Raw genomic sequence first — 115,343 nt, forward strand, 5'->3', positions numbered from 1 at the left:
GGACCCTGTGGGAGAGTAGGACGCCGCCGAACAATTTTTAGCCTCAGTCTTCCCGGACCTTGTGTCCGGGGAGGCTGAGGCATTTTTGCGTTCACGATCTTTTTGCACGGCCTTTTGCCGGACGATCCGAGCCGGCCGCGCCGCGCGGGGTTTCTCCTAGGCTGGAGGTATGCGATATGACCTGGTCATCTTCGACAATGACGGTGTGCTGGTCGACAGTGAGCCTGTCGCCAACACCATCCTCGCGGCCTATCTGACCGAGCTGGGGCACTCGACGTCCTACGAGGACTCCCTGCGCGACTACATGGGCGCGGCGGTGCACCGCGTACACGATCTTGTGAAGGAGCGGACCGGGCAGCGGCTGCCGGAGGATTTCGACGCGACGTTGCACGCGCGGACGTTCGCCGCGTTCGAGCGGGAGCTGGTGGCCGTCGAGGGGGTGGCGGAGGTGTTGGAGAAGCTGGTGGCGGACGGGGTGCCGTACTGCCTGGCCTCCTCCGGGAGCCATGAGCGGATCCGGGTCGGTCATCGCAAGACCGGGCTCGACCGCTATTTCCCCGAGAACGTCGTCTTCAGCGCGCAGGACGTCGGACGGGGAAAGCCGGCTCCCGACCTCTTTCTGTACGCCGCCGAGCGGATGGGAGCGGCTCCGGAGCGCTGTGCGGTGGTGGAGGACAGCGTGCTAGGAGTGCGCGCCGCCGTCGCCGCCGGAATGGACGTCTACGGATTCACCGCCATGACGCCCGCGGAGAAACTCGGCGGCGCCCAGGGGTACTTCGATTCGATGGCCCGGCTGCCCGCCCTCCTCGCCTGACGCGCCCGGCCGATACGGTGGCGTGATGAGCAGCCGCACGGTGTTGATGTGGGACGAGGCGGTCACGAAGTACGACTTCGGGGAGAGCCACCCGATGGATCCGGTGCGGCTCGCGCTGACCATGGGGTTGGTGCGGGCCTATGAACTGGATCGCGTCACGGAAGTGGTGTCCGCGAAGCCGGCCGGGGACTCCACGCTCCGGCTCGTGCACCGAGAGGACTATGTGGCGGCCGTGCGCGCGGCCTCGGCGCGGCCGCGCGCAGCGGACCAGTCGTACGGACTGGGGACGGTGGACGACCCCGCCTTCGCCGGGATACACGAGGCGTCGGCGCTGATCGCCGGGCAGTCCGTCGGGGCCGCCGAGGCCGTGTGGCGGGGCCGGGCCGAGCACGCGGTGAACTTCGCGGGCGGGCTGCACCACGCGATGCCGGGGTCGGCGGCCGGGTTCTGCATCTACAACGACGCCTCCCTCGCCATCGCCCGGCTGCTGGAGCTGGGCGCCGAACGAGTCGCGTACATCGATGTGGACGTCCATCACGGCGACGGCGTCCAGGCCGCCTTCTGGGACGACCCGAGGGTGCTGACGGTCTCGCTCCACGAGCATCCCCGGACGCTGTTCCCCGGCACCGGCTGGCCCGAGGAGACCGGCGGCCAGGGGCCGGGCGAGGGCGGGGCCGTCAATGTGGCGCTGCCGGCCGGGACCGGCGACGAGGGCTGGCTGCGGGCGTTCCACGCGGTGGTCCCCGAGCTGCTGGCGGACTTCCGTCCCCAGGTCCTGGTCACCCAGCACGGCGCCGACACCCACTTCGAGGACCCGCTCGCGCATCTGGCGGTCTCGCTGGACGCCCAGCGCGCGGTGCAGGAGGCGTGTCACACGCTGGCGCACGAGTACGCCGAGGACGGGCGGTGGATCGCGCTCGGCGGCGGCGGATACGCCGTGGTGGACGTGGTGCCCAGATCCTGGACGCATCTGGTGGCGATCGCCGCGCACCGGCCCATCGACCCGGAGTCCGCGATCCCGCAGAGCTGGCGGGACGAGGTGTACGCGCGGACGCGGCAGCCCGGCCCGTACCGGATGACGGACGGCCGTACGCCGGTGTGGCGGGAGTGGGGGGAGGGCTACGACCCGGCCGACCGGTTGGACCAGGCGGTGCTGGCGACCCGGCGCGCGGTGTTCCCGCTGCGGGGGCTGCTGGCGTAGACGGGTCGTACGCGGCTGGAGCGGCTGAAGGGGCCGGAGCGGGCCGGGTGGCGTGCGGGAGGCCCGGGAGGGCCCCGGGGGATCCCGGCGGGCCCTCGGGCCGCCGTAAGGGTCCGTTGGGCCAACCGTGCGGCCCCGGAGCGCTTTCCCGGCGGCCGGGCACGCGTCTGCGGCACCATCGGCAGCGTGTCGAGTACCCACGCGCTGCGGGAGCACCTTCTGACCGCCCGGCTGGCCGGGACCGTGCGTACGCTACGGGAGGAGAGTCTGCGCAGCTATCGGCTGTTCGCCGCGCGCGACCCCCGGGTCACCCTCGGGCTCGGGCCCGAAGGGGAGTGGACCGAGCGGGACGTCATCGCGCTCATGGCCGACAGATGCGGGGTCTCGGCCGATCCGGCGCACCTCACCGGGCCCGACGTCATCGATCCCGACCGGACGATCGCGGCCCTGGACGCCTTCGCCGAGCGGCTCGCGGAGATCGCCGCCCGCCGGGGAGCGGTGCTCCTCGGCACCGGTCATCCGCACCGCCTGCTCGGGTTCTACGGGGGGCTGGCAGACGCTTTGTCGGCGGCGGGCTGTCTCGTCCTCACCCCTGCGCAGGGGCGATGTGTCGACATAACGACCCGGTTCGGGGTACGTACCTACGCCATTGATTACGTACGGGGAGTCGCGCTGGTGCGGAATCCCGGCGCGCGGCCGGCCCCCGGTGAAACCGGCGCACACACCCATTCCCCCCTCCCGGTGAGGGTCGCTCTGGAGGCTCTCGCGGAGGCCGGAGGCCCCCTGCCCGACCTGGTCGTCGGGGACCACGGATGGGTCTGCGGGGCAGGTCAGCTGGGCATTGAGGCCATGGGCCCGGCCGATGCCGACGACCCCGCCCTCTTCGTCGGCGAGGCCGAGGGCCGGGTGGCCGTCGCCGTCCCGCTCGATGACTCCGTGCGGTCTCCCTGCTACCGACCGCTGACGCGCTATGTACTCAATCGAGCGTGTCTGTCACAGTAGGCGGCCGATGGCTGCTCCTCTTCCCCACTCGCACCACCCGCCCCTAGTCTGGGGAGTGAGCGCGCAGCGACGAAGAGTCACCGGAGGGGAAGCCGGTGGGCGTCTTGCGCGGAAGGTACAGGTGGGTCATGGCTGCTGGCAGCGAGAGGCCTCTCAATGAGGTCAAGTTCCTTACCGTGGCGGAAGTCGCCTCGGTGATGCGGGTGTCGAAGATGACGGTGTACCGCTTGGTACACAGCGGTCATCTGCCGGCGATCCGGGTGGGGAGGTCCTTCCGGGTACCGGAGCAAGCGGTTCACGATTACCTCCGCGAGTCCTTCGTGGGGGTGGAATCCGCGTAGTGGAACCGGGCGGCTGCCCTCGGATTACAACCTCGATGCTCAGGCGGGTAGGCTGGACCGACGTAGGTCGTGTGGGCCCAGACGCCCCGCACCGAGTGAAGAGAAGTGAGCGAGGGTAGTCGTGGGCTCTGTTATCAAGAAGCGGCGCAAGCGGATGGCGAAGAAGAAGCACCGCAAGCTGCTCAAGCGCACCCGCGTTCAGCGCCGTAACAAGAAGTAGTACGGCAGCTGTACGTGTCATCTCGGCCCTCTCACCACCATGGTGAGGGGGCCGCGGTGTTCTCCGGGCCCGGGCCGGACGGGACCGCCGCGGCCGCGGTGCCGAGGGCGACATCCTCGTAAAGGAGCGGCCCGTGGGCGTCACGGCGCCCGGGCGAGCGGCTACGGTGACGCTGGGAGTGGGCCCATTCGACCTCAGGGGAGGCGCTGGTCTTGGGAAAGGTCGTGCTCGTCACCGGTGTGGCCCGGCAGCTGGGCGGCCGGCTGGTCCGGCGGGTGGCCCGCGATCCCGGCGTGGACCGGGTGATCGGGGTCGACGCGGTCGAGCCGGAGCACCATCTCGGCGGGGCCGAGTTCGTCCGCGCCGACATCAGGCACCCCGCCATAGGGCGGGTCCTCGCCGAGCACGCCGTCGACACCGTCGTCCATCTGGACGTCACGGGGACGCCCCTGGGCGCGGGCGGACGGACGGCGGTCAAGGAGACCAACGTCATCGGCACGCTCCAGCTCCTCGGCGCCTGCCAGAAGTCGCCCACCGTCCAGCGACTGGTGATCAAGTCCAGTACGAGCGTCTACGGCTCCGATCCCCGTGATCCGGCCGTCTTCACCGAGACCACGCTGCCCAAGTCGCTGCCGAGCGGTGGCTTCGCGAAGGACACGGCGGAGGTCGAGGGATATGTCCGCGGCTTCGCCCGGCGCAGACCGGACGTCGCCGTCTGCGTGCTGCGTTTCGCGAACATCCTCGGGCCGCGCGCCGACTCGCCGCTCGCCGAGTTCTTCTCGCTGCCGGTGCTGCCGACGGTGTTCGGCTACGACCCCCGGCTGCAGTTCGTCCACGAGGACGATGTGATCGACGTGCTCGGGCTCGCGCTGCGCGAGCCCCGGCGGGGAACGCTCAACAGCGGCACCTTCAATGTGGCCGGGGACGGTGTGCTGCTGCTGTCGCAGTGCGCGCGGCGGCTCGGGCGGCCCACGCTGCCGGTGCTGCTCCCCGCGGTCACCTGGATCGGTTCGGCGCTGCGCACGGTCGGGGTCACGGACTTCTCGCCGGAGCAGATCCGGCTGCTGACGCACGGCCGGGTGGTGAGCACCGCGCAGATGCGCGAGACACTGGGATTTGAACCGAGGTTCACGACCGCGGAGGCGTTCGCCGACTTCGCCCGGAGCCGGGGGTCGGGGCTGTTGCCGCCGCAGGCCCTCGCGGGGGCGGTGGACCGGGTGGGGGCGTCTCTCGGGAGCGCTGAGCGGCGAGCGGGCCGGGCGGCCGTACGGACGGCCCGGAGCGACGCCGGAGAAGGAGCATAGGCACGATGGCGGACGCCAAGGTCATTCCGTTCGACGACGACCGTGCGCGGGGCGGTGGCGGCAGCGGCGGTACGCAGCGCTCCTCGCGCCGCCGGTCCGGCGCGGGCCCGGCTGCCTCCGCCGGGGCCGGCCCGGGCGGTGAGGAGCGCGCGGAAGGGCCCCGGGTGGTCCGGCAGGCTCCGGTGCGCTCGCTGCCGGGCGCGCGGTCCTCGGAGGAGCGGCCCGCGGAGCCTTCCGGCGCGGCCGGCGGCCCGGAGGACGGATCCGCGGGCGGCGCCGGCGGCGGCCTGGACCGGAGGATCGCCGAGGGGCTCTCGTTTCTGCGCCGCCGGATCACCGGCGAGTACGAGGTCGACGAGTTTGGCTTCGACGAGGAGCTGACCGACCAGGTGCTCATGTCGCTGCTGCGGCCGCTGTACGAGAAGTACTTCCGGGTCGAGGTCCGGGGCATCGAGAACATTCCGTCCGAGGGCGGGGCGCTGGTGGTGGCCAATCACTCCGGCACGCTGCCGCTGGACGCGCTCATGATGCAGGTCGCCGTCCACGACCGGCATCCGGCGGGCCGGCATCTGCGGCTGCTCGCGGCGGACCTGGTCTTTGTGCTGCCGGTCGTCAGCGAGCTGGCCCGTAAGGCCGGGCACACCCTGGCCTGCGCGGAGGACGCGGAGCGGCTGCTGCGGCGCGGTGAGATCGTCGGGGTGATGCCGGAGGGCTTCAAGGGCATCGGGAAGCCGTTCAGCGAGCGGTACAAGCTTCAGCGCTTCGGCCGGGGCGGCTTTGTGTCGACGGCGCTGCGGGCGGGAGCGCCGATCGTGCCGTGTTCGATCGTCGGGGCGGAGGAGATCTATCCGATGATCGGCAATTCGAAGACGCTCGCCCGGCTGCTGGGGATTCCGTACTTCCCGGTGACGCCGACCTTTCCCTGGCTGGGGCCGCTGGGCGCGGTGCCGCTGCCGACGAAGTGGACGATTCAGTTCGGGGAGCCGATCGAGACCAAGGGGTACTCGGCGGAGGCGGCGGAGGATCCGATGCTGATGTTCAATCTGACGGATCAGGTGCGGGAGCAGATCCAGCACACGCTGTACAAGCTGCTGGTGCGGCGGAGGTCCGTGTTCTTCTGAGCGGGCTCTTCCGAGCCGGTTCGTCTGAGGGGCTCTTCCGGGGGCGGTTCTGCGCGGGGCCGGTGTGGAGCGGGCGGCCCGGATCGCTCCGGGCCGCCCGCTCTCTCCGTCGAGGGCCCGCTCACCCCGGTGGGCGGGCCCTCGACTACTCCTCGTCCTCCGCGCTCAGCCCCAGCTCCGGGATGAGACCGGGGAGCAGGGGCGGGATGGTGACATCCGCCTTCGGGGAGGACGACGACGACTTGCCCGACGAGGGCGTGGAGGCGTCCTGCGACGGGGAGTCGAAGAGCCCGGTGCCATTGCCGCCGAGGAGGCTGTCGTCCTCGGCCGCCGCGGAGTCCGAGGGGCGCGGCTTGGCGGTGTCGGCGCCGCTCTGGGCCGGCGGACTCTGCGAGGCGGACGGGGCGGGGCGCTCTCCGGACGGCGCGGTGCGACCGGTCTCCGGGGAGGCGGCGCCGGGGCGCTGGGAGGAGCCTCGGCCCTGCTCCGGAGGGGTGGGCAGCAGCGACTGCAGCGGGCTGACCTCGTCCTCTATGGCCTTGAAGACATCGCTGACCTCGTCGCCGACATCGGTGAGCTGGGCCGGAAGCCGGTTTCTCAGCCCGGCCCACGCGTCCCGGTGGGCGCGGGAGAACGAGTTGAGCTTCTGGATCGGGCCGAGCGAGCCGTCGCGCGCGTACGCCGCGTGGAGCAGCCGGTGGCCCTCCTTGGCGTCGTGGCGCATGCCGTTCAGCGCGCGGCGGACCTCGCCGAGCGATTCATGGTCCAGATCTCCCGCCCGGCCCCGCTCCATGAGGCGGCGGGCCTCGCTGAGCCGGATGGAGGCCTGGTCGAGATAGAGCTCGCCGCGGTCCGAGTCGCCGTCGGCCATGCCGAGCCGGATGTCCTCCATGCCGCGCTTCAGCCCGTACAGCGTGTCACCGGGGAGGGCGTCGGAGCTGGCAGCGGCCACTCCGCTGAAGGCCCCCGCGGCGACGCCGACGGTCAGCCCGCCGGCCGCGAGCCCCTTCGACCAGCGGGAACGCGGTCGCAATTTCCGGAGCGGGGATGCCCGGTGCGCACCTCGGCCGGATTTCCGCTGCTCCGGCACCGTAGGGCCCGCGGCGTCGGCTCCCGCGGCCGTGCCCTCCTGGAGCATGGCCTCCATGGCTGCCACGAGCTGTGCTCGCTGCACCACTTTGACCTCGGGATCCATCTCCGGTTTCGGCAGCTCGCCGAGACCGGACGCCAGAGCCAACAGCCGTCCGCGTTCGGTCGGTTCGACCGAATCGTCCGGCTGCCCGGCCGCCTGGTCTTCCAAGGCCTGGGCGAAGGCGTTCGCCCGCCGGTGCGCCGATACGTTCGCGATCACTGGCGGCACCTCCTCTCGTCATGACGGTCGACTCCCCCGGGGATCGACAAGGTTGCACACCTTGAGCGCAACCACACGATCGAGTGAGTGGCTGCGGGCATGGCGTGACCACAGGGAGCCTGCATCCCGGACAACGAGTGTCGCGGCACTTGGGTTACGCGCGGAGGATGATCGGACCAGTGCGTCATCGAGGCGTCACCGATGGTGAGTTGAGGGCGGTCAGCGGGCGTCGTCGGGCAGCAGGCGGGCGAGGGTGCGTACGGCGCGGTACTGGAGGGTCTTGATCGCGCCCTCGTTCTTGCCCATCACCCTGGCGGTCTCGGCGACCGACAGGCCCTGGAGGAAGCGCAGGGTCACACACTCCTGCTGCTGGGGATTGAGCTTGCGCACCGCTTCGAGCAGGGCGGCGTTGGAGAGCGACTCCAGGACGGAGTCCTCCGGGCTGCGCTCGACCTCGTTCGCGTCGAGCATTTCGCCGGTGGTCACTTCCAGTCGGAAGCGGCTCGATTTGAAGTGGTCGGCGACCAGATTGCGGGCGATCGTGACCAGCCAGGCGCCGAAATCGCGGCCCTGCCAGGTGAAGGTGGAGATCCGGCGCAGGGCGCGCAGGAATGTCTCGCTGGTGAGGTCCTCGGCGGTGGCCTTCCCGCCGACGCGGTAGTAGATGTAGCGGTAGACCGTGTCGCTGTACTGGTCGTAGAGCCGGCCGAAGGCTTCGGCCTCGCCCGCCTGGGCGCGCTCGACCAGCTCCATCATGCGGGCGCTGTCGCTGTCGGCGGTGGGACGGCGGGCGGTGGTCGGGGCACTGGAGCCGCCCCGGGGGCTCCGTCTGCCGACGGCCGCGCGGCCGTCGGCCAGGGCGTAGCAGGGGGCGGTGGGACCGCTGGTGGCAAGGCGGGGCAGGGCGAGCGCGGGGACGGCGTACGCGGTGGGGACGAAGCCGCGCAAGTGGTCGAGGACCGCCGCGCGCAGCGTAGCCAGGCCCGAGGCGTCAACCCCGACGTGTGGGTACACGGGACTCCCAGAGGCAGAGCTTCCATCACGAGCAGTGCGGAACCGTTCACCCGCCGTGGCGACTGGTGGGGTCCCGTATGCGTCTGAGGAGAATAACGCTTCGTACAGGCAGTGCTACACCCAGTTGCTCAAATCACCGTTTCCGTCGCTTCTGTGCCGTCTGGGAGGCGGTTCGGCTAGCGGAATGTGACCGTTTGGCGATCGGATGAGAGCGACTTCTGACCGTTTGCGAGGCGGCGTGACAGGGGCCGGCGTCGGGCGCTCCGGGCCGGGGCGCGGTCAGGGGTCCGGCCGGGGCGGGACGGCGCGGGGCGCGGGGCCGGGCGGGGCCGGGGAAGGGCGAGGGAGCGGGTCGTACGGCCGGGTCAGCGGCGGCGGCGGTGAATGGCCACGGCGGCGGCCGTGCCGCCCGCGATCGCGCCCACTCCGGCGGCCGCCGGGATGCCGACCTTGGCCGCCTTGCGGCCGGTGCGGTAGTCCCGCAGCCGCCATTCGCGCGCCCGGGCGTACTTGCGGAGCTTGGTGTCCGGATTGATCGCGTAGGGGTGTCCGACCAGCGAGAGCATGGGGATGTCGTTGTGCGAATCGCTGTAGGCCGCGCAGCGCGCCAGTTCGAGGCCCTCGGCCGCCGCGAGCGCGCGGACCGCCTCGGCCTTCGCCGGGCCGTGCAGCGGCTCGCCGACCAGCCGTCCGGTGTAGACGCCGTCGACCGACTCGGCGACGGTGCCCAGCGCGCCGGTCAGGCCCAGCCTGCGGGCGATGATCGTCGCGGTCTCCACGGGGGCCGCCGTGACCAGCCACACCTTCTGGCCCGCGTCGAGATGGGCCTGGGCGAGCGCCCGGGTGCCCGGCCAGATGCGGTCGGCCATGTACTCGTCGTAGATCTCCTCGCCGATGCTCATCAGCTCGGAGACCCGGTGGCCCTTGACGATGGAGAGCGCGGACTCGCGGACGTCCTGCATGTGCTCGGGGTCCTCGACGCCGGCGAGCCGGAACCAGGTCTGCTGCCAGGCGAAGCGCGCCAGCTCGTTGCGCTGGAAGAACTTGCGCTTGTAGAGGCCCCGGCCGAAGTGGAAGAGCGCGGCGCCCTGCATCACGGTGTTGTCGAGGTCGAAGAAGGCGGCGGCCCGCTCGTCCCCCGCGACGGGGAACGGCGGCTCGTCGGCGGCTCGCGCGGCCTCGGTCCCGGCGGTCTCCTCCAGCTGCCGCGACGACTTGCGCGCCGCCTCGGCTGCCGCCTCGCCTGCGAGGACGCTCCGTGCGGTGGCGGAGCGCCTACGGGGGGTGAGCCATCCCAGTGCGGCCATGTGGCGAGCATAGCCAGTCTGTTCGGAACTTCCCGACACGCCGGGGCTCGGGGGTGTGAACTCCAGGCGTCCGGGTGGCCAACCGGAGCGGGTACGAGGAGGTGGGCGCGGTCGCCCGCCGCCTCGGGCGGCGGGCGCTCCCCGCCCCGGCCGGGGTCGCTCCCGCCCGGCCGGGGTCGCTCCCGCCCGGCCGGGGTCGCTCCCGCCCGGCCGGGGGCGGCTTCCCCGGCCCGGGCGGCGGGCGGAGAATAGGGGGCATGAGTCCTCTGTTTCGGCGTGGGAAGAAGCGGGCCGGCGAGCGTGTGGTGACGCTGATCGGCAAGCCGGGGTGTCATCTGTGCGACGACGCGCGGGCCGTGGTCGAGGAGGTGTGCGGCCGGACCGGCGCCGCCTGGGAGGAGAAGGACATCACCCGGGACGAGGAGCTGCACCGGGCGTACTGGGAGCAGATCCCGGTGGTGCTGGTCGACGGTGAGCAGCACACGTTCTGGCGGGTGGACCCGGAGCGGCTGCGGCGCGCGCTGGAGGCGTGACGGCGGGGGCGGGGCCGAGAGGGGCCGGAGGCCGGCAGGGGCGTGCGGTACCCGGCGGTCCGGTGGTCCCCGGCGGTCGGGGGGCCCGGGCGGTCCGGGTCTGCGCGGCGGGTGTGAAAAGAAGGGTGCGCCGGGGGACGGGCGCGGGGCCGGGGGACGGGCACGGCTCCCGGAGGCGCGCGGCTCTCGCGAGGGCGCGGGTTCGGCCCGTGCGGGGCTCCCGTCAGGGCGCGGCTCCGAGGAGGGGGCTGCGGCTCCCGCCAGGGCGGGGCTTCGAGGAGGGGGCTGCGGCTCTCGTGGGGGCACGGCTTCCGGAGGGTGTCGTTCCGGGAGGTGCGCGGCTCTCGGGAGGGCGCGGCGGCGGTCGTCCGCCGGGGCGCGGGGGAGGGGCTCGTTGCCTTCGGAACGTTTGCCCGGGCGTTCTTCCCCCGTCATGGCTCTATCGGGACTCAGGGGGTTCAGGGCACAGTAGAGCGGTCTCGGGGGCGGTCAGGTGAGGAGTGTGTGCGGCTTTGCCCCCTTCGCGTCGTCAACGGTCCGAGTCGGCTCGCGGTTCCACGTTTACGCGATCCCAGCGCGTGACCCCGATCACTTTGCTCGGACAAAACGGACACTATCTTTGTGCACGCGTTCACAAAGACATAGCCTGCATTCGACGGGGCGGTCTTGGAACACACGGCCGCCTAGAGCCTCGCTCATCCCGCAGGAGCACCGTGGCAACTGGCCGAAATCACCGACCGGCGACCCGTAGCCGAGGAATCCCCGAGGCCACCGTCGCCCGGCTTCCGCTGTACCTGCGGGCGCTGACCGGACTGTCCGAGCGTTCCGTGCCCACGGTCTCCTCCGAGGAGCTGGCCGCGGCGGCCGGAGTCAATTCCGCCAAGCTGCGCAAGGACTTCTCCTACCTGGGCTCCTACGGGACGCGCGGCGTCGGCTACGACGTCGAGTACCTCGTCTACCAGATCTCCCGTGAACTGGGTCTGACCCAGGACTGGCCCGTGGTGATCGTCGGCATCGGAAACCTGGGCGCCGCCCTGGCCAACTACGGCGGGTTCGCCTCCCGGGGCTTCCGGGTCGCCGCGCTCATCGACGCGGATCCGGCGATGGCCGGAAAGCCCGTCGCCGGGATCGGGGTGCAGCACACCGACGAGCTGGAGAAGATCATCAGCGACAACGGTGTGTCGATCGGCGTCATCGCCACGCCCGCCGGCGCCGCCCAGCAGGTCTGCGAGCGTCTGGTCGCGGCCGGGGTGACCTCCATCCTGAACTTCGCCCCCACCGTGCTGTCCGTGCCGGACGGCGTCGACGTGCGCAAGGTCGACCTCTCGATCGAGCTGCAGATCCTCGCCTTCCACGAGCAGCGGAAGGCCGGCGAGGAGGCCGAGGCCGAGGCCGCCGCGGCCCGGAAGGGACCTGACGGGGACATGCCCGCCGTGATGCCGGCATGAGCCTTCTGGTCGTCGGACTGAGTCACCGCAGCGCACCGGTGAGCGTGCTGGAGCGCGCCTCGCTGTCGGCGGACGCGCAGGCCAAGCTGCTGACGGACACGCTGGCCGCCGAGCCCGCCTCCGAGGCGACGGTGCTGGCCACCTGCAACCGCATCGAGCTGTACGCGGACGTGGAGAAGTTCCACGCGGGCGTCGCCGAGCTGTCCACGCTGCTCGCCCAGCACAGCGGGGTCGGCCTGGAGGAGCTGACGCCCTATCTGTACGTCCACTACGAGGACCGGGCCGTCCACCATCTCTTCTCGGTGGCCTGCGGTCTCGACTCGATGGTGGTCGGCGAGGGCCAGATCCTCGGCCAGATCAAGGACGCCCTCGCGACCGGACAGGGTCTGCACACCGCCGGGCGTCTGATCAACGACCTCTTCCAGCAGTCCCTCCGGGTCGGCAAGCGCGCGCACAGCGAGACCGGGATCGACCGGGCCGGGCAGTCGCTCGTCACCTTCGGCCTGGAACAGCTCGCCGAGGGCCGCGACCTGGAGCGGTGGGCGGCCGACAAGAGGGTGCTGGTGATCGGCGCGGGTTCGATGTCCTCGCTCGCCGCGACCACGCTCGCGCGGCTCGGCGTCCGGGAACTGGTGATCGCCAACCGTACGGTGGAGCGCGCCGGCCGGCTGGCCGCCGTGCTCTCCGGTCCGGGCGGGGTGCCCGCCCGCGCCGTGCCGATGGGGGACGTGGCCGATGAGCTGACACGTGCCGACGCCGTGGTCTCCTGCACCGGCGCGACCGGGCTCGTGCTGACCGCCGAGGCGGTCGCCGCCGCCCTCGCCGAGTCCTCCGCCGAACGCGGCCTCCCGGCCGCGGGCGACGCCCCGCGCCGCACCACGCATCTGCGCGCCCCCGACGGAAGTCTGGTGGCCCGGCTCGCCGAGGCCGCCGCGCGCGACGGCCGCGTACCCGACCGTTCCGCCAGCGGGCCGGTGGGCGGCGAGACCGTCTTCGGCGAGTCCGTCGCCGCGGGCGCCGAGGGCGAAGCGGCCGGCGGCTGCCCCGTGGGGCTGGAGGACCGGCACTCCGCCGAGGCTCTCGCCCAGCACGGCCTGTGGACGGAGAACGCCCCGCGCCGGGTCCGCACCGGCTCCGCCTCCGTGGCGGGCGCCGGCGGCGAGCCCGTGCGGATGGCGCTGCTCGACCTCGCCATGCCGCGCGACATCGATCACGCCGTGCACCGGATCCCCGGCGTCCGGCTGGTCGACATCGAGTCCCTGGCCGAGGCCTCCGCCGACGCGCCGATGGCCGCGGACGTGGACCAGGTCCGCCGTATCGTCTCCGACGAGGTCGCCGCCTTCGGCGCCGCCCAGCGCGCCGCGCACATCACCCCGACCGTGGTCGCCCTGCGCGCCATGGCCGCCGATGTCGTCGCCGGTGAGATCGCCCGGCTCGACGGCCGGCTGCCCGCCCTGGACGAGAAGCAGCGCGCGGAGATCGGCCAGACCGTCCGCCGTGTGGTCGACAAGCTGCTTCACGCGCCCACCGTGCGGGTGAAGCAGCTCGCGAGCGAGCCCGGTGGCGCCGGGTACGCCGACGCGCTGCGGACACTTTTCGACCTCGACCCGGAGACGGTCGCCTCCGTCAGCCGGGCCGACCTGAATGACGCAGACGTCAAGAACCGAGGGCGAGTATGACCGAGAGGGCACTGAGACTCGGGACCAGGCGCAGCAAGCTCGCCATGGCCCAGTCCGGGCAAGTGGCTCGGGCGGTGCGCCAGCTGACCGGCCGTCCCGTCGAGCTGGTCGAGATCACCACGTACGGGGACACCTCCCGTGAGCATCTCGCGCAGATCGGCGGCACGGGCGTGTTCGTCGCGGCGCTGCGGGAGGCGCTGGTCCGCGAAGAGGTGGACTTCGCCGTTCATTCGCTGAAGGACCTTCCGACGGCCCAGCCCGACGAGCTTCTCCTCGCGGCGGTCCCGCCGCGCGAGGACCCTCGGGACGTGCTGGTGGCGCGGGACGGCCTGGCCTTCGAGCAGCTCCCCGAGGGCGCCCGGGTCGGGACCGGTTCGCCGCGCCGGATGGCGCAGCTGAACGCGTACGCCCGCGCGCACCACACGCGCATAGAGACCGTGCCGATCCGGGGCAACATCGACACCCGGATCGGATACGTGCACAACGGAGAGCTGGACGCGGTGGTACTCGCCGCGGCCGGACTCAATCGCATCGGCCGTGCCGATGAGGTGACCGACTTCCTGTCGGTCGACTCCGTGCTGCCCGCCCCCGGCCAGGGGGCACTGGCGATCGAGTGCGCTGCGGATAACGCAGACCTCGCCGCTCTGCTCGGTGAGCTCGACGACCCGCGAACCCGGGTCGCCGTGACCGCCGAGCGATCCCTGCTCGCCGCCCTGGAGGCCGGCTGCAGCGCACCTGTGGGTGCGCTCGCCGACCTGTTGGGCGAGGAGGAGGCTGTCACTGAGATGCGCCTGCGCGGCGTCGTCGGCACCACCGACGGCTCGACGCTGGTGCAGCTGTCCACCACCGGTCCCGTACCCACGTCGCACGGCGACGCCATCGCGCTCGGTCGCGAACTCGCGTCCGAGATGCTCGCCAAGGGTGCGGCCGGTCTTATGGGGGAGCGAGCACATTGAGCCCCACCACCCACCCGTCCTCGGCGTACTCGGCACACGGGCACGTCACTTTCCTCGGCGCCGGTCCCGGCGATCCCGGACTGTTGACACTGCGCGCTGTCGAGGCACTCGCGGGAGCCGACGTACTCATCGCCGAGCCCGATGTGCTCGAAGTGGTACGCGGCCATGCGCGGGCGAGCGTCAGCACGCCTGAGCCGACAGTTGTTGACGATGCGTCAACAGCCGCCGGAATCCCCGTACTCAGGGATGCGGTCAATCTTGTCATGGAGGCCGCACGGGGCGGCAAGCGGGTCGTCCGTGCGGTGACCGGGGATCCGGGTCTGGACGCGGACGCCGGGCAGGAGATGCTCGCGTGCGCCGCGGAGGGGATTCCCTTCGAGGTCGTGCCGGGCGTCGCCACCGCCGTCGGCGTGCCCGCGTACGCCGGTGTCCCGCTGCGGGACGCGCAGGGGACGGACGTCCGGTTCGTGGACGCCCGTACCGCGAGCGAGCGGTGCTGGACCGAGGTCGGCGCGAGCGACGGCACGGTCGTCGTCTCGACCACGCTGGAGACGGTCGCCGCGGCGGCGAGCGAGCTGGTGGCCGCGGGCCGCAAGCCCGACACCCCGCTGACCGTCACCGTCGCCGGCACCACCACCCGGCAGCGGACCTGGACGGCGACCCTCGGGTCGATCGCCCAGACCCTGAAGCAGGCGAAGGTGCTGCCGTCCCCGGACGGGCACCGGCCGGTGATAGCCGTGGTCGGGGAGCGCAGCTCCGCCGCGCAGCGCGACCAGCTCGCCTGGTTCGAGTCGAAGCCGCTGTTCGGCTGGAGGGTGCTGGTGCCGCGGACCAAGGAACAGTCCGCGTCGCTCTCCGACCAGCTCCGGTCCTACGGGGCCGTCCCGCACGAGGTCCCGACGATCGCCGTCGAGCCGCCGCGCACTCCGCAGCAGATGGAGCGGGCGGTCAAGGGCCTGGTCACCGGGCGGTACGAGTGGATCGCCTTCACCTCGGTCAACGCGGTGAAGGCGGTGCGGGAGAAGTTCGAGGAGTACGGGCTCGACGCGCGCGCCTTCGCCGGGATCAAGGTCGCGGCGGTCGGCGAGCAGACGGCGCGGGCCCTGGTGGACTTCGGTGTGAAGCCGGATCTGGTGCCCAGCGGCGAGCAGTCGGCGGCGGGGCTCCTGGAGGACTGGCCGCCGTACGACCCGGTCTTCGACCCGATCGACCGGGTGTTCCTGCCGCGGGCCGACATCGCCACGGAGACGCTGGTCGCCGGGCTCATCGAGCTGGGCTGGGAGGTGGACGACGTCACCGCGTACCGGACGGTGCGGGCGTCGCCGCCGCCGGCCGAGACGCGTGAGGCGATCAAGGGCGGCGGGTTCGACGCGGTGCTGTTCACCTCGTCGTCCACGGTGCGGAATCTGGTGGGGATCGCCGGGAAGCCGCACAACGTGACCGTGATCGCGTGTATTGGGCCGGCGACGGCCAAGACGGCGGAGGAGCACGGGCTGCGGGTGGATGTGCTGTCGCCCGAGCCGTCGGTGCATCGGCTGGCCGAGGCGCTGGCGGAGTTCGGGGCGGCGCGGAGGGTGGCGGCGGTGGAGGCGGGGGAGCATGTGCTCAGGCCTTCGGAGCGGCGGCCCGGGGGGCGGCGCAGGCGGACCACCTGAGGTGAGGGTCGGCTGAGGGCGGGGTGGGGATTCTTCCCCCACCCCGCCCTTTTCCCTTTCCGGGGCTCGGCCCCGGGGGCGCGCCTCAAACGCCGGCGGGGCTTGTAACACCCCCGAGGCTTGAAATACCCCCGGGGCTTGAGATGCCCGGGGTGCGCCTCAATCGCCGGCGGGGCTGGAAGTACCCCCGGGGCTTGAGATGTCTGGGGGCGGGGCTGGAAGGTACCCCCCGGGCTGGAAATATCCCCGGGGCTTGAGGTGTGTGGGGTGGGAAAAGGGGTTGGTGTGGAGGTGGGGGTGGGTGGGAGGGTGCTGGGGTGAGAATTGAGGCAGGTTCGGGGCGGGCCGATCTATTGGTGGGGCAGCTCGACACCGTATGGTCCCTGTTCGACTATTTCCGGCCGCGGGTGGATGACGCCCTGTGTCTGTGGGAGCCGGCGCCGGGGGCGTGGACGGTGCGGGAGGACGGGCGGGGGCGGTGGGTGGCGGATTGGGAGGTGCCGGAGCCGGAGCCGGCGCCGACCACCAGCGTGGGGTGGCTGACGTGGCACATCGGGTACTGGTGGACGACCACGCTCGGGCACTGCTTCGGTGACGGGGCGCCGGAGCGGGAGGAGATCACCTGGCCGGGGGGCGCGGCGGAGGCCGTGAGCTGGCTGGAGGGGCTGAAGGACCGGTGGCGGGCGGAGCTGCTCGCGCTGGACGACGAGCAGCTCGATTCGTTCGAGCGGACCCGGGGGCTGCCCTGGGGCGAGGGGCAGCGGATGGTCGACATCGCGGCCTGGGTCAACTTCGAGCTGGCCAAGAACGTCGCCGAGATCGGGGTCACTCTGAGGCTGCGCGATGCCCTCGCCGACCGGGGCGTAGCGTTGTCCCCATGAGTGTGTATGGATCCTTCCCGGGCACGAGGCCCCGCCGTCTGCGGACCACCCCCGCCGTTCGCCGTATGGTCGCCGAGACCCGGCTGCACCCCTCCGATCTGATTCTTCCCGCGTTCGTACGGGAGGGTGTGGGCGAGCCCGTGCCGATCTCGGCGATGCCGGGCGTCGTTCAGCACACCCGCGACACCCTGCGGAAGGCCGCGGTGGAGGCCCGGGAGGCCGGGGTCTCCGGGATCATGCTCTTCGGGGTGCCGGAGGACGCGAAGAAGGACGCGCTGGGCAGTGCGGGCACCGACCCGGAGGGGATCCTCCAGCTCGCGATCCGCGATGTCCGGGCCGAGGTCGGCGACGATCTGGTGATCATGTCGGATCTCTGTCTGGACGAGTACACCGATCACGGACACTGCGGGGTGCTGGACTCCGAGGGCCGGGTCGACAATGACGCCACTCTGGAGCGGTACGCGGAGATGGCCCAGGTCCAGGCCGACGCCGGGGTCCATATGGTCGGCCCCAGCGGGATGATGGACGGCCAGGTCGGGGTGGTCCGGGACGCGCTGGACACCATCGGCAAGGAGGATGTGGCGATCCTGGCGTACACGGTCAAGTACGCCTCCGCTTTCTACGGCCCGTTCCGGGAGGCCGTCGGCTCGTCCCTGCGGGGGGACCGCAGGACGTATCAGCAGGACGGCGCGAATGTGCGCGAGTCCCTGCGCGAGCTGGCCCTCGATCTGGAGGAGGGCGCGGACATCGTGATGGTGAAGCCGGCCGGACCTTATCTGGACGTGCTCGCCAAGATCGCGGACTCGGTGGACGTGCCGGTCGCGGCGTACCAGATCAGCGGTGAGTACGCCATGGTCGAGGCCGCCGCGGAGAAGGGCTGGATCGACCGGGACCAGGCGATTCTGGAGACCCTCACCGGGATCAAGCGGGCGGGTGCGGACATGATCCTCACCTACTGGGCGACCGAGGTGGCGCGCGCCCTCTGACGGGCTCGCGGGAACGGCGGGACGGGCCGGGGAGAAAGCTCCCCGGCCCGTCGTCGTACGGTCAAGCGATCACGCGGTCACACCGTCAGGTGTCAGCAGGACAGGTTCGGACCGGTCGGCACGCCCAGGATCTGGGTGAAGTTCTTGTACCGGTTGATCCGGCTCTGGACCTGGGCGGGGTTGCCGCCCTCGCACTCCATCGCGCCGTTGATCGAGCGGATGGACTGGCCGAAGCCGGCGCCGCTGACCATCGCGTCATGGCCGGTGACCGGGCCGGGGCCGTCCTGGGTGTTCCAGTACCAGAGGCCCGTCATCATGGCGACGGCCGGGTCGGTCTCGACGCGCCACGGGTTGTTCAGCAGGTCGATGCCGAGGAAGTCGCCGGCGGCCTTGTAGTTGAAGTTCCAGCTGAGCTGGATCGGTCCGCGGCCGTAGTAGGCGGACTGGCCCGCGGGGCAGCCGTAGGGCTGGCTGCGGTCACAGTAGTGCGGGTAGTTCGCCTCGTTGATTTCCTTGATGTAGTACAGGCCACCGGTCTCGTGGCTGACGTTGGCGAGGAACGCCGCCGCCTCCTGCTTCCGCATGGTGTCGGTGCCGGTGTGGGCGAACTTCGGGAACGCCTTCACCGCGTCCGTCAGACCCTTGTACGTGTAGAAGGGGTTCCGGCGGGGGAACATCTGGTTGAACTGGGCCTCGGTCACCACGAAGCTGTTGTGGTTCGGGTTCCCGTTCCCGCCACAGGTGTACGGGTCCCAGTAGTACGTGCTCGACACCGGGTTGTAGCCCGGGTTGTCGCGCTCGGCGATGTAGATCTTGCCGTCGGTGTGCTTGACGATGTCGTTCGCCTTGTAGTTCGCACCGGCGGACCAGGTGGGCGCGATGGCGCACTCGTCGACGGGCGTGGTGGCGGCGGACGCCGTGGCGGTCGGCATGAGAGCCGTCGCCGCGAGGGAGCCGGCCGCGACGACGCCGACCATCAGTGACTTCATACGTTCTCTGAGCACGACTATGCCTTTCGTGCGTCAACGGACATGCCTGGACCCTCTGTTGGGAACAGAGGTGGCCGTGAGCACGCCGTGGCGGGGTGTACGCCACACCCAAGCGCCCCCCGAGGGGTGCAGTCAAGGTATAGACCAATGCGAGATTCTGTAGTAACCCACTTGATATCGGGGGCCGTTGACCTGCGGGACAGGCCGCGGACCGGGGCAGGCGCCCCGGTCCGCGGTCGTCGTGAGAGGGATTCGACCCGCTCAGCAGTAGAGGTTGGCGCCCGTCGGCACACCCATGATCTGGGCGAACTGGGTGTATTTGTTCACCCGGCTCTGGACCTGTGCCGGATTGCCGCCGTTGCACTCCAGGGAGCCGTTGATGGCTCGGATCGTCTGGCCGAAACCAGCCTGGTTGACCATGGCCGAGTGACCGGTCATCGTGCCCGGGCCGCTCTGGGTGTTCCAGTACCAGAGGCCTGTCTTCCAGGCCACGGCCGCCTCGTTCTGGACGCGCGAGGGCTGGTTCAGCAGGTCGATGCCGAGGTGGTCGCCGGCCGCCTTGTAGTTGAAGTTCCAGCTGAGCTGGATCGGTCCGCGGCCGTAGTACGCGGCCTGTCCGGCCGGGCAGCCGTAGGGCTGGGTGCGGTCGCAGTAGTGCGGGTAGTTGGCCGTGTTCTGCTCCACGATGTGGACCAGGCCGCCCGTCTCATGGCTGACGTTGGCCAGGAACGCCGCCGCCTCCTGCTTCTTCACGGTGTCGCTGCCGGTCTTCGCGAAGGCGGGGAACGCGCTCAGCGCGTCCGTCAGGCCCTTGTACGTGTAGAACGCATTCCGGCCAGGGAACATCTGGTTGAACTGCGCCTCGCTCACCACGAAACCGCTCGGGTTCGGGGTGCCGCCGCCGCTACAGGTGTGGGGGTTCCAGAACCAGGTGCTGACCGTGGGGTCGTATCCGGGGTTGGCGTGCTCGGCGATGTAGTACTTGCCGTCGGTGTACTTGACGATGTCGCCCGGCACATAATTGGCGCCCTGACGCCAATTGGGGGCGGTGGTGCACTCGTCGGCCGCGGCGGGCGTCGCCGTGGGGATCAGACTGGCCGCCGCGAGGCCCGCCGCGGCGAGCACGGCGACCAGCACCGACTTCATGCGCTGCTTCAGCACGAGCTGTCTCCTTCGTGCGTCAACGGCCGTACCGGGGCCCGGTGGTGGGGTTCCGGGGGTGTCCCGGTGCGCCGTGGTGGTGGGGGTGTGCTCCCACTGAAGCTGCTTGTCGGAGTCCAGTCAAGGTATAGACCAATGTGAATGGTCTTTCACAACCCCGCCGGGCCCCGGCAGACGTCCCTCCCGGCCCCGCCGTTCCCGGCCGTCACTTCCGCAGCAGATCCACCAGACGGGAGAGCCCGTCCGCGCCGTGCCCCCGCTCCACCGCGCGCTCCAGCAGCTCCTGCAACTGCTCGAAGAACACCGGGTCCAGCCCCTGGTCCCGGAATGCCTCCACGAAATTGGGGACGGCAGCGCGATTGACGGCGAGGCTGGACACATCGGTCAGGTGCTCGCCCGAGTCGATCGCCCCGGCCCAGAGCGGCGCGCCGCGCAGCATCGTGCCGACCCACTCGGTCAGCGGGCCCGCCAGTTCGGTCGCCGGGATGTTCTCCGTACGGGCCAGGGCGAACGCCTGGAGGACGCCGATCGTCATCCCGTACATGCCGGTGAGCAGGGCGATGTCGTAGAGCGAGGCGAGTCCGGCGTCCGCGCCGGTGAAGGTGGCCCCGCCGAGGGCCGCGAAGACGGGCTCGTACTCCCGGAAAGCGTCCTCGTCGCCGCTGTAGAAGACATAGGCGGCCGGTCCCGCGATCATCTGGGGGACGGCCATGATGCCGCCGTCGAGATAGCGGGCCCCGCGCCCGGCGGCCCACGCGGCGAGAGCACGGGCCTGCCGGGGAGTTCCGTTGGTGAGGTTGACGAGCGTCCTGCCCGCGGCCCCGTCGCCGATCGCGTCGAGGACCTCCTGGACATTGCCGTTGTCCAGCAGGCAGAGGATCACCAGATCGCTCGCGGCGACGGCCTCGGCCGCCGTGCCGGCGGGGAGCGCGCCCTGGGCGACGAGCGGGCCGGTCCTGGCCCGGGTGCGGTTCCAGACGGTGACCGGGTGGCCCGCGGCGAGCAGCGCCGAGGCGAGCGCCGTGCCCATCATGCCGAGGCCGAGCACGGACACGGAGACGGCCGGGGAGGACGCCGGGGTCGCGGACGCGGCCGGGGAAGGCGCGGGGGACGTGGGGGAGACGGACGCGGGGACGGCGGAGAGGGCGGCGCGCGCGGACATGAAGGGACTCCTCGGGGACGGCCTGGGGGTGTTCCCCGATCCTTGTCGCGCGCCGGAAGGGCCACAAGTACCGACTATTTAGTGGGTACGCACCCGGAGGTAAGCCATGGCGGCCGCCGGGCGGTCCGGCCCCGGGCCCGGAAGCCCGGAAAGTGGTGATCTGCCGTCGGCGGGCGCACCCTGGAGACGTACCGCCGGAGGTGATCCACCATGCAGACACTCGTCGGATGGCACATCGAGCTGGAATTCCGCGAGGAGGGCGACACCACCCGCGCCGCCGCCCTGGTCAGACTCGCGGACGGGACGGAAGTGCGCGGCCACGGCCATGCGCAGCGTCACCCCTCGGACACGGAACAGCTCCGGGTCGGGGAGGAGATCGCCGCCGCGCGGGCGCTCATGGACATCTCGTCCCAGCTGCTCCAGAAGGCGCACACCGAGATAGACGAGGCCTCGGGGCGCACGTCCCACACGCTGGTCTGACCCGGTGCGCGTGCGGGGCCCCGGCCGTCCCCCGGCCGGGGCCCCGCACGCGACGCCTCGCGGTCCCTACAGGCGCTCGGGGGTGCGGATGCCCAGCAGCGCCATGCCCTGGTGGAGGGTGCGGGCGGTCAGATCGATCAGGAACAGCCGGTTCTCCACGATCTCCGGCGGATTGTCGGCGCTGAGCACCTGGCACTGGTCGTAGAACTTCGTCAGGTGCGAGGCCAGCTGATAGAGATACGCGGCCAGCTTGTGCGGCTCGTACGCCTCGGCCACCTCGGCCACCGTCTCCGCGAACCGGTCCAGATGCAGGCCCAGCGCCCGCTCGGCCGGGGCGAGCGCCAGCTCCGGGTGGGCGGCCGGGCGGACGTCGCCCGCCTTGCGCTTGATCGACTGGATCCTGGCGTACGCGTACTGGAGATAGACGGAGGTGTCGCCGTTGAGCGAGACCATCTGCTCCAGGTCGAAGCGGTAGTCCCGGGTCGCCGACGTCGACAGGTCCGCGTACTTGATCGCGCCGATGCCGACCTGCTCGCCGCGCTCGGCGATCTCCGCCTCGGTCAGCTCGCCCCGGCCGTCCTTCTCCCGGACGACCGCGGTGGCGTGCTGCACCGCCTCGGCCAGCAGATCCACCAGCCGGACGGTCTCGCCCTCACGGGTCTTGAACGGCTTGCCGTCCGCGCCGAGGACCGTGCCGAAGGCCAGCTGGACCGCCTTCACGTCGTCGCTCAGCCAGCCGGCCCGGCGGGCGGTCTCGAAGACCATCTTGAAGTGCAGCGCCTGCCGGGCGTCCACCACATAGACCAGCGTGTCCGCGCCCAGATTCCGGACCCGGTCGCGGATCGCGGAGAGATCGGTGGCCGCGTAGCCGTAGCCGCCGTTCGACTTCTTGACGATCAGCGGGGTCGGATTGCCGTCCGGGCCTTTGACGTCGTCGAAGAAGACGCAGAGCGCGCCCTCGGAGCGGACCGCGACGCCCGACTCCTCCAGGATCCGGCAGGTCTCCTCCAGCATGTCGTTGTAACCGGACTCGCCGACCACGTCCGCGTCGCGGATCTCCATGTCGAGCCGGTCGAAGACCGAGTTGAAGTAGATCTTCGACTCGTCCACGAACCGCTGCCACAGCTCACGGGTCTCCGGATCGCCCGCCTGGAGGGCGACCACCCGGTCCCGCGAGCGGGCCTTGAACTCCTCGTCGGAGTCGAAGGCCGTGCGCGAGGCCTTGTAGAGCCGGTTCAGCGAGGACATGGCCTCTTCGCCGGAGACCTCGTCGCCGGACTTGTGGTCCAGCTCGTGGGGGTGCTCGATCAGATACTGGATGAGCATGCCGAACTGGGTGCCCCAGTCGCCGATGTGGTGGCGGCGGATCACCTTCTCGCCGGTGAACTCCAGGATCTCGACCATCGCCGCGCCGATCACCGCCGAGCGGAGGTGGCCGACGTGCATCTCCTTGGCCACATTCGGCTGGGCGTAGTCGATCACCGTGGTGCCCGGGTGCTCGCTGAGCGGGACGCCGAGCCGCTCGTCGGCCGCGCGGGCGGCCAGCGTCCGCACGATCGCCCCGTCGGTCACCGTGATGTTCAGGAAGCCGGGGCCGGAGACCTCGATCTCCTGGAGCACGTCGGCCGAGTCCACGGCCTCGACGACCCGCGTCGCCAGCTCGCGCGGATTGGCCTTGTTCTTCTTCGCGAGCGCCAGGATGCCGTTGGCCTGGAAGTCGGCCCGGTCGCTTCGTCGCAGCAGCGGGTCGGCGGCGCCGGCCTCCGGCAGGGCTGCCGAGAGGGCGTCCGCGAGGCGCTGCTGCACATGCGAGGCGAGGGAAGGGACCGAGGCCATGAGCTTCCGTTCCTGAGGTAGGGATGGTGACGATCTATACGGTTGTCAAGTGTCCCATGGGGGAGCAGGCTCGATCACCCCAGTTGTGGACAACCCGGGAGCGGGCCGTTCCGTCTGGGAGAATGGGTTCGCCCGACGATGAGAAAGAAGGACGTGCCGACCGTGGCTCAGAGCAGCACCGAGACCGACTGGGTCTCCCGTTTCGCGGACGAGGTCATTGCGGAATCGGAACGGCGTGCGCCCGGGGCGAAACCGTCGGCCACCGCCGCGCCCGTCGTCGTGGCCTCCGGACTCTCCCCCTCCGGCCCCATTCACCTGGGGAATCTCCGTGAGGTGATGACCCCGCACCTGGTCGCGGACGAGGTCCGCCGCCGGGGCTATCAGGTCCGGCACCTGATCTCCTGGGACGACTACGACCGGTATCGCAAGGTGCCCGCCGGGGTCGAGGGCGTCGACGAGAGCTGGGCCGAGTACATCGGACGGCCGCTGACCTCGGTGCCCGCGCCCAAGGGGTCCCCGCACCCGAACTGGGCCGAGCACTTCAAGGCCGCGATGGAGACGGCCCTGGCCGAGCTGGGCGTCGAGTACGACGGCATCAGCCAGACCGAGCAGTACACCTCCGGGGTCTACCGGGACCAGATCCTGCACGCCATGCGGCACCGCCAGGACATCGACGCGATCCTCGCGCAGTACCGGACGAAGAAGGCCCCCCCGAAGAAGTCCCAGAAGCCGGTCGACGCGGCCGAGCTGGAGGCCGCCGAGGGCTCCGGCGCGGCGGGCGAGGACGACGGCACGGGCTCCGCGGGATATTTCCCGTACAAGCCCTACTGCGGCGGCTGCGACAAGGACCTGACCACCGTCACGGCGTACGACGACGACACCTCCGAGCTGACCTACACCTGCTCGGCGTGCGGCTTCTCCGAGACGGTGCGGCTGACCGAGTTCAACCGCGGGAAGCTGGTCTGGAAGGTCGACTGGCCCATGCGCTGGGCGTACGAGGGCGTGATCTTCGAGCCGAGCGGTGTGGACCACTCCTCGCCCGGGTCCTCGTTCCAGGTCGGCGGGGAGATCGTCGGGATCTTCGACGGGAAGCAGCCGATCGGGCCGATGTACGCCTTCGTCGGGATCAGCGGGATGGCGAAGATGTCGTCCTCGCGGGGCGGGGTGCCCACCCCGGCCGACGCGCTGAAGATCATGGAGGCGCCGCTGCTGCGCTGGCTGTACGCGCGCCGCAGGCCCAACCAGTCCTTCAAGATCGCCTTCGACCAGGAGATCCAGCGGCTGTACGACGAGTGGGACAAGCTCGTCGCCAAGGTCGCGGACGGGTCCGCGCTGCCCGCGGACGCGGCGGCGCACTCCCGGGCCGTGCGCACGGCCGCCGGGGAGCTGCCGAGCACGCCGAGGCCGCTGCCGTACCGGACGCTGGCGTCCGTCGCGGACATCACCGCCGGGCACGACGAGCAGACCGTCCGCATCCTCAGCGAGCTGGACCCCGAGCATCCGATCGGCTCCCTCGACGAGGTCCGGCCCCGGCTGGACCGCGCGGAGAACTGGATCGTCAGCCAGGTGCCGGCCGAGGCGCGCACCATCGTGCGCCAGGAGCCGGACACCGAGCTGCTCGCCTCGCTCGACGAGGAGGGCCGGGAGTCGCTGCGGCGGCTGCTGGACGGGCTGGAGTCGCACTGGTCCCTGGACGGGCTGACCACGCTGGTCTACGGGGTGCCGAAGGTGATGGCCGGGCTGGAGCCCGACGCGAAGCCGACGCCCGAGCTGAAGACGGCGCAGCGGACGTTCTTCGCGCTGCTGTACCGGCTGCTGGTGACGCGGGAGACGGGGCCGCGGCTGCCGACGCTGTTGCTGGCGGTGGGGATGGGGCGCGTGCGCAAGCTGTTGGGCGCGTAGCTTTTCACGGGGCCCGCGCCCCGGGGGTCCCTTCGGGGCGCCCGGGGGCGGGTCTTTGTCGTGTACGGGGGGCGTCCTCCGGACGGGCTGGATTGTTGTTTGGCTCGGGCTCCTGGGGTGCGGGTCCGTCCTCAATCGCCGGACGGGCTGGAATGCTGTTCGGCTCGGGCCCCCGGTGCGCGGGTTTGTCCTCGATCGCCGGACGGGCTGGAATGCCGCTCGGCTCGGCCCCCGGTGTGCGGGGTCGTCCTCAAGCGTTGGACGGGCTGGTTTTGGTGCGGGTCGGTGTCGTGTGTGGGGGTGGGGGGAGCGAATTCAGCCTCGCCGGCGTTTGAGGCGCGGGGGTTCGGGGGCTGGTCCCCGACGAGGGGGTGTGGTTTGCGGGGGTGGTGGTTTTGGTGCGGGCCCCCTGTGTGCGGGGCCGTCCTCAAGCGCCGGACGGGCTGGAATGCCGCTCGGCTCGGGCCCCCGGTGCGCGGGGTCGTCCTCGATCGCTGGGCGGGGTGGATTGGCGCTGGGCTCGGGTTCCTCGGGGGTGGGGCGGGCTCAAGCGGGGGGTGGGCCGGGAGGGGGCTTGGGGAGGGGGGAGAGGTGGAGGCGGGGGGTGGGGGTGGAGAGGCCGGAGAGGGCGGCGATGGATGAGCGGGTGACGAACATCTGGGTGCGGAAGGCGAGCACCGCGGTGTCGCCGACCCGTGCCGCCCCCGGCGTCGGGGGGACCTCCAGCAGCCGGTAGTAGTCGATGTACTCGGCGGGCGCGTCCGCCACCCGCAGCCGGACCCCGCTGCGCGGGAGAAGGGCGTCGCGCACCCGCCCCCGGGGGTAGAAGCCGCCGCCGAAGAGGGCGGGACGACCGTCCGCGAGGGTGTGGGCGACCTCGGTGACGTACACGTACGCCGTCGTCTCCGGCTGGCCCGGATCCACCGCGTGCAGCGGCGTCGTCCCGGTCAGCGCGTGCCCCGGCTCGGCGTGGGTCGCGCCCGCCGAGGCGAGCAGCGGCAGCGCGGCCAGGCAGGTGGCCCCGGGGGCGCTGAGCGACAGATCCCGGTGGCCGAGGCCGTACAGCGTCTCGCGGGCCCCGACGGCGAGGGCGAGGGAGGGCGTGGGCCGGGGCGCGCCGGTGACCGGGTCGCAGCGCAGACAGGGGAAGGCGGTGACCCCGGCGATCCGCGCGCCGGGCAGCCGCTCGACCGCCCGCGCGAAGCCGGCCAGCGCGGCGGGCGGGACACCGCCCTCCTGACCGGGGTGGACGGTCTCCGGGTCCCCTTCGACGCGTACGAGGAGGTCCTGGACGCGTCCGAGGCGCGCCGCGGCGCCGGCGACGGCCCGCGCGTTGGCCAGGTCGTACACGGTGACCGCGGTGGGCCGCCGGGCGAGCAGCTCGGGGAGGGCGCGGTGCGGGATCTGGACCAGATGGCCGAGGTTGCCGGGGAGGGCACCGGCCGCGTGGAGGAGGCGCGCCTCCTGGGCGTCGATCGCCGCGTAACGGGGGAGGTGACGGGCGATCGCCCGGACCACCTCGGGGTGGCGGCCGAACTGCTTGGCCACGAACCAGAGGGTCAGGCCGAGCCGCTTCGCCCCGGCGGCCAGCAGCGCGGCGTTGGACTCGACCGCGTCCAGGTCGATCACATAGGTGTCGGGCGGGATGTCGCCGCGCCGGTGCAGCTCCGCGGCGGCGTCCACCAGCGCGGGATTGCGGGCGAGGACGGTGTCGAGGAACACGCGGCTCACTCCCCGGGTTCGGCGAGCGCGTCGACGGCCCGGCGGAGCAGCCCGACGACCAGGTCCGCGCCGGCGCGCATCGGGTTGACGCGCACGGTCCAGTCGGCGAGCCCGGGGGAGTCGTCCAGGCAGGAGGCGGAGAGCCGGTGGATCAGCGGGGCGATCTCGTAGCGGGAGTTGGCCCCCACCGGGTGGGGCGCGGCCCCGAAGCCGGCCGCGACGCCGGGCAGTTCGCGGGCGACGGGCCGGTCCAGGCGCACCAGGAGACAGCGGTCCTGGGCGTTGGCGATCCTGACCTCGGCCACGCCCGGCACCTCCCCGGCGGCGAGCCGGTCGGCGACCTCCTGGGTGACCTGGGACTGGATCGACCACATCACCGGTACGTGGGTGAGGGCGCGCAGGGCGTCCAGCGCCTGGTGGCCCTGGACCTGGCCGCCGCCGGAGTAGTTGTCGGCGCGGACCCGGGCCACCAGGTCGCGCGCCCCGGCGACGATGCCGACGCCCTCCGGTCCGTGGAGTTTGAAGAGGGAGAAGCAGGAGGCGTCGGCCCCCAGCTCGACCCCGCAGGACGGGACGCGCAGCACCGCGTAGTTGTCGTCCACGACGGTGCGCACCCCGGCCTCCCGGCAGGCCGCGAGGACCTCGCCGAGGTCGTAGGAGTCGCCGAGCCGCTGCCGGGTGTGCTGGATGTACGCCCAGCGGGACCGGGCGAGCGCCGTGCGCAGCGCGTCCGGGTCGTTGAAGTCGGCCTCGGCGGTGCGTACGCCCATGCCCCGGAGGGTGGTCGCGGTGGTGCGGTAGACGGGGGCGCGGTGGATGAGGAGTTCGCGCTCGCGTTCCCGCGGGTCCGCCGAGCGGGCCATGGCCCGGGCCATGGCGTGCAGGGCGGCCCGGATGGCCCCGGTGCCCGCGCCCTGGACCAGGGCCGCGTCCTCGGCCCCGAGGAAGTCGGCGAGGACGGCCTCGACCCGTGCGGTGGTACGGGGGCGGCCGAGGCCCGGGACGACTCCGGCGTCCGCGGTGAACAGCTCCTGGCCCTCGAAGTGGACGGCCGTGCACTCCAGCAGCCGGAACTGCCGGGCGATGGCGTCCTGGAGCGGGACGGTGGCGAGGGGAAAGGTCGTGGGGAGGGCGGTCATCAGGGCTCCTGCGGGGTGCGCGGATCGGGTCGGGGGGCGGGGCCGGCGCCGGGGGAGGAGCGGGAGGCGTACGCGGTACGGGGGCCGGGATCCGCGCCGGTCAGCAGGCGCAGCGGGTTGCGCCGGGTGAGCAGGTCGATCAGCTCCTCGTCCGCCCCGGCCGCGCGCAGCCTCGGCAGGAAGACCCGGAAGAGATGCCCGTACCCCGGTCCGCCCTCCGACCACAGATAGCGGTGGCGCGAGATGTCGCAGCTGAGCAGCGCCCGGTCGGCGTGGCCCGCGTCCAGCAGGGCGAGGAGCAGCCGCAGCCGGGTGTCGTCGCCGAGGTAGTGCTCCTTGCCGACGGTGTCGAAGGCGATGTACGCGCCGGCCTCGGCCAGCTCGCGATGGGTCGCCGGGTCCGCCAGCAGGTCCTGGTGGCCGATGGAGATCCGGTCGGGGGCGAGGCCCTCGTGGGTGAGCAGGGCGAGCTGGGCGCGGCCGCCCCGGCCCAGTCCGGCGTGGGTGGCGACCGGGAGGCCGGTGGCGAGCGCGGCCCGGGCGGCGGCGCGCAGCACCCGGGCCTCGGGTTCGCTCGGCTCGTCGCCGTGGCTGCCGATCTCGCCGATGACCGCGGGGCGGACGCCGGTGGCGCCGATGCCGTCGTCGATCTCCCGTACGAGGGTCTCCGCGAGCCGCTCCACGCTGCTGCCGTCGATGTCGGGGGTGTGGAAGGGCTCGTAGTACCAGCCGGTGGCGGCGGTCACGGCGACGCCCGAGGCCCGGGAGAGCCGGGCGAGGGCGGCCGCGTCGCGGCCCATGCCCCGGCAGGTCAGCTCGACGACGAGGCCGAGGCCGAATTCCTCGCGCAGCCCGGTCAGCTCGGCGGTCACGGCGGGGGCGTGGCGGTGGTCCAGGACGGCCGCGTCCTCGCCGGTCCGGTCGAGATCGAGGGCGAGATGCTCGTGGGGCAGCACCGGGCCGGTGATCGTGTGGAGGGGGCGGGGGCCGGTGACGGTCCGCAGCAGGGGTGGTGGGGCTTCCGGTGCGGGCCGGGCGTTCTGTGTGGGCCGGGCGCCCGGTGTGGTGGGGGCCGGCCGGGGGTTCGGCGTGGTCGGTGGGTTCATGGAGCTTCCGGGGTGCGGTGGGGGAGGGCGGGGCTCATGGGTCAGCCGGTGACCGGGGTGAAGAGATGGAGCCAGTGGAGGACGTTGAGGAGGATTCCGCCGGCGATCACCGCGGCGGGCGCGGCCGCCATCCGCACCACCGGCCGTCCCATCGCCTCGTTGAGCAGCCAGAGCCCTCCGACGACGAGGATCCCGAGGCCGCCGCCCATGGCGGCGGCGGCCATCAGCGAACCGAAGAGGATCGCGAGCTGGAGGGTGTCGGTGATGGCGGCGCGCAGATGCTCCGAGGAGTCGCGGACGGTGGGCAGCCGGCCGAGGATCCGTCCGACGGCGGACAGAGCGAGCACCTCGGCCGCGAGGACGGCGGCCCCGGCGAGCGCGGCGAGGCCCGGGTTCGGCAGCAGATAGCCGATCGGGTAGACGAAGGTGAAGCCGGCGATGCCGTACGCGCCCGAGGCCAGCGCGGTCGTCGCGATCAGCGGGAGGAAGCCGAAGGCGCGGTAGAAGTCGACCTGGGCGGCCTCCGTGTGGTCGCCCTGGGCGATCAGGAAGCTGGTGGCCTCGCCGCCGCCGAAGACATGGCTCTGGGCCAGGACGGCGACCCCGGCGCCCAGCAGCATGAAGAGCGGCAGATGGCGGCGGAGGCGGGTGGCGCTGGCGCTGAACAGCGAGGCCATGGGGTCCTCGACGCCCCCGCCCGCACCCGTACCCGCGTCCGCACTCGTACCCGCGTCCGCACCGGCACTCGTACCCGTACCCGCGTTCGGCGCGCCGTCCTCGGAGCCGGTCCCCGCCCGGCGGCGGCGCCCGCGCAGATCGCGGCCGACGGCCAGCCCGATCAGCGTCAGCACCCCGGCGGCCATGGCGAGCGCCCCGGCGAACATGCCCGGCCAGAGCTTCATGGTCAGCACGGTCAGGGCCAGTTCGAGCAGACCGGTGGCGACGCCCGGGAGCCGGCCGAACTGCTTGGTGACCGCGAGCACCGGGAAGAGCGCGAAGAGATACAGGATCGGCGTCGACATCTGCCGCATCGCGGTGAGGAAGTCGACGGGCAGATCGTGCGCGAGGTCGTTCGCACCGTCGAGCCCGAGGACGACCACCGCGCCCCAGGCCCCGCCCAGGACCGGGGCGAGCCACCTTCTGGGGGCGAGCAGCCCGAGGACGTCCGTGGGCAGGAAGAGCAGCCAGGGATTGAGCACCCCGGTGGAGAGCGCCATGGGCGCGCCGAGACCGAAGACGAATCCGGCGGAGAGGCCGAAGGAGACCGCGGTGGTGGCCCCGCGGGTGGCCCGCCCCTGGTGGAAGTCGAGCAGGAAGGGGCGTACGCCGTCGTTGAAGACCGCGAGGGCCCGGTGCGCGAGATACGCGGACAGCGCGCAGAGGGCGGTGACGGTCAGCTGCTGGGCGAGGGTGAAGTCGAGGCCGGTGCGGGCGGCGGCGAGAGCGGTGCTCACGCGATCACTCCTTCGGACCGGGCCGCGCTCCGGACGCGCCGGGCTCCTGGGCCGGGGCGCGGGCCGAGGCGGGGCGGGCGCGATCCCTCAGACGCGGGCGGCGATGGCGCGGGCGAGCGTGGGCGCGACCGCCTCGATCCGGTCCACCGAGAAGCCGAAGACCCGGGTGCCGCCGGAGAGCAGGGCCGCGACCTCGTCGGCGGTGGGCGTGGAGCGGCCGAAGGTGTGGCACGCCTCCCGGCCCAGCAGACCGACCAGGACGCCGAGGGAGGCCCCGGCCCCGGTGTGACAGGTGCCGAGGTAGTAGTCGGCTCGGCCCGCGCGGAGACTGGCGGCCGCGTCCATGTCGTTGGAGACGGAGACCTCGACGCCGTCGAGCGCCAGCTCCCGGACGGCGTGCGCGGTCTCGGCCTTGCCGACTCCACCGGTGAGGATCTTCATGACAGGCTCCTTGTCGGGTGCGGAGGGTGTCGGACGTACGGGGGCGGAGGCGTTCGGCCGCCCGGTCCCTGGGCCGCCCAGCTGCTCGGTCCGGCCGGCTGCTCGGTCCGGCAGGCTGTCGGCCGTTCGCCCGTTCGGCCGTCAGGAGGTGAGCCGGCGGCCGAGCACGGCCAGATGCAGCCCGAGGAAGGCGACTTCGGAGTCGGGCAGCGCCGCGCCCAGCTCGCGGTCCGCGCGGGCGGCGACGGCGCGGGCCCGGGCCACGGCCTCCGGATGGGCGCACAGCTCGGCCGCCAACTGCTCGTCGGTCGCCGGGATCCCGCCGGCGTCGCCGTCGCGGGCCCGTTCGGCCGGCTCGCCGTCCAGCAGCCGCGTGAGGGCCATGACCAGATGGCTCGTCAGCATGCCCGCCGTCGCCTCGGTGACCGTCCGGCCCTCGTCGCGCAGCGCGTTCAGTTCGGCGGTGACGAAGTCGGCCACCTCGGGCCGGACATGACCGCCCTCGCGGAAGAGGCGGAGGCGCTCGGCGAGTCGGTCGTCCATGTGTGAACCTCCCAGCCCGGACAGTACACAGCATTCCGGACCCCGGGCGGGGCAACGACTCCGGCGCGGCGGGTTCGGTACGCCGGGCCGGCAGCCCCCGCAGCCCCCGCAGCCCCCGCAGCCCCTGACGACCCTGCCGACCCGCGGGCCCCCGCCGGATCGCGGCCCCCTCCTCGGCCCGCAGCCCCCCGCGCCCGCCCGGCGTACCGCTCCGGCCGCCCCGGATCCGCCGCTCCGGACCCGCCGAGGAGGGCGCCCCCGCCGGACCGCCCGGCCCCGGACTGCATCCTTCGGCCTACCGGGGACTCCGCCCCGCGCACGACGCGCCCGGCCCCGACGCGCGGGACCGTGGAGCCATGAAGAACGAAATCATCCTGACCATCGGCTGGATCTCGGCGATCCAGGGCGCGCTCGGCGTGGGCGGCCGGATGTTCGGGGACGGCCCGTGGGGCATGCTCCCCCAGTGGTGGGACGTGCCCACGGCCGGTTACGCGGCGATCCTCGTCGCGGGGCTGGCGGTGGCCGCCCACGGCGAATCGGCCCGCAGGCGCTCCAGGGCCTGAAGCGCCCGCGGACGGCGCGTCAGGCGATGTGCTCGTCCACCATTTCGGCCTGGAACCGCTCCTTGAAGGCCGGCATGGCCTGGCGCAGCAGCCGTGAGCTGTGGGCGTGGGTGATGCCGTGCACATCGGTGAGGTGTATGTCGAACAGCTCGACCTTGGGGTAGTCGCCGAGGGAGTGGGAGAGCGAGACGAAGACCGGGTAGGCCGCCTCGTAGAACTCCTGCTCCTCCTGGAGCAGACGCTCCGCCTCCGGGCCGGTCTCGACCTCCGGCGTCATCGGGTCGTGCGCGGGCTCCGGGCGCAGCGCCGGGTCGGCGAGGTCACGGGTCCGGTCGCCGGACGCCCCGGTGGGGACCTGTACGGGGGCGGGCTCACGGCCGCGGGCGTCCGCCGCGCCGTCCCGGCCGCCGGGGTGCTCGTCGTACTCCGGGTCGTATCCGCCCTCGTACTCGCCCCGCTGCACCGGGGGCGTGGTGAACCAGGGGCTTCCCTCGGGCCGCTGCTCGGGGTGGGGCCGGTGGCGGTCGTCGTACTCCTGGCGGTCGTGGAACTCGCCTTCGTACCCCTCGGGCTCCTCGGGCCACTCCTCGTGCGGCCACTCGTCCTCGGGCCACATCTCGTCCGAGCCGTCCCGCCCGGCGTACTCCCGTCCGGGGCCCCGCCGTCCGCCGGGCTCCTGCCCGGGGCCCTGCCGCCGGACATCGTCGCGCTCCGGGGAGTGCTCCCGCTCCGACGCGTGCTCCCGCTCCGGGGCCTGTTCCCGTACGGGCGGCAGCTGCGGGCGGCCGGGCCGCTCCTGGGCGGGGGAGCCGCCGGGGACGGCGGCGGGCTCCTTGCGCAGACTCACCGGCAGCTCACGGTCGGCCGGCCGGGCCCCCTGGGGCTCCAGCGCGGGCTGGGGCACGGGCGGCAGCAGCATCGGCTCCACGCCCGCCGCCGCGAGGCCCGCGGCGCTCGTCTCCGCGAGCGGCACCCCGTACTTCGCCAGCCGCAGCGGCATCAGCGACTCCACCGGGGCCTTGCGCCGCCAGCCCCGGCCGAATCTGGCCTGAAGCCTGGCCTGATAGATCAGCCGGTCCTGCTCCAACTTGATGACCTGCTCATAGCTGCGCAGCTCCCACAGCTTCATCCGGCGCCACAGCTTGAAGGTGGGCACCGGCGACAGCAGCCAGCGGGTGAGCCGTACGCCCTCCATGTGCTTGTCGGCCGTGATGTCCGCGATCCGGCCCACCGCGTGCCGCGCGGCCTCCACCGAGACCACGAAGAGCACCGGTATCACCGCGTGCATCCCGACGCCCAGCGGGTCGGGCCAGGAGGCCGCGCCGTTGAAGGCGATCGTGGCGATGGTGAGCAGCCACGCCGTCTGCCGCAGCAGCGGGAAGGGGATGCGCATCCAGGTGAGCAGCAGATCGAGGGCGAGCAGCACACAGATGCCCGCGTCGATGCCGATCGGGAAGACGACGGCGAACTCGCCGAAGCCCTTGCGTTCGGCGAGATCGCGCACCGCGGCGTACGAACCGGCGAAGCCGATCCCGGCGATGATCACCGCGCCGGTCACGACGACCCCGATGAGTATCCGGTGGGTCCGTGTCAGCTGCATCGCGGCCACCCGCGACCCCCTCCCCTGTCGAAACGCGTGCACGCTCACGGCTGAACGCGTGTTCCTTTTCGGCCAGGGGCAGGCTACTTGCTGGCAGGGGTCACTTGTTGGCCGCCGTTACCGAACCGACAGCCTCCTTGGCCGCGGAGGCGGCGTCCTTCGACAGATCCGAGACGGCCGGGGGCTTGGCGCCCGCGTATCCGGTGCCGTTGTACGTCAGGCTGACCACGGCGTTCTCGGTGCGGGCCACGACCGTGACGTACGAGAAGTCCTCGCCCGTCTTGCGGAGTTCGTAGGTGACGGCCGAGGCCCGGTCGCCGACGCCCTTCAGCTCCGCGGTCTTCACCTTCTTCGCGCCCGAGACGCCCTGGGCCTTGGAGAGTTCCTTGGCGAAGCTGTCCTCGGCGCGCTTGGCGCCGGTGACGGCGAGGGCCTCGTCGGACTCGTAGCGCAGGAAGGCGACGTCGAGCCAGCGGTACTGGGAGCCCTTGACGCCGTTGTCGTCCAGGCTGTTCCACGAGCAGCTCGCGCGGCTCATGATGTCCGTGGAGCGGCCGGCGGTGCCGCCCTTCGTCTTGGTCTCGGGGACCAGCTCCGCCACCGACTTGGCGGGGATCGACTTGCAGGCGTCGGGGAGCTTGGCGAACTTCTCGCGCTCGACGGCCGGGGACTTCTTCGCCTGGGGGGCGGCCGACTCGGAGGACGAGCCCTCACCGCCGCCCGACGCGCCGGAGGCCGCGCTCTTGTCGGCCTTGTCGGTCTTGTCGCCTGAGTCCGACGAGCAGCCGGTGACGGCGAGCATCACCGGTACGGCTGCGCAGGCGAGTATGCGGGCGAGTCGCGGGGCGCTTCGGTGCATGGTTCCTTCGGTTTCGTTGGTCGTACGGTCTCCGGTCGGCGGGCCAGGGCCACCGTACGCGGACCCGGTGCGCGGCCGGAGGCGTCTCCGGCCGGCCGTGCCGTCGTCCCGGCGGCCGCCGGGCGCGGTCAGCCGCCGAACTTCCCGGCCAGGTTCCCGGCCAGGCTCCGGGCCTTGTCCTGCAGTTCCTTACTGTCGGGAACCGAGGTGATACGCCCCGACTGCTCGGTGTAGACGACGGTGACGATCACATTCGATGTGCGGAACGCCACGCTGACGGTGCGGCGCTGGGCGGTGGATCCGGCGCCGGCGGGGGTGAGCACGTCATTGAGGAAGGCGATGTCCCCGAGGTCGTCGAGGATGCGCGGATCGAGATTCTCCTCCGACTCCTCCGACTCCTCCGCGGGCTCTGTGTCCCCCGACTCCGGTGTGCCCCCGGCGCCGTCCGCGCCCTCCGTCCCGGGGCTCTCCCCGCCCTCTTCGGCGGGGGACGACGAGGCGTCCGGGCCGGGGGAGGACGGGGACGACGGCGAGGTCCGCGCGCTCTCGCCGGCCGTCGTGCCCTCCGCGGACTCGGAGGGGGCGGCGATCGGGAGCGGCACGGCGCCCGCCTTCTTGGCGAACACCTCCTGCGCCCGGTCGTTGTCGCTCACGGCCGGGTCGTAGGAGACCACGCGCTCGAAGTCGAGGCTGAGGGTGTGCGAGGCGTCGGGCGAATCGGCGCGCCAGCCGCAGCCCACCCGGCGGTCGGTGTCGAAGGTGCTGGTGGCGATGCCGCGCAGGGCCTTCTTCTGCTGCTCCTGGGGGAGTTCGGCCGTACCGGGCAGCAGATCCCGCAGGGTGGAGCGGCCGATGGACCCGCACGGCTCCAGCAGGGTGCGGTACTTGCCGGGCTGGACGGCGGCGGTGGTCCCGTCGCCGGTCTTCGCGTCCGCGGCGCCCTCGGCGCCGGAGTCGGCGGTGCAGCCGGTCACCAGCGCCGCGACCAGTCCCGCCACGAGTACGGGCACCAGCGCCACGGTCGCGCGGGGCCTGAGCGCCGTGCGGTCCCGGCTCGCCTCGCGGCGGGGCGTGTAGGCCTTTCGCTGCACGGTCCCAGGCTCCCTTCGAGCGGAAAAGCGGTTGCCGCGCGACGGCGGCCGGTGGACACAATGTCTATCGCACGCGCCGCTGTGAATGCCGGTCCGCTGGGTCTTTCGCGGACATTGGCACCGGTTTTGCGTTTCATTGATTTTCGGAGCTTATCGGGGGAATTGAGGAAGTATGTCGTACGTCGAGGTGCCGGGAGCGCAGGTCCCGATCCGGATGTGGACCGACCCGGCGTCGGTGGAGGACGTCGCGATGCGACAGCTCCACAACGTCTCCACGCTGCCCTGGATCAAGGGCCTGGCCGTGATGCCGGACGTCCACTACGGCAAGGGCGCCACGGTCGGCTCGGTGATCGCCATGGAGGGCGCGGTCTGCCCGGCGGCGGTCGGCGTCGACATCGGCTGCGGCATGTCGGCGGTGCGGACCTCGCTCACCGCGAACGACCTGCCCGGCGACCTCTCCCGGCTGCGCACCCGGATCGAAGAGACCATCCCGGTCGGCCGGGGCATGCACACCGAGCCCGTCGACCCGGGCCGGGTCTACGGCTTCTCGGCCCAGGCCGCCGTCTGGGGCGACTTCTGGAGCCGTTTCGACGGGGTGGCCGACGCGGTGAAGTTCCGCCGTGAGCGGGCGGCCCAGCAGCTGGGCACGCTGGGCGGCGGAAACCACTTCGTCGAGTTCTGCCTCGACGAGACCGGCGCGGTCTGGCTGATGCTGCACTCCGGATCGCGGAACATCGGCGCCGAGCTGGCCGCCCACCACATGGCCGAGGCCCAGAAGCTCCCGCACAACCAGGATCTGCCCGACCGGGACCTCGCCGTCTTCGTCGCGGACACCCCGCAGATGGCGGCGTACCGCAACGACCTCTTCTGGGCGCAGGAGTACGCGAAGCACAACCGCGCGATCATGATGGGGCTCTTCCAGGAAGTGGTCCGCAAGGAGTTCCGCAAGGCGAAGGTCTCCTTCGACCCGGTCATCTCCTGCCACCACAACTATGTGTCGGAGGAGCGGTACGACGGCATGGACCTGCTGGTCACCCGCAAGGGCGCGATCCGCGCGGGCAGCGGCGACCACGGCATCATCCCGGGCTCGATGGGCACCGGCTCCTACATCGTCCGGGGCCTCGGCAACGAGAAGTCCTTCAACTCCGCCTCGCACGGCGCGGGCCGCACCATGAGCCGCAACCAGGCGAAGAAGCGGTTCACGACCCGGGACCTGGAGGAGCAGACCCGGGGTGTGGAGTGCCGCAAGGACGCCGGGGTCGTGGACGAGATCCCCGGGGCGTACAAGCCCATCGAGCGGGTGATCGATCAGCAGCGCGATCTGGTGGAGGTCGTCGCCAAGCTCAAGCAGCTCGTCTGCGTGAAGGGCTGAGCCCCGGCCGGGCCCCGGCGGAGGGCGCGGGCCGGGGCCGCCGGCCGGTCAGAGTTCGCGGTGGACCTTGCTGTTGGACGCCTGCGCCCGGGGGCGGAGCAGCAGCAGATCGACGTTGACGTGCGGCGGCCGGGTGACCGCCCAGACGACGGTGTCCGCGACGTCCTCGGCCGTGAGCGGCTCCGCGACGCCCGCGTACACCTTCGCCGCCTTCTCCGCGTCGCCGTGGAAGCGGGTGGTCGCGAACTCCTCGGTCTTCACCATCCCCGGGGCGATCTCGATGACCCGCACCGGGGTGCCGACGATCTCCAGCCGGAGCGTCTCGGCGAGCACATGGGCGCCGTGCTTGGCGGCGACGTACCCCGCGCCGCCCTCGTAGGCCGCGTGCCCCGCCGTGGAGGTGAGGACCACCACCGTGCCGTCGCCGCTCGCGGTGAGCGCGGGCAGCAGCGCCTGGGTGGTGTGCAGGACGCCGATCACATTGACCTCGAACATCCGCCGCCAGTCGGCCGGGTCGCCGGTGGCGACCGGATCGGCGCCGAGCGCGCCCCCGGCGTTGTTGACGAGCACGTCGCAGCGGTCGAGCCCGGCGGCGAAGGAGTCGACGGCCGCGCGGTCGGTGACGTCGAGCACCCGCGCGGTGGCCCGGTGGCCCGCCGCGACCAGCTCCGCCGCGAGCGCCTCGATCCGGTCCTTCCGGCGGGCCGCGAGAATCACGTGATGGCCGGCCCGGGCCAGCCCCCGCGCGGTGGCGGCCCCGATCCCGCTGCTGGCTCCGGTGACGACGGCGACGGGCGTACCGGTGGTCATGTGCTGCTCCTCGCGCGGGTGGGCGGGTGATCGGAAGGTCGCGGCCAGGATAGGCGGGGCCCGGGCGGCGGGGGATCCCGAGGTCGCCCGGCGGCCCTTGCGGCGACCGTCCCGGCCTGACCGTCCCGGCCGACCGCGCCCGGCTTCACTGTCCCCGGCCGACCGCGCCCCGCGCGGCGAGGACCCCGCCGTACGGGCCGCTAGGGTCTTTCTTTTGGATCAGGCCGGATCAGGGAGCGGGGCCTGGTGCCGTGCATCGCAAGGCGGAGGAATGAGTCCATGCGGAGCATCGGCGATTGACGACAACGCCGCGAGGTGCGGTGCCAGGGCACGCGAGCCCGGCAAGATCCGAAAGAGAGGCCCTAGGCGGCCGCCCCGCCGAACTCCCGCACCGCCGCGTCCACGATCGCCTCCAGCCGGTCGTGGTGCGCGCCCCGCCAGTACACCCGCTCGCAGGCGACGCACTGCGCGAACACGTCGTACGACCGCTGGGTGCCCTGCCGCAGCCGGTCCTGGACGGCGTCCTTGTCGGCCGTGCGCAGCGAACCGTTGCAGGCCGTGCAGCGGGTCCAGGGCGCGAGCACGGGCGCGAAGCGCTCCAGCACGTCGCGCAGCTGCTCATCGGGCCGGTCGCTGTAGACATAGCCCCCGGCCCAGATCTCCCGGCGGCGCAGCAGCCCGCGGTCCCGGGAGAGCAGCACCCGCCGCTCCCGCGCGGAGAGCGCCGCCAGCGCCGGGTCCCCGATGTCCTCGTTCTCGTACGCCGCGTCGACGCCGAGGAGCCGCAGCCGGCGCGCCAGCGTGCCGAGGTGGACGTCGAGCAGGAACCGCAGCGGCGCGCCGGGCACCCGCTGCGGGCGCTCGACCCCGAACACCTCGACGCTCTCGCCCTCGCGCGGTATGTGGGCGACGGTCACCGGCTCCCCGTCGACCAGCAGCCGGCCCGCCTCGGTGAGCGGGACGCCCAGCGACTCGACGACATGGCCGAGCGTCGACGAGCCGTCGGTGATCAGTGCCGTACGCCCCTGGCGGCGCTCCGACGGGATGAAGAGCCGCAGCTCAGGGGCGACGACAAGGTGGATCTCCGGTCCGTTCACGCGGACAGGATGTCATCGGGCGAAGAGAACGGCATCCGTGATTTCCGGGGGGCCGCCACCGGCGGCGCGGGCGGTCGGCGTCAGGGCCAGACCAGGCAGTACGGCTGGTGCCCGGCCTCGTGCAGCCGCAGGCTGAAGTCCTGCCACTCGTGGAGCAGCTGGTAGACGTTGTACGCGTCCCGGGGGCCGCCCCGGTCCGGGACGGTCGACCAGATGAAGGCGGCCGCGCCGACGGACTCCTCGCCTATGTCCCGCAGCGGGTCCACCACCGTCATCGGCAGCCTCACCACCGCGTAGTCCGGATGCAGCACCACCAGCTCCAGCGGCGGCACCTTGCTCAGCGGCATGCCCTGGATGCCCATGAGCACCATGGCGGCTATGGTCTCCGGCTTGATCTTGGTGAAGAGGCCGCCCATGCCCAGCTCGTCCCCACCCAGCTCCTCCGGGCGCATCGAGATGGGGACCCGGGCTGCCGTGGCCCCATTGGGCGCGCCGAAGTACTTGTAGGTCACCCCCATGCGGCCGTTCCTGCCTCCCGTGGCATCCGCGTCCGCGTCGCCTCGCCGGTGCTTTCCCCGTCGGGCAGGCTCAGGACCCAGGTCGTCGGTGCCCTCGCCCAGTCCGCCACCGCGATACATATCTCCACCCGACCACTCGCAGCCCCCGCCGCGCAACCCGATCATCGTGACAGTGACCTCCCCCGCCGACGCCAGGTGAAACACCTGTCCGCGAGGAACACCGTGGCCTCTGACACCATGGATTCCGTGAGCCTTCCCTGTGTCGCACCAGTTTCGCAGATGCGAGGGGGCTGACGCCGTTCCGTCGTACGAGGAGATCCCGCTCCCCGCTCACCCGTGGCCGAGATCATCCGCACCGGCCGCCCGAACCCCGATTCGCAGATCAGGACCAAAGTGTCGTATTCATACGAAGCCCCAGTTTCGCAGGCGCTCTTCGACCGCGCGTCCGTCGTGACGCCCGGCGGAGTCAACTCTCCCGTGCGGGCCTTCCGGGCCGTGGGCGGCACGCCCCGGTTCATGGTGTCCGGCACCGGCCCGTACCTCACCGACGCGGACGGCCGCGAATACGTCGACCTCGTCTGCTCGTGGGGACCGATGATTCTCGGCCACTCCCACCCGGCCGTTCTCGACGCCGTGCAGCGCGCCGTCTCGCGCGGCACCTCCTTCGGCACGCCCGGCGAGGGCGAGGTCGCGCTCGCCGAGGAGATCGTGGCCCGGATCGCCCCCGTCGAGCAGGTGCGGCTGGTCTCCAGCGGCACCGAGGCGACGATGTCCGCGATCCGGCTCGCCCGCGGTTTCACCGGCCGGGCCAAGGTCGTGAAGTTCGCCGGCTGCTACCACGGCCATGTGGACGCGCTCCTCGCGGCGGCCGGCTCCGGGGTCGCGACCTTCGGGCTGCCCGACACCCCCGGCGTCACCGGCGCCCAGGCGGGCGAGACGGTCGTGCTCCCCTACAACGACCTGGAGGCGGTCCGCCGGGCCTTCGCCGCGCACCCGGGGGAGATCGCCTGTGTGATCACCGAGGCGTCCCCCGGCAACATGGGCGTCGTCCCCCCGCTGCCCGGCTTCAACCAGGGCCTGAAGGACCTGTGCCGGGAGCACGGCGCGCTCTACATCTCGGACGAGGTCATGACCGGCTTCCGCACCAGCCGGGCCGGCTGGTTCGGCGTCGACGGCGTGGAGCCCGATCTGATGACCTTCGGCAAGGTCATGGGCGGCGGCTTCCCGGCCGCGGCCTTCGGCGGCCGCGCGGACGTCATGGGACACCTCGCCCCGGCCGGACCGGTCTACCAGGCGGGCACCCTCTCCGGGAACCCGGTCGCCACCGCCGCCGGCCTGGCGCAGCTGCGGCTGCTGGACGACGCGGCGTACGAGAAGGTCGACGCGGTCTCCGCCGCGATCCAGGGCCTGGTCGCCGCGGCGCTCACCAAGGAGGGCGTGGCCCACCGGGTGCAGACGGCGAGCAACATGTTCTCCGTCTTCTTCACCGAGGACGCGGTCACCGACTACGAGGGGGCGAAGCGCCAGGAGGCGTTCCGCTTCAATGCCTTCTTCCACTCGATGCTCGCCGACGGCGTCTATCTCCCGCCGTCCGCCTTCGAGTCCTGGTTCGTGTCCACGGCCCACGACGAGGCCGCCGTCGAGCGGATCGCCGCGGCCCTGCCCGCCGCCGCCCGGGCCGCCGCGGAGGCCACCGCATGAGCGCCGGCGGTACCCCCGACACCACCCGTACCGTCGTCCATCTGGTGCGGCACGGCGAGGTCCACAACCCCGACGGCGTGCTGTACGGCCGCCGCCCCGGGTATCACCTCTCCGACCTCGGCCGGCGGATGGCCGACCGGGTCGCGGAGTACCTCGCGGGCCGGGACGTCACCCATGTCGTCGCCTCGCCGCTGGAGCGGGCCCAGGAGACGGCCGAACCGGTCGCCGAGGGGCACGGGCTGCCGCTGGGCACCGACGAGCGGCTGATCGAGGCGGGCAACGTCTTCGAGGGCAAGACCTTCGGCGTCGGCGACGGCGCGCTGCGCAGGCCGGGGAACTGGCGGCATCTGACCAATCCGTTCCGCCCGTCCTGGGGCGAGCCGTACATCGAGCAGGTCGTGCGGATGACGGGCGCGCTGAACTCGGCGCGGGACGCGGCCCGTGGCCACGAGGCCGTCCTCGTCAGCCATCAGCTGCCGATCTGGATCGTCAGGAGCTTCGTCGAGCGGCGGCGCCTCTGGCACGATCCGCGCCGCCGCCAGTGCACGCTGGCCTCCCTCACCACCTTCACCTACGAGGGCGACCGGATCGTCGCGGTCGGGTACTCGGAGCCCGCGCGCGATCTCGTGCCGCCCCATCTGCTCGCCGGGGCGAAGCCGGTGAAGGGCCAGTCGAAGGCGTTCGGCGCCTGAGGCGGTTACCGGGCCGCCGACGCCCGCACCCGCCCCTGCCCGAGCCCGAGCCCGAGCCCGAGCCCGAGCCCCTGCCCGAGCCCGCCCGAGCGGCGGAGCCTTCCGCGCGTCCTCCCCTCACGAGAGGCCGCACGGAAGGCGCCGCCGCCGGCCGAGGCCGCGCACCCCGCCCGCACCCCGACGGCTCCCTGTCCCCTCCCCGACGACACGGCGGCCCGCTCCTCCGCGCGGCGCGCCGAATGATCCTCCGTTTCGGCGCACCCGCCTCCGGCGGTGTTCTCGAACACGCCGGGCGGCGCGCTATCCGCGCCCCCTCCGGCCGCCGGAAAAGGGACCGGAAATCGCGTTCCGCCGTTCCCCGGCGACGACTTCGGTCACTTCGCGGGGCCGCATATGCCGACCGTTCCCCGGGCTTCGCGCGCCGCGGCCGGGACGGGCCTCCGGCACGCGACCTCGCCGTATTTCTTTAGGGCCGCTTGACAACGGGCCCAAGGGGGGCCATACGGGCAGCGAGGGGGGCGCGGAAGATCGCCGGAACCGCCATGCGAAACTTTTCACATGAGCCTGAGCCGTGCACCTCGTGCTGCCCTGCTGACCGCCGTGACCGTGGCCGGCGGGCTCGTCCTGTCCGCCTGCGGCGGCGAGGGCGCCGGTAAGACCGGTGGCGGCGACGACAGCAACTTCGTCACCAACACCGGAGGAATCTCCACCGTCGCGCACGGCGAGCGCAAGAGCACCGGCGATCTCTCCGGCGAGACCCTGGACGGCGGGCAGCTCGATGTCGCCGACCTCAAGGGCAAGATCGTCGTACTGAATGTCTGGGGCTCCTGGTGCCCGCCCTGCCGCCTCGAGGCCGCGCATTTCGTCAAGGTCTCCAAAGATCTGAAGCCCAAGGGCGTGGAGTTCGTCGGCATCAACACCCGGGACCGTCAGAAGGGACCGGCGCTCTCCTTCGAGAAGGATTACGGCGTCGAGTATCCAAGTCTGTTCGACCCGGCCGGCAAGCTGCTCGTCAATGGTTTCCCCAAGGGCACTCTGGCCCCCCAGGCCATTCCCTCCACCGTCGTTCTCGACCGCGAGGGAAAGATCGCCGCGCGTTCGCTGATGGCGCTCAATGAGAAGCAGCTCCGCAAGATGATCGACCCGTTGATCGCGGAGAAGTGATCCCGTGGGAGCCGTGCAGACCGTGGCGGGCTTCGCCGCGTCGAATTCGCCGATGCCGACCGGCTCCGCGATGAACACCCTGGCCGCGACCGGGATGAACGAGACCGTTTTCAACGGGGCGCTCGCGCTGGCCCTGCCGATCGCCCTGCTCGCCGGGCTCGTCTCCTTCTTCTCGCCCTGCATCCTGCCGCTCGTCCCCGGCTATCTGTCCTACGTCACCGGTGTCACCGGCACCGATCTGGCGGAGGCCAAGCGCGGCCGGATGCTGATCGGCGCGTCCCTCTTCGTCCTCGGCTTCACCGCCGTCTTCGTCTCGGGCGGCGCGCTCTTCGGACACTTCGGCAGCGAGCTGCAGGCGAAACAGGAGATCCTCACCAGGGTCCTCGGCGTGCTGATGGTGCTGCTCGGGGCGTTCTTCATGGGCGGGATGTCCTGGCTCAACCGGCGCGAGTTCCGCTTCCACAAGCGGCCGGTCGCCGGGCTGGCGGGCGCGCCGCTGCTGGGCGCGCTCTTCGGCATCGGCTGGACCCCGTGCATGGGGCCGACCCTCTCGGCCGTGCAGATCCTCGCCCTCGATCAGGGGAGCGCGGGCCGCGGGGCCATACTGACCGTGGCGTACTGCCTCGGCCTGGGGCTGCCCTTCCTCTTCGCCGCCGTCGCCTTCCGCAAGGCGCTCGGCGCGTTCGGCTGGATCAAGCGCCACTACGTCTGGGTGATGCGGGTCGGCGGCATCATGATGATTCTGACCGGGGTGCTGCTGCTGACCGGCGCCTGGGACGTCATGGTGCAGTACACACAAGGCTGGACCAGCAGCTTCACGGTGGGGATCTGACACCAATGAGCAAGACAGAGACCGAGAGCACGACCGCGGCCGAGGACGGGAGGGCCGGCGAGGCCGAGGCCGGCGCCAGGCTCTCCACCACCCCGAGGGAGGAGCCGACCGGCGGCCCCACACTGGGCCTGACCGGCTGGTTCCGCTGGTTCTGGCGGCAGCTGACCTCCATGCGGGTCGCGCTGATCCTGCTGCTGCTGCTCTCGCTCGGCTCGATCCCCGGCTCGCTGATCCCGCAGAACAGCGTCGACGATCTGAAGGTGCGGGCGTGGAAGGAGGAGAACGAGGGCTGGACGCCGGTCTTCGAGAAGCTCCAGCTCTTCGACGTCTACAGCTCGGTCTGGTTCTCCGCGATCTACATCCTGCTGTTCGTCTCCCTGATCGGCTGCATCGTCCCGCGCACCTGGCAGTTCGTGGGCCAGCTCCGCAGCCGTCCGCCGGGCGCGCCCGGCCGGCTGAACCGGATGCCCGCGTACACCACCTGGCGCACCGAGGCCGCGCCCGAGGAGGTGCGGGAGGCGGCGCTGTCGATACTGAAGCGCCGCAGATTCCGCGCCCACACCGTCAAGAGCGCGGTCGCCGCCGAGAAGGGCTTTCTCCGCGAGGCCGGGAATCTGGTCTTCCATGTCTCGCTGATCGTGATGCTGGTGGCGTTCGCCGCCGGGCAGCTCTTCAAGTCCGAGGGCGGCAAGCTGATCGTCGAGGGCGACGGATTCTCGAACACCCTCACCCACTACGACGACTTCCGGTCAGGCACCCTCTACGACACCGACGACCTGGTCCCGTTCACCTTCATGCTGGACAGCTTCACCGGCACCTACGAGCGGAACGGCCCCCAGCGCGGCACTCCGCGCACCTTCGAGGCCGCCGTCACCTGGTCCAAGCCGGGCGGCGAGGACCAGAAGGCCAAGATCGAGGTCAACAAGCCGCTGGTCGTCGACGGCACCAAGGTCTATCTGCTGGCGCACGGGTACGCGCCCGTCGTGACCGTCCGCGACGGCCGGGGCGAGGTCGTCTACCAGGACGCGGTGCCGCTGCTGCCGAGGGACGCCAATGTGACCTCCACCGGCGCGATCAAGGTGATGGACGGCTATCGCGGCAAGAACGGCAAGAAGACCCAGCTGGGCTTCAGCGCCTTCTTCGTGCCGACCTTCGCCGGGCACGGCGAGGGCAATATGTTCTCCACCTACCCCGGTCTGGACTCCCCGGTGCTGGCGCTGACCGGCTTCACCGGCGACCTGGGCGTCGACGCCGGTCTGCCGCAGAACGTGTACCAGCTCGAAACCCGCAAGATGAAGCAGTTCAAGGACGAGGACGGCGACAAGCTCGCCGCGCGGCTGCTGCCCGGCGAGACGATGAAGCTGCCGGACGGCGCGGGCTCCATCACCTTCGAGCGTGAGGTCAAGGAGTGGGCCAGCTTCCAGATCTCCGAGTCGCCCGGCAACGGCTGGGCGCTCGGCGGCGCGATCGCAGCGATCGCGGGCCTGGTCGGCTCGCTCTTCGTACAGCGCCGCCGGGTCTGGGTGCGGGCCGTGCGCGGCGCCGACGGGGTGACGGTGGTCGAGATGGCCGGCCTCGGCCGCAGCGAATCGCCGAGACTGCCGGAGGAGCTGTCCGAACTGGCGCTCGCCCTCCACGAGCGGGCGCCCACCGCGCCCGCTGAGGCGGACGCCGCGCCGAACGATCCGCCGCACGACCCACCGAACGATTCCGACGATCGAACCGATCCCGTGGAAGTTTCTGCCGAAGGGGCTGGGAAGTGACTCTCGCCGCCGCAACCAACGAGAATCTCGCCCAGATCAGCAATACGCTGATCTATTCGGCGATGGCCGTCTACACCCTGGCCTTCCTCGCGCACATCGCCGAGTGGGTCTTCGGCAGCCGCAGCAAGGTGGGCCGTACGGCCGCCGCGCTGACCGACGAGCGGGCCCCCGCCGCCGCGACGGCCGACCGGGCCCGCGGCCAGGAGGGCGGCACCGCCGTCCTGGACAAGCCGAAGGTCGTGACCCGCACGGGGCCCGGCGTCCGGGACGTGCCGGACGGCCCAGGGGCCGCCGGCGGCACCTTCAAGGGCGATCTGTACGGCCGGATCGCGATCGCGCTCACCGTGGTCGCCTTCGCCGTCCAGGCGGGCGGGGTCGCGGCCCGCGCGTTCTCGGTGCAGCGCGCCCCCTGGGGCAACATGTACGAGTTCTCCATCACCTTCTCCACGGTGCTGGTCGGCGCGTATCTGGCGTTCCTCGTGGCCGGGAAGAACGTCCGCTGGATGGGACTGCCGCTCGTCGGAACGGTCCTCATCGACCTGGGCATCGCCACCACCTGGCTCTACACCGCCAGCGACCAGCTGGTGCCCGCGCTGGACTCCTACTGGCTGTGGATCCACGTCTCCACCGCGATCTTCTGCGGTGCGGTGTTCTACCTCGGCGCGGTCGGCACCCTGCTCTATCTCTTCCGCGACTCCTACGAGAGCAAGCGCGCGCGGGGCGTCACGCCCGGCAACTTCGTCGTCTCGGTGATGGAGCGGCTGCCGTCGGCCGCCTCGCTGGACAAGTTCGCGTACCGGGTCAACGCGGCGATCTTCCCGCTGTGGACGTTCACCATCATCGCGGGCGCGATCTGGGCGGGCGACGCCTGGGGCCGGTACTGGGGCTGGGACCCCAAGGAGGTCTGGTCCTTCATCACCTGGGTCGCGTACGCCTGCTACCTGCACGCGCGGGCCACCGCCGGGTGGAAGGGCCGCAAGGCGGCGGTGCTGGCGCTGATCGCCTTCGCCTGCTGGCTGTTCAACTACTACGGCGTCAACATCTTCGTGGACGGCCTGCACTCCTACGCGTGACCGCGTGACCGCGTGACCCGGTGACAGCGTCACCGGGCGCGCCGGAGCAGGCCCCACGACCGAGCCCCGCGCCCCGCCCGCGAACCCGGGCGGGCGCGGGGCTCGGCCGTGCCGCTCACGCCTCGTCGTCGTTCTTCTTCTCTTTCTTGTCTTCCTCGTCCTTCAGGGACTTCAGGAACTCCGGATTGTCGTCCGGCGCCACCCAGCCGCCGCCGCGCGCGCCGCCGTATCCCGCGGTCTTGCGCGGCCGGCCCGCGATGAACCAGGCGACCGGTCCGAGAAGCACCTGTCCGAAGAGCAGCACGATGATGACCCACGCGACCTTCGGCAGATTCCTGACCTCCTTCTCAGGAGTGTTCAGGCAGTCGATGAAGGCGTAGATCCACAGCGCCAGGACCAGCAGAAAGGGCAGATACCTGAGCATGGTCTTACGGTCCCCCAGTACGAGGCGGCAGGGCGCGGAAACCGGCCCCGGTGACGCGGCCAGGGTAACCGGTACCGGATACTGGGGCGTATGGCTTACGACGATCTTCGCTCCCTGCTCAGGGCACTGGAACGCGAGGGAGACCTCAAGCGGATCAAGGCCGAGGTCGACCCGCATCTGGAAGTCGGCGAGATCGTCGACCGGGTGAACAAGTCGGGCGGACCGGCGCTGCTCTTCGAGAATGTGCGCGGCTCCGACATGCCCCTGGCGATGAACGTCTTCGGGACCGACCGCCGGCTGCTGAAGGCGCTCGGCCTGAAGTCCTACTCCGAGATCAGCGACAAGATCGGCGGACTGCTCAAGCCCGAGCTGCCGCACGGCTTCGTCGGGGTGCGCGAGGCGTTCGGCAAGCTCGGCTCGATGGTCCACGTACCTCCGAAGAAGGTGAAGGACGCCCCCGTGCAGGAGGTCGTCCTCCGCGGCGACGAGGTCGATCTCGACCGGCTGCCCGCGCTGTTCACCTGGCCCGAGGACGGCGGCTCCTTCTTCAATCTGGGGCTCACCCACACCAAGGACCCGGAGAGCGGGGTCCGCAATCTCGGGCTCTACCGCCTCCAGCGGCACGACCGCCGCACCATCGGCATGCACTGGCAGATCCACAAGGACAGCCGCAACCACTACCAGGTCGCCGCCCGCCGGGGCGAGCGGCTGCCGGTCGCGATCGCCTTCGGCGCCCCGCCGTCGGTGACGTACGCCTCCACCGCGCCGCTCCCCGGCGACATCGACGAGTACCTCTTCGCCGGCTTCGTCCAGGGCAAGCGGATCGAGATGGTCGACTGCAAGACCGTCCCCCTCCAGGTCCCCGCGCAGGCGGAGGTCGTCCTCGAAGGGTGGCTGGAGCCGGGGAAGACGCTCCCGGAGGGTCCGTACGGCGACCACACCGGCTTCTACACCCCGCAGGAGCCGTTCCCCGCGCTCACCATCGACTGTGTGACCATGCGGCGCAAGCCGCTGCTCCAGTCGATCGTGGTGGGCCGCCCGCCGACCGAGGACGGTCCGCTGGGCCGGGCGACGGAGCGTTTCTTCCTGCCGCTGCTGAAGATCATCGTCCCGGACATCGTCGACTACCACCTGCCGGAGTCCGGCGGCTTCCACAACTGCGCCATCGTCTCGATCGACAAGAAGTACCCCAAGCACGCCCAGAAGGTGATGTCCGCGATCTGGGGCGCGCACATGATGTCGCTGACCAAGCTGATCGTGGTGGTCGACAAGGACTGCGACGTCCACGATCTCCACGAGGTCGCCTGGCGGGCGCTGGGCAACACCGACTACGCGCGCGACCTGACCGTCACCGAGGGCCCGGTCGACCATCTCGACCACGCCTCCTACCAGCAGTTCTGGGGCGGCAAGGCGGGCATCGACGCGACGGCGAAGTGGCCCGAGGAGGGGTACGTGCGAGACGGCGGCTGGCCGCACATGGTCGAGTCCGACCCCGACACGGCGGCGCTGGTCGACCGCCGCTGGAAGGAGTACGGGCTGTGAGCCGCAGGCCCCTCGCGACCGCTCCCGGAGCGCGCCGGTGACCGCCTCCGCCGAGGCCGTCCCCGGGCCGGGCCGGACGAAGAGCTTTCTGCGGCTGGTGATGATCGAGCACTCGGTCTTCGCGCTGCCGTTCGCGTACATCGCCGCCCTCACCGCGATGTTCCTCGACGACGGGACCGTCCACTGGGGGACGCTGCTGCTCGTCACCGTGGCCATGGTCGGGCTGCGGACCTTCGCGATGGCCTGCAATCGGATCATCGACCGCGAGATCGACGCCCGGAACCCGCGGACGGCGGGCCGGGAGCTGGTCACCGGCGCGGTCAGCGTGCGCTCCGCGTGGACCGGGGCGCTGATCGCCCTCGCCCTCTTCCTCGGCGCGGCGGCGCTGCTCAATCCGCTCTGCCTGATCCTCGCGCCGGTCGCCGTGGTCCCGATGGTGGTCTATCCGTACGGCAAGAGGTTCACCGACTACCCGCACGCGATTCTCGGGCTGGCCCAGGCCATGGGCCCGATCGGGGCCTGGCTCGCGGTCACCGGGACCTGGTCCTGGGACGCGGTGATCCTCGGTCTCGCGGTCGGCGTCTGGATCGGCGGCTTCGACCTGATCTTCGCCACCCAGGACGTCCGGGCGGACCGCGCCGAGGGCGTACGGTCGGTGCCCGCGCGCTTCGGCGTGCCGGCGGCGCTGTACGGGGCGCGGGCCGCGCATGTGGTGACCACCGCGCTGCTGGTGTGGTTCGCGCTGGCGACGGACGCCGGGGTGTTCCTCTGGGCGGGGCTGGTGATCGTGGCCGTGGCCTTCGTCTACGAGCACACCGTGGTGCGGCCGCACGATCTGTCCCGGCTGAACCGGGCCTTCTTCACCGTCAACGGATTCATCGGGATCAGCCTGTTCGTGTGCGCCCTGCTGGATCTGCTGGTGCGCGGCCTGAGCGCGTGACGCGGGCCCGGGCCCTGCCCGGGCCGGCCGTCGGACCCCAGCGCCTGGCACACGGCTCCGGCGGCGCTCCGGATAGGCTCCCGGTGTGGAGCCAGCACAGAACACCCCCCGCCGTCCGTGGATCGTCGGAGTCTCCGGAGCCTCCGGGACACCGTATGCCGCCGCCGTGCTGCGCGGGCTGATCGACGCGGGGGAGAGCGTCGATCTGGTGGTCTCCCGGGCGTCCCGGCTGACCCTGCTCGACGAGACCGGGATCTCCTTCCGGGACGCCCACTGGCGCGACGATCTGCGCGAGTGGCTCTCCCGGGGCGCGGACGGCAAACCGGACGTCTTCCGGGTGGAGCTGGACGGCGTACGCCACTGGGCGGCGGGCGATCTCGCCGCCGGACCGTCCTCGGGCTCGTACCCCGCGCGGGGGATGCTGATCGTGCCCGCCTCCACGGCGTCCGTCGCCGGAGTCGCCCTCGGGCTCTCCAAGGATCTTCTCCAGCGCGCGGCGAGCGTGACTCTCAAGGAGCGGCGGCCGCTGGTCGTCGCCGTGCGGGAGACCCCGCTGAACGGCCAGACCCTCGGCCATCTGCTCGCCCTCGACACGGCGGGCGCGGTGGTCCTGCCCGCGTCCCCGGCGTTCTACGCGGGCGCGACGCACATCCAGGATCTGGTGGACTTCGTCGCCGGGCGGGCGCTGGACGCGGTGGGCGTGCCGCACACCCTGTACCGGCGCTGGAAGGGCGAGCTGGGGGGCCTGCGCCAGGGCTGACCGGTCGCCGCGGGATCCGGGGCGGACCCCGGTCCGGGAACCGGACGGATCTACTCCCGCTCTTCATGCAGGAATTCAGGAATGGCAGGGTTCGGCCCTGCGCGCCTCAGGTTCGGAAACTAAGGAAGGCTCCAGGCACATGGACGCGGTGGACAGACAGCTCATCCAGGCCCTCCGGGAGAACGGCAGGGCCTCGTACGCGGAGCTGGGACGGCTCGTCGGTCTCTCCGGACCCAGCGTCACGGACCGGATCAACCGCCTGGAGGCGGCCGGCGTCATCACCGGCTACCGCGCCACCGTCGACGCCGCCTCGCTCGGCCTCGGGGTCACCGCGCTCATCGGCATCTCGCTCTCCGACGCCGCCGACCACGAGGACGTGGCGCGCCGACTGCGGGACCTCGCCGAGATCGAGGACTGCTGGTTCATCGCCGGCGACGACTCCTACATGCTCAAGGTGCGGGTCGGCGACGTCGACGGGCTGGAGAAGACGATCCGCAGGCTCAGCGGGACCCGCGGGGTCTCCCGCACCCGGACCACGATCGTGCTCTCCACCAAGTGGGAGAACCGGGTCGGAGACCTGCCGGAGCAGGGCTGACGGACGGGGACGGGGGCGTCCTTCGCTGTCAAGAGCGGGGGAGTAACGTTGTCGGAGCCCGATTGACGTCAGACATGGGAGGCGGGCGCATGGACGCTGGGCTCAAGCGCGAGCTGGAGGACAAGGTCAGGGCCGGGGAGCGGCTGTCCCGCGAGGACGGCATCGCGCTCTACGACTCGGACGATCTGGCCTGGCTCGGCGGTCTCGCCCACGAGGTGCGCACGCGTAAGAACGGCGACGTCGTGCACTTCAATGTCAACCGCCACCTCAATATGACCAATGTGTGCACCGCGTCCTGCGCGTACTGCTCGTTCCAGCGCAAGCCGGGCGAGAAGGACGCGTACACCATGCGCATCGAGGAGGCCGTCCGCCTCGCCAAGGCGATGGAGAACGACAACCTCACCGAGCTGCACATCGTCAACGGGCTCCACCCCAACCTGCCGTGGCGGTACTACCCGCGCTCGCTGAGCGCGCTGAAGGAAGCCCTCCCCGAGGTCTCCCTGAAGGCGTTCACCGCCACCGAGATCCACCACTTCGAGACCATCTCGGGCATGTCGGCCTCGGAGATCCTGGACGAGCTGATCGAGGCCGGCCTCGAATCGCTCACCGGCGGCGGCGCGGAGATCTTCGACTGGGAGATCCGCCAGCACATCGTGGACCACCGGACCCACTGGGAGGACTGGTCCCGGATCCACCGCCTCGCCCACAGCAAGGGGCTCAAGACCCCGTCGACGATGCTGTACGGGCATATCGAGGAGCCCCGCCACCGCGTCGACCATGTGCTGAGGCTGCGTGAGCTCCAGGACGAGACCGGCGGCTTCCAGGTCTTCATCCCGCTGCGCTACCAGCACGACTTCGTGGACATGAAGGACGGCAAGGTCCGCAACAAGCTCCAGGCGCGGACGACGATGGCGACCGGCGCGGAGGCGCTCAAGACCTTCGCGGTCTCCCGGCTGCTCTTCGACAACGTCCCGCACGTCAAGGTCTTCTGGGTGATGCACGGGGTGCAGACCGCGCAGCTCGCGCTCCAGCACGGCGCCGACGACATGGACGGCTCGGTGGTCGAGTACAAGATCACCCACGACGCGGACAACTACGGCACGCCGAACAAGCTGACCCGCGACGATCTGCTCGACCTCATCCGCGACGCCGGATTCCGCCCGGTGGAGCGGAACACCCGGTACGAGATCATCCGCGAGTACCCGGGGCCGGACGCCGGCCTCCGTGAGACGCCGCAGGCCATGCGCGTCTGAGCGGCGGCCCGGCCGCCTCGCCCCGGCCGCCGTCAGGGCGGTTCGGGGCACATGTTTCACTGGTTTGGCAGGTTCTGTCATACGTAGAGAGAGTGGGCCCCGCCGTGTCATCCAAGTCGAGCGCCGCGATCAAGTACACGGGCATGCGCCTCGCCGTATTCGTCGGCTGCTTCGCTGTGGTGGCCGCCCTGGTCCACTTCGGGATCCTGCCCAAGGGTCTCGGCGACTCCAACTTCATGTGGGTCGTGCTGCTGGCCATGGTGATCTCCGCGCCGCTGAGCTTCGTGCTGCTGCGCGGCCAGCGTGACGCGATGTCCGCGCAGATCGTCGGCAAGGTGGAGCGGACGAAGGCGCGGATGGAGGCCAACCGCACCCAGGAGGACTGACCTCCCCCCTTTTTTCTGTACCTGTACGCCCCTGGCCCGCCGCGGCCGGGGGCGTACGGGCGTTTCCGGGGGCCTGGGCGTCCCGCGCCGGGTCTCGCGGGGGCCTCACTGGCCCCCGGGTCCCGGGTCTCGTCGGGGCCGCGCCGGGTCCCGCCCGGTCGCGCCGGTCAAGAGTGGCGAAGATCCCAAAGTAAAGCTTTGAGGATCTCAAAGTTCAAGTGTTAACGTATCGGACATGACGTCAGCAGTGCGCCTCCTCGATGCCGCGAGCCCTCCGCTCGTGGCGCGCGTGCATGTCGCCCTCTGCCGCTGCATGTCCGCGGTCTGTCGCCGCCCGGTCTGACCCGGCCCTGCCCGCCGACAGCCCCTCGCGCACGGGCGCCGCCCCTCCCCGCTCACTTTCTCCCCATATGCCGCTCTGGAGTGTGTCCGTGTCCGCGAACACCGCGTCCACCACGACCGGGAAGCCCTCGGGCCCCCGGTCCCGTATACCCAAGGTCCCGTTCTGGGCCCAGATCGTCGCCGGTCTGGTGCTCGGCGTCCTCTTCGGCTGGATAGCCAGGGAATTCGGCGTCGGCTGGCTCAAGGAGACCCTGGGCCACATCGGTGACATCTTCATCCAGCTGCTGAAGCTCGCCGTCGCCCCGCTCGTCTTCTTCGCGATCCTGGTGTCGATCACCAACCTCCGCAAGGTCAACAACGCCGCCCGGCTGGCCGGCCAGACCCTGCTCTGGTTCATGATCACCTCGCTGATCGCGGTCGCCATCGGCCTCACCATCGGCCTGCTCACCAACCCCGGCGAGGGCACCGGCCTCACCCCGAAGGACGGCGCGCTGCCCAAGAAGGAGGGCAGCTGGATCGACTTCCTCACCGGAATCGTCCCCACCGACGTCATCACCCCCTTCACCGAGCTGAACGTCCTCCAGATCGTCTTCCTCGCCGCCGTCGCCGGAATCGCGGCCCTGGCCCTGGGCGACAAGGCCAAGCCGATCCTCAGCCTCAGCGAGGCCGTGCTCGAACTGCTCCAGAAGGCCCTGTGGTGGGTCATCCGCCTCGCCCCGCTCGGCACCGTCGGCCTCATCGGCTTCGCCATCGCCGACTACGGCTGGGACCTCATCGGCAAGTACGCGACCTTCACCGCCGACGTCTACATCGGCTGCGCCCTGGTCCTCTTCGGCGTCTACCCGCTGCTGCTCGCGACCGTCGCCAAGGTCAACCCCGTGCACTTCTTCCGGGGCGCCTGGCCCGCGATCCAGCTCGCCTTCATCTCCCGCTCCTCGGTCGGCACCATGCCGCTCACCCAGAAGGTCACCGAGCGCCTCGGCGTGCCCAAGGAGTACACCTCCTTCGCGGTGCCGTTCGGCGCGACGACCAAGATGGACGGCTGCGCCGCGATCTACCCGGCGCTGGCGGCGATCTTCATCGCGGAGTTCTTCGATGTGACGCTGACGCTCCAGGACTATCTGCTGATCGTCTTCGTCTCCGTGGTCGGCTCGGCCGCCACGGCCGGTCTGACCGGTGCGACGGTCATGCTGACCCTGACCCTCTCCACGCTGGGTCTGCCGCTGGAGGGCGTCGGCCTGCTGCTGGCGATCGAGCCGATCCTGGACATGGCGCGCACGGCCACCAATGTGGCGGGCCAGGCGCTGGTGCCGGTGATCGTCGCCGCCCGGGAGAAGATCCTGGACCACGACGCGTACACCTCGGCCACCAGCTCCCCGATCGACGAGACGCCGGAGGACACCCGGCCGGCGCCGGTCGCCGCGTGAGCCGCTGAACGCGCCGAGGCCCCCGCACACCCCCGCGTACCGCACCGGGGGAGGGCGGGGGCCTCGGCGCGTTCCGGCGCTGGTGAACGGCCGTAGGCTTACCGCGCACCAGGGGGTGGTGCCGGGTTCGTGCGAGGGGGAATTTCGGGCATGGGTGCTGTGAGAGGCGTGCGGAACAAGCGGCTGCCGCGGGCCGTGCGCGAGCGGCAGATGATGGACGCCGCAGTGCGCACCTTCGGGCGGCGGGGGTATCGGGTCGCCTCGATGGACGAGATAGCGGAGCTGGCCGGCGTGTCCAAACCGCTGGTCTATCTCTATCTGAACTCCAAGGAAGAGCTGTTCACCGCCTGTATCCGGCGGGAGGCCGAGGCGCTGCTCGGCGCGGTCCAGACCGCGATCGACCCGGATCTTCCCGCCGACCGGCAGCTGTGGGCCGGGCTCAACGCCTTCTTCGCGCACACCGCGGAGAATCCGGACGGCTGGGCGGTGCTGCACCGGCAGGCGCGGACGCACGGGGAGCCGTTCGCGCGGGAGGTCGCCGCGATGCGCGACGCGATCGTGGCCTTCGTCGCCGGGCTGATCGGCGCGGCCGCGGCCGAGGCCCGCGCCGCCCGCCGCGAGCCCGAGCTGGCCGCCCGCGATGTGGCCGGGCTGGCCCACGCCCTGGTGGGCGCGGCCGAGTCGCTGGCCGGATGGCGCAACGAGGACGGCGAGGTCTCCGCCAAGGAGGCCGCTTCGACCCTCATGAACTTCGCCTGGGTGGGGCTGGGGCAGCTGATGCGCGGCGACCGCTGGACGACCCGCTGACCGCGCGCGCCGGGCGTGGGAGGCCCCGGCGCGCGCCCGCGACACGACACCGGGTCGCCGCGGCCCGCCGCGAGGCGGTTCGGGGTGGGCCGGTCCGAGGGGTGTGAGCGACCGTGCCGGTCGGCCGGGGGTGTGCCGGGGCACTTTCGACAGGTGCCGGGGCGTGCCCGGGGTCTGTCGGGGCAGGTGCCGGGGCGTTGGTGTGATGACGCCAGGGGCTTGTGCGGCCCGTGGGGCGTCGGTCGAGGGGTGTCAGGGGTGATTCAGGAGTACGCTCCTGATCGTCGAGGGGACCCAGATCAGGCGAGTCGGGGCATCAACGGATAAACTCCTCGTTTGCCGTGCGCGGCACGGCATCGCGGCGCACTCCACACGACCCATGGAGAGTGAGAGATGCGTACCAGCCCGTCTCGCGAGGAGCGGCCGCCCGCCGCCCGCAGGGTTCCGCCGCCCGGCGACGGGTGCGCTGGATGACCTTCGCCCCCGGCACCCCGGCCCTGATCGACCCCGGCCTCCCCGCCGGAGCGCCCGCCCTCTTCACCGCGGGGCGCGCGGCTCCCGAGCGGACGCTGCTGGACATCCTCGACGAGACGACCCGCCGGGCGCCGGACGCGCTCGCCGTGGACGACGGCGTCGCCCCGCTCACCTACCGGGCCCTCGCCGGGGAGGTGGAGACCCTGCGGCGGCGGCTGGCGGACGAGGGCATCGGCCCGGGCGACCGGGTCGGGGTGCGGGTGCCGTCCGGGACGGCCGATCTGTACGTGTCGATCCTCGCCGTCCTCGCGGCGGGCGCGGCCTATGTCCCCGTGGACGCCGAGGACCCCGACGAGCGGGCCGAGCTGGTCTTCGCCGAGTCCGCCGTCCGCGCGGTGCTGGGCGAGGGACGGCGGCTCGCGCTCCGGGGCGGGCGCTCCGGGGCCTCGCCCCGGGCCGGGACCGCCCCCGGGCCCGGGGACGACGCCTGGATCATCTTCACCTCGGGCTCCACCGGGAAGCCCAAGGGCGTCGCGGTCACCCATCGCGCCGCGGCGGCCTTCGTGGACGCCGAGGCCGGGCTCTTTCTGCGGCGGAGCCCGCTGGGCCCGGGCGACCGGGTGCTCGCCGGGCTCTCGGTGGCCTTCGACGCCTCCTGCGAGGAGATGTGGCTCGCCTGGCGGCACGGCGCCGCGCTGGTGCCCGCGCCGCGCTCCCTCGTACGGACGGGGCTCGACCTCGGCCCCTGGCTGGTCGAGCAGCGGATCACCGCCGTGTCCACCGTCCCCACCCTGGCCGCGCTCTGGCCGGCCGAGGCGCTGGACGGCGTACGGCTGCTGATCTTCGGCGGTGAGGCGTGCCCGCCCGAGCTGGCCGAGCGCACCGCCGTCCCCGGGCGCGAGGTCTGGAACACCTACGGGCCCACCGAGGCGACCGTCGTCGCCTGCGCCGCCCGGCTCACCGGCGGGGGGCCGGTCCGGATCGGGCTGCCGCTCGACGGCTGGGAGCTGGCGGTCGTGGACGCCCGCGGCCAGGTGGTGCCGCTCGGGGAGAGCGGCGAGCTGGTCATCGGGGGCGTGGGTCTGGCCCGCTATCTGGACCCGGACAAGGACGCCGAGAAGTACGCCCCGCTGCCCGCCCTCGGCTGGTCCCGCGCCTATCGCAGCGGGGATCTGGTCCGGGCGGAGGCGGCGGGACTGATCTTCCTGGGCCGCGCGGACGAGCAGATCAAGCTCGGCGGCCGCCGGGTCGAACTCGGCGAGGTCGACGCGGCGCTCCAGGCCCTCCCCGGCGTCGCCGGGGCGGCCGCCGCCGTCCGCACCACCCCCGCCGGGCACCAGCTGCTGATCGGCTATGTCGTCCCGGACCGCCCGGCCCCCGGCGACGCGAACACGGACCCGGACCCGGACCCGGACACGGACACGGACACGGACCCGAACACCGACACCGACACGCCGGGATTCGACCTGTCGGCCGCCCGGGAGCTGCTGACCGGCGAGCTTCCGGCGGCGCTGGTGCCCCGGCTCGCGGTGGTGGCCGAGCTGCCGACCCGTACCTCGGGCAAGGTCGACCGGGACGCGCTGCCCTGGCCGCTCCCGGACACCGCCCCCACGGCGGACACCGAAACCGGCACCGGCACCGGCACCGGGACCGAGCTGAACGAGACCGAGGCCTGGCTCGCCGCCCAGTGGGCCGAAATCCTCGGCGCGACCGTCACCGGCCCCGACACCGACTTCTTCGCCGTCGGCGGCGGCAGCCTCGCCGCCGCCCAGCTGGTCTCCCGCATCCGGGAGCGGTACGCGACCGGCTCCGTCGGCGACGTCTACCAGCACCCCGCCCTCGGCGCGCTCGCCCGCACCCTGGAGGCGGGCCCCGCGAAGGCCGTCGAGGCCCGTCCCGTACGCCCCGTGCCCCGGCGGGCGCAGCTCGCGCAGCTGGCCCTCATGGTCCCCCTGCTCACCGTCGCCGGTCTGCGGTGGAGCGTGGTCGCCGCCGCGGTGAACAATGTGCTCGCGCTCGCCGGGCCCGCCGTCTCCTGGTGGTGGATCGCGCTGGGCTGGCTGCTGGTGATCAGCCCGCCCGGGAAGATCGCCATCGCGGCCGGGGGCGCGCGGCTGCTGCTGCGCGGGGTCCGTCCGGGCGTCCATCCGCGCGGCGGCCGGGTCCATCTGCGGCTGTGGACCGCCGAGCGCCTCGCCGGGCTGAGCGGGGCGACCGGTCTGGCCGGCTCCTGGCTGACGTACTACGCGCGGGCCCTGGGCGTCCGGGTCGGCGACGACGCCGATCTGCACTCGCTGCCGCCGGTCACCGGGCTGCTGCGGCTCGGCCGGGGCGCGGCCGTCGAACCCGAGGTGGATCTCGGCGGGCACTGGCTCGACGGCGACCGGCTGCACATCGGGCCGGTCCGGATCGGCGCGGACGCCGTCGTCGGCGCGCGCAGCACCCTCTTCCCCGGAGCGCGGATCGGCAAGCGCTCGGAGATCGCTCCGGGCTCGGCCGTCACCGGGACGGTCCCGGCGGGCGAGCGCTGGTCCGGGGCGCCCGCCACCCGCAGGGGCAAGGCCCGCCCGGCCCCCGGCCCCCGCCCGCCGCGCCGGGCCCGCTGGACCGCGGGCTACGCGCTGACCTCGCTCGTCCTCGGTCTGCTCCCCGCGATCGCGGCCCTCCCCGCCCTGCTGATCATGCGGCTGTCCGGCTCCCCGCTCGCCGCGGTGCCGCTCGCGACGCTCGCCGCCCTGACGGCGTACGCGCTGCTGATCCTCGTCGGCGTACGGGGTCTGAGCATCGGGCTGCGCGAGGGCAGCCACCCCGTGCACGGCCGGATCGCCTGGCAGGCGTGGGCGACGGAGCGGCTGATGGACATGGCGCGGGTGCAGCTCTTCCCGCTGTACGCGAGCCTCGCCACGCCCGTGTGGCTGCGGGCGCTCGGGATGAAGGTGGGCCGGGGCGTGGAGGCGTCCACCGTGCTGGCGGTGCCCGCCATGACCACGGTCGGCGACGGCGCGTTCCTCGCCGACGACACGATGGTGGCCTCGTACGAGCTGGGCGGCGGACGGCTCCGGATCGCCGGGGCCCGGGTCGGCAAGCGTGCCTTCCTCGGCAATTCGGGCATGACGGCCGCCGGCCGCCGGGTGCCCAAGCGGGGTCTGGTCGGGGTGCTGTCGTCCGCCCCGAAGCGGGCCAAGGCGGGCAGTTCCTGGCTGGGGATGCCGCCGATGCGGCTGCCCCGGGCCGCCGAGGAGGGCGATCAGAGCCGTACGTTCGCCCCGCCGGCCCGGCTGAAGTGGGCGCGGGCCGCCGTCGAGCTGTGCAGAATCGTTCCGGTGATCTGTTCCGCGACGCTCGCGGTCCTCGGGATCATCGCCTTCGGCACGGTGGCGGAGCGCTTCGGGCATCCGGTCGCGGTGCTCCTCGGCGGCGTTCTGCTGCTGGCGGCGGGCACGGTCGCCGCGCTGCTCGCGCTGGCCGCGAAATGGCTGCTGGCGGGCCGCTTCCGGGCGGTCGAGCACCCGCTGTGGTCCTCGTTCGTCTGGCGCAATGAGCTGGCGGACGCCTTCGTGGAGGTGCTCGCCGTGCCCTGGCTGGTGGGCGCGACCGGCGGCACCCCGCTGATGAGCCTGTGGCTGCGCGGGCTCGGGGCCCGGATCGGGCGCGGGGTGTGGTGCGAGACGTACTGGCTGCCGGAGGCCGATCTGGTCGCCGTCGGGGACGGCGCGAGCGTCGGCCGGGGCTGTGTGGTGCAGACCCACCTCTTCCACGACCGGATCATGCGGATGGACAATGTCGTCCTCGGGGCGGGCGCCACCCTCGGCCCGCACGGCATCGCGCTGCCCGGCGCCGTGCTCGGGGACCGGTCGACGGTCGGCCCCGCGTCGCTGGTGATGCGCGGGGAGCGGGTGCCCGCCGGCACCCGCTGGCTGGGCAATCCGATCGCCGTCTGGAAGCCGCCGCGCGACCGGAAACGGCCGAAGGCCGCCCGGGGCGAGACCGCCGGGTCCCCCCTGCGGCCCGACGCGAACGAAGGACGCACGTGACGGACTCGTACTTCCCGCTCCATGGCGACGACCGCTACCGCACCACCTCGTACGACCTGCGGGTGGAGTACATCCCGCACACCGGACGGCTCACCGGCCGGGCCCTGGTCGCCGCGATCGCCGGATCGGGCGGCGCGCCGGGCACGGCCCCCGGGCCGCTCACCGCCTTCGATCTCGACCTCGGACGGTTCCGGCTGACGAAGGTGCTGGTCGACGGCCGTCCCCCGGCCCGCTACACCCATCGCGGCGACCGGCTCCGGATCCAGCCCGCCCGTCCGCTGCCGCCCGGGACGCCCTTCACCGTGGAGGTCCGCTACGCCGGGGTGCCGCAGCCCGTCCGCACCCGCGAGTGGGGCGAGCTGGGCTGGGAGCAGCTGGAGGAGGGCGCGCTGGTGGCCTCCCAGCCGCACGGCGCGCGCTCCTGGTTCCCGTGCAACGACCGGCCCGACGACAAGGCGGTCTACCGGATCGCGGTGACCGCCCCGACCCCGTACGCCGTGGTCGCGAACGGCTCCCTGGTCTCCCGCACGATCGGCGCCTCCACCACGACCTGGGTGTACGAGCAGCCCGCGCCGATGGCCTCCTATCTGGCGTCGGTGCAGATCGGCCCGTACGAACTGGTCGAGGTGGCGGGCGCGGGGACGGGGGCCGGGGCCGTGCCGCAGCCCGCGGCGGTGCCGCGCGCGCTGACCGGCGGCCCCTTCGAGCACGACTTCGCCCGGCAGCCGATGATGATGAGCCTCTTCCAGGACCTCTTCGGGCCCTACCCCTTCGAGGACTACCAGGTCGTGGTGGTCGACGAGGAGCTGGACGTGCCCGTGGAGGCGCAGGGGCTGTCGGTCTTCGGGGCCAATCATGTGGACGGGCGGCGCGGCAGCGAGCGGCTGATCGCCCACGAGCTGGCCCACCAGTGGTTCGGCAACAGCCTCACGGTGGCCGACTGGCGGCACATCTGGCTCAACGAGGGCTTCGCCAAGTACGCCGAGTGGCTCTGGTCCGAGGCGGCCGGCGGCCCGTCGGCCGCGGTGCTGGCGAGCCGCTCCCACGCCCGGCTCGCCCGGCTGGACCAGGACATCCGGATCGCCGACCCGGGGGTGCGCCGGCTCTTCGACGACCGGGTCTACGAACGGGGCGCGCTGACCCTGCACGCGCTGCGCACGGAGATCGGGCACCCGGCCTTCGCGGCGCTGCTGCGGGAGTGGACCGCGACGCACCGGCACGGGGTGGTGACGACGGAGGAGTTCGTGGAGCTGGCGGCCCGGCACGCCCGGCGGCCGACGGCGGGGCTCTTCACCCGCTGGCTGTACGAGGCCCGGCTGCCGGATCTCGCGCCCCCGGACTGACGGGCGGGGCCATGGCGGCCGGTTGTCCCGGTACGTGCGGATGCATCCCGATCTGCTTAGTTACGTCCGGGCGTTCCGGGAAAAGGCAGGAGCCCCGGTCCTCGAAAGGCCGGGGCTCCTTGGGTACTGCTAGTCGTGCGCGATCGCCGACCCTGGCTGACTAGGCCGGGGTGACGTTCTCCGCCTGCGGGCCCTTCGGGCCCTGGGTGACGTCGAAGTTCACGACCTGGTTCTCCTCGAGAGAGCGGAAACCAGACGCGTTGATCGCGGAGTAGTGGACGAAGACATCCGGGCCGCCGCCGTCCTGGGCGATGAAGCCGAAGCCCTTTTCAGCGTTGAACCACTTGACGGTTCCGGTAGCCATAAGCCCTCCTTGGGCCAAAGGGTTGCCCTGCTCCAGAACCTGCAAACAAGTCTGAAAACTACAAAAGCCTGCGGGTCACATGCTCCGCAGGCTCTGTACTGCAAGGGAAACCAAACTGCAACTTGCGTCGAGCCTAGCACGCACTGTGTTCGCAGCGGTAGAGGGAAAGATCACTTCACTCGGACGCTTGAAGCGCCCGGCCGCGCACTGACGCGCCGGTCGGCCTCCGTCGGGCCGTGCGCCCGGCAAGACCGGCCCCGGCGCAGCTCGCAGGGGGTGCGCCCGTCCCCGGGACCCGTCGCGGGGAGGCCGGGGGCCGGTCGCCGGGAGCGGAGCCCGCGACCCCCGTGGAGCGGTGCGACCCGCGTGCGCCCCCCGCCGCCCGGGAGCGGCCCCGGAGGTCTAGCCTCGCCTTTGTGGACAGTCTTGGAGAAAGCACAGCAACCGACCGCCGCCGCAGCCGTCCCCGCGTCGGCCATATCCAGTTCCTCAACTGTCTCCCCTTGTACTGGGGACTGGCCCGCACCGGAACCCTTCTCGACCTGGAGCTGTCCAAGGACACCCCGGAGAAGCTCAGCGAGCGGCTGGTGCGCGGCGACCTCGATATCGCGCCGGTCACCCTGGTGGAATTCCTGCGCAATGCCGATCAGCTCGTCGCCTTTCCCGATCTGGCGGTCGGCTGCGACGGCCCGGTCATGTCCTGTGTGATCGTGTCCCAGCGCCCGCTGGAGAGTCTCGACGGGGCCCGGGTCGCCCTCGGCTCCACCTCCCGCACCTCGGTACGGCTGGCGCGGCTGCTGCTGGCCGAGCGGTACGGGGTGCGGCCCGACTACTACACCTGCCCGCCCGACCTCGGTCTGATGATGCGTGAGGCCGACGCGGCGGTCCTCATCGGCGACGCCGCGCTCCGGGCCTCGCTCCACGACGCGCCCCGCCTCGGTCTGGAGGTCCACGATCTGGGGCTGCTGTGGAAGGAGTGGACGGGACTGCCGTTCGTCTTCGCGGTCTGGGCGGCCCGCAAGGACTATCTGGCCCGGGAGGAGGACCTGGTGCACGAGGTGCACCGGGCGTTCCTCGCCTCGCGGAACCTCTCGCTGGAGGAGGTGGCCAAGGTGGCGGAGCAGGCCGCCCGCTGGGAGACCTTCGACGCGGAGCTGCTGGAGCGGTACTTCCGCACCCTCGACTTCCGCTTCGGCCCCGACCAGCTCGAAGGCGTCCGCGAGTTCGCCCGCCGCACCGGGTCGGCCGCCGGCTTCCCCGCCGATGTGACCGTGGAGCTGCTGGGCGCCCCCGGCCCCGGGGCCGGCCGCTCCTGGTGACGCCGGGGGCCGCCTGGGGACACCGGGGCGCTGGGGGGGAAGGCGAAGGGACGGCGGCGCGCGGACCCGACGCGGACCCGGCGCCGCCCGGGCGCGTACCGCCGCGAGCCGGGCGCGGGCCCGGGACGCCCGCCCGCCCGCGCCCGCCCCTCGGCCCGCCCGCCCCTCTGGCGTAGGCTGGCCGGGCCCGCAGACGCTTCCCATCAGGCTCTGGCAAACCCGCCGAAAGGTGACACCCGGTGACCGAGAAGGCCGACCTCCAGTCCGTGCTGGACCGCGCCGCCGAAGGCGGCCGGATCACCCCGGAAGAGGCCCTCGACCTCTACCGCTCGGCCCCGCTCCACGCGCTGGGCAGTGCGGCCGACGCCGTGCGCCGCCGTCGCTACGCGGGTACGGAGCACATCGCGACGTACATCATCGAGCGCAACATCAACTACACCAATGTGTGCGTCACGGCCTGCAAGTTCTGCGCCTTCTACGCCGCTCCGAAGGACACCGGCAAGGGCTGGTCCCGGGACCTCGACGACATCCTGCGCCGCTGCGCGGAGACGGTCGAGCTGGGCGGCACCCAGATCATGTTCCAGGGCGGCCACCACCCGGACTACGGCGTCGAGTACTACGAGGAGCACTTCTCCGCCATCAAGTCCGCCTTCCCCCAGCTGGTCATCCACTCCCTCGGCGCGTCCGAGGTCGAGCACATGGCCCGGATCTCCAAGGTCTCCGCCGAGGAGGCCATCACCCGGATCCACGCGGCGGGCCTGGACTCCTTCGCGGGCGCGGGCGCCGAACTGCTGCCCGCACGGCCCCGCACCGCGATCGCCCCGCTCAAGGAGTCCGGCGAGCGCTGGCTGGAGATCATGGAGATCGCGCACGGGCTGGGCGTGGAGTCCACCTCCACCATGCTGATGGGCACCGGCGAGACCAACGCCGAGCGCATCGAGCATCTGCGGATGATCCGTGACGTACAGGACCGGACGGGCGGCTTCCGGGCCTTCATCCCGTACACGTACCAGCCGGAGAACAACAAGCTCAAGGGCCGCACCCACGCGACGATCTTCGAATATCTGCGGATGATCGCGATCGCCCGGCTCTTCTTCGACAACGTCGCCCACATCCAGGGCTCGTGGCTGACCACCGGCAAGGAGGTCGGCCAGCTGTCGCTGCACTACGGCGCGGACGACCTCGGCTCGATCATGCTGGAGGAGAACGTCGTCTCCTCGGCGGGCGCCCGGCACCGCTCCAACCGCCAGGAGATCATCGACCTGATCCGCCGCTCGGGCCGCGTCCCGGCGCAGCGGACCACGACGTACGAGCATGTCGTCGTCCACACCGACCCGGCCGACGACCCGGTCGACGAGCGGGTGGTCTCGCACATCTCCTCGACCGCGATCGAGGGCGGCACGGCCCATCCGGAGCTGAAGCTCCTCAACGCCAACTGAGCCCCGATTGCTCACCCTGCACACGGCCGACGCGGTCCTCGCCGGCGTCCCCGGCGCGGCCGCCGTGGCCGTCGACACCGGCCGGATCGCCGCACTGGGCCCGTACGAGGAGCTGACCGCCGCGTACCCCACGGCACGGGTACGCCGCTGGCCGGGCCTGCTGACGCCCGGGCTGCGCCATCCGCGCGCCGGGGAACTCCTGGAGTGGGCCTACCACCCCGACCCGCGCGAGGCGGCCGAACTGGGCACGGAGCCGGTCACCGGGGCCGCGCTGGAGGCGCTCGCCCCGGACGGGGCCCGGTGGGGCGGCAGCGCCCGGCGCGGGCTCCAGCGGCTGCTGGCGCACGGCGTCACGGCGGTGACCGGCCCCTTCGCCCGGCCCTCCGTGCGCATCGCGGTGAGCCGCGCGGGCCTGCGGGTACGGGACGCCGCCCCGGGCGCCGGACCGGGCTCCCCGGACCGCCCCGCGTCCCTGGACCCCATCGCGTACGCGCCCCCCGAAACCCTGCTCGACGGCCCGCTCGCGGTCGGCGCCCCGGCCGACTTCGCGGTCTTCGCCGTCCCCGTGGACGAGCCCTGGCCAGGTGCGCTGGAGCGGCTCGGAGCGGCGAGCTGTGTGGCGACCGTCCTGGCCGGGCGGCTGGTGCACCGCCGCTCGTGAGCCGGGCCCGCCGCCCTGCTTGAATGGGGAGCGTGATCAGAGCATCCCTGGACAAGCAGCCGCACGAAGTCGCCTCGATGTTCGATGACGTCGCGGCCAACTACGACCTGACCAACGATGTTCTCTCGCTCGGTCAGGACCGCCGCTGGCGCAAGGAGGTCGCGAAGGCCGTCGCCGCCCGCCCCGGCGAGAAGGTCCTCGACCTCGCGGCGGGCACGGGCACGTCCTCGCTCCCCTTCGCCCAGGACGGCGCGTACGTCGTCCCCTGCGACTTCTCCCTCGGAATGCTCCGGGAGGGCAAGAAGCGGCACGGCTGGCTGCCGCTGACGGCGGGCGACGCGACCCGGCTGCCGTTCCGCGACGGGGTGTTCGACGCGGTCACCATCTCCTTCGGCCTGCGCAATGTGCGGGAGACCGAGACGGCGCTGCGCGAGATGCAGCGGGTGACCAGGCCCGGCGGCCGCATCGTGATCTGTGAGTTCTCCCACCCGACCTGGGCGCCGTTCCGGACGGTGTACGAGGAGTATCTGATGCGCGCGCTGCCCCCGGTGGCCCGCGCCGTGTCGTCCAACCCGGACGCCTACGTCTATCTCGCCGAGTCCATCCAGTCCTGGCCGGACCAGCCCGAGCTGGCGGCGATCCTCCAGCGGGCGGGCTGGGCCCGGGCGGCCTGGCGCAATCTCTCCGGCGGGATCGTGGCGCTGCACCGGGGCACGAAGCCCGAGGCCTGACCGCCGCCGGGCCCGGGTCCAGGTCCGCCGCCTGGTCCGGCCCCGGCCCGGGTCCGGATCCTTCCACGGTCCGGACCCGACGGCTGTCGGCGGTACGGGGGGCCCGGCCCCGGGCCCCCGCCGTTCCGTCAGAGCGCCATCCGGTAGCAGTGGGCCTCGCGCACCCCGTCCGGCTTGACGAACGTCTCCGCCCGCGCCATCCCGAGCCGCCGCACCACCGCCGCCGAACGCTCATTGCCCGGGTCGACCATCGCCACCACCGCGCCGACCCCGGCCGCCCGCACCCGCTCCAGCGTCAGCCGGGCGGCGGCCGTCGCGTACCCCCGGCCCCACGCCGACCGGCCCAGCCGCCAGCCGATCTCTATCTCCCCGACCGGGCCGAAGTTCTTGTGCGGCCACGGCTGCGCACCGGTGAAGCCCGCGACCCCGCCCTCCTCGTCCAGCAGTGTCCACAGACAGAAGCCCAGCTCCGCGTCGTGTCTGCGCTGCCGCGCCGTCAACTCCTCGTACACGGACAACTCCGCGCCGCGTCCGCCGAGGAACCGCATCACCTCGGGGTCGTCGAACGCCCGGTGCCAGGCGTGGGCGTCCTCGTCGGTGGGCACGCGCAGCCGTACGGCGGGGAGGAGCCTGCTCATAGGGGGGAGCCCTTCAGTAGGTTGATCGGTACGCCCCCCTAGACTGCACATGTCCTGTGCCGATCGGCACGCCCTATTTCGAGTCTTCGGGAGAACCCGCCGTGACCGAGCCCCTCTCCGAACACAGCGCCGATGTGATCGTCGTCGGGGCAGGCCCGGCCGGCTCCACGGCCGCGTACTACCTCGCCAAGGCGGGACTGGACGTGCTGCTGCTGGAGAAGACGGCGTTCCCCCGCGAGAAGGTCTGCGGCGACGGGCTCACCCCGCGCGCCACCAAGCAGCTCGTCGCCATGGGCATCGACGTCTCCGAAGAGGCCGGCTGGCTGCGGAACAAGGGCCTGCGGATCATCGGCGGCGGAGTGCGGATCCAGCTCGACTGGCCGGAACTCGCCTCTTACCCGGACTACGGACTGGTCCGCAAGCGCGACGACTTCGACGAGCAGCTCGCCCGGCAGGCACAGAAGGCAGGCGCGCGGCTGTACGAGCGGTGCAATGTCGGCGAGCCGGTCATCGACGACCGCACCGGCCGGATCACCGGCGTCAAGGCCAAGCTCGGCGAGGAGAAGACCCCGGTCACCTTCCACGCGCCGCTGGTCGTGGCCGCCGACGGCAACTCCTCCCGGATCTCCCTGGCGATGGGTCTGCACCGGCGCGACGACCGCCCGATGGGCGTCGCGGTGCGCACGTACTTCACCTCGCCCCGCCACGACGACGACTATCTGGAGTCCTGGCTCGAACTGTGGGACCGCCGGGGCGCCCAGGACCGGCTGCTGCCCGGCTACGGCTGGATCTTCGGCATGGGCGACGGCACCTCCAACGTCGGCCTCGGCGTGCTCAACACCTCCTCCGCCTTCAAGGAGCTGGACTGGCGCGAGGTGCTGAAGGCCTGGTGCGCCTCCATGCCCGAGGAGTGGGGCTACACCGACGAGAACATGACCGGCCCGATCCGGGGCGCGGCGCTGCCGATGGCCTTCAACCGCCAGCCGCACTACACCCGGGGGCTGCTGCTCATCGGCGACGCGGGCGGGATGGTCAACCCGTTCAACGGCGAGGGCATCGCCTACGCCATGGAGTCCGCGCAGATCGCCGCCGACGTCATCGTCCAGGCCCACGCCCGCGCCACCCCCGCCCACCGCGAACTGGCCCTCCAGCGCTACCCGAAGGTCCTCAAGGACACCTACGGCGGCTACTACACGCTGGGCCGGGCGTTCGTGAAGCTGATCGGCAACCCCAAGGTCATGAAGATCGCGGCCCAGCGGGGGCTGACCCACCCGATGCTGATGCGCTTCACCCTGAAGATGCTGGCGAATCTGACCGACCCGACCGGCGGGGACGCGATGGACCGCATCATCAACGGCCTGTCGAAGGCGGCGCCCCGCGCTTGACCGGTCGAGGCCGGGCCGCCCGCCGGGCGGCCCGGCTCACCGCGTTCGGCCGTCACACGTTGACGATCTTCACCTTCGGCGAGCCGGGAAGCTCCTCGGCGGCCTTGCACAGCGCCGGGATGTGCGACCTGTCAGAAGTGACGAGGAGCACCGGAGGAGTGCAGAGTGCGGCCGTGGCCACCACCAGCGCGTCCGCAAGGCATTCGTGCCCGTCGAGGCCCGAAACGTCCAGCAGCTTCGCTGCGGCGTCCGTCACCGCTTCATTGACCGGTTTCACGTCGAACCGGGACAGCAGGAACGGGAGTCGCTCGGCAGCCTCTCCCGTTCGGCGCGCCTCCAAGGGCGTCAACGCGGAGAGCGCTACGCGCCGCCCGCTCTGCTGAGCGACCTCGACGCGCGCACGCATCCCCTCGTCACCGTCCACGTGCGGTGACAGCCCCTGGGCGTCCAGGACGAGTGTGCCCTCGCTCTTCGCCTTGATCTTGAGGCGCTTGCTCGCCATTCCCGCTCCGCCTGCCGCCGTGCTTCGGCGGAGACGGGCCCGAACGCCTCGCGGTCGGCGGTCACGACCTCGCGGAGCTTCTGCGCGGCGAGCCATTCCTCCAGAGCTTCAACCACTACGGAGGAGAACCCGCTCTCGCCGGTGCGTTCCTCGACTTCCTTGATCAATGACTGGGCGAGCGACACGGATCTCTCGCCGGCCCGCTCGACGGCCTGGGGCGCCGCGTGACCGCTCATACCTGGAACGTAATACCGCCGGCAGGGAATCTCGCGTACGACGGCAACCCGGTGTAAGCCAGGGCCGAGCCGAAGGCCCTGCCGGCGCCGGCCGCTCTCCGTCCCCGCCAGGACGGCGACGGGCCGGTGCTCCTCGCGCTGTGCGCCGCAGGCCGGCCGTGAGACGGCGGGCACGGCCCCGTACGCCGCCCGTCGGGCCTCCGGGTGACCGGCCGTGCTTGACCTTGCCCCCGTGTGAGGGCCTGGAGTTGCCGTGACGCCCCGACCGGCACTCATGGAAGGACGGCCCCCTGATGCATCCCTACATCGGCTCCGGCCCCTACTGCTACGCCAACTCCCTCGCGATGCTGCTCGGCCCCGCCGCGCCCCCGCCCGGTGTGATCGAGACGCTCACCGGCTCGCCCTTCGGCGTCCAGCTGGCCGGCGCGCTGCCGTTCTTCGACCCGTACGGCTGGGACCCGGAACAGGGCCTGGACGCCGCCGTCGCCCTCCTCGGTCACGGCCGCGAGCGCACCGCCGGGGGCACGCCGGCCCAGGCGCTCGCCCGGCTGCGCGCCGCCAGTGCCGTAGGCCCGGTGCTGGCCGGTCCGGTCGATCTCGGGCTGCTGCTCTACCGGCCGGGCACCCCGAACCCCGGCGGCGGCGACCACTACGTCGTGGTGCTCGACGTCCAGGACGACACCGTGCTCCTCCACGACCCGCAGGGGCACCCGTACGCGACTCTGCCGACGGGGGCGTTCCTGGAGGCGTGGCGGGCGAAGACGGTCGACTACACCGACGAGCCGTTCGTGATGCGGACCGGTTTCGTCCGGCGGTACGAGGTCACACCGCACGAGGCGCTCAGCCGCTCGCTGCCCCGGGCCGTCGAGTGGCTCGCCGGGCAGGGGGGACCGACCGCGCCCCCGGGCTCGCTCGGCGGGGCCGACGCGGTGGAGGCGCTGGCCGGCCAGGTGGCCCGGGGGCTCGACGCGGGCCTCCGCGACCATCTCCAGTTCTTCGCCGTGAAGGTCGGCGCCCGCCGCCTCGCCGACGCGGCCGGCTGCCTGGCCGCGCTGCGCCTCCCCGGCCCCGCCGCCGTCGCCGCGGGCCAGGCCCGGATCCTCGGCGGGCTCCAGCACCCGCTGGCCACCCATGACGACATCGCCCTGGAGCGGGAGCTGCGGCGGCTGGCCCCGGGCTACGAACGGCTGCGCGCCGCGCTGACGGAGGTCCTCGCGGACACCGCCGGGCGGGTCTGAGCGAAGGACCGGAGGGATCGGGACCGGCCACCGGTCGCGGTCCCTCCGGGGGCGGGGGCGGGGGCCCGGCTCAGTCCCCCCGTACCGGCCGTTCCGTCTCCCGCAGGCCGCGCAGAAAGCGCTCCTGGTCGCCGAGGGCGTCCTTCGCGAAGAGCGAGCGGGGGGCGAGGAGCGCGGTGAGGGTGAGCGCGGGGCCGGACTCCCCCAGCTCCGCGCGCACCAGGGTGTGGGCCGCGTCGGGGTAGTGCCGGACGGTCAGCCCGCCGCCGGCGGCCAGCTCCCGGCGGTAGACGGTCCCGGTCTCGGCCGTGTCGACGTGCACGTCCTGCCCCGGGAGCATCAGCAGCAGCGGCACACCGCGCAGGGCGGGCAGATCGGCGGTGACGTCGGCGGTGTGGTTCCTGGTGATGAAGCCCCAGCGCCCGGCGGTCATCTCCCCGGGCCCGCCCATGGCCCTCGTGTACTCCTCGAAGCTCGCCCCCCGGGCCAGGAGGCGGCGGGTCAGATCGCTGCGGGCGATCTCTTCGTCGACCGTGGCCGGGGACGCGCCCCGCTTCCTCAGTTCGGCCAGCAGGTGGTGGCGGCCCTGCCGGAGCCAGTTGACCGCGGGTGCGACGGCGATGACGAAGTCCACCGGGGTCCGCTCGACGATCTTCGGCAGCACCCAGCCGGCCTGGCTCGCGCCCCACAGCCCGATCCGGTCCGGATCGACGCCGTCCTGGGAGCGGGCCCAGCCGATGGCGGCGACGGCCTCGGCGGCCCGGTCGGCCATGGACTGGCCGAGCCAGTCGCCGGGCGCGCCCCCGACGCCCGGTTTGCTCCAGGACAGGGTCGCGTAGCCGGCCCGCGCGTACGCCTCCCACAGGGGCTTGTAGCCGTCCTCGTGGGTGGCGTCCACGGGCCCGTCGCCATGGATCACCACCACCAGGGGGCGCGGTTTCCCGTCGCCGCCCCGGGGGGCGGTGAGCACGGCGTGCAGGGTGTGGCCGTCCCGCCGGATCGTGACGCGCCGCTCGTCCATGTCGTACGAGTGCTGCCACAGCACGACCGCGACGATCCCGGAGCCGGCCAGCAGCGCCATGACCAGACCCCACACCAGGACCCGCCGCAACCGACCCCGACCGCCCCGGCCGTCCTGTCTGTCTCGCCCGCCCCGTCTGTCTCGGCCGCCCCGTCTGCCTCGGCCGCCTGGGCTCCGGGCCTCGCGGAACCGGCCGCCCCGGCCGCCCCCGGCCCGGTCGTCCCCCCTGTCCCCGTTCCCGTCCCCGTTCCCGTTCCCTTCCCCGCCCTTGGCCCCGCCGCCCGGGACCGTCTCGCCCCGGACCGCCTCGCCCCCGACCCGGCCGTACCCACCCTGGAATCGCACCCGCGCCCACCTCCCGAAGTATCGTTCAAGAAACGATCGTACTCGCTACGATCGTTCTTATGGCATAAGATCGGCGTTCATGAGAGCTGACGACGAGAGCCGCCGAGGCGACATCACCGTCCGCCGGGGCATCCCCGCTGGGGCCGGGCGCCGGGCGGCCGAGCTGTACTGGGAGGCGTTCGGCCGCAAACTCGGCCCGGCGCTGAACCCGCCCGAGAAGGCCGTGGCCTTCCTCGCGGCCCATCTCGACCCGGACCGGGCCGTCTGCGCCCTGCTGGACGGCGAACTCGTCGGCCTCGCGGGCTACCAGCACGCGGACCGCTCCGCGACCCGCGCCACGGCCGCCGACGTCCTGCGCGCGTACGGCTGGGCCTCGGCCCCGCGCCGGCTCGCGCTGCTCGCCCTGCTGGAGCACGCCGACGCCCCCGGCCGGCTGTGGCTGGACAGCGTCGCGGTGGCCGCCGGGGCCCGGAGCCTGGGCATCGGCAGCCTGCTCCTCAAGGAGGTGGTCACGGTCGCGTTGGAACTCGGCTGCCAAGAGGTCAGACTGGACGTGATCGACGTCAATCCCCGAGCGAGGGCGCTGTACGAGCGGCGCGGCTTCATCGCCGTCCGCACCCGGCGCACGCCGTATCTGCGGACGCTGATGGGATTCGGCGCGGTCACCACCATGCGCCGTTCCCTCACCGCGTCCGCGAGGCACACCAGACCATGACCACCAGCCCCCACGCGCGGCCGCCCGTCCAGGTGGCCACCCGGACGCTCGTCGAGGCGCTCGTCCGCGAGGACCACACGGTCGACACCGCCGAGCTGTACGCCACCGCGCCCCTGCTGGGCATGAGCGACCAGCAGGTGCGGCTCTGCGTCAAACGGCTCGTCGCCGAAGGGCGCTTCACCCACGAGGGGCGGGGGCGCAAGGCCGTTCTGCGCGCCGCCGGGGACACCGAACGCGCCCTGGAGCCCGATGTCGGCTTCGTCGCCCACGCCTTCCGGCAGGACGCCGGGCTCGCCCCCTGGGACGGCCGCTGGCGTCTCGTCGCCTTCGCCGTGCCCGAGACCTCCCGCGCTGCCCGCGACGCGCTGCGCACCGGCCTCGGCCGGCTCGGCGGCGCACCGCTCCAGGGCGGGCTCTACGTCGGCGCCAACGCCTGGGAGCCCCATGTCGAGGACCTCGCGCGCTCCCTGGGCCTCCTCGACCGCCTCACCCTCCTCACCACCGGCGAGCTGCGCCGGGGCGGCGAGAGCGATCCGGCGGCCCTCGCCCGCGCGCTCTGGCCGCTGGCGGAGATCGCCGAGCGCCACGACCGCCTCGCCGCCGTCGCCCGCCCCCGCCTCGAACGGCTGCGTTCCGGGGCCGAGATCCCCGGCCCGGAGCTGCTGACCGTCGCGGTCGAACTCGCCGCCGAGTTCACCCGCGCCATGGAGCCCGATCCGCTGCTCCCGCCCGAACTGCTGCCGAGTCCCTGGCCGGGCGCCCGGGCCCGCGCCCTCGTCGCCGAGTGCTGGACCCTGCTCCGCCGCCGCGACGAGTCCCGCGACCCCGGGCGGCACGGGCCGAGGCTCTTCCGGCTCTACGACTCCGTACTCCCGGAAACGGCCCCGGAGCCGGACCCGGATCCGGGCTCACGAACGGGCTCACGAACGGACCCGGACCCGGACCCGGAGCCCGAGCCCGGGCACGAGACCGGCTGACCCGCCAGCCGACCCGCCGCACGCCCCGCCGGTCGTCCGCACGCCCCGCCGACCGCCCCCGCAGGCTCAGCCCCCTCGCTACGACAGCGTCCCGGCCACCACCGACGCCGCCTCGGCGATCAGCCTGTCGTCGTGCTTCTCGTCCTCCCCGTCCCGGTTCGACATGATCGCCATGACGATGGGGGCGGAGCCGGGCGGCCGGACCACGGCGATGTCGTTGCGGGCCCCGTACCCGCCGCCCGTCCCGGTCTTGTCGCCGACCGTCCACCCCTCGGGCACCCCGGCCCTGATGAGATCGTCCCCGGTGGTGTTGGTCCGCAGCCACTCGTCGAGCAGCGCGCGTTCGCCCTCGCCGAGCGCGTCCCCGAGCGCGAACGCGCGCAGACTCCCCGCCATGGCCCGGGGCGTGCTCGTGTCCCTGGCGGAGCCCGGCGCCCAGCGGTTCAGCTCCGGCTCGCGGCGCTCCACCCGGGTGACGTCGTCGCCGATCTCCTCCAGCACCGCGTCCAGACCGGCCGGCCCGCCCAGCTCGTCGAAGAGCACATTGGCCGCGGTGTTGTCGCTGTGGCGGACCGCCGCGTCGCAGAGCGCCCGCAGACTCATCCCGGTCCCGACGTGTTTCCCGGTCACGGGGGAGTGGGGGACCAGATCGTCCCGCGAGTAGGTCACGACCCGGTCCATCCCGCCCAGCGAGCGCTCCCTGAGCACCGCGCCCGCCGCGAGCGCCTTGACCGTGGAGGCGAAGGGGAAGCGCGCGCCGTCGTTGTGGGCCACCTCGCGCCCGGTGCCGGTGTCCACGGCGTACACGCCCAGCCGCGCGTCGAACTCCCGCTCAAGCCGGGCGAACTCGCGTACGTACGGCTCCGGGGCCGCGCCCGGCTCCGCCGCCGCCGTCGTCCTCGTCCCCGCGCCGGGCGGGGCGGCCGACTCGTCCCGGCCGCAGGCGGCGAGCGGTACGAGGAGCAGCGCGGCGAGCGCGAGCGGAGCGGCGCGGCGGGTACGGGTGTGCTGCATGTCGGAACCTCCGGAGCGGGGGCAGGAGAGGGAGCGGCACGGCTTCCGCCCGATGGGCGGCCGTGGGGCCGGGAACACCCTCGCCCCCGCCCGTCCATGCGGTCCAATACGCGAACGCGCTGTTCCATGCCGAACCGGCATAGAGTTCGGTCGTGGATCTGGTGGGAGCGTGCCGCGCGTTCGTGAGCGTCGGCGAGTACGGCGGTTTCACCGCCGGAGCCGCCGCCGCCGGGATGGCGCAGTCGGTGGCCAGCCGTCGCGTCGCCGCCCTGGAAGAACGCCTCGGCGAGCAGCTGTTCGAGCGCACCACCCGGCGGGCCGTGCTCACCCCCTTCGGCCGGGATCTGCTCCCGGCCGCCCGGCGGCTGGTGCGGGCCGCCGACGAACTGCTGCACGAGGCGGAGGACGCCCGGCACAGGCCCTGGCGGCTCGCGATGCCCGACGTCTGCTCCACCGCCGCGCTCGCCCGGCTGATCGCCGAGGCACGGGACCACGGCATCACGCTCGACCTGCGGCTCGCGCCGCCGACGCGGCGCGCGGAACTCGTCCTCGCGCAGCAGGTGCGCGCCGCCCTGCTCGCGGTCCCCGCCGACGAGGCGGGCTGGTCGCTGCCGCTCGGGCTCGCCGGGGCGCGCGATCCCGGAGTGCGGCGCGTCTATCTGGAGACGCTGCGGCTCGGCCGGGCCTCCCCGGGCCCCGCGCGGCGCGTCTGGATCCAGCCCGAGGACGACGTACCGCACCTACGCGACCCGTTGACGCGGCTGTGCGAGGCGGTCGGCCTGCGGCCCGTGCAGCTCGCCGCCGCCGAGCTGACGACCGCGGCGGCGGAGGTCTACCGGAGCGGCGATCTGCTGCTGTGCTCCCCGGCGCAGGCCGGGGAACTCGCCCTGCACTGGCGGCCGATCGGCGAGATCGCGCTCCGCCGGGGATTCGCCCTCGCCGCCTCGGCGGACGGCAACCCCCAGCACCTCGCGGCCCGCCTCGGCGACGCCGTCGCCCGCTGTCTCGGCGCGGACGCCCGGCCGGCCGCCGGGGAAGGAGCGCCCGCGTGAACAGCGAGAGACTCCTGCGGGATCTGCGCCGGGAGCTGGGCGACGGCGGGCTGCGCGCCGGCCTGCTCGTACGGGATCTGCGCACCGGTCAGGAGCTGGGGATCGAGCCGGACCTCCGGCTCCCCTGCGCCTCCCTGGTGAAGGTCCCGCTGGCGCTGGCCACCGCGGAGCGCGTCCGGCGGGGCGAGCTGGACGGCGCGGCGGCGATCGACGTACGGCCCGGGCTGATCACCACGCCCGGCCCCACCGGGCTCAGCCGGTTCCGCCACCCCGCCCGGATCGCGATCGACGATCTGCTCTATCTGAGCACCTGTCTGAGCGACGGCGCCGCCGCCGACGCGCTGTTCGAACTCACCCCGCCCGCCCGGGTCGCCGAGATCCTCCGCGAGCTGGGGATCTCGGGCATCACCGTCCGGCACGGCATGCGCGAGCTGTCCGACACCCCCGTGGAACGGCTCGACGCGGACCAGGCCCATCTCGCCCACGCCCTCGCCATCGACGCGGGCACCGGCGGCCGCGGCCACCGGGTGCCGCAGCTCGACACCGCCCGCGCCAACACCGCCGACGCGCGCTCCTGCGTGGACCTGCTCCAGGCCCTGTGGACGCCCTCGGCGATCGACCCGGAGACGGCCGGGCGGGTGCGCGGTCTCATGGCCCACAACGTGCTCCGGCACCGGCTCGCCCCGGACTTCAGCTCCGACGCCGCCACCTGGTCCTCCAAGACCGGCACCCTGCTCAACCTCCGTCATGAGATGGGCGTCGTGGAGCATCTGGACGGACAGGTCTTCGCGATCGCCGTGTTGACCGAGTCGCTCGTTCCGGCCAGTGCCCAGCCCGGCGCCGACGCGCTGATGGCGCAGGCCGCCCGCCGGCTGCGCGACCGGCTCCGGCAGCTCTGACCGCGCCCGGCGCGCCCGGGGGCGCGCCGGACCGCCCCGAGGACGCGCTCCGGGCGGAACCGGCCGATTCGCGCGATCCGCCCGTGTACGCGGCGGCGGGGGTGGAAACTGGTCGGTGCGGGGGGACGCGGACTCGGGGGTGACGGAGCGGCCCCCGCGCATTCGACAGAGGGGGAAATCCCGTGGACGAAGCTGAGGACCGACGGCTGCGAGCCATCGCCCCGGACATCTCGCACATCTCCGTCAGCCTGCTGCGCAGAGTGGTCGGCGCCTACCCCGAGGAGCGCATCCCCGAAGAAGCCCTCCGCACCGCCGACGAGGTGCTGGAGCGGTACGGGAGCGACGGGCTGCGCGTCCTGGTCATGAGCCTCACCGGCTGGGCCGCCGTCGAGATCGAGAAGGACGCCCATATGAGCGGGCGCACCCATGAGGCCCTTCTCGACGACATGGACCTGACCCGCCTGGAGGCCAACCCCGACGGCTGAGCCGGCCGGCCCGCCCCGCGTCCGGCCGTCGCCCCGCCGTCCGCGGATACGCCGACGGGGCCGGCGGGAGGAGTTCCCGTCGGCCCCGTCGGGCGGACACTCGCCGGCCCGGGGCCGGCTGTGCGTCACACGTCAGAGGACGCGCACCGCTCCCGTCGCCGGGTAGCCCGACAGATCCTGGATGACGACGCCCTTCTCCGGGTTGGCCGCGTCCAGGTACTGGCCGTTGCCGATGTAGACGCCCGTGTGGTACGCGCTGCCCGCGGCGCCCCAGTACAGGATGTCGCCCACCTGGAGGTTGGAGGTGCCGACCTGGGTGCCCGCGGTCGACTGGTCCTGCGAGACGCGCGGGAGGTCGATGTTGACCTGACGGAACGCCGCCTGGACGAGGCTGGAGCAGTCCCACGAGTTGGGCCCGGTGGCGCCCATCACATAGGCGTCGCCGACCTGGGCCTTGAGGAACGCGATGACCGTTCCCACGTTGCCGGAGGCGTTGCCGGTCGAGGACGGCGCGGGGGTGCTCGCGCTGGAAGAGCCTCCGGTGGACGCCTTGTCGGCGGTGGAGGAGCCGGCCGCCGGGGCCGAGGCGAGCGTGGTCCGCTCGGCGGTGCGCGAGGCGCGCTCCTGCTTCTCGGCCTCCGCGGCGGCGGCGGCCGCGGCCTCCCGCTCGCGCTTCTCCTCGGCCTTCTTCTCGGCCTCGGCCTTGCGCACCGCTTCGGCCTTCGCCGTCTTCGCGGTCTGCGAGGCCTTCTTGGCGGCGGCGTCCTCCTGGGCCTGGAACTCCAGGTCGAACGCGGCCTGCTGCTGGGTCTGGGCGGACTGGGCGACCGCCTGGGAGAGACCGGCGGGGGTGAACGTCGGCATCTCGATGGTCTCGGTCACCGGCTCGGCGTTCGCCGTTCCGGCGGCTCCGGCCACTGCGATGGTGCTGAGAACGCCACCGGCAACTCCGGCTCGGAGCGCCATGGCGGAGGCACTGCGGCGCCGGGGCTTCCGGTGGCTGGGTATGTGAGCGGTGTGGGACATGGGACAACCGCTATCAGCCATACCCGGTTCCCGACAAGAAACGTGTGTTGCGCCACAGTTACGACCGGAACTTATCAATCCGCTTTCTGCGGGGCTTTATTGACGCCCTAACGGGCAATTCGGACAGTAGTGATCATGGTCGTGATCACGGTCTTTTAGGAAAAGGTCCGAATTGCCTTTGACCTACCACCGCCTCAGGTCGATGGCCAAGCCCGTCTTCCCTGGCGGGATGGTGCAGTGGCGCAGCTCACATTGCCGGTTTCGCCGCCGATGACGGCTTGTGTCCGGACGGCTACCGATTGAGCGCCGATCGCCCGGAGTCGGCGGGGGTGCTCGCGGCCGCCCGGGTCCGGCCGCCCGGACCCGGGCGATCCCGGTGGGTGGCGGACCGTGTCGCGGGAGTCACCGGAGGGTCGCCCGAAGATCGTGAACGTATGCACGCGGACCTCTTCCCGAGCGGTCGCGCCGGAGCGTTTCCGTCGCCCGCGAGGGGGTGCTCCGAGCCCTTCGCGGACCCCGGAGTCAGGTGAGGCAAGGCTTACTACCATCCATGTCCAACCATCGCCAATTTGCTTCAGCAGCCATCCGCTTGATAGTGGCAAACCCTCTCCACCAGCCAAAACACCGAGAGATGTCACTTCTGGTAACCATGTGCACGCTTCACGTATGAAGATCACCTCTCATCCGCCTTCATGATCCTTCGCCGGGTGGTGGAGATCACAAGAGTGGTTACCGACCCCGTGTCGCAGATCACAGACCGGCAGGCATAGGATGCGGGGCAGTCGGGCTTGTGAACTGCCTCACATGAACACGATCTTCGAGGCGGCGCGGTAGACGCCCGGTGCGGTCCACTCGGTCAAGGACGACTGGAAGGAGCGAGGAGGGTGAATGCTTACGCGCCCATCCTTGTACTCGGCGCCCTCGGGGCAGGGTTTGCGATCTTCTCCGTGGTCATGGCCACGCTGATCGGCCCCAAACGGTACAACCGGGCAAAGCTGGAAGCGTACGAGTGCGGTATCGAACCCACTCCGACGCCCGCCGGCGGCGGCCGCTTTCCCATCAAGTACTACCTGACGGCGATGCTCTTCATCGTCTTCGACATCGAGATCGTCTTCCTTTACCCCTGGGCGGTCAGCTTCGACGCCCTCGGGCTTTTCGGGCTCGTGGAGATGCTGCTCTTCGTGCTCACCGTCTTCGTCGCCTACGCCTATGTCTGGCGGCGCGGCGGGCTGGAATGGGACTAGGGGCTGAGCTGCCATGGGACTCGAAGAGAAGCTTCCGAGCGGATTTCTGCTCACCACGGTCGAGCAGGCCGCGGGCTGGGTGCGCAAGTCGTCCGTCTTCCCGGCCACATTCGGACTGGCGTGCTGCGCCATCGAGATGATGACCACCGGCGCGGGCCGTTACGACCTCGCCCGCTTCGGCATGGAGGTCTTCCGCGGCTCGCCGCGCCAGGCCGATCTGATGATCGTGGCGGGCCGGGTGAGCCAGAAGATGGCCCCCGTGCTGCGACAGGTCTACGACCAGATGCCCAGCCCCAAGTGGGTCATCTCGATGGGCGTCTGCGCGTCGTCGGGCGGCATGTTCAACAACTACGCGATCGTCCAGGGCGTCGACCACATCGTCCCCGTCGACATCTATCTGCCCGGCTGCCCGCCGCGCCCCGAAATGCTGCTGGACGCGATCCTCAAGCTCCACCAGAAGATCCAGTCCTCCAAGCTCGGCGTCAACGCGGAGGAAGCGGCCCGCGAGGCGGAGGAAGCGGCGCTCAAGGCGCTCCCGCTGATCGAGATGAAGGGGCTGCTGCGATGAGCGACCAGCCACAGGACCGGCCGAACCCGGAGAAGGAGCTGAGCGAGCAGAACCTCCCCGGGCAGCGCGGCGACCACGGCGAGGAGATCCGCGTCCAGCGCGGCATGTTCGGCGCGGGCAACGGCGGCGACACCTCCGGCTACGGAGGGCTCGTCCGCTCGGTCCGGCTGCCCGGCGCGGCGAACCGCCCCTACGGCGGCTACTTCGACGAGGTCGCCGACGAACTGGAGGGCGCACTCGAGGAGCAGGGGCTCGTCCCCGAGCACGCCATCGAGAAGACGGTCGTCGACCGCGACGAGCTGACCTTCCACATCGAGCGCGAGCACCTGCTCCAGGTCGCCCGGACCCTGCGCGACGACCCCGCCCTGCGCTTCGAACTCTGCACCGGCGTCAGCGGCGTCCACTATCCGCAGGACAAGGGCCGCGAACTCCACGCCGTCTACCACCTGCGCTCGCTCACCCACGGGCGGCTGATCCGCGTCGAGGTCTCGGCGCCGGACAGCGACCCGCACATCCCCTCGCTGGTCGCCGTCTACCCGACCAACGACTGGCACGAGCGCGAGACCTACGACTTCTTCGGCCTGGTCTTCGACGGCCACCCCGCCCTCACCCGGATCATGATGCCGGACGACTGGCAGGGCTTCCCGCAGCGCAAGGACTATCCGCTCGGCGGCATCCCCGTCGAGTACAAGGGCGCCCAGATCCCGGCTCCGGACCAGCGGAGGTCGTACAGCTGATGACCACATCCCACGCACCCGCGCGCGAAACCACCGAAGGTCCCGTATACACGGTGACCGGTGGCGACTGGGACGAAGTCGTCCAGGCCGCGGCCAAGACCGACGACGAGCGCATCGTCGTCAACATGGGTCCCCAGCACCCCTCCACCCACGGCGTGCTCCGGCTGATCCTGGAGATCGACGGCGAGACCGTCACCGAGGCCCGCTGCGGCATCGGCTATCTGCACACCGGCATCGAGAAGAACCTCGAATACCGCACCTGGACGCAGGGCACCACCTTCGTCACGCGCATGGACTATCTGACGCCCTTCTTCAACGAGGCCGCCTACTGCCTCGGCGTGGAACGGCTCCTCGGCATCGAGGACCAGATCCCCGACCGGGCGACCGTCATCCGCGTGCTGCTGATGGAGCTGAACCGGCTCTCCTCCCATCTGGTCTGCATCGCCACCGGCGGGATGGAACTCGGCGCCACCACGATCATGATCTACGGCTTCCGGGACCGCGAACTCATCCTGGACCTCTATGAACTGATCACCGGTCTGCGGATGAACCACGCGTACATCCGGCCCGGCGGGCTCTCCCAGGACCTGCCCCCGGGCACCGTGGACCGGCTCCGCGACTTCGTGAAGACCATGAAGAAGAACCTGCCGGAATACGACAAACTCGCCACCGGCAACCCCATCTTCAAGGCCCGTATGCAGGACATCGGCTATCTCGACCTCACCGGCTGCATGGCCCTCGGAGCCACCGGACCCGTCCTGCGCTCCGCCGGACTCGCCCACGACCTGCGCAAGACCGACCCGTACTGCGGCTACGAGACCTACGACTTCGACGTCCCGACCGCGGACACCTGCGACTCCTACGGCCGCTTCCTCATCCGGCTGGAGGAGATGCGGCAGTCGCTCCGGATCATCGAGCAGTGCGTCGACCGGCTGGAGCCCGGACCGGTCATGGTCGCCGACAAGAAGATCGCCTGGCCCGCGCAGCTCGCGCTCGGACCGGACGGCCTCGGCAACTCCCTCGACCACATCAAGAAGATCATGGGCACCTCCATGGAGGCCCTCATCCACCACTTCAAACTGGTCACCGAGGGCTTCCGAGTCCCCCCGGGACAGGTCTACGCGGCCGTCGAGTCGCCCAAGGGCGAACTGGGCGCGCACATCGTCTCCGACGGCGGGACCCGCCCCTTCCGGGTCCACTTCCGCGACCCGTCCTTCACCAACCTCCAGGCCATGGCCGCGATGTGCGAAGGCGGCCAGGTCGCCGACGTCATCGTCGCCGTCGCCTCCATCGACCCCGTGATGGGAGGCGTCGACCGATGACGGCGCACTCGTCCAACCAGGACGTACAGCTGGGGATGCCGCAGCTCCCCGCCCCCGACTACCCGGCCGACGTACGCGCCAGGCTGGAGACGGACGCCAAGGAGATCGTCTCCCGCTATCCCGACTCCCGCTCCGCGCTCCTCCCGCTGCTGCATCTGGTCCAGTCGGAGGAGGGCTTCGTCTCCCGCACCGGCATGCGCTTCTGCGCGGAGACCCTGGAACTCACCACCGCCGAGGTCACCGCGGTCGCCACCTTCTACTCCATGTACCGGCGCAAACCCTCCGGCGACTACCAGGTCGGCGTCTGCACCAACACGCTCTGCGCGGTCATGGGCGGCGACGCCATCTTCGAGGAGCTGAAGGAGCACCTCGGGGTCGGCAACAACGAGACCACCGAGGACGGCAAGGTCACGCTGGAGCACATCGAGTGCAACGCGGCCTGCGACTTCGCCCCCGTGGTGATGGTGAACTGGGAGTTCTTCGACAACCAGACACCCGGCAGCGCCCGCAGGCTCGTCGACGACCTGCGCGCCGGCCGCCCCGTCGAGCCCACCCGCGGCGCTCCGCTGTGCACCTACAAGGAGACGGCGAGGATCCTCGCCGGCTTCCCCGACGAGCGCCCCGGCGCCGTCGCGGCCACCGGCGGCGCGGGCCCCGCCTCGCTGATCGGACTCCGCCTGGCCAAGGGCGAGTCCGCCCCCGCCCGGGTGGTCTCCCCCCGCGGCGAGGCCCCCGAGGACGCGCCGCAGCCGGGCTCCCGGCACCTCAGTTCCCACGACGCACCGCAGCCGACATCGGAATCCGACCCCAGTCACCCGTCGGGGCCGGTCACCGAGGAGGGGGAGTGATGGCCGTGTCCACCGAATACGGAGGCGCAGCCCGGCCCGGATCCGGCGGGGAGAGCGGCCCGGAGAAACTGCTCGCACCGGTCCTCTCCGCGTTCTGGGACGAGGAGGAGTCCTGGACGCTGAAGACCTATCAGCGGCACGAGGGCTACCAGGGTCTGCGCAAGGCCCTCGCCATGGCCCCGGACGACCTGATCGCCTACGTCAAGGACTCCGGTCTGCGCGGCCGGGGCGGCGCGGGCTTCCCCACCGGGATGAAATGGCAGTTCATCCCGCAGGGCGACGGCAAGCCGCACTATCTTGTCGTCAACGCCGACGAGTCGGAGCCCGGGACCTGCAAGGACATCCCGCTCCTCTTCGCCAACCCGCATTCCCTCATCGAGGGGATGATCATCGCCTGCTACGCGATCCGCTCGAACCACGCCTTCATCTACCTCCGCGGCGAGGTCGTCCCCGTACTGCGACGGCTCCACGAAGCCGTACGCGAGGCGTACGAGGCGGGCTACCTCGGCAAGGACGTCCTCGGCAGCGGACTCGACCTCGACATCACCGTGCACGCGGGCGCGGGCGCGTACATCTGTGGTGAGGAGACCGCGCTGCTGGACTCGCTCGAAGGACGGCGCGGCCAGCCCCGGCTGCGACCGCCCTTCCCCGCGGTCGCCGGTCTGTACGCGTGCCCCACTGTGGTGAACAACGTCGAATCCATCGCCTCGGTTCCCGCGATCCTCCAGCGCGGAAAAGACTGGTTCAAATCCATGGGGAGCGAGAAGTCCCCCGGCTTCACGCTCTACTCCCTCAGCGGCCATGTCTCCGGCCCCGGCCAGTACGAGGCCCCGCTCGGGATCACCCTCCGCCAGCTCCTCGACATGAGCGGCGGCATGCGCCCCGGCCACCGGCTCAAGTTCTGGACCCCGGGCGGCTCCTCCACCCCGCTGCTCACCGAGGAGCACCTCGACGTGCCCCTCGACTACGAGGGCGTCGGAGCGGCCGGCTCCATGCTCGGCACCAAGGCGCTCCAGTGCTTCGACGAGACGACCTGCGTGGTGCGGGCCGTCACCCGCTGGACCGAGTTCTACGCCCACGAGTCCTGCGGCAAGTGCACGCCCTGCCGCGAGGGCACGTACTGGCTGGTCCAGCTGCTCCGCGACATCGAGGCCGGCCAGGGCGTCCTGTCCGACCTCGACAAGCTCAACGACATCGCCGACAACATCAACGGCAAGTCGTTCTGCGCCCTCGGCGACGGCGCCGCGTCCCCGATCTTCTCCTCGCTGAAGTACTTCCGCGCGGAGTACGAGGAGCACATCACCGGCGCCGGCTGCCCCTTCGACCCGGCCAAGTCCACCGCTTGGGCCGATCACCGCACGGAGGTGAACGCATGACTGTGACCACGAGCGCTCCCTCCGGGGGCGGGGAGGCGGCGGTGCCGCCCGAGGACCTCGTCACACTGACCATCGACGGCGCCGAGATCAGCGTCCCCAAGGGGACCCTCGTCATCCGCGCCGCCGAACTCCTCGGCATCGAGATCCCCCGGTTCTGCGACCACCCCCTCCTCGATCCCGCCGGAGCCTGCCGGCAGTGCATCGTCGAGGTCGAGGGCCAGCGCAAGCCGATGGCCTCCTGCACCATCACCTGCACCGACGGCATGGTCGTCAAGTCGCAGCTCAGCTCGCCCGTCGCCGAGAAGGCGCAGAAGGGCGTGATGGAGCTGCTGCTGATCAACCATCCGCTCGACTGCCCCGTCTGCGACAAGGGCGGCGAGTGCCCGCTCCAGAACCAGGCGATGTCCCACGGCGACACCGACTCCCGCTTCGACGGCAGGAAGCGCACCTACGAGAAGCCGGTGCCGATCTCCACCCAGGTGCTGCTCGACCGCGAGCGATGCGTCCTGTGCGCCCGCTGCACCCGCTTCTCCAACCAGATCGCCGGCGACCCGATGATCGAACTGATCGAGCGGGGCGCGCTCCAGCAGGTCGGCACCGGCGAGGGCGACCCCTTCGAGTCGTACTTCTCCGGAAACACCATCCAGATCTGCCCGGTGGGCGCGCTGACCTCGGCGGCGTACCGCTTCCGCTCCCGCCCCTTCGACCTCGTCTCCTCGCCCAGCGTCTGCGAGCACTGCTCCGGCGGCTGCGCCACCCGCACCGACCACCGGCGCGGCAAGGTCATGCGACGGCTCGCCGCCGACGACCCCGAGGTCAACGAGGAGTGGATCTGCGACAAGGGCCGGTTCGGATTCCGCTACGCCCAGCAGCGGGACCGGCTGACCACCCCGCTGATCCGCGACACCGACGGCGAACTGCGGCCCGCGAGCTGGCCCGAGGCGCTCGCCGCGGCGGCCGCCGGACTGAGCGCCGCGCGCGGCCGGGCCGGCGTCCTCGCGGGCGGCCGGCTCACCGTCGAGGACTCCTACGCGTACGCCAAGTTCGCCCGGGTCGCCCTCGACACCAACGACGTCGACTTCCGCGCCCGGGTCCACTCCGCCGAGGAGGCCGACTTCCTGGCCGCCGAGGTCGCGGGCCGCGGGCGGGACCTCGCGGGCGACGGCGTCACCTACGCCGAGCTGGAGCGGGCCCCGGCCGTCCTCCTGGTCGGCATCGAGGCGGAGGAGGAGGCCCCGGGAGTCTTCCTCCGGCTCCGCAAGGCCCACCGGCAGCGCGGACAGCGCACCTACGCGCTCGCCACCCACACCACCCGCGGACTGGCCAAGGCGGGCGGCGTGCTGCTGCCCACCGCGCCCGGCACCGAGACCGAGTGGCTGGACGCGCTCAGCTCCACCGTGGGACTGGACGGCGACGGCACGGCCGCCGCCGACGCCCTGCGCACCGAGGGCGCGCTCATCGTGGTCGGCGAACGGCTCGCGGGCGTCCCCGGCGGACTCACCGCCGCGGTCAGGACCGCGACCGCCACCGGCGCCCGGCTGGTGTGGATCCCGCGCCGGGCCGGGGAGCGCGGCGCGGTCGAGGCGGGCGCGATCCCCTCGCTGCTGCCCGGCGGCCGGCCCGCCGCCGATCCGCGGGCCCGCGAGGAGACAGCCGAGATCTGGCGGCTGCGGGAACTCCCGCGGCGCCACGGCCGGGACACCGCCCGGATCGTCGAGGCGGCCGCCGCCGGAGAGCTGGCCGCCCTGCTGGTCGCGGGCGTCGAGATCGCCGACCTGCCCGACCCGGACCGCGCCCGCGAGGCGCTGGACGCGGTCGGCTTCCTGGTCTCCCTGGAGCTGCGGCCCAGCGAGGTCACCGAGCGGGCCGACGTCGTCTTCCCGGTCGCGGCCGTCGCCGAGAAACCGGGCGCCTTCCTCAACTGGGAGGGCCGGGCGCGGATGTTCGAGGCCGCGCTCAAGCCCGAGCAGATGACCCGCAGGGTCGCCCCGGGCGACGCCCGCGTCCTGCACATGATCGCCGACGAGATGGACATCCCCTTCGGGCTGCCCGACCTCCTCGCCGTCCGCCGGGAGCTGGACCGGTTCGGCGCCTGGCGCGGGCCCCGCGCGGGCGGACCGATGGAGTCCGCGTCGCCGCTGCCCCACGCGGGCGAGGGCGAGGCGGTCCTCGCCGGCCACCGGCTCCTGCTCGACCAGGGACTGCTCCAGCGCGGCGACACGGCCCTCGCGGGCACCCGCCACGAGGCCGTCGCCCGGCTCTCGGCCGCCACGGCGGCCGAGACCGGCGTCGAGGACGGCGGCGAACTCGCCGTCACCGGCCCCTCCGGCACGGTACGGCTGCCGCTGAGGATCACCGAGATGCCCGACCGGGTCGTCTGGCTGCCGATGAACTCGGCGGGCGGCGGCGTCACGGCGGACACCGGGGCCCACCCCGGCGAGCTGGTCCGCATCGGAGCGGCCGCCGCGCAGGACGACACGGCGCAGGCGCCGGAGGTGCACGCATGATCGCCGGGGCTCAACTCGCCGAGGTGCAGCTGCTCGCGGCCGAGGACCTCTCGCTGTTCGGCCGCGACCCGTGGTGGCTCGTCGCCCTCAAGGCCGTGTTCTGCTTCGCCTTCCTGATGGTCACCGTGCTGTTCTCGATCGTCTGGGAGCGCAAGGTCGTCGCCTGGATGCAGCTGCGGATCGGCCCCAACCGGCACGGCCCCTGGGGCCTCCTCCAGTCCCTCGCGGACGGCATCAAGCTGATGCTCAAGGAGGATGTGATCGTCAAGCGCGCGGACAAGGTCGTCTACGTCCTCGCCCCGATCATCGCCGCGATCCCGGCCTTCATGGCGATCGCCGTCATCCCCTTCGGACCGGCCGACAACCAGGTCTCGATCTTCGGCCACCGCACCACGATGCAGCTCACCGATCTGCCGATCGCGATGCTCTACGTCCTCGCGGTCGCCTCGGTCGGCATCTACGGCCTCGTGCTCGCCGGCTGGTCGTCCGGATCGACGTACCCCCTGCTCGGCGGATTGCGCTCGGCGGCGCAGATGATCTCCTACGAGATCGCCATGGGCGCGGCCTTCGCCTCCGTCTTCCTCTACTCCGGATCGATGTCGACCTCCGCGATCGTGGAGGCGCAGGCGGACCGCTGGTACATCATCCTGTTGCCGGTCTCCTTCATCATCTACATCATCACCATGGTCGGCGAGACCAACCGGGCCCCGTTCGACATGCCGGAGTCCGAGGGCGACCTGGTCGGCGGCTTCAACACCGAGTACAGCTCGATCAAGTTCGCGATGTTCATGCTGGCGGAGTACGTCAACATGGTCACCGTCTCCGCCGTCGCGGTCACCCTCTTCCTCGGCGGCTGGCGCGCCCCGTACCCCGTCTCCGCCTTCTGGGAGGGCGCGAACCAGGGCTGGTGGCCGATGCTCTGGTTCGTCCTCAAGGTCCAGCTGCTGCTGTTCTTCTTCATCTGGCTCCGCGGCACGCTGCCCCGCGTCCGCTACGACCAGCTGATGAAGCTCGGCTGGAAGGTCCTCATCCCGGTCTCGGTGGTCTGGCTGATGCTGGTGGCGACCGTCCGCGCGCTGCGGAACGAGAACTACGACTTCCAGCAGATCCTGCTCTACGTCGGGGGCGCGGTCATCGCCGTACTGCTGCTGTCCTTCGTCGCGGACATGTTCAGGGGCAAGAAGGAACAGGCGGCCGGCGCGGCGGAGGAACCCCCCGTCGCCTTCGATCCGATGGCGGGCGGATTCCCGGTGCCGCCGCTGCCCGGACAGACCCTGCCGCCCGTGCCGCGCAGGCGTCCGCGCCGTGAGCGCGAGCTGATTGTCAGTGGCGGGTCCGACACTGTGAGTGATGGCCCTCGTGACGGAAAGGAGGCTGACGGTGTCTGAGGAATCGGAAAGCACATTCCAGAACCCGGTCGCCGGCTTCGGCGTGACCTTCAAGGCCATGTTCAAGAAGCGGCTGACCGAGCAGTACCCGGAGCAGCAGAAGGTCACGGCGCCGCGCTTCCACGGCCGGCACCAGCTCAACCGTCACCCGGACGGGCTGGAGAAGTGCGTGGGGTGCGAGCTGTGCGCCTGGGCCTGCCCGGCCGACGCCATCTATGTGGAGGGCGCGGACAACACCGAGGAGGAGCGGTACTCCCCGGGCGAGCGGTACGGCCGCGTCTATCAGATCAACTACGCGCGCTGCATCCTCTGCGGACTCTGCATCGAGGCCTGCCCCACCCGCGCGCTGACGATGACCAATGAGTTCGAGCTGGCCGACAGCTCCCGCGAGAGCCTCATCTACACCAAGGAGCAGCTGCTCGCCGGTCTGGAAGAGACCATGGTCGACTCGCCGCACGCGATCTACCCCGGCATGGACGAGTCGGACTACTACCGGGGCCTGGTGACCGAGGCCGCGCCCGGCACCGTCCAGCAGACCGCCGTCTCCAAGGAGGAGAAGGACGAGGAGGTGGACGCATGACCGGCCTCAGCGGTCTGAACACCCTGGCGGCGAGCACGACGTCGACCGGTGAGGCCGTCCAGTTCTGGGTGCTCGGCACCGTCGCCGTGATCGGCGCGCTCTGTACGATCCTGATGCGGCGGGCCGTGCACAGCGCCCTCTGCCTCGCCGGGACCATGATCATCCTGGCGGTCTTCTATCTCGCCAACGGCGCGTACTTCCTCGGCGTCGTCCAGATCGTCGTCTACACCGGCGCGATCATGATGCTCTTCCTCTTCGTCGTCATGCTCGTCGGCGTCACCGCCGCCGACTCCCTGACGGAGACGCTCAAGGGGCAGCGCTGGCTCGCCGCCCTCTGCGGACTCGGCTTCGGCGTCCTGCTGATCGCCGGAATCGGCAACGCCTCGCTGAACAGCTTCAACGGACTCGGCGCGGCGAACACCGCCCACGGCGGCAATGTCGAGGGGCTCGCCGCCCTCATCTTCACCAAGTACGTCTTCGCCTTCGAGATCACCGGCGCGCTGCTGATCACGGCGGCCGTCGGCGCGATGGTGCTCACCCACCGGGAGCGCACCGAGCGGGCCAAGACCCAGCGGGAGCTGGCCGAGGAGCGCGTCCGCGAGGGCAAGCAGCTCCCGCCGCTGCCCGCCCCCGGCGTCTACGCCCGGCACAACGCGGTGGACATCGCCGGTCTGCTCCCCGACGGCACCCCCTCCGAGCTGACCGTCATCAGCACCCTGCGGGAGCGCGGCCAGATCCGCGATGTGTCGGCCAAGGCGCTGGACGATCTCAAGGCGCTGGAGCGGCGGTCGGAGGACCGGCTCGGACGCCACGGCTCCGGCGGCCCGGCCGGCTCCGCCGAGGATCCCGCCGACCGTGACCGGGACCGGGACGGCGACCGGGACGAAGAGGAGGCCACCCGGTGAATCCGGTCAACTACCTGTACCTCGCGGCGCTGCTGTTCACCATCGGCGCCGCCGGGGTCCTGATCCGGCGGAACGCGATCGTCGTGTTCATGTGCATCGAGCTGATGCTCAACGCCTGCAATCTGACGCTCGTCGCCTTCTCCCGGATGCACGGCAATCTGGACGGCCAGATCATCGCCTTCTTCACCATGGTCGTCGCCGCCGCGGAAGTCGTCGTCGGTCTCGCGATCATCGTGTCCCTGTTCCGTTCCCGCCACTCGGCCTCGGTCGACGACGCCAGCCTGATGAAGCTGTGAGGGGCTGAATCGTGGAGAACCTGATTGCGCTGCTCGTCGCCGCGCCCCTGCTCGGAGCGGTGGTGCTGCTGTGCGGGGGGCGGCGGCTCGACCGCACGGGACACTGGCTGGGCACCGCGCTCGCCGGCGCGTCCTTCCTCGTCGGCGCGGTGCTCTTCGCCGACATGCTCGGCAGGGCCGCGGACGACCGAGCCCTGCACCAGCGGCTGTTCAGCTGGATCCCCGTGGAGGGCTTCCAGGCGGACATCGCCTTCCATCTCGACCAGCTTTCGATGACCTTCGTCCTGCTGATCACCGGTGTCGGCACCCTGATCCACATCTACTCCATCGGATACATGGAGCACGATGAGCGCCGCCGCCGCTTCTTCGGCTATCTGAACCTGTTCCTCGCGGCGATGCTGCTGCTCGTCCTCGCCGACAACTACCTGCTGCTGTACTTCGGCTGGGAGGGCGTCGGCCTCGCCTCGTACCTCCTCATCGGCTTCTGGCAGCACAAGCCGAGCGCGGCGACGGCGGCGAAGAAGGCCTTCCTGGTCAACCGGGTCGGCGACATCGGTCTGTCGATCGCGATCATGCTGATGTTCACCACCTTCGGCACCTTCGCCTTCGGCCCGGTCCTCGGCTCGGCCGACGCGGCCGGCGAGGGCACGCTCACCGCGATCGGTCTGATGCTGCTCCTGGCCGCCTGCGGCAAGTCCGCCCAGGTGCCGCTGCAGTCCTGGCTCGGCGACGCGATGGAGGGCCCGACCCCGGTCTCGGCCCTGATCCACGCGGCCACCATGGTCACCGCCGGCGTCTATCTCATCGTCCGCTCCGGAGCGATCTTCAACGCCGCACCGGACGCGCAGACGGTGGTCGTGGTGGTCGGCGCGGTCACCCTGCTCTTCGGAGCGATCGTCGGTTGCGCCAAGGACGACATCAAGAAGGCGCTGGCCGGCTCGACCATGTCGCAGATCGGCTACATGATCCTGGCGGCCGGTCTCGGCCCCATCGGCTATGTCTTCGCGATCATGCACCTGGTGACGCACGGCTTCTTCAAGGCCGGGCTCTTCCTGGGGGCCGGTTCGGTCATGCACGGCATGAACGACGAGGTCGACATGCGCAAGTACGGCGGCCTGCGGTCGTACATGCCCATCACCTTCGTCACCTTCGGCCTCGGCTATCTCGCCATCATCGGCTTCCCCGGCCTCTCCGGCTTCTTCTCCAAGGACATGATCATCGAGTCCGCCTTCGCCAAGGGCGGCGCCGAGGGCTGGATCCTCGGCGGGGTGACCCTGCTGGGCGCGGCCATCACCGCGTTCTACATGACCCGGGTGATGCTGATGACCTTCTTCGGCGAGAAGCGCTGGCAGCCCGACGCGGAGGGTCACGAGCCCCATCCGCACGAGTCCCCCCGGAGCATGACGATCCCCATGATCGTCCTGGCCTTCGGGTCGGTCTTCGCCGGAGGCTTCTTCGGCATCGGCGACCGCTTCCTCAACTGGCTGAAGCCCGTCACCGGTTATGACCACGGGCACCCGCCCATCAGCGCGGCCACCGTCACCGGGGCCACCGTCGTCGTCCTGCTGATCGGCGTCGCCGCCGCCTGGCTGATGTACGGACGCCGGCCGGTGCCGGTCACCGCGCCGCGCGGCTCGCTGCTCACCCGGGCCGCCCGCCGCGACCTCTACCAGGACGACATCAACCACGTCGTCCTGGTCCGCGGCGGCGAGCACCTCACCCGCTCCCTGGTCTATGTCGACCACACCCTGGTCGACGGCGTCGTCAACGGCACGGCCGCCTCGGTCGGCGGACTCTCCGGCCGGATGCGCAAACTGCAGAACGGCTACGCCCGCTCGTACGCCGTCTCGATGTTCGGAGGTACGGCGATCCTGATCGCCGCGACCCTGCTGATGAGGGCGGTGTAACCGCAATGTCCTTCCCGCTCCTTACGGCGACGGCGGTGGTCCCGGCGCTCGGCGCGATCGTCACCGCCGCCGTGCCCCCGGCACGGCGCTCGGCCGCGAAAGTGCTGGCGCTGGTCTTCTCGCTGATCACCCTGGTGCTGGCCGCCGTCGTCTTCGTCCGGTTCGACCCCGGCGGCGACCGCTATCAGCTCACCGAGTCCCACTCCTGGATCGCGGACTTCGGCGTCCGCTACGAACTGGGCGTGGACGGCATCGGGGTCGCGCTGATCGCGCTGACCGCCCTGCTGATCCCCTTCGTGATCCTGGCCGGCTGGAACGACGCCGAGCCCCAGGAGACCGGCAGCGGCCGGTGGCGGCCGACCCAGGGCTTCTTCGCCCTGATCCTGATGGTCGAGGCGATGGTGATCCTCTCCTTCGAGGCCACCGACGTCTTCCTCTTCTACATCCTCTTCGAAGCCATGCTGATCCCGATGTACTTCCTCATCGGCGGCTTCGGCGACCGCGCCCACGCGGGCAGCGACCAGAACGCGGCGGCCCAGCGGTCGTACGCGGCGGTCAAGTTCCTGCTCTACAACCTGGTCGGCGGACTGATCATGCTGGCCGCCGTCATCGGTCTCTACGTGGTCGCGGGGAGCTTCTCGCTCACCGAGATCGCCGAGGCGCGGGCCGGCGGCGAGCTGACCATGGCGACCAACACCGAACGGCTGCTGTTCCTCGGCTTCTTCTTCGCCTTCGCCGTCAAGGCCCCGCTGTGGCCGCTGCACACCTGGCTGCCCAACGCGATGGGCGAGGCCACCGCGCCGGTCGCGGTGCTGATCACCGCCGTGGTCGACAAGGTCGGCACCTTCGCCATGCTGCGCTTCTGCCTCCAGCTCTTCCCGGAGGCCTCGAAGTGGGCCACCCCGGTGATCCTGGTCCTGGCGCTGATCAGCATCGTCTACGGGGCGCTGCTCGCGGTCGGCCAGCGCGACATCAAGCGGCTGATCGCCTATGCCTCGATCTCGCACTTCGGCTTCATCGTCCTCGGCATCTTCGCGATGACCTCCCAGGGCCAGTCGGGCGCGACGCTCTACATGGTCAACCACGGGATCTCGACCGCCGCGCTGATGCTGGTGGCGGGCTTCCTGATCACCCGGCGCGGCTCGCGGCTCATCGCGGACTACGGCGGAGTGCAGAAGGTCGCCCCGGTGCTCGCGGGCACCTTCCTCATCGGCGGACTGGCCACTCTCTCGCTGCCGGGGCTCGCGCCGTTCGTCAGCGAGTTCCTGGTCCTGGTCGGCACCTTCGCGCGCTATCCGGTCGCCGGGATCATCGCGACCTCCGGCATCGTGCTGGCCGCCCTCTACACCCTCGTCCTCTATCAGCGGACCATGACCGGCCCGGTGAAGGCCGAGGTCAAGTCGATGCCCGATCTCAAGCCCCGTGAGCTGGCGGTGATCGCGCCGCTGATCGCGCTCCTGATCTTCCTCGGCGTCTTCCCGAAGCCGCTGACGGAGATCGTCAACCCGGCCGTGGAGCACACGATGTCCGACGTACAGCAGAAGGACCCCCGGCCCGAGACGGAGGCGGCCAAGTGAGCGCCACCGCTGTCCACAGCCTGTGGACGACCGCCGCCGAGCCGATCGACAAGATCCAGGCCCCGGACATCGAGTACGGCCAGCTGGCCCCGATCCTGATCGTCGTGGGCGCGGCGATCCTGGGCCTGCTGCTGGAGGCGTTCCTCCCGCGCAAGGCGCGCTATCAGGCACAGGTCACCCTGACCGTGATCGCGCTCGCCGCGTCCTTCGCCTCCATCATCGCCCTCGCGCAGGCCGGTTACGGCACCACGAAGGCGAACATCGCCGCGATGGGCGCGATCGCGATCGACGGGCCGACGCTCTTCCTCCAGGGCACGATCCTGCTGGCCTCCGTGGTGGCCGTGCTCACCTTCGCCGAGCGCAGGCTCGATCCGGAGACCCATGGGACCCGCATCGACTCCTTCGTCGCCCAGGCCGCGTCCGTGCCCGGCAGCGACAGTGAGAAGGCGGCCGTCAGGGCCGGCTTCACGACCACCGAGGTCTATCCGCTGGCGCTCTTCGCGATCGCCGGCATGCTGGTCTTCCCCGCGGCCAACGATCTGCTGACGCTCTTCATCGCGCTGGAGGTGTTCTCCCTCCCGCTCTACCTCCTCTGCGCGCTCGCCCGGCGCAAGCGGCTGCTGTCGCAGGAGGCCGCGGTGAAGTACTTCCTGCTGGGCGCGTTCTCCTCGGCGTTCATGCTCTTCGGCATCGCGCTGCTCTACGGATACGCGGGCTCGGTGGCCTACGCCCGGATCGCGGAGGTGGTGGACGGCAGCGTCCGCACCATCGACCCGGCGCTCGCCGACACCATGGGCAATGACGCGCTGCTGCTCATCGGCGGCGCGCTGATCCTGATGGGTCTGCTCTTCAAGGTGGGCGCGGTCCCGTTCCACATGTGGACCCCGGACGTCTACCAGGGCGCGCCGACCCCGGTGACCGGCTTCATGGCGGCGGCGACCAAGGTGGCCGCGTTCGGCGCGCTGCTGCGGCTGCTCTATGTGGTGCTGCCGGGGCTGCGCTGGGACTGGCGACCGGTGATGTGGGCGATCGCGATCGTCACCATGCTGGCGGGCGCGATCGTGGCGATCACGCAGACGGACATCAAGCGGCTCCTGGCGTACTCGTCCATCGCGCACGCCGGGTTCATCCTCGCGGGCGTCATCGCGGTCACCCCGGAGGGCGTCTCGTCGGTCCTCTTCTATCTGGGCGCCTACTCCTTCGTGACCATCGGGGCGTTCGCGGTGGTCACCCTGGTCCGGGACGCGGGCGGCGAGGCGACGCACCTGTCCAAGTGGGCCGGGCTCGGCAGGCGCTCGCCCCTGGTGGCGGCGGTGTTCGCGGTGTTCTTGCTGGCCTTCGCCGGGATCCCGCTCACCTCCGGGTTCTCGGGGAAGTTCGCGGTCTTCAAGGCCGCCGCCGAGGGCGGCGCCGGGGCGCTGGTCGTGGTCGGCGTCATCGCCTCCGCGATCGCCGCCTTCTTCTACATCCGGGTGATCGTGCTGATGTTCTTCAGCGAGCCCAAGCCCGACGGGCCCACGGTCGCCGTGCCCTCGGCGATGACGAGCACCGCCATCGGGGTCGGTGTGCTGGTGACCCTGGTGCTGGGCGTCGCCCCCCAGTACTTCCTCGATCTGGCGGGCCAGGCGTCGGTGTTCGCGCGGTAGTCACCGCCGCCCGGACGCGCACGGCGGTCCCGGCCGCCCGGACGCGCGCGGCGGTCCCGGCCGCCCGGACGCGCGCGGCGGTCCCGGCCGCCCGGACGCGCGCGGCGGTCCCGGCCGCCCGGTCGCGTGGCGGTCGCGCCGTCCGGCTGTGCACGGCGAAGGGCCCGGCTCCCCCAGGAGCCGGGCCCTCGCGCCGGGGACGCGCCGCTCAGGCGGCGGGGGAGGGCGCGATCCGGCCCGTGACCTCGCCCAGACCGACCCGTACGCCGTCCGGGCCCGGCGCCCAGGCCGTCATCGTCACCACATCGCCGTCCGCCAGGAAGGTCCGCGCGCCCTCGGGCAGCGCGAGCGGGTCCCGCCCGTTCCAGGTCAGTTCGAGCAGGGAGCCGCGCTGGTGGACCTCGGGCCCGCTGACCGTCCCGGAGCCGAACAGATCGCCGGTGCGCAGGGACGCGCCGTTCACCGTCATATGGGCCAGCTGCTGGGCGGCCGTCCAGTACATCGTCGCGAAGGGAGGCTCGGAGACCACATGTCCGTTCACCGCCACCGTGATCCGGATGTCGAAGCCGCCCCGCTCCTCCTCGGCGGAGTCGTCCAGATACGGCAGCACCGGCACATCCCGCGCGGGCGGCGCGGTCCTGGCCGCCTCCAGCGCCTCCAGCGGGGTCACCCACGCCGAGACCGAGGTGGCGAAGGACTTGCCGAGGAACGGTCCGAGCGGGACGTACTCCCAGGCCTGGAGGTCGCGCGCCGACCAGTCGTTGAGGAGCGAGAGACCGAAGACATGCTCCCGGAAGTCCCCGAGGGCCACCGGGCCGCCGGGGCCGGAGGGGACGCCGACGACGAAGCCGACCTCCGCCTCGATGTCGAGCTTCACCGACGGGCCGAAGACCGGCGCGGGGTCGGCGGGCGCCTTGCGCTGCCCCCGGGGGCGTACGACGTCGGTGCCGGAGACGACGACCGTGCCGGAGCGCCCGTGGTAACCGATGGGCAAATGCTTCCAGTTCGGGGTCAGCGCCTCGCCGTCCGGGCGGAAGATGCGGCCCACATTGGTGGCGTGGTGCTCGCTCGCGTAGAAGTCGACGTAGTCGGCGACCTCGTACGGCAGCCGCATGGCGACCGTGTCGAGCGGGTGCAGCAGCGGCTCGACGGCGGCCCGGTGGGCGGGCACGGTCACCCAGCCGGTCAGCGCCCGCCGCACATCGCGCCAGACGGTGCGCCCGGCCGCCAGCAGCGGCTGGAGGCTCGGCCGGTCCAGCACGGCGGCGTACGGGGAGCCGAGGGCGCGGGCGGCCGCGCCGGCGTCGAGCACATGGTCCCCGAGGCGGACGCCGACTCGGGGTCGCTCGGGCTCGTCGGCCGTGGTGAAGACGCCGTACGGGAGGTTGTGCGGGCCGAAGGGATCGCCCTCGGCCGGATCGAGCGGGCTCTGCTCGGACATCGGTGCCTGCCTCGCTTTCCACGTTGTGGGGACACGTTACGTGGGGGACGCCCCCGCCCGGCAGAGTGCGATCATCCGGTCAGCCGGGGGATCCGGCGCTCCCAGGTCCGGTGGAAGACGATCTCCCGCCCGTCCCGGCAGACCGCCTCGTCGCGTACGAGGAAGTCGTCCGCGTCGCAGGAGAGGTCCGAGCGGGTCTCCACGGTGACGTCCCAGCCCGACTCCGGTCGGTGGAGCCGTACCGTCCGTTCGGCGTGCGCCCGGGCGGAGTGGGGATCGCGCTCCTGGACGGAGCGGATCTCCCGGGCCTCCTCGGTGAGTTCGAGTCCGTCGGGGAAGACCCGGGTCCCGGCGGGCTCCGGCCGGACCTCCTGCCGCCAGACGCCGGCCGCGGGATCGCGGATCAGCAGCCGGGCGGGCGGCGGCTCGTCCAGCGTCGCGGGGGCGCTGACGCCGAGCGGCTCGAACAGCTCCGGCTCCGGGAGCCGGACCGGCTCGCCGGGCCCGTCGGGGACGGGGAGTTCGAGCCGGGAGCCCTCCGGTTCCAGCACGAAGCCCGCCGATCCCGGCTGCGGCCAGACCCACGGCCAGTACGCCGAGCCGACGGCGAGCCGGATCCGGTGACCGGGCGCGAAGGTGTGCGCGGCGGCGCTCAGCCGGACGACGACCTCCTCGGCGGCCCCGGCGGGCCAGGCGTGCGCGCGTTCCGTGCCGTGCCGGGCGGCGAGATTGAGCACGCCCGTGGTGACGGGCGCGGACGAGCCGTCGGGCGCGAGGTCGCAGAGCCGGACGACCGCCTGGCCGTGCGGGACGTCCAGCCGCAGCCGCAGGACGACCCGGGGGCGGCCCAGCACGGTGACCGGCTCCGCGCCGACCGGGAAGTCGAAGCAGGCCGCGTACGCGTCGTCGGCGCGCTGGTCGCCCGGGGGACGGCCGGCGGGCAGCAGCAGCGGTCCGGCCTCCGCGCCCGTGGACTGGGGCGGGTCGACGGTCCGGGGCGCGCCGTGCAGCGGGTGGCGGAGGGGCGTGGCGCGCGGCGGCCACACCCGGTGTCCGGTGTCGTGGCCGCCGGGGCTCCGGACGCGCAGCGCCGGGTCGGCCGCCACCCCGTTGTCGACGCCCTTGAGGTGGTGGTCCCACCAGCGCAGGGTCTCCGGGAGGAGGCCGATGGCGGCCGGCGGGGCTCCCTCGTCCGGGTAGGCCGGCGGCCAGGGGCCGATCAGGCCGCGGACGCGGTCCGGGGGCAGTTCCTCCAGCAGCCGCAGCACGGTGTCGCGGTGCGGGCCGTAGCGGCCGGCCACGGCGAGCACGGCGGCGCGTACGGAGGATCCGGCGACCGTCTGCCGTTCCCAGAAGTCGTCGCGGATCTGGTGGGCGAGCCAGGTGTGGGCGGCGGGTTCGACGTCCTCCAGCCGGGCGAGCCACATCGCGCGCCAGGAGGGTCCGGCGTAGGCGGGGTCCGGCGGGCGGCAGACGGACGAGAGCGCGTCGGCGGAGCGGGAGAGCAGGCCCTCCGCCACCGATCCGCCGAGCAGACATCCGCCGTCCTCGTACGGGTCGCCGTCGGCGCCGACCGCGACCACGGCGGCGAGGGGCTCGGGCGCGAGGGCCGCCGTCCGCAGGGCGAGGCCGCCGGCCGGGCCGAGGCCGAACATCCCCGTCCGGCCGGTGCACCAGGGCCGGGTCGCCAGCCATTCGATGACGTCGACGGCGTCGGCGAGGGCGGCGGGCCCGCCGGGGGCTCCCGCCGAGGCCGGATGGCCGGGTCCGCCCCCGCTGTTGCCGTGGCCGCGTACGTCGACCCGGACGGAGGCGTAGCCGTGTCCGGCGTACCAGGGATGGCGGCGGGCGTCGCGTGGGGCGGTTGCGTCCGTCAGTCTTTCCGGCGAATACTCCAGCAGCGCGGGGACAGGATCAGAGGTGATCGGCCGCCAGACGCGTGCATACAGCATCGTGTCGTGACGGACGGGAATCCGGATGTCGTCGCGGCGCACGTCGTGGGGGAACTGCGGGCGATGGCGCATGGCTGGGCCTCGATGCACGGCTGTGCCCCCGCCTCCGGAGCCGTCGCCCGGCCTGTCTCCACGCCTGGCCACCGATCGCGGCGAAAAGGGCTACTTCGGGTCGTATGTGCTGATCACGAACATACCGGCGGCGGCGGGAAGGCGCTCATGGTGATCGAAACGCGACCGGATACGCTGACTTGAGTGAATCCACCGACACATCGACAATCCGTGTGATTATCAGCAGACAGGAGACCACCTCGTGACCGTCGTCGGGCCGTTCGGGCTGAGCGTGCGGGACCAGGCTCTTGAGGCCGATGTCCAGAACGGACTGTCCGCCGTGGAGGCGGGCCTGCTCGATGCCACCAAGAGCGAGGTGCCCTTCATCACGGAGGCCGCACAGCATCTCGTACGGGCCGGGGGCAAGCGCTTCCGTCCTCTCCTGGTGATGCTCGCGGCCCAGTTCGGCGATCCGTACGCCCCCGGTGTGGTGCCGTCGGCCGTCGTGGTCGAGCTGACCCATCTCGCGACGCTCTACCACGACGATGTGATGGACGAGGCCGAGGTGCGGCGCGGCGTGGACAGCGCCAACGCCCGCTGGGGCAATTCGGTGGCCGTGCTGACCGGCGACTTCCTCTTCGCCCGCGCCTCCCACATACTGGCCGACCTCGGCCCGGAGGCCGTCCGCGTCCAGGCCGTGGCGTTCGAGCGACTGGTCACCGGTCAGATCCTGGAGACCGCCGGGCCGCGCGACGGCCGTGAGCCGGTGGAGCACTACCTCGATGTGATCGGGGGCAAGACGGGCTCCCTGATCGCGGTCTCCGGCCGGTTCGGCGCGATGATGTCGGGCGCGGACGAGGGCGTCGTGGACATCCTGACCCAGTACGGCGAGCGGCTCGGCGTCGCCTTCCAGCTCGCCGACGACGTACTCGACATCGCCAGCGACTCGCACGAGTCGGGCAAGACGCCCGGCACGGATCTGCGGGAGGGCATTCCGACGCTGCCGGTGCTCCATCTGCGCGCGCGGGCCGAGGCGCACGCCCTCCCGGAGGACCTGGAGCTGGTGGCCCTGCTCGACGGGGACCTCTCCGACGACGCCCGGCTCGCCGAGGTGCTGCGCCGACTGCGGGAGCACCCGGCGCTGGAGCAGGCCCGGCGGGACACCGTGCGGTACGCCCAGGAGGCGCGGGCGATGCTCGCCCCGCTGGCCGAGTGCTACGCGAAGTCGGCTCTGGAGGAGCTGTGCGACGCGGTGGTGCACCGCGCGGGCTGACCGTTCGCGTTGTGACTCAGGTCACATTATTGGATTGAGTCCAGATTCAGATCCACTCCGTACTCATGCCCGGAAGCCTACGCAAGGGGCGTAGGCACCAGTACGGGGAGATGTACTGATGAAGCGGACCAAGACCAGCCATCGGCGTTTTTCAGCGCTTATCGGCGTCACCGCTGTGGCGGCGGCCGCCGGAGTGGGCCTCGCCGTCCTGCCGGCCCTCCCGGACGGCGGCGGGGACGGCGCGGGCCGGGGCTCCGGGAACCAGGCCGGGCCCGCGGGCGTCGACCGGGCCGGCTACGCGGGGCGCGGCGACGGCGGCCGGGCGAGCCACGCCGGACACGGCGACGCCGGTTCCGCCGTGATCGCCGAGGGCACGGGAGAGCGGACCTCCTCCACCGCGACCGCCCTCTTCGTGGCGAGCCTCGACGGAGCCAATGAGGTGCCCGTGAAGGGAGGGCCCGCCGTCGACGACCGCGACGGCCAGGCCCTGCAATTCGTGAAGGTCCAGGGCGACCGCGTCTCGGTCGCCGTCAAGTTCCGCGGCACCGACCGCCCCACCGCCCTCCACATCCACCAGGGCGCACGCGGGACCAACGGCGGTGTGAAGATCGACTTCACCGGGCTGCTCGCCCGGGGCGGCGGCGAACTCAAGGGCTGGACCGGCACGGTCACCGGCGCCGTACGCGTCAAGGACAAGGCCCTGCTGAAGAAGTTCACCGCCGGGCCGAACGGGTTCTACGCCAATCTGCACACCGCGCGCTTCCCCGGCGGAGCCGTCCGGGGCCAGTTCCACCGGGTGAACACCGCCTTCCCCTTCGACCGCGCCCTCCACAACTTCCAGGCGTCCGTCGTCAGGGGCAAGCAGATCTACCAGTGCAAGAAGGCCAAGGGCGGCGGGTACTCCTTCCAGCAGCGCGACGTCAGCGCCGTTCTGGGCGGAGCGATCTCCCACTCCTTCGTCGCCCCGAACTCCGGCGCCCCGCGATGGGTCGCCGCCGACCGCAGCGCCGTCACCGGAAAGCTCCTCCGCAGTGTGCCGAACGGCAGGAAGAACATCGCCGAGCTGCACCTCAAGGCCGAACAGGCGGGCAAGAAGAAGGGACGGCTCGCCACCGTCCGGGAGATCTTCCGGCTGAACACCACGGGCGGCGTCGCCCCCGCGGGTCGCTGCGCCAAGGGGGCCGTCACCGGCGTCTCCTACGGCGCCGACTACGTCTTCGTCCAGAAGTAGCCGCCGCCGTCGGATCGTCCCGAGGACCCGGCGTCTCCCCTACGGGAACGGGGAGGCGCCGGCCCGCGCCCTCATCCCAGAGCAGTACGGCAAGTTGCTCCCGGGGAGTGACGCGTGCGGTGGGCCGATTTGGTCAGATGGACAAGCACCAGCACCGAGGACACCGCGCCCGACCGACCCGGAGGTAGGCCACACCATGGCACCGAACGACAGCGCCCCGATCATGGACGAGGGCCAGGACACCACGCCGGTCCGACGCAAGGCAGCGCGCTACTTCGTCCCGGTCGCCGTGGCCGGCGTCGCGGCGGCGACCATCGGGCTCGTCCCGGCGCTGGCCGCGTCCGGCGACCCCGATCTGCCGAAGATCAGCGCCCAGGAGCTGATCGAGAAGATCGCCGCCTCGGACACCCAGCAGCTCTCCGGCATGGTCAAGATCAAGACGGATCTCGGCCTGCCCGCGATCAGCGGCCTCGCCGAGAGCTTCGCCTCCGGCGCCGGGGAGGGCGGCGGCTCCGGCTCCGCCGCCCCCGAGGAGAGGCTGACCCAGCTGGCGACCGGCTCCCACACGCTGCGCGTCGCGATCGACGGGCCCGAGCGGCAGAAGCTCTCCGTCCTGGAGGACGACTCCGAGTACAGCCTGATCCACAACGCCGGCGAGGTCTGGGCGTACGACAGCGCGTCCAACGAGGTCCACCACTCCGGGAAGCGCTCCGGCGCGGACCGGGGCGACGGCGGGAAGGACGCCGGGAAGGACGCCGGGAAGGAGCTGTCCGCCACGCCCAAGGAGCTGGCGGACGAGGCCCTCAAGGCGGTGGACGGCTCGACCTCCGTGACCGTCGACGGCACCGCGCAGGTGGCGGGCCGCGACGCGTACCAGCTGGCCGTCAAGCCCCGGCAGAGCGGTTCGACGATCGGCTCCATCAAGATCGCGGTGGACGCGAAGACCGGTACGCCGCTGAAGTTCACGGTCAACTCCAGCGACGGCGGCAAGTCCGTGATCGACGTCGGCTTCACCAAGGTCGACTTCTCCCGGCCCGCCGCCTCCACCTTCGACTTCACCCCGCCGAAGGGCGCGAAGGTCACCGAGGCCGACGAGACCGACGAGGCGGCGAAGTCCGGCAAGGGCGGGGACCACGGCCCCGGCGAGCAGGAGCTGAAGGACCTGGAGAAGGAGCTGGGCGCGCTGGGCGGTCTGCCCGGCGGCGCGCTGCCCGGCGGCGGTATGGAGATCATCGGCAAGGACTGGACCGCCATCGCCAAGTTCGGCGGCGGCGGCGCGGCCGAACTGCCGAAGGGCTCCGAGCCGTCGAAGGGCTCCGAACTGCCGGAGGACTCCGAGCTGCCGTCCGAGGCCGCGGACTTCCTGGACGCGCTCGGCGACCCGGTCAGCGGCGACTTCGGCACCGGCACGATCTTCAAGACCCGCCTGGTCAACGCCCTGCTCACGGACGACGGCACGGTCTACGCCGGCGCCGTCACCAAGGACGCGCTGGTGAAGGCCGCCAACGCCGACAACTGATCCGTACCGCACCGGACACCGGTCCCGGCCGGCCGCCCCGCCGTAGGCTTTTCACGGCGGGCCGGCCGGCCGAGCCGTTTCCGGGGGCGTCGCCGGGGGCCGGCGGCGGGGGATCCGGAGCACTCCGGGAGATGGGGAGCGGCAGATGACAGCGGTGATCGAGACCCACGGACTCACCAAGCGCTACCGGGGTGGGCGGCTCGCCGTCGACCGGCTCGACCTGACCGTGCCCGCGGGCTCCGTCTTCGGCTTCCTCGGCCCCAACGGGTCGGGCAAGACCACCACCATCCGGATGCTCATGGGCCTCATCGCGCCGACCGCGGGCACCGCCACCGTCCTCGGCGGCGCGGTCCCGGGGGCCGGGCGCACGACGCTGCCGCAGGTGGGGGCCTTGATCGAAGGGCCGGCGCTGTACGGGTTCCTCAGCGGCCGCGACAATCTCACCCGGTACGACTGCGCCGACCCGACCGCCGATCCCCGCACCCGCGAGGCCCGGGTCTCCGCCGCGCTCGACCGGGTGGGGCTGACCCCGGCGGCGGGCCGGAAGGCCAAGGCGTACTCACTGGGCATGAAGCAGCGGCTCGGGCTCGCCACGGCGCTGCTCCGGCCGCGCCGGCTGCTCGTCCTGGACGAACCGACCAACGGGCTGGATCCCCAGGGCATGCGGGAGATCCGCGCCCTGGTGCGCGAGCTGGCGGCGGAGGGCACCACCGTCTTTCTCTCCTCGCACCTCCTGGACGAGATCGAACAGGTCTGCACCCACGCGGCGGTCATGGCGCGCGGCCGCCTCCTCGTCCAGGGCCCGGTCGCCGAACTCGCCGCCGGGGCCCGGGGCCGGCTCACCGTCGTCACCCCCGACACGGGGGACGCGGCCCGGCTGCTCAAGGAGCTGGGCGTCACCGGGGTGAGCGTCGAGGACGACGCCGACGGGGGCGTCGGCCGGGTGACCGCCGAGCCGCCGGGCGAGGGGACGGAACTGTCCGATCTCAACGCGGCCCTGGTCCGCGGCGGGGTACGGGTACGGGGATTCGGGGTCGAGCGGGCCTCGCTGGAGGACGCCTTCGTGGCGCTGACGGGGGAGGGCTTCGATGTCGCGGGTTGAGGCGGGGGGCGGGGCGGGGTCTTCCGGGGCGGGGGCCGCGCCGGGGTCCTCCGGGCCGGACGGGGCGGGGTCCTCGGGGTCGGGGCGCGCGTCGGGGCTCTCCGGGGCGGGCGGTGCGTCGGGGCCCTCGGGGGCGAGTCCGCTGCGGGCCCTCGGGCTCGTCCGCTCCGAACTGCTCCTCACCTTCCGGCGGCTGCGCACCCTGGCCCTGCTGGGGGTGCTGGCCGCCGTACCGCTGCTGATCGGCGTCGCCGTGCGGATCGAGACCGGCGACGGCGGGTCGGCCGGCTCCGGCGGCGAGGGGCCCGCCTTCATCGCCCAGATCACCAACAACGGCCTCTTCCTGGTCTTCGCCGCGCTCGCCGCGACCCTGCCCCTCTTCCTCCCGCTCGCGGTCGGGGTCGTCGCGGGCGACGCGATCGCGGGCGAGGCGGGGGCGGGCACCCTGCGCTATCTGCTGGTGGCCCCGGCCGGCCGGACCCGGCTGCTCATCGTCAAGTATGTGACCGTGCTCGCCTTCTGCCTGGTCGCGACCCTGGTGGTGGCCCTCTCCGCGCTGGCCGTCGGGGCGGTGCTCTTCCCGCTCGGCGATGTCACCACCATCTCCGGCACCACCGTCCCGTTCGGGGAGGGAGTGCTGCGGGCCGCCCTGGTCGCGGCGGTCGTGGCCGCCTCACTGGCAGGGCTCGCGGCGCTGGGGCTGTTCGTCTCCACGCTCACCGACAGCGGTGTCACGGCGATGGCGACGACCGTCGGCGTACTGATCACCGTGCAGATCCTGGGCGGGATTCCCCAGCTCGACGCGGTCCATCCGTATCTCTTCCCGCACTACTGGATGTCGTTCTCGGATCTGCTGCGGGAGCCGTTCCACTGGGAGGGGATCCGGCGGAACCTCGGGCTTCAGGCGGTGTACGCGGCGGTGTTCGGCTCGGCGGCGTGGGCACGGTTCACCACGAAGGACATCACCGCGTAGCGCCGGCGGGCACGGAGTCCCGTACCGGCGCCGGTACGGGACTCCGTGCCGGGCCGGGCAGCGGCGGGACACGGCGCCGGGCCCGGACATGGCCGCATGCGTGTGCGGTGAGCGCGCACACGCATGCGGCCGGCGGGGGCGGCGGTTCAGCGGGCCCGGCCCGGCGTGCGGACCGCTCGCGCCGGGCCCGGCGGCAGCGTCAGAAGACGAGCTTCCAGCTGTCGATCCTGCCGGTGTCCTGCGCCGCGACGTCCTGGACGCGCAGCTTCCAGTCGCCGTTCGCGGCCTCGCCGGAGGCGTTGACGGTGTACGTCTCGATGACGTTGTCGGCCGAGTCGTTCGCGCTGGAGTTCTTCAGCCGGTACGCGGTCCCGTCCGGGGCGACCAGGTCGACCACCACGTCCCCGCGCCAGGTGTGCTTGACGTCCACCCCGACCGAGAGGGCGGCGGGGGCGTTTCCGGTCCGGCCGGAGACGGTGACCGTGGAGGTCACCGCCGCGCCGTTGTCGGGGATGGCGACGTCGGCGGTGTTCTCGTAGGTGTCGCCGGGAGGGTTCGTGGCTCCGGAGCCCAGCGTCCAGATCGCGTGGGCGATCGCGTCGCTGTTGCGGTCCAGCGCGGTGTCGTTGATGTTCGACGTGGTGTCGCAGGAGGAGTGGTAGCAGCGGTCGAAGGCCTGGCCGGCCGTGCCGCCCCACTTCTGCGCCTGCGCGGCGGTCTTCGTCCGCCCGGCCCCGGTGAAGAGACCGCCGACCGCTATGCCCACATTCTTGAAGGACGCGTGGTCGGAGCGGCCGTCGCCCTCGGTCTCGATCTCGGTGGCGACGCCGAGGCCGGAGAAGTAGTTCTTGAAGACGCTCTCCAGCGTGGGGTTGTCGTCGTAGACGAAGTAGCCGGGGTTCGGCGAGCCGATCATGTCGAAGTTGAGATAGCCGGAGATCTTGGCGCGCTCGGCGGCGGGCAGATTGTTGACGTAGTGCCGCGATCCGATCAGGCCCAGCTCCTCCGCGCCCCACCAGGCGAAGCGCAGATGCTTGGTCGGCTGGAGCTGTGCCCGGGAGACCGCGAGCGCGGTTTCGAGGACGCCCGCGGAGCCCGTGGCGTTGTCGTTGATGCCCGCGCCGGAGGTGACGGAGTCGAGGTGCGCGCCCGCCACCAGGACCTGGTTGGCGTCGCCGCCCGGCCAGTCCGCGATCAGGTTGTAGCCGATCGCGCCGCCCGAGGTGAACTGCTGGACGGTCGTGGTGAATCCGGCGGCGTCCAGCTTGGCCTTCACATAGTCGACGGACGCCTTGTAGCCGGGCCGGCCGTGGGCCCGGTTGCCGCCGTTGGCGGTGGCGATCGACTGGAACTGGTTGAGATGCGCCTTGACGTTGGCGAGCGGTATGTCGGGCGCGGCGAGCGCCTGCACGGAGGCGGTGGCGGCGGCCGGGGCCGGTGCGGCGGTGGCCGCCGGGACGGCGGGGACGAGCAGCCCGGCCAGGGCGATGACGGCTGCCGCGGCGGTGCGCCGGGGAGCGGAGAGCTTCATACGAGGGCTCCGGATTCCGTGCGGGGACAGGACGGAACGTGCGAGACGCCCCGGAACGGGAATCCGGGGCGCTGGAGCGGTGGCGCTGGGCGTCCGGGCGCGCGGCGGCGCGCTGTTCGTACGGGAGACCTCACCGGTTCGTGAGAGTCCGCGTGGCTTCGTACGGCTGAGGGGTGCGCGGGCGGCACGGAGTGCCCCCGGGGCGAGCGGGGTGGTGCGGACGGGGCACTCGGTGGCGCGGTGTGCGTTCGAAGAGTTCAGCGACAGTTCGGCATACCGTCAAGGGCGGAAATCGGTCAGTTGTGTTCATTTAGCGGACAGTTGTGTGCTGTGCGGGACCTGTGGAAGCCCTTGCTCTCCGCTGTGCCGTCCGCCGTGCGGCCCTTCGCCGGGGACGGGCCCGTCCCGCCCCGCGCGGAACCCGTCGCGTCCGGCCCCCGCCGGCCGGGGCGCTCGTCCGGATGACGGACAGCGGCGCGTTCCCGCCGGGCGCCGCCGCGGTGCCGCCGTACGGTCGCGAGGGCCCGCGGCGACCGCGCCCGTATCCCGGAACCGGGTGCGCGCCGGGCCTGTCCGCACCCCGGTGCCGCTTCCGGTTCTGGCGCCGATTTCGCTTCCGGGGCCTGGGGTCAGCTCGCCGGTTCGGCCGTCCGCGTGTCGTAGTCGGCCCGCGCCGCCGCGATCTCGTTCTGGTGCTCCTCGGTCCAGGTGACCAGCGAGCGGATCGTGGTGTGCAGGGTGCAGCCGAGCGCGGTGAGCGCGTACTCCACGCGCGGCGGTACGACGGGGTGCACGGTACGGGTGACCAGGCCGTCCCGCTCCAGCTGGCGCAGGGTCACGGTCAGCATCCGCTGGCTGATGCCGTCGATCTCCCGGCGCAGCTCGGTGAAGCGCAGCACCCGGCTGTCGAGCAGCGCGATGACCAGCAGCGACCACTTGTCCGCGACCCGGTCCAGGATCTGGCGGACCTCGCAGTCCTCCCGGGTGTCCCACTGGAAGGGATCCGGATCCCCGCTGTCCTCGAAGTCGGTCACCGCCTGGTGCCTCGGTGACTTTGAAGTGCCTTCTTCCATGGGACGTCATGGTGCCGGAGGATCGACCTGGTTACAAGAGGGAACTGGCCCCCGGTGCGGTAACCGGATGTGACCTCCCTCTTCGCCCTCTTCTTCTCCTCTCCCCACGTCCGTTTCCTGCCGCAGTCCCGTGGAGCCGCACCGATGTCCACCGCCCTCCCTTCCGCCCCCGCTCCGTCCTCCTCGGCCATGTCCGGGCGGGCCTGGGCCCTGCTCCTGGTCCTCTGCGGCGCGATCTTCCTGGAGGGCATCGACATGGCCATGCTGGCCGTGGCGGTGCCCACGATCAAAGCCGATCTGGGGCTGTCGACCGGTACGGCGGCCTGGGTCGTCAGCGCGTACGTGCTCGGGTACGCGGGCTTCACCCTGCTCGGCGGGCGCGCCGCCGATCTGCTCGGCCGCCGCCGGATGTTTCTGAGCTGGCTCGTCGTCTTCATCGCCTTCTCCGCCCTCGGAGGATTCGCGACCGAGGGCTGGATGCTGCTCGTCTCCCGCTTCGTCACCGGTGTGGCCTCGGCGTTCATGACGCCCGCGTCCATGTCGGTGATCACCACCTCGTACCGCCAGGGCCCCCAGCGCAACAGAGCGCTGCTGATCTTCGCCGGGACCTCCGCCGGCGGTTTCACGCTCGGGCTGGTGGTCGGCGGACTGCTCACCCAGCTCGGCTGGCGCTGGGTCTTCTTCGCGCCGGTGCTGCTGGCCGGGCTGATCCTGCTCGCCGCCGTCCGGCTGATCCCGGTCCAGCGGCCGCCCGTGCGCAAGGGAGGGTTCGACCTCGCGGGGGCGGCCGCGGCCGCCGGCGCGATGCTGCTGCTGACCTATGGGATCGTCCGCCTCGAACACGGCTTCGACGGCTGGGCGATCACCCTGGCGGCGGTCGGCGCGGGGCTGCTCCTGATCGGCCTCTTCACCGCGATCGAACGCCGCTCGCCCGCGCCCCTGGTCCGGCTCGGCATCCTGCGGCGCGGCTCGCTGGTCCGCGCGGATCTGGGGGCGCTGCTGTTCCTCGGCTCCTTCATGGGCTTCCAGTTCATGGTGACGCTCTATCTCCAGGAGCTGCGCGACTGGAGTTCGCTCAAGACCTCGCTGGCCCTGTTGCTGATGGGAGCCGATGTGCTCCTGGCTCCGACGCTGACCCCGATCCTGGTGAACCGGTTCGGCCACGGGAAGGTCATCCTCAGCGGGTTCCTGATGGCCTTCGCCGGCTACGCGCTCTTCCTGCCGATCGGCCCGGACTGGGCCTATCTCGCGATGCTGCCGACGCTCACCCTCACGGGCGTGGCCTTCGCCCTCGCGTACGGGCCTCTGACCATCGCCGCCACGGACGGCGTCGTGGCGGAGGAGCAGGGCCTCGCGGGCGGACTGCTGCATACGGCGACGCAGTTCGGCGCGGCGGTGGGGATCTCGTCGGTGACGGCGGTGTACGGGCTGGCCGGCTCGGGTCTGGACGCGTTCCGGGCGGCGCTGGTGGTGCCCGTGGTGATGTCCCTGGCCGGGGTGCTGATCTCGCTGCCGGGGGCGCGGAGCGGCCGGGGCAGGCGTACGGTCGCCACCCCGGGCACGGGATCCGCCGAATCCGCCGGGGGCTCAGGGGGCTCAGGGGACGGTACGGGTCCGAAGGCGTCCGGAGCCGCGGCTTCCGCGGGGGCGCTCGCTCCCTGAGCCGGACGCGGAGGCCGCGGGGCGGGCGCGGGGTCTCCGGGATGCGCGGTGCGGGGTGCGGCGCGTGGGATGTGCGGGGCGGGTGCGAGCAACGTCACGTCGGTGGCCGGTCCGGCGGCGCTTACTTTAGGACGATGGACAATTCGCCCGCCGGTGGACCGAACGGACCGGCCGCCGACTGCCCGCTGGTGGAGGTGGTCGCGACCTATCTGCCCCGGCTCACGGAGTTCTCCTTCGAGCCAGGACTCGTCGCCGCCGTCGACCAGCACGCGGCGGCCGTCCGGGACGCGCTGCTCCCGGCTCCCCGGCGCGGCGGGACCGCCCGCCCCCGGGCGGCCGGACCGCCCCCTCGGGCCGCGCTGTTCACCCCCGTACGCCGGGAGGATCTGGCGGACTACGTCCTCGGCTTCACGGACTGGCTCACCGAGGCGGAGTGGATCGAGCCGGTCGGCCACGACTTCGCGACGCTGCGGCTGACGGCCGTCTGCTGGCTGGTCCGCGAGCACGATCTGCTGGACGGACGGGGCGGGGCCGCCGGCTGACCCCGTGGTCGGCCGGCGGCCCCGCCGCTTCCCGCTTCCCGCTTCACATCGGGTCGATGTTCTCCGGTCCGCCCGGGCCGGGACGGCGTTCGGGGCGGTCGCCCAGACCCGGCTCGCCCGCCGTCGTACGGCTGCCCGGCGCGGGCGTGCCCGCCTGCGCGTCGGCCCGGCCGCGCTGATAGGCGCTGATGTTGTCCCGGGCCCCCGCCGACTCCTCCTCGGCCCGCGACAGCCACCGCTCCCAGCGGGCGCGCATCGGACCGATCAGACCGCCGCCGGCGCCCACGATCACCACACCCGCGACCGTGGCGAGCACCGCCGTGAGCAGCGGACCGGTGATCGCGGTGGCGATCCCGGCCTGCCCCAGCGCCGCGATCACTCCGAGCCCGACGATGAACGCCCAGGCCACGGTGGCCAGGACCTTCCCGTACGAGACTCCGCCGAGCGCCCCCAGGATGATGTCGCGGACCGCGCGGGCGATCGCCATCGCGACGACCACGATCACCAGGGCGACGATGGCCTTCGGCAGCCAGGCCACCGCGGCCGTGATCATCGCGCTGATCGGGTTGGGGCCGAAGGCCCCGAAGGCCAGTTGCAGCACGATCAGCAGCAGGCCGTAGTAGACGACCTTGGTGAGGATCCCGGTCGCGTCGTACTTCGATCCGCGCAGGGCGTTGGCGGTTCCGCTGCGCTCGGCCAGCTTCTCGAAGCCCACCTTGCGCAGCAGCTTGTCCACCACGCGGGCTATGAGCTTCGCGATGAACCAGCCGATGATCAGGATCGCCAGGAAGGCGATGAACTTCGGGATGAATTTTGCCACCGCGGACCACGCGTCAGTGAAGCCCTGACCGAAGTCCACGGAGAGGGCGAGGGGCTGTGCCATGACGCACTCACTCCGTCCGCTGGGCGGCCGCCGCTGTCCGGGGCCTGGACTTCGGTCGTAACACCCGGCGGGCGGGTGGGGCCTGCGCCCGGGCCCCGCACTGGGCCGGTGGAGTGGTAAATCGCGTGGCGGGAGGGGACGCGGCGGGGTGTCGCGCCGGGGGCGCGGGACCGTACGCCCCCTTTCGCGCGCCCCCTTCGCCCGCCCTCCGCCTGCCCTTCGTACGGCCGCCCGCCCGTACGACGTCGCGCGGGCCGAAGCGTCAGCCGGCGGGCCGGTCCTGAGCCGGGGCGGCCGGATCCGGAACGGCCGGGGCGGCGAGGACCGGGTCCGCGGGGTCGGCCGGGGTCGCGGGGGCCGGGGGCGTCGGGGTGATCGAGGGCATCGGGGTCGTCGGGGTCGTCGGGGTGTTCGCGTTCGCGGGGGCCGGGTCCGACGGGGGGTGCGCCGCACGGGCCGACAGCTCCACCGCCCGGGCCCGCGTCTTGCGCGCCGCCCGCAGCGCGTCCCAGGTCAGACAGATCAGAGCCAGCCACACCAGCGCGAACCCGGCCCAGCGCTCGACCGGCATCGCCTCCCGGAAGTACAGCACCCCCAGCAGGAACTGGAACGTCGGGGCCAGATACTGCAGCAGCCCCAGCGTCGACAGCGGCACCCGTATCGCGGCCGCGCCGAAGCAGACCAGCGGAACCGCCGTCACCAGGCCCGTCGCGGCGAGCAGCGCGGCGTGACCCGCGCCCTCCGCGCCGAAGCTGGACTCGCCCCGGGCGGTCAGCCACACCAGAAAGCCCACGGCGGGCAGGAAGAGCACCGCGGTCTCCGCCGCCAGCGACTCCAGACCGCCGATGTTGACCTTCTTCTTCGCCAGCCCGTACGTGGCGAACGAGAACGCCAGCGCCAGCGAGATCCACGGCGGCTGGCCGTAGCCGATGGCCAGCACCAGCACGGCGGCGAAGCCCGTGCCCACCGCCGCCCACTGCGCGGGCCGCAGCCGCTCCTTGAGCAGCAGCACCCCCATGGCGATGGTGACCAGCGGATTGATGAAGTAGCCGAGCGACGCCTCGACCACCCGCCCGTTGTTGACCGCCCAGATGTACAGCCCCCAGTTGACCGTGATCACCAGGGCCGCGACCGTGATCAGGCCGAGCTTGCGCGGGCTGCGCACCAGCTCCCGGATCCACGCCCACCGCTTCACGACCAGCAGCGCGAGCGCGACGACCACCAGCGACCAGGCCATGCGGTGGGCGAGGATCTCCAGCGCCCCCGACGGCTCCAGCAGCGGCCAGAAGAGCGGGACCAGACCCCACATCCCATAGGCCGCGATCCCGTGGAGGAGCCCCGTCCGCTGTTCGCCGTCGCTCGGCCTCACTGGCCCTCCCGCCCGTTCTCTGTGCACGTCACCCCGTCGACGGTACGCGCCACCAGGGCGGCCCGTCATGGATAAATCGACAAACGGTCATGGCGGCTCCGGAGGGCGAGCCCGCCGGTCGGCGGAACAGATCAACTCTCCCGGGGCGGCGGTCCGTTGTCGGTACGGGGTCGTACGATCGGACGCGACACTGGAACGTGTGGTGGGGGGACCATGGCGTACGGGAGAGCGGTGCGCGCCGTCGGCGGGGTGCTGGCGTGCGGGTTGTTGTGGACGGGCTGCTCCGGCGCGGACGGCCGGAAGGATCCGCCCGGCGGGACCGGGAGCCCGCAGGCGAAGACGTCCGGCGACACCCGGTCCGGCGAGGCCGCGAGCCCGACGCCGGTCCCGACCGGGCTGGGCTTCGATCCCGATCCGGCGCGCGCCCCCCGGACCGGGGACGCGGCCCGCGAGCTGGCCCGCGCGGTCGTGGCGGGCCCCGAGCTGTGGGGTCCCGGGTTCGTCGCCCGCACCCCGGCGCTCAGCGCGCCGGGCCACTGGCCGGTGCTCGACGAGGGCTGCGTCTGGCGGAGCGGATCCTTCCCCTCCGATGTCCTGCACAGCGTCACCGCCTACAGCGAGCTGCCGGCCGAGGCTGGCCGGGGCCCGCTCCGCGTCGCCGCCACCGTCACCGTGCACCGCGGGGTCCGGGAGGCGGAGTGGGAGATGGCCGAGACCTTGGAGGAGGCGCTGCGCTGCCCCGGGCAGAAGCTGCGCGAGGGGGAGCGGATCGCCGAGCTGATGTCCATCGGCTCCGCCTTCGGCACCGGGGGCAATTTCACCGCCGAGGACTCGATAGGCGAGCTGGGCCGCTATCTGAGCGCCGAATTCGACAACCGGCCGTATCAGTACGGGTGGTTCCAGTCGCGGCTCGGACAGGTCACCGTCGCCGCGGTCACCAAGGGAGCCGCGGGCCGTACGGAGAACGAGATCAACAAAGCCAGGGCCGAGGCCCTGACCGGGATGATGCACCGCCTCGAAACGCGACTGGAGGCCGCGGGATGAGCCCCTCGCCCCACGACCCGCCCCCGGACGGCCCGGGCCCGTCCCCCGACGGCCCCGACCTGTCCCCCGACGCCCCGGGCCCGGACGCCGAAGCCCCTCGCCCGGACGCCGACGGCCCCGGCCCGGTCTCCGGCGGACCTCGCTCGAACGCCGCCGCCCACGACGACGGCCCGGGCCCGGCCCGTGAAGTGCCCTGCCCGGATGCCGCCGACGCCGACCCCGGCCCGGTCCGGGAAGCCCCTCGCCCGGATGCCGCCGACCCCGGCCCGGTCTCCGGCGGACCTCGCTCGAACGCCGCCGCCCACGACGACGGCCCGGGCCCGGCCCGTGAAGTGCCCCGCCCGGATGCCGCCGACGACGACCCCGGCCCGGTCCGGGAAGCCCCTCGCCGGGACGCCGACGGCCCCGGCCCGGCTTCCGGCGGACCTCGCCCGGAGGACGAGTCCCGTCGCCCCGACACCGCCCCGCCCGGCCCCGAGGACCGGCCGGGCGCGGGTGCTCGGTCCGCCCCGGCGGCCCCGGCGGCCCCGGCGGGCGCGGGTGTCCCGCCGACCCCGGCCGACCGGCCCGCCCCCGGCGGTGCGGTCGGCCCCGGCGACCGATCCGGCCCGGCCGGTCCGCGGGACGCGTCCGGATCCGTCGACCGGGCCGATCCCCGACGTCCGGCCGGCCCCCGGGACGCGACGGGTCCCGGCGCGCGGTCGGGGCCGGGCGGCGAAGCCGGTTCCGGCGATCGGACCGATCGCCGTCAGGGGGCGGCCGGCCCCCGGGACGCGTCCGGTCCCGGCGGGCAGGCCGGTTCGGCAGGGCGGCCGGATCCGCGGGTTCCGTTCGTGCCCCGGGACGCGTCATGGGGCGGTCGGAGGCCCGGCGTGCCGTCCGGCTCGGGATCCGGCTCTCCGGAAACCCGGGAGCCGGGTGTTCCGGGAGCGGCCGGTCCGCCGGGAGGCCCGCCGCCCAGGGCCGAGGCCGGGGCGGACCCCGGGGCGGACCCCGGGGCGCTGGAAGGGCTGCGGCCCGGGGACCCGTCCGCGATCGCCGGGTATCGGCTGCTCGGCCGGCTCGGCGCGGGCGGCATGGGCGTCGTCTATCTGGGCCGTACGGACTCGGGCGAGCTGGCCGCCGTCAAGGTCACCCTCTCCGACCAGTCGGACGACCCGGACTTCCGGGCCCGCTTCCGGCGCGAGGTCGAGGCCGCCCGCCGGGTCTCCAGCCCCTGGGCCGTGCCGGTCGCGGCGGCCGACCCGGACGCCCCCGAACCATGGCTCGCCACCGCCTTCGTCCCCGGCCCCTCGCTCGCCGAGGCGGTCGCCGCCCACGGCCCGCTGCCCCCGCGCGGCGCGCGGATCCTGGGCGCGGCCGTCGCCCGGGCGCTCGCCGCCGTCCACGCGGCGGGCCTGGTCCACCGGGACGTCAAACCCGGCAATGTGCTGCTCGCGCTGGACGGCCCGCGCCTGATCGACTTCGGCATCGCCCGCCCCGCCGACGGCACCGCGCTCACCGCCGCCGACATGGTCGTCGGCACCCCCGGCTTCCTCGCTCCCGAGCAGGCCGAGGCGCGCGGCTCCGAGATCGGCCCGCCCAGCGACGTCTTCGCGCTGGCCTGTCTGCTGGCGTACGCGGTGACCGGCCGGCTCCCCTTCGGCCGGGGCGCGGTCGACGCGCTGCTCTACCGCACGGTCCACGACGACCCCGATCTCGGCGGAGTCGACGACGGGCTGGCCGAGCTGCTCACCGCCTGTCTGGCCAAGGACCCCGGGCGGCGCCCGACGGCCGCCGAGGTCGCCGAGCGCCTCGCCGAGGACACCCCGCCCGGCGGCACGGCGTGGCTGCCCCCCGAGGTCGTACGGACCATCGCCGAGCGCTCGGCGCGCATGCTGGCCCTGCCCGACATCGAGCCCACCCACGCCGGTGAGCCGGAGCCGGCGCCGAAGCCGGTCGCCCGGCGAAGAGCGCTGCTGGCCGGGGGCGGCACGCTGCTCGCCGCAGGGGCCGGCGCCGCCCTCTGGGCCGTTCTGCGCGACGAGGGGGACGCGTCGGCGGGCGCACCGCCCCGCCGCAAGAAGTGGGCCATCGGCGTGCAGGCCGATCTGAGCGGCCCCCAGAAGGAGCTGGGGATCGAGCAGGAGCGCGGCGCGCGCCTGGCGGTCGAGGCGTTCAACACCCGCCCGGACCGCCCCTTCTCGCTCCATCTGGCGGCGGCGGACGACGCGGGCGACGAGACGAGGGCGCTCGCGGCGGCCCGGCGGCTGGCCGACGACCGGGAGGTCGCCGCCGTCCTCGGATCGACCGGGGACTACACCACCCAGGCGGTGCTGCCGGTCTACGAGGAGGCGGCGCTGCCGCTGATGACGGTCTCCGCCGGGCTCAATCTGCTCACCTCGAAGCCGAGCCGCTCCTTCATGCAGGCCTGCCCGGGCCACCCGGAGACGGCGGCCCAGCTCGCCTATGTCCTCCAGAACTTCTACCGGCAGCTGAAGAGACCGGTCGCCCGCCCCGGAGTGCTCCAGGACCGCACCGACGACCAGTACGCCTGGCAGTACGCGGCGATGATCAACCACATGCTGGGCTCGCGGTACGGCCACCGCACCCACCCCCGGGTGGTGCCCGCCTCGGTCGGCGACTACGCCCGGGTCGTCCGCGAAATGGTCGACGCGGGCATCGACGCCTATGTCCACGCGGGCGGGGCCGGAAGCGCGGCCCAGGCGGCCCGCGCGCTGAGGGCGGCCGGCTTCGACGGGCCGCTGCTCGCCGGACCGCGCGTGCTCGGCCGGGAGTTCCTGGAACTGGCGGGCGACGCGGCCGACGGCTGGGTGGTCGGGGCCCCGGTCGCCGACCCGTCCCGGAAGCCGGCCGCCAAGCCGTTCGCGGCGGCGTACCGGAAGAGGTACGGCCGGGCTCCCGGCCACTACGCGGGGGAGTCGTTCGACGCGATCAGCATGATGATCGGGCAGCTGGTGCGGACGGTGCGCGACGGCGGGACGCCCGGGCGCGGGGCCCTCGCCGACTCCGTCCGCCGGGGGCGCTACAAGGGAATCATGGGGGAGTACCGGTTCAAGCCGGAGCGGGGCCAGCTCGACGGGCTCGGCACCTGTCTGTACGTCGCCGAGGGCGGACGCTTCCGCTATCTCGCCGACGCGCCCGCCGAGGACCCCGGCCGCCTCCGGAAGGCCTGACTGTGCGCCCGACCGCCCCGGGGGCGGGCCCGCGCCCCGGCCGTGAGGCCCGTACCCGCGTCGGAGCGGGCGCCCGCACCGGCCCGGGGCCGTGCCCGCGCGCCCGTACCCGCACCGGCCCGGGGCCGTGCCCGCGCGCGGAGCCGGACCCCCGCACAGGACCGGGTACGCGTCCCGGCGCGGGTGCGGGCACCCGGCTCCGCGCGGTCGAGGTCGCGGTCGGCCGGGCCGGGGGAGGGGACGGCGTATGCGGCCGCTGAAGAAGGGGGACCCGTCGTCGATCGCCGGATACCGGCTGGCGGGCCGGCTCGGGGCGGGCGGCATGGGAGTCGTCTATCTCGCGCGCTCGGCCGGGGGCGCGCT

Annotated in this window: 101 protein-coding genes (1 of these 101 running past the window's edge); 69 read left to right on the forward strand and 32 right to left on the reverse strand. The window is 72.3% G+C overall.

Annotated elements, in window-relative coordinates; translation table 11 throughout:
• The first annotated feature begins 169 nt into the window (after positions 1-169).
• The 7 genes from ACF089_RS32560 (at position 170) to ACF089_RS32590 (ending at position 6,003) form a co-directional block, all read left to right on the forward strand.
• Complete coding sequence (locus ACF089_RS32560; RefSeq protein WP_392034660.1) at positions 170-814, forward strand: HAD family hydrolase; 645 nt, start codon at positions 170-172, stop codon at positions 812-814.
• Positions 815-839: 25 nt separating this feature from the next.
• Positions 840-2,015 (forward strand): acetoin utilization protein AcuC, encoded by a 1,176-nt coding sequence (locus ACF089_RS32565; RefSeq protein WP_392034662.1) that lies wholly within the window; start codon positions 840-842, stop codon positions 2,013-2,015.
• Positions 2,016-2,201: 186 nt separating this feature from the next.
• Positions 2,202-3,017, forward strand: coding sequence for a phosphatase (locus tag ACF089_RS32570; RefSeq protein WP_392034665.1), 816 nt, complete (start codon positions 2,202-2,204; stop codon positions 3,015-3,017).
• 128 nt (positions 3,018-3,145) lie between these two features.
• Entirely contained in the window at positions 3,146-3,358 is a 213-nt protein-coding gene (locus tag ACF089_RS32575) for a helix-turn-helix domain-containing protein (protein ID WP_003958488.1), read from the forward strand.
• Positions 3,359-3,479: 121 nt separating this feature from the next.
• Positions 3,480-3,578, forward strand: a complete 99-nt coding sequence (locus ACF089_RS32580) for a 30S ribosomal protein bS22 (RefSeq protein ID WP_003948845.1) — start codon at positions 3,480-3,482, stop codon at positions 3,576-3,578.
• Positions 3,579-3,790: 212 nt separating this feature from the next.
• Positions 3,791-4,882 (forward strand): NAD-dependent epimerase/dehydratase family protein, encoded by a 1,092-nt coding sequence (locus ACF089_RS32585; RefSeq protein ID WP_392034667.1) that lies wholly within the window; start codon positions 3,791-3,793, stop codon positions 4,880-4,882.
• 5 nt (positions 4,883-4,887) lie between these two features.
• Complete coding sequence (locus ACF089_RS32590; RefSeq protein ID WP_392034670.1) at positions 4,888-6,003, forward strand: lysophospholipid acyltransferase family protein; 1,116 nt, start codon at positions 4,888-4,890, stop codon at positions 6,001-6,003.
• Positions 6,004-6,148: 145 nt separating this feature from the next.
• Here the strand turns inward: ACF089_RS32590 and ACF089_RS32595 are convergent, their stop codons facing one another.
• The 3 genes from ACF089_RS32595 to ACF089_RS32605 all read right to left on the reverse strand — a co-directional run bounded on the left by ACF089_RS32595 (position 6,149) and on the right by ACF089_RS32605 (position 9,675).
• Entirely contained in the window at positions 6,149-7,354 is a 1,206-nt protein-coding gene (locus tag ACF089_RS32595) for a DUF5667 domain-containing protein (RefSeq protein ID WP_392034673.1), read from the reverse strand.
• A 219-nt stretch (positions 7,355-7,573) separates the two neighbouring features.
• Complete coding sequence (locus tag ACF089_RS32600) at positions 7,574-8,368, reverse strand: ECF subfamily RNA polymerase sigma factor, BldN family (RefSeq protein ID WP_392034676.1); 795 nt, start codon at positions 8,366-8,368, stop codon at positions 7,574-7,576.
• A gap of 365 nt (positions 8,369-8,733) precedes the next feature.
• The gene (locus tag ACF089_RS32605) at positions 8,734-9,675 is read right to left on the reverse strand and encodes an HAD family hydrolase (protein ID WP_392034679.1); all 942 of its coding nucleotides are present in this window, start codon (positions 9,673-9,675) and stop codon (positions 8,734-8,736) included.
• Between the two features lie 257 nt (positions 9,676-9,932).
• Here ACF089_RS32605 and ACF089_RS32610 point away from each other — a divergent pair, with 257 nt between their 5' ends.
• The 7 genes from ACF089_RS32610 to hemB all read left to right on the forward strand — a co-directional run bounded on the left by ACF089_RS32610 (position 9,933) and on the right by hemB (position 17,813).
• Positions 9,933-10,208: a glutaredoxin family protein gene (locus tag ACF089_RS32610; protein ID WP_392034681.1), complete on the forward strand. Its 276-nt coding sequence runs from the start codon at positions 9,933-9,935 to the stop codon at positions 10,206-10,208.
• A gap of 713 nt (positions 10,209-10,921) precedes the next feature.
• Positions 10,922-11,656 (forward strand): redox-sensing transcriptional repressor Rex, encoded by a 735-nt coding sequence (locus ACF089_RS32615; protein ID WP_392034684.1) that lies wholly within the window; start codon positions 10,922-10,924, stop codon positions 11,654-11,656.
• Positions 11,653-13,335, forward strand: a complete 1,683-nt coding sequence (locus ACF089_RS32620; RefSeq protein WP_392034687.1) for a glutamyl-tRNA reductase — start codon at positions 11,653-11,655, stop codon at positions 13,333-13,335. The genes ACF089_RS32615 and ACF089_RS32620 overlap by 4 nt, the downstream gene beginning before the upstream one ends.
• Positions 13,332-14,291: a hydroxymethylbilane synthase gene (gene hemC / locus ACF089_RS32625; RefSeq protein WP_392034690.1), complete on the forward strand. Its 960-nt coding sequence runs from the start codon at positions 13,332-13,334 to the stop codon at positions 14,289-14,291. Before ACF089_RS32620 ends, hemC begins: the two co-directional genes overlap by 4 nt.
• Positions 14,288-15,946: a uroporphyrinogen-III synthase gene (locus tag ACF089_RS32630; RefSeq protein WP_392034693.1), complete on the forward strand. Its 1,659-nt coding sequence runs from the start codon at positions 14,288-14,290 to the stop codon at positions 15,944-15,946. Before hemC ends, ACF089_RS32630 begins: the two co-directional genes overlap by 4 nt.
• A gap of 482 nt (positions 15,947-16,428) precedes the next feature.
• A complete protein-coding gene (locus ACF089_RS32635; protein WP_392034696.1) occupies positions 16,429-16,827 on the forward strand; it encodes a DinB family protein in 399 nt (132 codons plus the stop codon).
• On the forward strand, positions 16,824-17,813 hold the full coding sequence (gene hemB, locus ACF089_RS32640; protein WP_392034699.1) for a porphobilinogen synthase: 990 nt from the start codon (positions 16,824-16,826) through the stop codon (positions 17,811-17,813). Before ACF089_RS32635 ends, hemB begins: the two co-directional genes overlap by 4 nt.
• A 92-nt stretch (positions 17,814-17,905) precedes the next feature.
• Here the strand turns inward: hemB and ACF089_RS32645 are convergent, their stop codons facing one another.
• From ACF089_RS32645 to ACF089_RS32655, 3 genes are all read right to left on the reverse strand, one after another.
• Positions 17,906-18,817, reverse strand: coding sequence for a glycoside hydrolase family 19 protein (locus ACF089_RS32645; protein ID WP_392034702.1), 912 nt, complete (start codon positions 18,815-18,817; stop codon positions 17,906-17,908).
• A gap of 246 nt (positions 18,818-19,063) precedes the next feature.
• Positions 19,064-19,963, reverse strand: a complete 900-nt coding sequence (locus ACF089_RS32650; RefSeq protein ID WP_392034705.1) for a chitinase — start codon at positions 19,961-19,963, stop codon at positions 19,064-19,066.
• A 205-nt stretch (positions 19,964-20,168) separates the two neighbouring features.
• A complete protein-coding gene (locus ACF089_RS32655; protein ID WP_392034708.1) occupies positions 20,169-21,125 on the reverse strand; it encodes an NAD(P)-dependent oxidoreductase in 957 nt (318 codons plus the stop codon).
• Positions 21,126-21,335: 210 nt separating this feature from the next.
• Between ACF089_RS32655 and ACF089_RS32660 the strand changes: the two genes are divergently transcribed.
• Entirely contained in the window at positions 21,336-21,605 is a 270-nt protein-coding gene (locus ACF089_RS32660) for a DUF1876 domain-containing protein (protein ID WP_392034711.1), read from the forward strand.
• Positions 21,606-21,671: 66 nt separating this feature from the next.
• Here the strand turns inward: ACF089_RS32660 and argS are convergent, their stop codons facing one another.
• Positions 21,672-23,441 (reverse strand): arginine--tRNA ligase, encoded by a 1,770-nt coding sequence (argS, locus tag ACF089_RS32665; protein ID WP_392034714.1) that lies wholly within the window; start codon positions 23,439-23,441, stop codon positions 21,672-21,674.
• Between the two features lie 138 nt (positions 23,442-23,579).
• Between argS and lysS the strand changes: the two genes are divergently transcribed.
• Complete coding sequence (lysS, locus tag ACF089_RS32670) at positions 23,580-25,343, forward strand: lysine--tRNA ligase (protein WP_392034717.1); 1,764 nt, start codon at positions 23,580-23,582, stop codon at positions 25,341-25,343.
• A 546-nt stretch (positions 25,344-25,889) separates the two neighbouring features.
• Here lysS and ACF089_RS32675 read toward each other — a convergent pair.
• From ACF089_RS32675 to ACF089_RS32700, 6 genes are all read right to left on the reverse strand, one after another.
• Positions 25,890-27,065, reverse strand: coding sequence for an alanine racemase (locus tag ACF089_RS32675; RefSeq protein WP_392034720.1), 1,176 nt, complete (start codon positions 27,063-27,065; stop codon positions 25,890-25,892).
• 5 nt (positions 27,066-27,070) lie between these two features.
• Entirely contained in the window at positions 27,071-28,204 is a 1,134-nt protein-coding gene (locus tag ACF089_RS32680) for an aminotransferase class V-fold PLP-dependent enzyme (RefSeq protein WP_392034723.1), read from the reverse strand.
• Positions 28,204-29,310: a phosphotriesterase gene (locus tag ACF089_RS32685; protein WP_392034725.1), complete on the reverse strand. Its 1,107-nt coding sequence runs from the start codon at positions 29,308-29,310 to the stop codon at positions 28,204-28,206. Before ACF089_RS32685 ends, ACF089_RS32680 begins: the two co-directional genes overlap by 1 nt.
• A 41-nt stretch (positions 29,311-29,351) precedes the next feature.
• Complete coding sequence (locus ACF089_RS32690) at positions 29,352-30,764, reverse strand: YhfT family protein (protein ID WP_392034728.1); 1,413 nt, start codon at positions 30,762-30,764, stop codon at positions 29,352-29,354.
• Positions 30,765-30,851: 87 nt separating this feature from the next.
• Positions 30,852-31,205 (reverse strand): DUF2620 domain-containing protein, encoded by a 354-nt coding sequence (locus ACF089_RS32695; RefSeq protein ID WP_392034731.1) that lies wholly within the window; start codon positions 31,203-31,205, stop codon positions 30,852-30,854.
• A gap of 141 nt (positions 31,206-31,346) precedes the next feature.
• Entirely contained in the window at positions 31,347-31,748 is a 402-nt protein-coding gene (locus tag ACF089_RS32700; RefSeq protein ID WP_392034733.1) for a transcriptional antiterminator, read from the reverse strand.
• A gap of 356 nt (positions 31,749-32,104) precedes the next feature.
• Here ACF089_RS32700 and ACF089_RS32705 point away from each other — a divergent pair, with 356 nt between their 5' ends.
• Positions 32,105-32,311 (forward strand): hypothetical protein, encoded by a 207-nt coding sequence (locus ACF089_RS32705; protein ID WP_392034735.1) that lies wholly within the window; start codon positions 32,105-32,107, stop codon positions 32,309-32,311.
• Between the two features lie 19 nt (positions 32,312-32,330).
• Here ACF089_RS32705 and ACF089_RS32710 read toward each other — a convergent pair whose 3' ends face one another.
• The 3 genes from ACF089_RS32710 to ACF089_RS32720 form a co-directional block, all read right to left on the reverse strand.
• Positions 32,331-33,920 (reverse strand): DUF2637 domain-containing protein, encoded by a 1,590-nt coding sequence (locus tag ACF089_RS32710; RefSeq protein ID WP_392034738.1) that lies wholly within the window; start codon positions 33,918-33,920, stop codon positions 32,331-32,333.
• Positions 33,921-34,011: 91 nt separating this feature from the next.
• Positions 34,012-34,770 (reverse strand): DUF3558 domain-containing protein, encoded by a 759-nt coding sequence (locus ACF089_RS32715; protein WP_392034741.1) that lies wholly within the window; start codon positions 34,768-34,770, stop codon positions 34,012-34,014.
• Positions 34,771-34,898: 128 nt separating this feature from the next.
• Positions 34,899-35,861, reverse strand: a complete 963-nt coding sequence (locus tag ACF089_RS32720; protein ID WP_392034743.1) for a hypothetical protein — start codon at positions 35,859-35,861, stop codon at positions 34,899-34,901.
• A gap of 172 nt (positions 35,862-36,033) precedes the next feature.
• Between ACF089_RS32720 and ACF089_RS32725 the strand changes: the two genes are divergently transcribed.
• Positions 36,034-37,233, forward strand: coding sequence for an RtcB family protein (locus ACF089_RS32725; protein ID WP_392034746.1), 1,200 nt, complete (start codon positions 36,034-36,036; stop codon positions 37,231-37,233).
• Between the two features lie 48 nt (positions 37,234-37,281).
• Here ACF089_RS32725 and ACF089_RS32730 read toward each other — a convergent pair whose 3' ends face one another.
• The 3 genes from ACF089_RS32730 to ACF089_RS32740 form a co-directional block, all read right to left on the reverse strand.
• Positions 37,282-38,043 (reverse strand): SDR family NAD(P)-dependent oxidoreductase, encoded by a 762-nt coding sequence (locus ACF089_RS32730; protein ID WP_392034749.1) that lies wholly within the window; start codon positions 38,041-38,043, stop codon positions 37,282-37,284.
• Positions 38,044-38,405: 362 nt separating this feature from the next.
• The gene (locus tag ACF089_RS32735; protein ID WP_392034752.1) at positions 38,406-39,140 is read right to left on the reverse strand and encodes a Mut7-C RNAse domain-containing protein; all 735 of its coding nucleotides are present in this window, start codon (positions 39,138-39,140) and stop codon (positions 38,406-38,408) included.
• Positions 39,141-39,220: 80 nt separating this feature from the next.
• Positions 39,221-39,778 carry a hypothetical protein gene (locus tag ACF089_RS32740; protein ID WP_392034755.1) on the reverse strand — a complete coding sequence of 186 codons (558 nt, stop codon included), beginning with the start codon at positions 39,776-39,778 and terminating at the stop codon, positions 39,221-39,223.
• Between the two features lie 273 nt (positions 39,779-40,051).
• Here ACF089_RS32740 and hemL point away from each other — a divergent pair, with 273 nt between their 5' ends.
• The 6 genes from hemL (at position 40,052) to ccsB (ending at position 46,883) form a co-directional block, all read left to right on the forward strand.
• Entirely contained in the window at positions 40,052-41,359 is a 1,308-nt protein-coding gene (gene hemL, locus ACF089_RS32745; protein WP_392034758.1) for a glutamate-1-semialdehyde 2,1-aminomutase, read from the forward strand.
• Complete coding sequence (locus ACF089_RS32750; RefSeq protein ID WP_392034760.1) at positions 41,356-42,051, forward strand: histidine phosphatase family protein; 696 nt, start codon at positions 41,356-41,358, stop codon at positions 42,049-42,051. The genes hemL and ACF089_RS32750 overlap by 4 nt, the downstream gene beginning before the upstream one ends.
• Positions 42,052-42,609: 558 nt before the next feature.
• Positions 42,610-43,215: a TlpA disulfide reductase family protein gene (locus tag ACF089_RS32755; RefSeq protein WP_392034763.1), complete on the forward strand. Its 606-nt coding sequence runs from the start codon at positions 42,610-42,612 to the stop codon at positions 43,213-43,215.
• Positions 43,216-43,285: 70 nt separating this feature from the next.
• Positions 43,286-44,047: a cytochrome c biogenesis CcdA family protein gene (locus ACF089_RS32760; RefSeq protein ID WP_392034966.1), complete on the forward strand. Its 762-nt coding sequence runs from the start codon at positions 43,286-43,288 to the stop codon at positions 44,045-44,047.
• 5 nt (positions 44,048-44,052) lie between these two features.
• Positions 44,053-45,810 carry a cytochrome c biogenesis protein ResB gene (locus ACF089_RS32765; RefSeq protein ID WP_392034766.1) on the forward strand — a complete coding sequence of 586 codons (1,758 nt, stop codon included), beginning with the start codon at positions 44,053-44,055 and terminating at the stop codon, positions 45,808-45,810.
• Positions 45,807-46,883, forward strand: coding sequence for a c-type cytochrome biogenesis protein CcsB (gene ccsB, locus ACF089_RS32770; protein WP_392034768.1), 1,077 nt, complete (start codon positions 45,807-45,809; stop codon positions 46,881-46,883). Before ACF089_RS32765 ends, ccsB begins: the two co-directional genes overlap by 4 nt.
• Before the next feature lie 115 nt (positions 46,884-46,998).
• Here the strand turns inward: ccsB and ACF089_RS32775 are convergent, their stop codons facing one another.
• The gene (locus ACF089_RS32775; protein ID WP_392034770.1) at positions 46,999-47,307 is read right to left on the reverse strand and encodes a PLD nuclease N-terminal domain-containing protein; all 309 of its coding nucleotides are present in this window, start codon (positions 47,305-47,307) and stop codon (positions 46,999-47,001) included.
• Positions 47,308-47,397: 90 nt separating this feature from the next.
• Between ACF089_RS32775 and ACF089_RS32780 the strand changes: the two genes are divergently transcribed.
• From ACF089_RS32780 to ACF089_RS32825, 10 genes are all read left to right on the forward strand, one after another.
• On the forward strand, positions 47,398-48,849 hold the full coding sequence (locus ACF089_RS32780) for a menaquinone biosynthesis decarboxylase (protein ID WP_392034773.1): 1,452 nt from the start codon (positions 47,398-47,400) through the stop codon (positions 48,847-48,849).
• A gap of 37 nt (positions 48,850-48,886) precedes the next feature.
• Positions 48,887-49,789, forward strand: coding sequence for a menaquinone biosynthesis prenyltransferase MqnP (gene mqnP, locus ACF089_RS32785; RefSeq protein ID WP_392034776.1), 903 nt, complete (start codon positions 48,887-48,889; stop codon positions 49,787-49,789).
• 85 nt (positions 49,790-49,874) lie between these two features.
• On the forward strand, positions 49,875-50,549 hold the full coding sequence (locus ACF089_RS32790; protein WP_392034779.1) for a UbiX family flavin prenyltransferase: 675 nt from the start codon (positions 49,875-49,877) through the stop codon (positions 50,547-50,549).
• A gap of 139 nt (positions 50,550-50,688) precedes the next feature.
• Positions 50,689-51,144, forward strand: a complete 456-nt coding sequence (locus ACF089_RS32795; RefSeq protein WP_392034782.1) for an Lrp/AsnC family transcriptional regulator — start codon at positions 50,689-50,691, stop codon at positions 51,142-51,144.
• A gap of 89 nt (positions 51,145-51,233) precedes the next feature.
• Entirely contained in the window at positions 51,234-52,397 is a 1,164-nt protein-coding gene (mqnE, locus tag ACF089_RS32800) for an aminofutalosine synthase MqnE (protein WP_392034784.1), read from the forward strand.
• Positions 52,398-52,540: 143 nt separating this feature from the next.
• Positions 52,541-52,783, forward strand: coding sequence for a DUF4229 domain-containing protein (locus ACF089_RS32805; protein WP_392034969.1), 243 nt, complete (start codon positions 52,541-52,543; stop codon positions 52,781-52,783).
• Between the two features lie 431 nt (positions 52,784-53,214).
• Entirely contained in the window at positions 53,215-54,552 is a 1,338-nt protein-coding gene (locus tag ACF089_RS32810; protein ID WP_392034787.1) for a dicarboxylate/amino acid:cation symporter, read from the forward strand.
• 150 nt (positions 54,553-54,702) lie between these two features.
• Positions 54,703-55,359 carry a TetR/AcrR family transcriptional regulator gene (locus ACF089_RS32815; protein ID WP_392034790.1) on the forward strand — a complete coding sequence of 219 codons (657 nt, stop codon included), beginning with the start codon at positions 54,703-54,705 and terminating at the stop codon, positions 55,357-55,359.
• 470 nt (positions 55,360-55,829) lie between these two features.
• Positions 55,830-59,867, forward strand: coding sequence for a Pls/PosA family non-ribosomal peptide synthetase (locus tag ACF089_RS32820; RefSeq protein ID WP_392034793.1), 4,038 nt, complete (start codon positions 55,830-55,832; stop codon positions 59,865-59,867).
• Positions 59,864-61,210: a M1 family metallopeptidase gene (locus ACF089_RS32825; protein ID WP_392034796.1), complete on the forward strand. Its 1,347-nt coding sequence runs from the start codon at positions 59,864-59,866 to the stop codon at positions 61,208-61,210. The genes ACF089_RS32820 and ACF089_RS32825 overlap by 4 nt, the downstream gene beginning before the upstream one ends.
• 160 nt (positions 61,211-61,370) lie before the next feature.
• Here ACF089_RS32825 and ACF089_RS32830 read toward each other — a convergent pair whose 3' ends face one another.
• Complete coding sequence (locus ACF089_RS32830) at positions 61,371-61,574, reverse strand: cold-shock protein (protein WP_003967102.1); 204 nt, start codon at positions 61,572-61,574, stop codon at positions 61,371-61,373.
• Between the two features lie 416 nt (positions 61,575-61,990).
• Here ACF089_RS32830 and ACF089_RS32835 point away from each other — a divergent pair, with 416 nt between their 5' ends.
• The 4 genes from ACF089_RS32835 to ACF089_RS32850 all read left to right on the forward strand — a co-directional run bounded on the left by ACF089_RS32835 (position 61,991) and on the right by ACF089_RS32850 (position 65,724).
• Positions 61,991-62,893 (forward strand): menaquinone biosynthetic enzyme MqnA/MqnD family protein, encoded by a 903-nt coding sequence (locus tag ACF089_RS32835; RefSeq protein ID WP_392034799.1) that lies wholly within the window; start codon positions 61,991-61,993, stop codon positions 62,891-62,893.
• A gap of 239 nt (positions 62,894-63,132) precedes the next feature.
• Positions 63,133-64,332: a cyclic dehypoxanthinyl futalosine synthase gene (gene mqnC, locus ACF089_RS32840; protein ID WP_392034802.1), complete on the forward strand. Its 1,200-nt coding sequence runs from the start codon at positions 63,133-63,135 to the stop codon at positions 64,330-64,332.
• 7 nt (positions 64,333-64,339) lie between these two features.
• Positions 64,340-64,993 (forward strand): hypothetical protein, encoded by a 654-nt coding sequence (locus ACF089_RS32845; protein WP_392034805.1) that lies wholly within the window; start codon positions 64,340-64,342, stop codon positions 64,991-64,993.
• A 32-nt stretch (positions 64,994-65,025) separates the two neighbouring features.
• A complete protein-coding gene (locus tag ACF089_RS32850; RefSeq protein WP_392034807.1) occupies positions 65,026-65,724 on the forward strand; it encodes a demethylmenaquinone methyltransferase in 699 nt (232 codons plus the stop codon).
• 128 nt (positions 65,725-65,852) lie between these two features.
• Here ACF089_RS32850 and ACF089_RS32855 read toward each other — a convergent pair whose 3' ends face one another.
• Entirely contained in the window at positions 65,853-66,362 is a 510-nt protein-coding gene (locus tag ACF089_RS32855; RefSeq protein ID WP_392034809.1) for a GNAT family N-acetyltransferase, read from the reverse strand.
• A 101-nt stretch (positions 66,363-66,463) separates the two neighbouring features.
• Between ACF089_RS32855 and ACF089_RS32860 the strand changes: the two genes are divergently transcribed.
• Complete coding sequence (locus ACF089_RS32860; protein WP_392034812.1) at positions 66,464-67,747, forward strand: geranylgeranyl reductase family protein; 1,284 nt, start codon at positions 66,464-66,466, stop codon at positions 67,745-67,747.
• A gap of 52 nt (positions 67,748-67,799) precedes the next feature.
• Here the strand turns inward: ACF089_RS32860 and ACF089_RS32865 are convergent, their stop codons facing one another.
• Positions 67,800-68,249, reverse strand: a complete 450-nt coding sequence (locus ACF089_RS32865; protein ID WP_392034815.1) for a DNA-binding protein — start codon at positions 68,247-68,249, stop codon at positions 67,800-67,802.
• 529 nt (positions 68,250-68,778) lie between these two features.
• Here ACF089_RS32865 and ACF089_RS32870 point away from each other — a divergent pair.
• Positions 68,779-69,723 (forward strand): hypothetical protein, encoded by a 945-nt coding sequence (locus ACF089_RS32870; RefSeq protein WP_392034818.1) that lies wholly within the window; start codon positions 68,779-68,781, stop codon positions 69,721-69,723.
• Between the two features lie 70 nt (positions 69,724-69,793).
• On the opposite strand, the gene ACF089_RS32875 is transcribed toward ACF089_RS32870, so the two are convergent.
• Positions 69,794-70,804: an alpha/beta hydrolase family protein gene (locus ACF089_RS32875; RefSeq protein WP_392034821.1), complete on the reverse strand. Its 1,011-nt coding sequence runs from the start codon at positions 70,802-70,804 to the stop codon at positions 69,794-69,796.
• 364 nt (positions 70,805-71,168) lie between these two features.
• On the opposite strand from ACF089_RS32875, the gene ACF089_RS32880 reads away from it, so the two are divergent.
• Together ACF089_RS32880 and ACF089_RS32885 are read left to right on the forward strand one after the other, a co-directional pair.
• Entirely contained in the window at positions 71,169-71,804 is a 636-nt protein-coding gene (locus tag ACF089_RS32880) for a GNAT family N-acetyltransferase (protein WP_392034824.1), read from the forward strand.
• On the forward strand, positions 71,801-72,781 hold the full coding sequence (locus ACF089_RS32885) for a PaaX family transcriptional regulator C-terminal domain-containing protein (RefSeq protein WP_392034826.1): 981 nt from the start codon (positions 71,801-71,803) through the stop codon (positions 72,779-72,781). Before ACF089_RS32880 ends, ACF089_RS32885 begins: the two co-directional genes overlap by 4 nt.
• A gap of 78 nt (positions 72,782-72,859) precedes the next feature.
• Here ACF089_RS32885 and bla read toward each other — a convergent pair whose 3' ends face one another.
• Positions 72,860-73,795 (reverse strand): class A beta-lactamase, encoded by a 936-nt coding sequence (bla, locus tag ACF089_RS32890; RefSeq protein ID WP_392034829.1) that lies wholly within the window; start codon positions 73,793-73,795, stop codon positions 72,860-72,862.
• A gap of 152 nt (positions 73,796-73,947) precedes the next feature.
• On the opposite strand from bla, the gene ACF089_RS32895 reads away from it, so the two are divergent.
• The 3 genes from ACF089_RS32895 to ACF089_RS32905 all read left to right on the forward strand — a co-directional run bounded on the left by ACF089_RS32895 (position 73,948) and on the right by ACF089_RS32905 (position 76,231).
• On the forward strand, positions 73,948-74,847 hold the full coding sequence (locus tag ACF089_RS32895; protein ID WP_392034832.1) for a LysR family transcriptional regulator: 900 nt from the start codon (positions 73,948-73,950) through the stop codon (positions 74,845-74,847).
• A complete protein-coding gene (locus ACF089_RS32900; protein ID WP_392034835.1) occupies positions 74,844-75,746 on the forward strand; it encodes a serine hydrolase in 903 nt (300 codons plus the stop codon). Before ACF089_RS32895 ends, ACF089_RS32900 begins: the two co-directional genes overlap by 4 nt.
• A 182-nt stretch (positions 75,747-75,928) precedes the next feature.
• Positions 75,929-76,231 carry a hypothetical protein gene (locus ACF089_RS32905; protein ID WP_392034838.1) on the forward strand — a complete coding sequence of 101 codons (303 nt, stop codon included), beginning with the start codon at positions 75,929-75,931 and terminating at the stop codon, positions 76,229-76,231.
• A gap of 132 nt (positions 76,232-76,363) precedes the next feature.
• Here the strand turns inward: ACF089_RS32905 and ACF089_RS32910 are convergent, their stop codons facing one another.
• Positions 76,364-77,257: a C40 family peptidase gene (locus ACF089_RS32910; RefSeq protein ID WP_392034840.1), complete on the reverse strand. Its 894-nt coding sequence runs from the start codon at positions 77,255-77,257 to the stop codon at positions 76,364-76,366.
• Positions 77,258-78,141: 884 nt separating this feature from the next.
• On the opposite strand from ACF089_RS32910, the gene ACF089_RS32915 reads away from it, so the two are divergent.
• Genes ACF089_RS32915 through nuoN form a run of 14 tightly spaced genes read left to right on the forward strand, consistent with a single transcriptional unit; the run spans position 78,142 to position 94,158 of the window.
• Positions 78,142-78,501, forward strand: a complete 360-nt coding sequence (locus ACF089_RS32915) for an NADH-quinone oxidoreductase subunit A (RefSeq protein ID WP_003956195.1) — start codon at positions 78,142-78,144, stop codon at positions 78,499-78,501.
• A gap of 13 nt (positions 78,502-78,514) precedes the next feature.
• Positions 78,515-79,069, forward strand: a complete 555-nt coding sequence (locus ACF089_RS32920; protein WP_344483305.1) for an NADH-quinone oxidoreductase subunit B family protein — start codon at positions 78,515-78,517, stop codon at positions 79,067-79,069.
• Entirely contained in the window at positions 79,066-79,806 is a 741-nt protein-coding gene (locus ACF089_RS32925; RefSeq protein WP_392034844.1) for an NADH-quinone oxidoreductase subunit C, read from the forward strand. Before ACF089_RS32920 ends, ACF089_RS32925 begins: the two co-directional genes overlap by 4 nt.
• On the forward strand, positions 79,806-81,128 hold the full coding sequence (locus ACF089_RS32930; RefSeq protein ID WP_392034847.1) for an NADH-quinone oxidoreductase subunit D: 1,323 nt from the start codon (positions 79,806-79,808) through the stop codon (positions 81,126-81,128). The genes ACF089_RS32925 and ACF089_RS32930 overlap by 1 nt, the downstream gene beginning before the upstream one ends.
• Positions 81,125-81,976 carry an NADH-quinone oxidoreductase subunit NuoE gene (gene nuoE / locus ACF089_RS32935; RefSeq protein WP_392034850.1) on the forward strand — a complete coding sequence of 284 codons (852 nt, stop codon included), beginning with the start codon at positions 81,125-81,127 and terminating at the stop codon, positions 81,974-81,976. Before ACF089_RS32930 ends, nuoE begins: the two co-directional genes overlap by 4 nt.
• Positions 81,976-83,352 carry an NADH-quinone oxidoreductase subunit NuoF gene (gene nuoF, locus ACF089_RS32940; RefSeq protein ID WP_392034853.1) on the forward strand — a complete coding sequence of 459 codons (1,377 nt, stop codon included), beginning with the start codon at positions 81,976-81,978 and terminating at the stop codon, positions 83,350-83,352. The genes nuoE and nuoF overlap by 1 nt, the downstream gene beginning before the upstream one ends.
• Complete coding sequence (locus tag ACF089_RS32945) at positions 83,349-85,859, forward strand: NADH-quinone oxidoreductase subunit G (protein WP_392034855.1); 2,511 nt, start codon at positions 83,349-83,351, stop codon at positions 85,857-85,859. The genes nuoF and ACF089_RS32945 overlap by 4 nt, the downstream gene beginning before the upstream one ends.
• Entirely contained in the window at positions 85,856-87,247 is a 1,392-nt protein-coding gene (gene nuoH / locus ACF089_RS32950; protein WP_392034858.1) for an NADH-quinone oxidoreductase subunit NuoH, read from the forward strand. The genes ACF089_RS32945 and nuoH overlap by 4 nt, the downstream gene beginning before the upstream one ends.
• Positions 87,240-87,827: an NADH-quinone oxidoreductase subunit NuoI gene (nuoI, locus tag ACF089_RS32955; protein ID WP_392034861.1), complete on the forward strand. Its 588-nt coding sequence runs from the start codon at positions 87,240-87,242 to the stop codon at positions 87,825-87,827. The genes nuoH and nuoI overlap by 8 nt, the downstream gene beginning before the upstream one ends.
• The gene (locus tag ACF089_RS32960; RefSeq protein WP_392034864.1) at positions 87,824-88,732 is read left to right on the forward strand and encodes an NADH-quinone oxidoreductase subunit J; all 909 of its coding nucleotides are present in this window, start codon (positions 87,824-87,826) and stop codon (positions 88,730-88,732) included. The genes nuoI and ACF089_RS32960 overlap by 4 nt, the downstream gene beginning before the upstream one ends.
• A complete protein-coding gene (gene nuoK, locus ACF089_RS32965; protein WP_392034867.1) occupies positions 88,729-89,028 on the forward strand; it encodes an NADH-quinone oxidoreductase subunit NuoK in 300 nt (99 codons plus the stop codon). The genes ACF089_RS32960 and nuoK overlap by 4 nt, the downstream gene beginning before the upstream one ends.
• Positions 89,029-89,039: 11 nt before the next feature.
• Entirely contained in the window at positions 89,040-90,935 is a 1,896-nt protein-coding gene (gene nuoL / locus ACF089_RS32970; protein ID WP_392034870.1) for an NADH-quinone oxidoreductase subunit L, read from the forward strand.
• A 5-nt stretch (positions 90,936-90,940) separates the two neighbouring features.
• A complete protein-coding gene (locus ACF089_RS32975; protein ID WP_392034872.1) occupies positions 90,941-92,512 on the forward strand; it encodes an NADH-quinone oxidoreductase subunit M in 1,572 nt (523 codons plus the stop codon).
• A complete protein-coding gene (gene nuoN / locus ACF089_RS32980; RefSeq protein ID WP_392034874.1) occupies positions 92,509-94,158 on the forward strand; it encodes an NADH-quinone oxidoreductase subunit NuoN in 1,650 nt (549 codons plus the stop codon). Before ACF089_RS32975 ends, nuoN begins: the two co-directional genes overlap by 4 nt.
• A gap of 208 nt (positions 94,159-94,366) precedes the next feature.
• Here nuoN and fahA read toward each other — a convergent pair whose 3' ends face one another.
• Both fahA and ACF089_RS32990 read right to left on the reverse strand, forming a co-directional pair.
• The gene (gene fahA, locus ACF089_RS32985; protein WP_392034877.1) at positions 94,367-95,599 is read right to left on the reverse strand and encodes a fumarylacetoacetase; all 1,233 of its coding nucleotides are present in this window, start codon (positions 95,597-95,599) and stop codon (positions 94,367-94,369) included.
• Positions 95,600-95,670: 71 nt separating this feature from the next.
• Positions 95,671-97,623: a CocE/NonD family hydrolase gene (locus ACF089_RS32990; protein ID WP_392034880.1), complete on the reverse strand. Its 1,953-nt coding sequence runs from the start codon at positions 97,621-97,623 to the stop codon at positions 95,671-95,673.
• A 241-nt stretch (positions 97,624-97,864) separates the two neighbouring features.
• On the opposite strand from ACF089_RS32990, the gene ACF089_RS32995 reads away from it, so the two are divergent.
• The 5 genes from ACF089_RS32995 to ACF089_RS33015 all read left to right on the forward strand — a co-directional run bounded on the left by ACF089_RS32995 (position 97,865) and on the right by ACF089_RS33015 (position 103,700).
• Positions 97,865-98,875 carry a polyprenyl synthetase family protein gene (locus tag ACF089_RS32995; protein ID WP_392034883.1) on the forward strand — a complete coding sequence of 337 codons (1,011 nt, stop codon included), beginning with the start codon at positions 97,865-97,867 and terminating at the stop codon, positions 98,873-98,875.
• A 118-nt stretch (positions 98,876-98,993) separates the two neighbouring features.
• The gene (locus ACF089_RS33000) at positions 98,994-100,106 is read left to right on the forward strand and encodes a CHRD domain-containing protein (protein WP_392034886.1); all 1,113 of its coding nucleotides are present in this window, start codon (positions 98,994-98,996) and stop codon (positions 100,104-100,106) included.
• A 196-nt stretch (positions 100,107-100,302) separates the two neighbouring features.
• A complete protein-coding gene (locus ACF089_RS33005; protein WP_392034889.1) occupies positions 100,303-101,625 on the forward strand; it encodes an outer membrane lipoprotein carrier protein LolA in 1,323 nt (440 codons plus the stop codon).
• Positions 101,626-101,770: 145 nt separating this feature from the next.
• On the forward strand, positions 101,771-102,727 hold the full coding sequence (locus ACF089_RS33010) for an ABC transporter ATP-binding protein (protein WP_392034891.1): 957 nt from the start codon (positions 101,771-101,773) through the stop codon (positions 102,725-102,727).
• Entirely contained in the window at positions 102,714-103,700 is a 987-nt protein-coding gene (locus ACF089_RS33015) for an ABC transporter permease (RefSeq protein ID WP_392034894.1), read from the forward strand. The genes ACF089_RS33010 and ACF089_RS33015 overlap by 14 nt, the downstream gene beginning before the upstream one ends.
• Before the next feature lie 199 nt (positions 103,701-103,899).
• Here ACF089_RS33015 and ACF089_RS33020 read toward each other — a convergent pair whose 3' ends face one another.
• Together ACF089_RS33020 and ACF089_RS33025 are read right to left on the reverse strand one after the other, a co-directional pair.
• Positions 103,900-105,231 (reverse strand): M28 family metallopeptidase, encoded by a 1,332-nt coding sequence (locus tag ACF089_RS33020; RefSeq protein ID WP_392034896.1) that lies wholly within the window; start codon positions 105,229-105,231, stop codon positions 103,900-103,902.
• Positions 105,232-105,860: 629 nt separating this feature from the next.
• Positions 105,861-106,304, reverse strand: coding sequence for a winged helix-turn-helix transcriptional regulator (locus ACF089_RS33025; protein ID WP_392034898.1), 444 nt, complete (start codon positions 106,302-106,304; stop codon positions 105,861-105,863).
• Positions 106,305-106,493: 189 nt separating this feature from the next.
• Between ACF089_RS33025 and ACF089_RS33030 the strand changes: the two genes are divergently transcribed.
• Both ACF089_RS33030 and ACF089_RS33035 read left to right on the forward strand, forming a co-directional pair.
• Positions 106,494-107,966: an MFS transporter gene (locus ACF089_RS33030; RefSeq protein ID WP_392034972.1), complete on the forward strand. Its 1,473-nt coding sequence runs from the start codon at positions 106,494-106,496 to the stop codon at positions 107,964-107,966.
• A gap of 134 nt (positions 107,967-108,100) precedes the next feature.
• Complete coding sequence (locus ACF089_RS33035; protein ID WP_392034901.1) at positions 108,101-108,508, forward strand: DUF6401 family natural product biosynthesis protein; 408 nt, start codon at positions 108,101-108,103, stop codon at positions 108,506-108,508.
• A gap of 43 nt (positions 108,509-108,551) precedes the next feature.
• Here the strand turns inward: ACF089_RS33035 and ACF089_RS33040 are convergent, their stop codons facing one another.
• Both ACF089_RS33040 and rarD read right to left on the reverse strand, forming a co-directional pair.
• Positions 108,552-109,391, reverse strand: a complete 840-nt coding sequence (locus tag ACF089_RS33040; protein ID WP_392034904.1) for a hypothetical protein — start codon at positions 109,389-109,391, stop codon at positions 108,552-108,554.
• 262 nt (positions 109,392-109,653) lie between these two features.
• Positions 109,654-110,700 (reverse strand): EamA family transporter RarD, encoded by a 1,047-nt coding sequence (gene rarD, locus ACF089_RS33045; protein ID WP_392034975.1) that lies wholly within the window; start codon positions 110,698-110,700, stop codon positions 109,654-109,656.
• A gap of 273 nt (positions 110,701-110,973) precedes the next feature.
• On the opposite strand from rarD, the gene ACF089_RS33050 reads away from it, so the two are divergent.
• From ACF089_RS33050 to ACF089_RS33060, 3 genes are all read left to right on the forward strand, one after another.
• Positions 110,974-111,804: a hypothetical protein gene (locus tag ACF089_RS33050; RefSeq protein ID WP_392034906.1), complete on the forward strand. Its 831-nt coding sequence runs from the start codon at positions 110,974-110,976 to the stop codon at positions 111,802-111,804.
• A gap of 1,001 nt (positions 111,805-112,805) precedes the next feature.
• Entirely contained in the window at positions 112,806-114,980 is a 2,175-nt protein-coding gene (locus ACF089_RS33055) for a bifunctional serine/threonine-protein kinase/ABC transporter substrate-binding protein (RefSeq protein WP_392034978.1), read from the forward strand.
• A 247-nt stretch (positions 114,981-115,227) separates the two neighbouring features.
• A protein-coding gene (locus ACF089_RS33060) for a bifunctional serine/threonine-protein kinase/ABC transporter substrate-binding protein (protein WP_392034909.1) crosses the window boundary here: on the forward strand, positions 115,228-115,343 show its beginning. It continues 2,053 nt past the right edge of the window; the window shows 116 of its 2,169 coding nt (coding positions 1-116); the start codon lies at positions 115,228-115,230; its stop codon lies beyond the right edge, outside the window.

It is taken from the genome of Streptomyces sp. NPDC014894 (genome assembly GCF_043080985.1).
GTDB lineage: Bacteria > Actinomycetota > Actinomycetes > Streptomycetales > Streptomycetaceae > Streptomyces.

Bases quoted from the DNA above. Each gene is read 5' to 3' on its own strand.
- ACF089_RS32560 (WP_392034660.1), top strand. From the start codon at position 170: ATGCGATATGACCTGGTCATCTTCGACAATGACGGTGTGCTGGTCGAC.
- ACF089_RS32565 (WP_392034662.1), top strand. From the start codon at position 840: ATGAGCAGCCGCACGGTGTTGATGTGGGACGAGGCGGTCACGAAGTAC.
- ACF089_RS32575 (WP_003958488.1), top strand. From the start codon at position 3,146: ATGGCTGCTGGCAGCGAGAGGCCTCTCAATGAGGTCAAGTTCCTTACC.
- ACF089_RS32590 (WP_392034670.1), top strand. From the start codon at position 4,888: ATGGCGGACGCCAAGGTCATTCCGTTCGACGACGACCGTGCGCGGGGC.
- ACF089_RS32605 (WP_392034679.1), bottom strand. From the start codon at position 9,675: ATGGCCGCACTGGGATGGCTCACCCCCCGTAGGCGCTCCGCCACCGCA.
- ACF089_RS32610 (WP_392034681.1), top strand. From the start codon at position 9,933: ATGAGTCCTCTGTTTCGGCGTGGGAAGAAGCGGGCCGGCGAGCGTGTG.
- ACF089_RS32620 (WP_392034687.1), top strand. From the start codon at position 11,653: ATGAGCCTTCTGGTCGTCGGACTGAGTCACCGCAGCGCACCGGTGAGC.
- hemC (WP_392034690.1), top strand. From the start codon at position 13,332: ATGACCGAGAGGGCACTGAGACTCGGGACCAGGCGCAGCAAGCTCGCC.
- hemB (WP_392034699.1), top strand. From the start codon at position 16,824: ATGAGTGTGTATGGATCCTTCCCGGGCACGAGGCCCCGCCGTCTGCGG.
- ACF089_RS32655 (WP_392034708.1), bottom strand. From the start codon at position 21,125: ATGTCCGCGCGCGCCGCCCTCTCCGCCGTCCCCGCGTCCGTCTCCCCC.
- ACF089_RS32660 (WP_392034711.1), top strand. From the start codon at position 21,336: ATGCAGACACTCGTCGGATGGCACATCGAGCTGGAATTCCGCGAGGAG.
- argS (WP_392034714.1), bottom strand. From the start codon at position 23,441: ATGGCCTCGGTCCCTTCCCTCGCCTCGCATGTGCAGCAGCGCCTCGCG.
- lysS (WP_392034717.1), top strand. From the start codon at position 23,580: ATGAGAAAGAAGGACGTGCCGACCGTGGCTCAGAGCAGCACCGAGACC.
- ACF089_RS32680 (WP_392034723.1), bottom strand. From the start codon at position 28,204: ATGACCGCCCTCCCCACGACCTTTCCCCTCGCCACCGTCCCGCTCCAG.
- ACF089_RS32685 (WP_392034725.1), bottom strand. From the start codon at position 29,310: ATGAACCCACCGACCACGCCGAACCCCCGGCCGGCCCCCACCACACCG.
- ACF089_RS32695 (WP_392034731.1), bottom strand. From the start codon at position 31,205: ATGAAGATCCTCACCGGTGGAGTCGGCAAGGCCGAGACCGCGCACGCC.
- ACF089_RS32700 (WP_392034733.1), bottom strand. From the start codon at position 31,748: ATGGACGACCGACTCGCCGAGCGCCTCCGCCTCTTCCGCGAGGGCGGT.
- ACF089_RS32705 (WP_392034735.1), top strand. From the start codon at position 32,105: ATGAAGAACGAAATCATCCTGACCATCGGCTGGATCTCGGCGATCCAG.
- ACF089_RS32715 (WP_392034741.1), bottom strand. From the start codon at position 34,770: ATGCACCGAAGCGCCCCGCGACTCGCCCGCATACTCGCCTGCGCAGCC.
- ACF089_RS32725 (WP_392034746.1), top strand. From the start codon at position 36,034: ATGTCGTACGTCGAGGTGCCGGGAGCGCAGGTCCCGATCCGGATGTGG.
- ACF089_RS32730 (WP_392034749.1), bottom strand. From the start codon at position 38,043: ATGACCACCGGTACGCCCGTCGCCGTCGTCACCGGAGCCAGCAGCGGG.
- ACF089_RS32740 (WP_392034755.1), bottom strand. From the start codon at position 39,778: ATGTATCGCGGTGGCGGACTGGGCGAGGGCACCGACGACCTGGGTCCT.
- ACF089_RS32750 (WP_392034760.1), top strand. From the start codon at position 41,356: ATGAGCGCCGGCGGTACCCCCGACACCACCCGTACCGTCGTCCATCTG.
- ACF089_RS32755 (WP_392034763.1), top strand. From the start codon at position 42,610: ATGAGCCTGAGCCGTGCACCTCGTGCTGCCCTGCTGACCGCCGTGACC.
- ACF089_RS32760 (WP_392034966.1), top strand. From the start codon at position 43,286: ATGAACACCCTGGCCGCGACCGGGATGAACGAGACCGTTTTCAACGGG.
- ACF089_RS32765 (WP_392034766.1), top strand. From the start codon at position 44,053: ATGAGCAAGACAGAGACCGAGAGCACGACCGCGGCCGAGGACGGGAGG.
- ACF089_RS32775 (WP_392034770.1), bottom strand. From the start codon at position 47,307: ATGCTCAGGTATCTGCCCTTTCTGCTGGTCCTGGCGCTGTGGATCTAC.
- ACF089_RS32780 (WP_392034773.1), top strand. From the start codon at position 47,398: ATGGCTTACGACGATCTTCGCTCCCTGCTCAGGGCACTGGAACGCGAG.
- ACF089_RS32795 (WP_392034782.1), top strand. From the start codon at position 50,689: ATGGACGCGGTGGACAGACAGCTCATCCAGGCCCTCCGGGAGAACGGC.
- mqnE (WP_392034784.1), top strand. From the start codon at position 51,234: ATGGACGCTGGGCTCAAGCGCGAGCTGGAGGACAAGGTCAGGGCCGGG.
- ACF089_RS32805 (WP_392034969.1), top strand. From the start codon at position 52,541: ATGCGCCTCGCCGTATTCGTCGGCTGCTTCGCTGTGGTGGCCGCCCTG.
- ACF089_RS32815 (WP_392034790.1), top strand. From the start codon at position 54,703: ATGGGTGCTGTGAGAGGCGTGCGGAACAAGCGGCTGCCGCGGGCCGTG.
- ACF089_RS32820 (WP_392034793.1), top strand. From the start codon at position 55,830: ATGACCTTCGCCCCCGGCACCCCGGCCCTGATCGACCCCGGCCTCCCC.
- ACF089_RS32830 (WP_003967102.1), bottom strand. From the start codon at position 61,574: ATGGCTACCGGAACCGTCAAGTGGTTCAACGCTGAAAAGGGCTTCGGC.
- ACF089_RS32855 (WP_392034809.1), bottom strand. From the start codon at position 66,362: ATGAGCAGGCTCCTCCCCGCCGTACGGCTGCGCGTGCCCACCGACGAG.
- ACF089_RS32865 (WP_392034815.1), bottom strand. From the start codon at position 68,249: ATGGCGAGCAAGCGCCTCAAGATCAAGGCGAAGAGCGAGGGCACACTC.
- ACF089_RS32870 (WP_392034818.1), top strand. From the start codon at position 68,779: ATGCATCCCTACATCGGCTCCGGCCCCTACTGCTACGCCAACTCCCTC.
- ACF089_RS32875 (WP_392034821.1), bottom strand. From the start codon at position 70,804: ATGGCGCTGCTGGCCGGCTCCGGGATCGTCGCGGTCGTGCTGTGGCAG.
- ACF089_RS32880 (WP_392034824.1), top strand. From the start codon at position 71,169: ATGAGAGCTGACGACGAGAGCCGCCGAGGCGACATCACCGTCCGCCGG.
- ACF089_RS32885 (WP_392034826.1), top strand. From the start codon at position 71,801: ATGACCACCAGCCCCCACGCGCGGCCGCCCGTCCAGGTGGCCACCCGG.
- bla (WP_392034829.1), bottom strand. From the start codon at position 73,795: ATGCAGCACACCCGTACCCGCCGCGCCGCTCCGCTCGCGCTCGCCGCG.
- ACF089_RS32910 (WP_392034840.1), bottom strand. From the start codon at position 77,257: ATGTCCCACACCGCTCACATACCCAGCCACCGGAAGCCCCGGCGCCGC.
- ACF089_RS32920 (WP_344483305.1), top strand. From the start codon at position 78,515: ATGGGACTCGAAGAGAAGCTTCCGAGCGGATTTCTGCTCACCACGGTC.
- ACF089_RS32925 (WP_392034844.1), top strand. From the start codon at position 79,066: ATGAGCGACCAGCCACAGGACCGGCCGAACCCGGAGAAGGAGCTGAGC.
- ACF089_RS32930 (WP_392034847.1), top strand. From the start codon at position 79,806: ATGACCACATCCCACGCACCCGCGCGCGAAACCACCGAAGGTCCCGTA.
- nuoE (WP_392034850.1), top strand. From the start codon at position 81,125: ATGACGGCGCACTCGTCCAACCAGGACGTACAGCTGGGGATGCCGCAG.
- nuoF (WP_392034853.1), top strand. From the start codon at position 81,976: ATGGCCGTGTCCACCGAATACGGAGGCGCAGCCCGGCCCGGATCCGGC.
- ACF089_RS32945 (WP_392034855.1), top strand. From the start codon at position 83,349: ATGACTGTGACCACGAGCGCTCCCTCCGGGGGCGGGGAGGCGGCGGTG.
- nuoH (WP_392034858.1), top strand. From the start codon at position 85,856: ATGATCGCCGGGGCTCAACTCGCCGAGGTGCAGCTGCTCGCGGCCGAG.
- ACF089_RS32960 (WP_392034864.1), top strand. From the start codon at position 87,824: ATGACCGGCCTCAGCGGTCTGAACACCCTGGCGGCGAGCACGACGTCG.
- ACF089_RS32975 (WP_392034872.1), top strand. From the start codon at position 90,941: ATGTCCTTCCCGCTCCTTACGGCGACGGCGGTGGTCCCGGCGCTCGGC.
- fahA (WP_392034877.1), bottom strand. From the start codon at position 95,599: ATGTCCGAGCAGAGCCCGCTCGATCCGGCCGAGGGCGATCCCTTCGGC.
- ACF089_RS32990 (WP_392034880.1), bottom strand. From the start codon at position 97,623: ATGCGCCATCGCCCGCAGTTCCCCCACGACGTGCGCCGCGACGACATC.
- ACF089_RS33000 (WP_392034886.1), top strand. From the start codon at position 98,994: ATGAAGCGGACCAAGACCAGCCATCGGCGTTTTTCAGCGCTTATCGGC.
- ACF089_RS33005 (WP_392034889.1), top strand. From the start codon at position 100,303: ATGGCACCGAACGACAGCGCCCCGATCATGGACGAGGGCCAGGACACC.
- ACF089_RS33010 (WP_392034891.1), top strand. From the start codon at position 101,771: ATGACAGCGGTGATCGAGACCCACGGACTCACCAAGCGCTACCGGGGT.
- ACF089_RS33015 (WP_392034894.1), top strand. From the start codon at position 102,714: ATGTCGCGGGTTGAGGCGGGGGGCGGGGCGGGGTCTTCCGGGGCGGGG.
- ACF089_RS33020 (WP_392034896.1), bottom strand. From the start codon at position 105,231: ATGAAGCTCTCCGCTCCCCGGCGCACCGCCGCGGCAGCCGTCATCGCC.
- ACF089_RS33025 (WP_392034898.1), bottom strand. From the start codon at position 106,304: ATGGAAGAAGGCACTTCAAAGTCACCGAGGCACCAGGCGGTGACCGAC.
- ACF089_RS33030 (WP_392034972.1), top strand. From the start codon at position 106,494: ATGTCCGGGCGGGCCTGGGCCCTGCTCCTGGTCCTCTGCGGCGCGATC.
- ACF089_RS33035 (WP_392034901.1), top strand. From the start codon at position 108,101: ATGGACAATTCGCCCGCCGGTGGACCGAACGGACCGGCCGCCGACTGC.
- ACF089_RS33040 (WP_392034904.1), bottom strand. From the start codon at position 109,391: ATGGCACAGCCCCTCGCCCTCTCCGTGGACTTCGGTCAGGGCTTCACT.
- rarD (WP_392034975.1), bottom strand. From the start codon at position 110,700: ATGTGGGGTCTGGTCCCGCTCTTCTGGCCGCTGCTGGAGCCGTCGGGG.
- ACF089_RS33050 (WP_392034906.1), top strand. From the start codon at position 110,974: ATGGCGTACGGGAGAGCGGTGCGCGCCGTCGGCGGGGTGCTGGCGTGC.